This window comes from Mycobacterium sp. IDUB_37, from assembly GCF_055419245.1.
Genome location: NZ_JBVAXG010000006.1, coordinates 287,734 through 403,076, shown reverse-complemented (window position 1 = coordinate 403,076; position 115,343 = coordinate 287,734). Strand labels below are relative to the sequence as shown.

Genomic DNA, 115,343 nt, shown 5'->3' with positions numbered 1-115,343 from the left:
ACATCATCATTTGGAGTTCGACGGAATTCGGCTACGTGAGTCTGCACGACTCGTGGTCCACCGGTAGCTCGATCATGCCGCAGAAAAAGAACCCGGACATCGCCGAACTGGCCCGCGGCAAGTCGGGCCGGTTGATCGGCAACCTGGCCGGTCTGTTGGCCACGCTGAAAGCCCAGCCGCTGGCCTACAACCGCGACCTGCAGGAGGACAAGGAACCGCTGTTCGACTCGGTGGCTCAGTTGGAGCTGCTGCTGCCGGCGATGGCCGGGCTGGTGGGCAGCCTGACTTTTCACGTCGAGCGGATGGCGGAGCTGGCGCCGGCCGGTTACACACTGGCCACTGATGTCGCAGAATGGCTTGTGCGACAGGGTGTTCCGTTTCGTTCGGCGCATGAGGCGGCCGGCGAAGCGGTGCGTGCGGCCGAGCAGCGCGGCGTCGGGCTCGAAGAGCTGACCGATGACGAACTGGCCGCCATCAACCCCGAGCTCACCTCGCGGGTCCGCGACGTGTTGACCATCGAAGGTTCGGTGTCCTCGCGGGATGCCCGCGGCGGCACCGCGCCCAGTCGGGTTGCCGAGCAACTCGCCGCCGTGCGCGATACCGCGGGCAGGCTGCGCCGGCAACTGTGAAGACGGCGCCGTTCCTTTGCCGGACGTAGATAAGGTCAACTAAACTTCGTTTACAGGACCCTGTTTAGCGGGTCTGTTGAACGAAGTTTCCTCGGTGCTCGTATCAGAGGGGTGAGACCTATGAGCGTCATCGCAGGTGTTTTTGGTGCCCTGCCTCCCTACCGATATTCGCAGCGGGAACTCACCGACTTTTTCGTCAGCATCCCGGAGTTCGAGGGCTACGAGGACATCGTTCGACAGCTGCACGCCAGCGCCAAAGTCAACTACCGGCACCTGGTCATACCGATCGACAAGTATCCGAAGCTGAATGACTTCGGCCTGGCCAACCGGATTTTCATCGATAAGGCGGTGGATCTGGGCTGCGAGGCCCTGCTCGGTGCCTTGGAGGAGGCCGGACTGCAGCCGCAGGACCTCGATGCGCTCATCACGACGACGGTGACCGGTCTGGCCGTCCCGTCGCTGGACGCGCGGATCGCCGGCCGGCTCGGATTACGTCCTGACGTGCGGCGGGTACCGATGTTCGGCCTCGGATGTGTCGCCGGGGCCGCGGGCGTGGGCCGCCTGAACGACTACCTGCGCGGTGACCCGGATGGCGTGGCCGCCCTGATCTCTGTCGAGCTCTGCTCACTGACCTACCCGGGCTACAAGCCTTCGGTGGCCGGCCTGGTCGGTAGTGCGTTGTTTGGCGACGGCGCCGCGGCGGTGGTGGCCGTGGGCGAGAACCGCGCCGAGCAGGTCGGGGCCAGCGGGCCAACCATTCTGGACTCCCGTAGCCACCAATATCCGGACTCGCTGCGCACCATGGGATATGACGTCGGCACCGCAGGCTTCGAGCTCGTGCTGTCCAAAGACCTGGCAGTTGTCGTCAAGGAAAACATCGGCACAGACGTCACCTCCTTCCTGGCCGCACACGACCTGACCACCACGGATATCGGCGCGTGGGTCAGCCACCCTGGCGGGCCCAAGATCATCGAGGCGATCAACGAGACGCTGGATCTGCCGCCCGAAGCGCTCGAGCTGACCTGGCGCTCGCTCGGCGATATCGGGAATCTCTCGTCGGCGTCGGTGCTGCACGTGCTGCGTGACACCATCGGCAAACGGCCACCCAGCGGCAGTCCCGGGTTGATGCTTGCGATGGGTCCTGGATTCTGTTCGGAACTCGTGTTGCTGCGTTGGCACTGATGCGCGTCCCCACCGCCTAGACGGCCGGATCGGATGAGTAACACTCAAGACGAGTTGATTGCGGCCCTGCGCCAATCCTTGAAGGAAACCGAGCGGCTCAAGCGGGAGAACCGCGACTTGCTCGCCGCGGCGAACGAGCCGATCGCGTTGGTAGGCATGGCCTGCCGGTATCCGGGCGGAGTGGATTCCCCAGAGGGCCTGTGGGACATGGTGGCCGAAGGCCGCGATGTCGTGTCAGACTTTCCGACCGACCGGGGCTGGGATCTGACGGATCTGTTCGATCCGGATCCTGATGCGATCGGAAAGTCGTATGCCCGCGCGGGTGGGTTCCTTTCGGGTGCAGGCGATTTCGATGCCGAGTTCTTCGGGATCGCGCCCAGCGAGGTGCTGGCGATGGACCCACAACAGCGGCTGTTGCTGGAGGTGTCGTGGGAAGCGTTGGAGCGGGCCGGAATTGACCCACTGACGCTGCGCGGATCGACGACGGGCGTCTTCGCCGGCGTGTTTCATGGCTCGTACGGCGGTCAGGGCCGCGTGCCAGGCGATCTGGAGCGATACGGATTACGCGGTTCCACGTTGAGCGTGGCGTCGGGTCGGGTCGCCTACGTGTTGGGACTCGAAGGCCCTGCGGTGTCGGTGGATACGGCGTGTTCGTCGTCGCTGGTGGCGCTGCACTTGGCGGCCCGATCGCTGCGCGCGGGGGAGTGTGATCTGGCCCTGGCCGGCGGTGTGACCGTGATGGCGACACCGGCGATGTTCATCGAGTTCAGCCGTCAGCGGGCGTTGTCCGCTGACGGTCGGTGCAAGGCGTATGCGGGCGCCGCTGACGGGACAGGCTTTTCGGAGGGTGTCGGTGTGCTGGTGGTGGAGCGCCTGGCCGACGCGCGACGGTTGGGACATCCGGTGCTTGCGCTGGTCCGTGGGTCGGCGGTCAATCAGGACGGTGCCTCGAACGGCCTGGCGACACCAAACGGACCGGCGCAGCAGCGGGTCATTCGCGCGGCACTGGCCAATGCCCGATTGGGTTCTGGCGACGTGGATTTGGTGGAGGGCCACGGCACCGGAACCACGCTGGGGGATCCAATTGAGGCGCAGGCGTTGTTAGCCACCTACGGGCAGAACCGCTCCGCGGATCAGCCGTTGTGGCTGGGGTCGATCAAGTCCAACATGGGGCACACGTCGGCCGCGGCGGGCATGGCCGGCGTGATGAAGATGGCGATGGCGATGCGCCACAGGGTGATGCCCAAGACGTTGCACGTGGATATGCCTACGCCGCATGTGAATTGGTCCGCCGGTGCGGTGTCGTTACTCACCGACTCTCGATCCTGGCCGGCGCGGGATCGGCCCCGTCGGGCCGGGGTGTCGTCATTCGGGATCAGTGGGACCAACGCGCACGTCATCGTCGAGCAGGGTCCTGTCGCAACGGAACATGTTGCGGCAGAACGTGATAGCGCCATGCCGGTGCCGTGGGTGTTGTCGGCCCGTTCTCCGGCCGCACTGGCGGCACAAGCGCGACGTTTGTTGTCCCACATCGACGGTCTAAATGCGGTGGACGTGGCTTGGTCTTTGGTGACGACACGCTCTCTGTTCGATCATCGGGCCGTCGTCGTCGGCCGGGATCGTGCGCAGCTGCTGGACGGATTGGCCTCCGTGGCGGACGGGGCACCCGGCGCCAACGTGGTGGCCGGACGCGCCGGGACGGTGGGAAGAACGGTATTCGTGTTCCCCGGCCAGGGCTCGCAATGGCCAGGGATGTGCGCTGAACTACTGGATACTTCAACGGTTTTCGCCGATCAATTGCGCCGATGTGAGAAGGCGCTCAGTGAGCACGTGCCGTGGTCGCTGAACGACGTGATCAGAGGTTTGGACGGCGCCCCGGGGCTGGACCGAGTAGACGTGGTCCAGCCGGCCTTGTGGGCGGTGATGGTGTCACTTGCCGAGCTATGGCGCTCGGTGGGCGTGGTGCCCGACGCAGTGATCGGACATTCGCAGGGTGAGATAGCGGCCGCGTATGTGGCGGGGGCGTTGTCGCTGGAGGATGCCGCTCGGGTAGTGGCGTTGCGTAGCCAACTGCTGGTGCAACTGTCGGGCGCCGGCGGCATGGTCTCGCTGTCGTGTGGTCTGCAGCGGGCCTCAGAGTTGTTGGTGGAATTCGGCGACCGCCTGAATATCGCTGCAGTCAATGGTGTTTCATCGGTTGTGGTCACCGGCCAGGTAGACGCTCTCGACGAACTGATGCAGCGTTGCGAGTCAGACATCGTGCGTGCCCGCCGGATCGATGTGGACTATGCCTCGCACTCCGCGCAGATCGATTCGCTACGCGAACCTCTCATACAGGCGCTGGCCGGCATCACCGCCCGTTCCTCTTCGGTGGCGTTCTTCTCGACGGTCACCGGCGAGAGGCTCGACACCACCGCCTTGACTCCCGACTACTGGTACCAGAGTGTCCGTCAGACAGTGCAATTCGACCGGGCAGTGCGCAGCGCATCCGAATCCGGATATCAGGTGTTCATCGAATCGAGTCCGCATCCGGTGTTGATCCCCGGCATCGAGGAGACCCTGGCCGACCGAAAGGCCAACGACGCCATCGCACTTCCGTCGCTGGGTCGCGACGATGGCGGGCTGGACAGGTTCTGGCTTTCGGTGGGCCAGGGCTGTGTGGCGGGTCTGCGGGTCGACTGGCGGGCGGCGTGCGACGGCGGACATCGCGTCGATCTGCCCACCTATGCCTTTCAGCGGCGCCGGTTTTGGCTGCCCACCGAGCCGGCCGGCGCGGAGGTAGGCGGTCTGGGTATAGCAGGAGCGCAGCATCCGCTCCTGGGAGCAGTGGTGGAGCGGCCCGACTCGGGTGGGGTGGTGTTGACCGGCGTTCTGTCGACCGCAACCCAACCGTGGTTGGCAGATCACGCGGTGGCCGGGGTAGTGCTGCTGCCCGGGGCCGCGTTTGTGGAATTGGCGCTCCGCGCAGGCGACGAGGTGGGTTGTTCGGTGGTAGAGGAGCTGACGTTGTCGGCGCCGTTGGTGCTGCCGACTGCGGGTCAGCTGCGGATTCAGGCAGTCGTGAGTGCGGCCGACGAATCGGACCGGCATGCGGTGTCGGTGTATTCCGCCGGTGCCGTCGGGGTCTCAGGCTGGACGTTGCATGCGTCGGGTGTCTTGGCTGCCGGTTCGGTGGAGCCCGTCGCGTTGACGGTATGGCCTCCTGCCGGGGCGGTGGCCGTGGACATTTCCGGCGCTTACGAGGACTTGGCCTATCGCGGCTATGAGTACGGACCGGCGTTTCGGGGCTTATCAGCGATATGGCGACGCGGCGATGAGGTTTTCGCCGAAGTCGTCGTGCCCGAGGACGCGACGTCGAGCGGTTTCGGCATCCACCCGGTGTTGTTGGATGCGGCCCTGCATGGCATGGGAGTGGTTGGTGAGCAGGCCCAGACGATGCTGCCCTTCTCCTGGCAGGGCGTGTGTTTGCATGCCGCGGGGGCATCGCGGGCCCGAGTGCGAATAGCGCCGGTAGGAGTAGAGGCCGTCTCGATCGAACTCGCCGACACGACCGGTTTGCCGGTGCTGTCGGTACGCGAACTCGCTGTGCGTCCGGTTTCGGCGGAGACATTGGCGCAGCCGCAGACCTCGCCAAGTGACGGACTGCTAGAGGTGACCTGGCTGCCGGTTGATTCCGTCGCCGGTGATGACTTTGTGCTGTGTGAGATCGATGCCGGCGGAACGGATGTGGGGTCGGTCTATGCCGCCACCCATCAGGTGTTGGCGTCGTTGCAGGCGTGGTTGGCCGACGACACCTCGGGGGTGCTGGTGGTGCGGACACGCGGCGCCGTCGGATTGGCTGATGACGAAGTAGTCGACCTGGCAGGTGCGGCGGTGTGGGGCTTGGTGCGTTCGGCGCAGGCCGAACATCCGGGTCGAATTGTGTTGGTCGACTCCGACGGATCAGTCGATATCGGCACGGTAATCGGTTGTGATGAGCCGCAATTGGTTACTCGCACGGGATCTGCTTATGCCGCCCGACTGACGGCGACCGGTGGACCGCCGCTGGAGTTGCCCACTGGGAATTGGCGGCTGGCCGCCGGTGGCGCCGGAACGCTAGAGGATCTGACGGTGCAGTCCTGCCCGCGCACGCAAGTGGCAGCGGGACAGGTGCGGGTGGCGGTGGCTGCGGTGGGCGTCAACTTCCGGGATGTGTTGGTGGCGTTGGGTATGTATCCCGGCGGCGGCGAACTGGGTGTTGAAGGTGCCGGGGTGGTTGTCGAGGTCGGGCCCGGTGTGGCCGGCCTGACGGTGGGCGACCAGGTGATGGGTTTGTTTGGGGTGGTGGGGTCGGAAGCGGTGGTGGATGCGCGGTTGGTCGCCGCGGTGCCAACGGGATGGTCGCTGCTGCAGGCCGCGGGTGTGTCGGCGGTGTTCTTGACCGCGGTCTACGGCCTGTCCACGCTGGCGGGCGTCAAGACCGGCGAGAAGGTCCTGATTCACGCCGCCACGGGCGGGGTCGGGATGGCGGCGGTGGCGTTGGCGCGGCACTGGGGGTTGGAGGTCTTCGCGACGGCGAGTCGCGGCAAGTGGGATACGTTGCGAGCAATGGGATTTGATGATTCGCATATCGGTGACTCGCGGACATTGGATTTTGAGCAGAAGTTCCTGTCGACCACCGCGGGCCACGGGGTCGATGTGGTGCTCAACTCGCTGGCCGGTGATTTCGTGGACGGGTCGCTGCGGCTCTTGAGCCGAGGCGGTCGCTTCATTGAGATGGGCAAAACCGATCTTCGCGATCCGGCGGTCGTGGCCGAGAATCATCCGGGAGTCGAGTACCGGGCCTTTGATCTCATCGAGGCGGGTGCCGAACTGACCGCGCAGATGTTCGGCGAGCTGACACCGCTCTTTGATTCAGGAACGTTGAAGCCATTGCCGGTCAAGGCGTTTGACGTGCGTAGTGCTTCGGCGGCATACCGGTTCGTCAGTCAGGCCCGTCATATCGGCAAGGTAGTGCTGTCGCTGCCCGGCGGCCTGTTCGCGAACTCCACTGTGCTGATCACCGGTGGTACCGGCATGGCGGGCGGAGCGCTGGCTCGTCATTTGGTAGCGCGCTACGGGGCAGCCCATGTGGTGCTGGCCAGTCGCAGTGGTGAGCACGCCGCCGGCGTCGCTGAATTGGCGGCCGACTTGCGAGATGCCGGGGCCGAGGTGACAGTGCGGTCCTGCGATGTTGCCGATCGCGATGCTGCGACGGCGTTGATCGCTGATCTGCCGGACCGATACCCGTTGCGGGGGATACTCCATGCCGCCGGGTTGCTCGACGACGGGCTGATCGCGTCGCTGACTCCGGATCGTATGGATACCGTTTTGAGCGCGAAGGTCGATGGCGCGTGGAATCTGCACGAACTGACCCAAGGCATGAATCTGTCAGCTTTCGTGACGTTTTCGTCGATGGCCGGCATCGTCGGCACCCCCGGGCAGGGCAACTACGCGGCGGCCAACAGCTACCTCGACGGACTGGCGTCCTATCGGCGTGCCCGCGACCTGCCGGGACTGTCGATCGCGTGGGGTCTGTGGGAGCAGCCCAGCGCAATGACCCAACATCTGGCGGAACGAGACAAGAACCGGATGAGCCGATTCGGACTCGCACCCATGCCGACCGCGCAGGCCATGGATTTGTTCGACGCCGCCATGCTCGCCGATCGTGGGCTCGTGGTGGCCGCGCGCCGCGACCGTGCCGCACTCGAGACGGCGGAAACGCTGCCGCGGATATTGGGTCAGGTTGCCGCGCGCCGCAACCGACGCGTCGTCGACGTCGCGGATTCGGCGTCGGTTTCGGGCGTCGCGACCCGCTTGCACGGGCTGACCGCCGAGCACCGACTGCGCGTGCTGGTGGAGTTGGTCTGCAGCAATGCGGCAACGGTGTTGGGTCGATCCAATAGCGCCGACATCACCGCCAACCGCACGTTCCAGGACTTCGGGTTCGACTCACTGACGGCGGTGGAATTGCGTAATCGGCTCAGAACCGCTACGGGACTGACCCTTTCGCCCACGCTGATCTTCGACTACCCAACCCCTACCGCGCTTGGCGAACACCTGGACGCCCAACTCGCCACCACCGCCGTCGTCAACCAACCTGACCGGATGGAGCGCTTCAACGACATCACTCGTGAACTGGAAACCCTGCTGGGCGAATCCGATTGGAATCCGGAGGAAAAGTCGCATCTCGCCAGCCGCATCCGAGCCCTGGTGACGCCTGTTGCCCATACGGGTGACGATGACGACATCTACTCGGCGAGCGAAAGCGAACTGTTCGCAATGCTCGACGAAGAACTCGGCTCGTAGGGCAGTTCAGTGGCGGACACCTCCAAGCATGTCGACTACCTCAAGCGCCTGACGGCGGACCTGCGCCGCACCCGGCGTCGTCTCGCAGAAGTGGAGGGCAGGCTTTCCGAGCCTGTGGCGATCGTGGGTATGGCCTGCCGCTATCCCGGTGGTGTTGATTCACCGGAAAGCCTGTGGCAGATGGTCGTTGACGGACGCGACGCGGTGTCGGAATTCCCCGCGGATCGCGGCTGGGATGTGGCGGGGTTGTATGATCCGGACCCGGACGCCAGGGGCAAGATGTACGTGCGCCAGGGCTCGTTCTTGGCGAATGCCGGCGATTTCGATGCCGGATTCTTCGGCGTCGGCCCCAGCGAAGCCCTGGCGATGGATCCGCAGCAGCGAATGATGCTGGAAGTGTCGTGGGAAGCGTTGGAGCGGGCCGGAATTGACCCGCACGGCCTGCGAGGTTCGGCGGCGGGCGTCTTCACCGGCGTCATCCACGCCGGCTACGGAGGCGAGGTGACAGGCGACCTCGAGGGCTACGGACTCACCGGTTCCACCCTCAGCGTCGCCTCGGGGCGGGTCTCCTACGTCTTGGGTCTGGAAGGCCCCGCGGTGTCGGTGGACACCGCGTGCTCCTCGTCGTTGGTGGCGATGCACCTGGCGGCGCACTCACTGCGCTCGGGTGAAACCGATCTGGCCTTGGCCGGTGGTGTGACGGTGATGGCGACCATCGGCGCATTCGTTGAATTCAGCCGGCAGCGGGCGCTGGCGCCGGACGGTCGCTGCAAGGTCTACGCCGGTGCCGCTGACGGGACCGCCTGGTCTGAAGGTGCCGGCGTGCTGGTGCTGGAGCGACTGGCCGACGCTCAGCGATTGGGACATCCGGTGCTGGCGCTACTGCGGGGCTCCGCGGTGAATCAGGATGGTGCTTCCAACGGGCTGACCGCGCCGAACGGGCCGGCGCAGCAACGGGTGATCCGGGCGGCACTGGCCAGCGCGGATCTGTCCACGGCGGACGTCGATGTGGTTGAGGGTCATGGGACCGGGACGACGCTGGGCGATCCCATCGAGGCGCAGGCGCTGTTGGCGACGTATGGCCAGGAGCGCCCGGATGATCGGCCGCTGTGGCTGGGTTCGATCAAATCCAATATCGGTCACACCTCGGCGGCTGCGGGTGTGGCCGGGGTGATCAAGATGGTGCAGGCGATGCGGCATGAGGTGCTGCCCAAGACGCTGCACGTGGATGTTCCTACGCCGCATGTGGATTGGTCGGTAGGTGCTGTTTCCGTGTTGTCCGAACAGCGGACGTGGCCGTCGCCGGACCGGCCGCGGCGGGCGGGGGTGTCATCGTTCGGCATCAGCGGAACCAACGCACACGTCATCGTGGAACAGGCTCCCGCCGCGGTGGAAGAGACCGTGGCAGTCAGTGGAGATCTTCCGGTGGCCTGGGTGCTGTCGGCACGATCGCCCGAGGCGCTGCGCAGGCAGGCCGAGCGGCTGTTGAACTCTGAGCCCGGTTCGAGTCCGCTGGATGTGGGCTTCTCCCTGGCTGTTACGCGGGCGGTATTTGAACATCGGGCCGTGCTGGTGGGGGATCACCGTGAAGGTTTGGCTGGACTGGCCTCCGGCGAGCCAGATGCCGGTGTGCTGGTGGGGCGGGCAGGGGTGGTCGGCAAGATTGTGTTCGTCTTCCCCGGCCAAGGCTCGCAGCGACTTTCGATGGGGCGCGAGCTGTATGGGCGATTCCCGGCTTTCGCCGCAGCGTTCGACGAGGTTGCCGAAGCGCTCGACCCGCACCTGCGGATTCCGCTCCGCGACGTTGTGTGGGGTGCCGATCCGAAGTTGTTGGAAAGCACCGAGTTTGCCCAACCGGGCCTGTTCGCCGTCGAGATCGCGCTGGCGGCGTTGTTGCAGTCCTGCGGTGTGCTGCCCGACGTGGTGATGGGTCATTCTGTCGGGGAGATCAGCGCAGCGTGCGTGGCCGGGGTGTTGACGTTGTCCGATGCCGCAAAGCTGGTGTCGGCACGGGCCCGGATGATGGCGGCGCTCCCGGCCGGCGGCGCGATGGTCGCGGTGGCTGCCAGTGAGGTCGACGTGACATCCGTGCTGGAAGCGGGCGTGGATATCGCTGCGGTCAATGGGCCGGAATCGGTGGTGATCTCTGGGTCTGAAGCTTTGGTGGACGCCGTGGCGGACCGATTGGCGCAGCAGGGAGTGCGGACGCATCGGTTGGAGGTGTCACACGCATTCCATTCGGTCCTGATGGAGCCGATGCTCGGGGAGTTCGCCGCCACACTGGCCGAGATATCTCCCGCGTCGCCGCAAATTGCTCTGATGTCCAACGTTTCTGGTGAGTTGGCCGGGCCGGGATATGGGTCGCCCGACTATTGGGTAAAGCACGTGCGCCAGCCGGTTCGCTTTGCCGACGGTGTCAGAGCCGTCGAATCATTAGGCCCCGCAACCTTTATCGAGGTCGGCCCAACGGCAGGTTTGACGGTAAGCCAGGAACGTTCGGTGATGGTATTGGGCAAGCGCCGGCCTGAGACGGACTCGGTACTGACTGCGCTGGGGCGTCTGTTCGTCGCTGGCGTGGGTGTGCAGTGGGGTGATGTGTATGCCGGTTGGGGCGGGCGCCGGGTAGACCTACCAACCTATGCCTTTGTGCACAAACGATATTGGTTGGTGGAACCCGGTCGCAGTGACGTTGCCGGCGCTGGTCTGGTGGGGGCTGCGCATCCGCTGTTGGCCGCCGTCGTCGAGCGGCCGGACTCGGGCGGAGTCGTGCTGACCGGACGACTGTCGGTTGCCGATCAGCCGTGGCTTGCCGACCACGCAGTGGGTGGGACGGTGATATTTCCGGGGGCGGGATTCGTCGAACTCGCGGTGCGGGCCGGCGATGAAGTCGGTTGCTCGACGGTCGAGGAGTTGACGCTGTCGGCTCCGCTGGTGTTGCCCCCGACGGGCGGTGTGCAACTGCAGGTCGTCGTCGACGACACCAGAGACTCGCAGGCATCGTTGCTGATCTATTCCCGTGCTGAGGAACAGGATTCGGTATGGGTGTTGCATGCACAGGGTGTGCTGGCTATCGGATCGGTTGAGCCTGCTGCAGACTTGTCGGTGTGGCCTCCGGTGGGGGCTATCGCGGTGAATGTGTCGGGTGCCTACGAGCGATTGGCCGAGCGCGGCTACGACTACGGGCCGGTGTTCCGCGGGCTGCAAGCGTTGTGGCGCAGGGGAACTGAGGCGTTTGCTGAGGTAGTCCTGTCTGAAGGTGAATCGACCAGTGGTTTCGGCATCCATCCGGCGATCTTGGATGCGGCGCTGCACGGGTTGGGCATCGTCGACGATCAAGACTCGACGGTGCTGCCCTTCTCGTGGCAGGGCATTTCGTTGCACGCGGCTGGTGCGTCCCGGGTTCGGGTTCGGTTAGCGGCGACCGGATCGGGAGCAATTTCGGTCGATATTGCTGATGGGTCCGGGCTGCCGGTGTTGTCGGTAGCGGAGTTGGTGCTGCGTCCGGTGTCGGCCGAACAGTTGGCGATCGCAGCCACCCCGACCGCGCTCGGCGACGGCCTTATGGAGCTGGTGTGGACGCCGGTCTCGCTGCGGCCCAGCGATATTAGCGACGTCGAGGTGGTGGTGTGGGAGTCGCCGGCCGGCGGCGGCACGGCGGAATCAGTACACGCGGCGCTGGGCGTCTTGCAGCCTTGGTTGAGCGGCGACCGGCCCGGGGTTCTGGTGGTGCTGACCCGAGGGGCCGTCGGCCTGCCCGACGACGATCTTCCGGACTTGGCGGGTGCGGCCGTGTGGGGGTTGGTGCGCGCGGCACAGGCGGAGCATCCGGGTCGGGTGCTGCTAGTCGACTCTGATGGATCACTCGATACCGACGATGTGATCGGTTGTGGTGAAACGCAATTGGTTATACGGGTGGGGGTGGCGTACGGTGGCCGATTGCTGCCGATCAACCAGCAGGCAGTGCTGCGCGTACCGGACGGGCCGTGGCGGCTTAGTGCGGGGGGTGGCGGAACGCTGGGCGATCTGGCACTGAAGTCGTTGCCGCGCATGGATCTTGGTGCCGGGCAGGTGCGGGTAGCAGTGGCAGCGGCCGGCGTGAACTTCCGGGATGTGTTGGTGGCGTTGGGAATGTATCCGGGCGCAGCGGAGCTTGGTGCTGAGGGAGCCGGCGTCGTGACCGAGGTCGGGCCGGGGGTCAGTGGCCTCGCTGTCGGGGACGCTGTGTTGGGCATCTTTGGAGTCGCGGGCTCCGAAGCTGTGGTGGATGAGCGACTGGTCACGCGGGTGCCGCAGGGCTGGCCGCTGGCGGAGGCCGCGGGCGTGCCGGTGGTGTTCTTGACCGCCTATTACGCGCTGTCGGTGTTGGCCGAGGTGAAGGCGGGCCAGAAGCTGCTCGTGCACGCGGCTGCCGGGGGAGTGGGGATGGCTGCGGTGCAGCTGGCTCGGCACTGGGGCCTGGAAGTGTTCGCCACCGCTAGCCGCGGCAAGTGGGACACATTGCACGCGTTGGGTTTTGATGACACCCACATCGCCGACTCTCGTTCCTTGGCGTTCGAAGACACGTTCCGGCTGGCCACCGATGGGGCCGGCGTCGACGTCGTGCTCAACTCACTGGCGGGTGAGTTCAATGACGCTTCCTTGCGGTTACTGCCGCGCGGCGGCCGATTCCTCGAGATGGGCAAGACCGACATCCGCGATGCGCAACGCATTTTGGAAGCACATCCCGGCGTCGGGTACCGCGCATTCGATCTGATGGAAGCCGGTCCCGAGCTCATCTCGCGGATGCTGGCCGATCTGATGTCGTTGTTCGATGCCGGTGTGCTGCAGCGGCTGCCGACCAAGAGTTGGGATATCCGTTGTGCCGCTGAGGCTTACCGGTTTGTGAGCCAGGCTCGCCATGTCGGCAAAGTGGTGTTGACCGTGCCGGACGCCCCCGGCGTCGGATTGGCCGCGGGCACGGTGTTGATCACCGGCGGCACCGGCATGGCGGGCGGCTTACTGGCTCGTCACCTTGTGGATCGGTACGGGGTGCGTCGCCTGGTGCTGGCAAGCCGGCGTGGCTTGGCTGCCGAAGGTGTCAGTGAGTTGGTCGCCGAGTTGGAGCTTGCCGGGGCGGCCGTAAACGTCGTCGCTTGCGACGCGGCCGATCGCGTGGCGCTGGCCAAGTTGCTGTCTGAAGTGCCTGCACAGCACCCGTTGACCGGCGTCATTCACGCCGCCGGGGTGCTCGACGATGCGGTCATCGCGTCCTTGACAGCCGAACGCATCGATTCCGTGCTGCGCGCAAAGGTGGATGCCGCGTGGAACCTGCACGAACTCACCCAGAATCTGAATTTGTCTGCGTTCGTGCTGTTTTCGTCTATGGCCGGCATCGTCGGCGCCCCAGGACAGGGAAATTACGCGGCCGCGAACAGCTTTCTCGACGCTCTGGCGACGAAGCGCAGGAGCGTGGGCTTGCCGGGTTTGTCGTTGGCCTGGGGACTGTGGGAACAAGAGTCGGCGATGACTCGACACATGGGGGAGCGGGACAAGGCACGGCTCAGCAACGTCGGGTTGGCCCCGATATCTGCGCGGCAGGCGCTGGAGATGTTCGACGCCGCCATGCTTACCGATCGACCCGTTGTCGTGGCCACTCGCCTCGACCGGAAAACGCTGGCCGCGCACAGTGACATGCTGCCGCCACTGCTCAGCAGGCTGGCGGCGCGCACTGGCAGGCGCGTCGTCGCCTTGACCGACACAACCACGGCGTCCGCGACGGGCCTGCTGGCGCGACTGGCTGGGCTGTCGGCCGAACAACGACGCCAAGAGATCGTTGAGTTGGTCTGCAGCAACGCGGCTGCCGTGCTGGGGCATTCGGGCGAAGTCGATCCGCAACGCGAGTTTCAGGAACTCGGCTTTGACTCGCTGACCGCTGTCGAACTCCGCAACCGACTCAAGGGTGCGACTGGGCTGACGCTGTCGCCGACGCTGATCTTTGATCACGCCACTCCTGCGGCGCTGGCGGAGCACCTCGACTCCGCACTGGCCGAAACGCCTGTTGGCAGCGATCGCCCGGACCTGACGGCTCGCTTCAACGACGTCACCGGAGAGTTGCAGACTCTGCTCAGCCAGCCCGGCTGGAGCGGTGACGAGAAGGCGGCTGTCTTGCGGCGGCTGCAGACCCTCGTCAACGACCAGACGAGTCCAGCCTCGAACGACCCGGCTGATGACGACTTTTTCGACCGTTACGCGGCTGAAGACCTAGAGACTGCCAGTGACAGTCAGCTTTTTGCCATCTTTGATGACGATTTAGAGGCCGGGTTATAACTTCAGGTATGTCGCGCACGCAAAATGCGAGCGTTGAGGATATCTTTTGCGCCGGAATTTCAGCCATTAAACGCATTGCGCGAAGAATGCGACCAATGCTTGGCGGCGAAATAGGGATCGCGAACGGCTATTAACAGTTCGCCAGAGTTGCAAAGCGCACGAATGCGACGCCAATCAATGTGACGCTGCCGTTCCCCGCTGCCACGCGGGTCGAGCTACACAAACGCCGCAGGCTTTCGGCGCATTCGCGCCCAGGCCCGCGGCGTCGGTGTTGCTGCGCTGGTGTTCAGCCCTTCAGGATCAGCCAAGCGATGAAACGTGACACAACAAGACGTTCTGCCGCCGACACCGGATGATGCCGGCCGGTTTGCAGGCGATGGGGCGCATCATCCCGGGGTGCCGGCGTTGCCTTGATTTCCGGTGCCTCCCGGAGTGGTCCCGCTTCCGCCGTTGCCACCGGCACCAGGGGTGCCACCGTCACCCGCTGGGCCACCGCCGTTGCCGCCGTCGCCCCCATCGCCCCCGGTGCCCCCGTTGCCTGTTGGGGCAGGGTTACCGGGGGCGCTGATGCCGCCGTTGCCGCCGGTGCCGCCGATTGTTCCGGCGCCGCCGTTACCGCCGACGCCGCCGCCGGTTGCGGTGCCACCGACGCCGCCGCTTCCGCCCTTACCGCCGGTGCCGCCGTTACCATTGGAGCCCCCTGTCGGGCTGCTGGGGACGCTGCCGCCGTTGCCGCCTGCACCGGCGGCGCCGCCGATGCCGCCGTTGCCGCCGTTGCCCCCGCCGATCGCGGCACCGCCAGCACCACCAGTGCCGCCGCTGCCGCCGGTGCCGCCGGTGCCGGCGTTGGCCGCGCTGCTGGGGTTGGCGCCGGGGCCACCGGTAGCTCCGTTTCCGCCGTTTCCGCCGTTTCCGCCGTTGCCGCCGTCGGTTGCAGTGCCGCCAGCGCCGCCGACTCCGCCGGCGCCGGCAGTGGCGCCGTTACCAGGCGCATTCGTACCGCCGCCGCCACCGTCCCCACCGAGCGCGCCCGTGCCGCCGTCGCCGCCGTTACCGCCGTGGATACCGCCAATGCCTGCACCGCCTGCGCCACCTACGCCGCCTTTGCCGCCGTCGCCGCCAAAGAAGCCGGGGTTGAGCGGATCTCCGGGCTCGCCGTAGGAGCCCTCGCCGCCGTTGCCGCCGGCGCCACCGTTGCCGCCGAATCCTGCGACGCCCTGACTGCCGCCGGTGCCGCCGGTGCCAGCCGCACCGCCCGCGCCGGCGGCGCCCCCGGCAGCACCGTTGCCGCCGTGGCCGCCGGGTGCCGAGGTTGTCCGGCCGCCTGCGAATGCGCTCAAGGCCTGCCCACCCTTGCCGCCGACGCCGCCGTTGCCGCCGATGCCGCCGGTGCCATTGGTGCCGCCGAAGCCGCTATTGCCACCGGCCCCACCGGTGCCGCCAATGCCGCCGACTGCGCCAGTTCCACCGTTAATGTCAGCAGTAGTGATGTTGTTATAACCGTCGTAGCCGGCCCCGCCGTTGCCGGCGTTGCCGCCCGCGCCTCCTGTGCCGCCGATGCCTACGTTGCCGACGCCACCGCCGGTGCCTGCGTTTCCGGCGGCTCCGCCGTTTCCGGCGTTGCCGCCGGTACCGCCGTTGCCTCCGTTGCCGCCGACCACGGGGGCAGTCCCGTTCGCGCCGGAGGTTCCGAGCAGTCCCAGACCGCCTTGACCGCCCGTACCGCCGGTGCCGCCGACGCCGCCGGTGCCGTTGATGGCGCCGTTGCCGTTGCCGCCGGCCCCGCCGTTTCCGGCGTTGCCGCCGGCAGCGCCGGTCAGCCCGTTGGGGTCAGTGACAGTGCCGTCGGCGCCGTTGCCGCCGGTGCCGCCGGTGCCGCCGGTTCCTCCGGTTCCGCCGGCTCCGTTGGCGCCGGCCGTGCCGCCGGCTCCGCCGGTTCCGGCTGCGCCGCCGAGTGCGGCTGCGCCGCCGGTGCCGCCGTCACCGCCGTTGCCGCCGGCCACCCCGATCGCGCCGGTGAGGCCCTGGCCACCTTGACCGCCGGTACCGCCGCCACCGGCAGCACCGCCGTTGCCGTTCGTGCCGCCATCGGTTGCGTTGCCGCCGGCCCCGCCGTTGCCGGCGTTGCCGCCCGCGCCGCCGGTTGCGCCGTCGATGGATCCGATCGCGCCGGAAGTGCCGGTGCCGCCCGTGCCGCCGGTGCCGCCGGTGCCGCCCACGCCGCCGTTGCCGCCGTTGATGCCGTTGATACCGGCACCGCCGGCGCCTCCGACGCCGCCGGTTGAGGCGTTACCTCCGTTGACCGCGTTGCTGCCGCCGACAACACCGGCGGGACCCGGAGCGCCATCGCCGCCCATGCCGCCCGCGCCGCCGTTGCCGCCAAAGCCCGCTGCCCCGTCGGTGCCGCCGCTTCCTCCGGTGCCGGCGCCGCCGCCAGCTCCGGCGTTGCCGCCGACACCGCCGTTGCCGCCGCTAGTGCCGCTGCCGTCGCTGACGATGAAGTTGCCGCCGCCACCCACGCCGCCAGCACTGCCGATAGCGCCGGTGCCACCGGCTCCGCCATTGCCGTTGGTGCCGCCAGCTCCACTATTGCCGCCAGCCCCACCTGCACCGCCGTTGCCCCCACTACCGCCGGTGCCGGCGGCGATGAAGCCGGCGCCGTCGCCACCAGCGCTGCCAATACCACCGTCGCCACCGGTACCGCCGTCGCCTCCATTGCCTGAAACGCCGGCCGCGCCGCCAGCACCACCGGTGCCCGCAGCACCACCGGCCCCGGCGTTACCCCCGGCGCCGCCCTGACCAGCGTTACCACCGTTCGGGCCGGCGCCACCGCCGGCAGGCACGACGACGTTGATGGCGCTGAAGCCGTCGCCGCCGTTGCCACCGGTCCCGCCGTTGCCACCTAGACCACCGGTGCCGTTGGTGCCACCAGCGCCGCTGAGACCGCCAGCCCCGCCAATGCCGCCGACGCCACCCTGACCGCCCGCGGTGCCGTTGTATCCAATTCCAAAGGTGTTGACCAAGGCGCCGTCGCCACCGCCGCCGGCGTTGCCGCCAGCTCCGCCCTGACCACCGGTCCCGAACGCGCCGGTGTTGCCTCCGACGCCGCCGGTGCCTACCGCCCCACCTGCGCCGGCGTTGCCGCCGGCCCCGCCGGCCCCACCGTTGCCACCCGGGTTGCCTGGGGTCGCGTCGAAGCCGCTATTGGATGCTCCATTGGCGCCCTTAGTGCCTGCACCACCGGTGCCGCCCTGGCCACCGGTGCCGCCAACGCCGCCGCTGCCGTTGGTGCCGCCCGCCCCGGAGTTGCCTCCGGCGCCGCCGGCGCCGGCGTTGCCGCCGGCACCGCCGTTACCGGCGTTCAGCCCACTGACGTCGGTGTCGCCGGCGGCGCCGTTGCCGCCGTTGCCGCCTTGGCCGCCCTGGCCGCCATTTCCGGCGTTGCCGGTGGTGCTGCCAGTACCGCCGGTTCCTGCGACGCCTCCGGCTCCGGCGTTACCGCCAGCGCCGCCGGTGCCGCCGTCACCACCGGTTGCACCCAGGGTGGTGGCGCCTAATCCGAGTCCGCCTTTGGCGCCCTGTCCGCCGTTGCCGCCGAGACCACCGGCACCGTTGGTGCCGCCGGCGCCGGAGTTGCCGCCGACACCACCCGCGCCGCCGTTACCGCCAGCGCCGCCGGCGTTGCCATTGAGTTGGCCGGTGACACCGTCGCTGCCGTCTGCACCGGCGCCAGCATTGCCGCCTGTTCCGCCCGTTCCGCCGGTGCCTGCGTTGCCGTTATTAACGCCGGTTCCTCCGGTGCCGGTCGCGCCGCCGTTTCCGGCAGTGCCGCCGGCACCACCGGCGCCGCCGTTGCCGCCGGCCTGGCCGAGGGTTGTCGCGCCGAGGCCTAGCCCGCCCTTGGCGCCTTGGCCGCCGTTGCCGCCGAGGCCGCCGGTGCCGTTGGTGCCGCCGGCGCCGGAGTTGCCGCCGGCGCCGCCGTTGCCGGCGTTACCACCGGCACCGCCGGTGTTGCCGTCGAGTTGGCCGGTGGTCCCGTCGGTGCCGTCGGCGCCCGCACCACCGTTACCGCCGAGGCCGCCGGTTCCGCCGGTGCCTGCGTTGCCGGTGTTGCCTCCGGTGCCGCCGGTGCCGGCCGCCCCGCCTGCCCCTGCGGTGCCGCCGACTCCGCCGTCGCCGCCGTTGCCGCCGGCTTGGCCGGCGGTGGTGTTGGCAGAACCGGTAGCGCCGGTCCCGCCGGTGCCACCGACACCGCCCACGCCGCCGGTGCCATTAGTGCCACCGGTGGAGCTGTTGCCGCCGGCGCCACCGGCGCCCGCGTTGCCGCCGGCCGCACCGATGCCGCCGTTGAGGCCTGAGGCGTTGGTCAAACCGTCACCGCCGGTCCCGCCGTTTCCGCCGGTGCCGCCGGTCCCGCCGGTGCCTGCGTTGCCGGTGTTGCCGCCGGTACCCCCGGTGCCGGTCGCGCCACCTGCCCCGGCAGTGCCACCAACCCCGCCGGTCCCGCCGTTACCACCGACCACTGCGACGGTCGTCGAGTCCAAACCGAGTCCACCGGTTCCGCCCTGGCCGCCGTTACCGCCGAGCCCGCCCGAGCCGTTGACGCCGCCCGCGCCGGCGTTGCCGCCGGCACCACCCGCACCGGCGTTGCCGCCGGCACCACCGGTGCTGCCATCGACCTGGCCGGTGACTCCAGCGGCGCCATCGGCGCCGGCGCCACCGTTGCCACCAAGGCCACCGGTTCCGCCGGTGCCTACCGCACCGGTGGTGCCGCCTGTGCCGCCCGTCCCGACGGCCCCTCCTGCTCCGGCGGTGCCGCCGACGCCACCTGCGCCGCCGTTGCCGCCGGCTTGGCCGGTGGTGGTGTTGTCACTGCCAGTGGCGCCGATGCCGCCGGTGCCTCCGACGCCTCCGGAACCGCCGGCGCCATTGGTGCCGCCTGTGGAGCTGTTGCCGCCAGCGCCACCGTTGCCGGCGTTGCCACCTGCCCCACCGGTGCCGCCATTGAGGCCGGAAGCGTTGGCCACACCGGTGCCGCCCGTGCCGCCGTTGCCACCGAGGCCGCCAATGCCACCGGTGCCAGCGTTGCCTGCGGTGCCAGAACCTGCAGTGCCGCCGGTTCCTGCCCCACCACCTGCTCCGGCGTTGCCGCCGAGGCCGCCGTCCCCGCCGTTACCGCCAGCCAGGCCGGCGTTGGTGTTGTCGCTGCCGAGACCGCCAGTGCCGCCGGTGCCACCGGTGCCACCCGCACCTCCGTTGCCGTTGGCAGTGCCGGTGACGCCGTTACCGCCGGCCCCGCCGGCACCGCCGTTACCGCCGGCCGCGCCGGCGCCAGCGTTGAGTCCGGCCACGTTGATCGCCCCGGTCGCGCCGGTGCCGCCGTTTCCGCCGGTGCCACCAGCACCGGCGGCGCCTGCGGCTCCCGTGGTGCCGCCGTTTCCGCCGGTGCCCACCGCGCCACCGAGGGCGGCGTTGCCACCGACACCGCCAGTGCCACCCGCTCCGCCGGCCACATCCACCGTGGACGAGCCCGTGCCCGTGCCACCGTTACCACCCAGACCACCGGTCCCGGCACCGCCACCCGAGCCATTGGTGCCGCCGACACCAGAGTCGCCGCCCGCTCCACCAGCGCCGGCGTTACCACCGGCACCTCCGGTGCCGCCATCAAGACCGGTGACGTTGGTGGCACCGGTGGCACCGGTACCGCCGTTACCGCCTTGGCCCCCGGTACCGCCATTTCCGGCGTTGCCGGCAGTGCCGGTGCCTGTGGTGCCGCCGGTGCCTGAGATGCCGCCTGCTCCGGCGTTGCCGCCGGCCCCGCCGGTGCCGCCGTTGCCGCCGGCTACACCCGGGGTGGTGGCGCCCAGTCCGAGGCCGCCGTTGGCGCCCTGGCCGCCGTTGCCGCCGACTCCGCCGGCGCCATTGGTTCCGCCGGTGCCGGAGTTGCCGCCGACCCCGCCAGCGCCGCCGTTGCCGCCGGCGCCGCCGGTGTCGCCGTCGAGTTGGCCGGTGACACCGTCGGCGCCCTGGTTGCCGGCGCCGCCGTTGCCGCCCACGCCTCCGGTCCCACCGGTACCGGCGTTGCCGGCAGTGCCGGTGCCTGCGGTGCCGCCGGTTCCTGCGATGCCGCCTGCTCCGGCGTTGCCGCCGGCCCCGCCGGTGCCGCCGTTGCCGCCAGCTACGCCCGGGGTGGTGGCACCTAGTCCGAGGCCGCCGTTGGCGCCCTGGCCGCCGTTGCCGCCGACTCCGCCGGCGCCATTGGTTCCACCGGCGCCGGAGTTGCCCCCGACCCCGCCGGCCCCGCCGTTGCCGCCGGCGCCGCCGGTGTCGCCGTCGAGTTGGCCGCTGACACCGTCGGCGCCCTGGTTGCCGGCGCCGCCATTGCCGCCCACACCTCCGGTCCCACCGGAACCGGCGTTGCCGGCAGTGCCTGTGCCTGCCGTGCCGCCCGTTCCAGCCGCACCGCCTGCTCCGGCGTTACCGCCGGACCCGCCGACCCCACCGTCACCACCGGCCCCGCCCGCGGTCGTGGTGTTATCTGAACCGGTACCGCCGGTGCCGCCGCCCCCGCCGTTTCCGCCGACCCCGCCGTTGCCGTTGCTGGCGCCGGTCACGCCGAGGCCGCCGGCACCCCCAATGCCGCCGCTACCGCCGGCCGCACCGGCGCCCGCGTTGAGACCGGCCACGTTGACTGCACCGTCGCCACCCGTGCCGCCATTGCCGCCGGTTCCGCCATTACCGGCGGCGCCGGCCGCTCCGTTGGTGCCGCCGGTACCACCGGCGCCTGCTGCTCCGCCGAGGGCGGCGTTGCCGCCGGTGCCGCCGTTGCCGCCGGTGCCACCAGCCACCCCGATGGTGCTCGACGCGGCACCCAAGCCACCCTTGCCGCCAGAACCTGCGTTGCCAGCGGCGCCACCGGAGCCACTGGTGCCGCCGACACCGGAGTTGCCGCCGGCACCACCAGCGCCGGCGTTACCGCCGGCGCCGCCGTTACCGGCATCGAGACCACTGACATTGACGTCACCATCGGCACCGGTGCCACCGTTACCGCCTTGGCCGCCGGTGCCACCGTTGCCGGCGTTACCGGCTGTGCCAGTGCTGCCGGGACCGGTACCTGCTGCGCCACCGGCGCCGGCGTCACCACCGACCCCACCGCTGCCGCCGTTGCCACCGGCAGCACCTAGTGCTGTCGGGTTGAAACCTTGCCCGCCCTTGCCGGCCTGGCCGCCGTTGCCGCCGGCACCGCCGCTGCCGTCGACCCCACCGGCAACACCTAGACCGCCGGCACCCCCGGTGCCGCCGGCGCCACCGTTACCGCCGGTGGTGCCGTCAATCGTCCCGCTCACACCGTCAGTGCCGTCCGCACCGGTACCGCCGTTACCACCAATTCCGCCCGTTCCGGCGTTACCGCCAGCACCGTTGGAGCCGGTGGCGGCAGTGCCGCCTGTGCCGGCTGTTCCGCCGGCTCCGGCGTTGCCGCCGACCCCACCGGCGCCGCCGTCGCCACCAGCTTGGCCGGCGGCGGTGTTATTCGAACCCAAACCACCCACACCGCCTTGGCCGCCGGTGCCGCCCACGCCGCCGTTGCCGTTAGCGATGCCGGTGACTCCGTTACCGCCGGCCCCACCAGCGCCTGCGTTACCACCTGCGCCGCCGGTCCCGCCGTTGAGACCGACCACATTGGTCGCCCCAGTCGCACCGGTGCCGCCGTTACCGCCGGTCCCACCGTTGCCGGCGGCGCCTACCGATCCGTTGTTACCACCAGTACCGCCGTTGCCTGCCACGCCACCGAAGGCGGCGTTGCCCCCTGCACCGCCGTTGCCGCCGTTACCGCCGGCCACCCCGATAGTGCTCGAAGCGGTACCCAAGCCCCCTTTGCCGCCAGAACCTGCGGTGCCTGCAGCGCCACCAGAGCCATTGGTGCCACCGGCACCGGAGTTGCCACCCGCACCACCAGCGCCTGCGTTACCTCCGGCACCACCGTTACCGGCGTCCAGACCGGCGACGTTGACGTCCCCATCAGTGCCGGTGCCACCGTTACCGCCCGCACCGCCGGCGCCACCGTTGCCGGCATTACCTGCGGTGCCGCCGATGCCGCCGGTGCCTGCGGCGCCACCGGCGCCGGCGTTACCACCGGCCCCGCCGCTACCGCCGTTACCACCGGCAGCACCCAGCGCTGTCGGGCTCAGACCCAATCCGCCCTTGCCGGCCTGGCCGCCGTTGCCGCCGACTCCACCGCTGCCATTGGCGCTGCCAGTGACGCCTTGACCGCCAGCACCGCCGGTGCCGCCGGCGCCACCGTTACCGCCGGTGGTGCCATCGATCGTCCCGGTGACACCGGGGTCACCGTCGGCGCCTGCGCCGCCGTTGCCGCCAGCGCCACCCTGTCCGGCGGCGCCTACCGCTCCGTTGGTGCCGCCGGTGCCGCCGGTGCCCGCTGCTCCGCCGAGGGCGGCGTTGCCGCCGGTGCCGCCGTTACCGCCGGTGCCGCCAGCTACCCCGAGGGTGCTTGACGCGGTACCCACGCCACCTTTGCCGCCTGAACCTGCGGTGCCTGCGGCGCCTCCGGAGCCATTGGTGCCACCGTCTCCGGAGTTCCCGCCGCCACCGCCAGCGCCGGCGTTACCGCCGGCACCGCCGTTACCGGCATCCAGACCGGAGACGTTGACGTCACCATCAGTCCCGGTGCCGCCGTTACCACCGGCACCGCCGCCGCCACCGTTGCCGGCGTTACCTGCTGTGCCAGTGCTGCCGGGACCGATGCCCGCTGCACCGCCGGCGCCGGCGTTGCCACCGACCCCACCGCTGCCGCCGTTACCACCGGCAGCACCTAGTGCTGTCGGGTTGAAACCTTGCCCGCCCTTGCCGGCTTGGCCGCCGTTGCCGCCGACACCGCCGCTGCCGTCGACCCCACCGGTAACTCCTTGACCGCCGGCACCGCCGGTACCGCCGGTACCGCCGTTACCGCCGGTGGTGCCATCAATCGTCCCGGTCACACCGTCGGTGCCGGCCGCGCCGGTCCCGCCGTTACCACCAGCCCCACCTGCTCCGGCGTTGCCGCCGGCACCGTTGGTGCCGGTGGCGGCAGTACCGCCGGTTCCGGCTGTGCCGCCTGCTCCGGCGTTGCCGCCGACTCCACCGGCGCCGCCGTCACCACCGGCTTGGCCGGCGGTGGTGTTGTCCGAACCCAAACCGCCGACACCACCGGCACCACCGGTGCCACCCGCGCCGCCGTTGCCGTTGGCGGTTCCGGTGACTCCGTTGCCACCGGCCCCACCAGCGCCGGCGTTACCACCTGCGCCGCCGGTCCCGCCGTTGAGACCGACCACATTGGTCGCCCCAGTCGCACCGGTGCCGCCGTCGCCGCCGATCCCACCATCGCCGGCGGCGCCTACCGCCCCGTTGGTGCCGCCGGTACCGCCGTTGCCTGCCACGCCACCGAGGGCGGCGTTACCGCCGGAGCCACCGTTACCGCCCGTGCCACCAGCCACCCCGATGGTGCTCGACGCGGCACCCAAGCCACCCTTGCCGCCAGAACCTGCGTTGCCAGCGGCGCCGCCAGAGCCACTGGTGCCGCCGACACCGGAGTTGCCGCCGGCACCACCAGCGCCGGCGTTACCACCGGCACCGCCGTTACCGGCGTCCAGACCGGCGACGTTGACGTCCCCATCAGTGCCGGTGCCACCGTTACCGCCCGCTCCGCCGGCGCCACCGTTGCCGGCGTTACCTGCGGTGCCGCCGGTTCCGCCGGTGCCTGCGGCACCGCCGGTTCCCGCGTTACCGCCGACTCCACCGCTGCCGCCGTTGCCGCCGGCTAGGCCCAGGGCTGTCGGGGACAAGCCCTGACCACCCGTGCCGGCCTGACCACCGTTACCGCCCACACCGCCGGTGCCGTTGAACCCGCCGGTTGCGGCGTTACCGCCCGCGCCACCGTTCCCGCCAACACCGCCAGCACCGCCGGTGTTGCCATCGACCGACCCGGTGACACCGTCTGCACCATTCCCGCCAGTACCGCCTTCGCCGCCGGTTCCACCGGCGCCGGCGATACCGGCTGCACCGGTGTTTCCGCCGGTTCCTCCGGTGCCTGCCGCGCCGCCGTTTCCGGCGGTACCCCCGATGCCGCCGTTGCCGCCATTACCGCCGGCCTGGCCTGCGGTGGTGTTGTCCAGTCCTGCGCCGCCCTTGGCGCCGGCACCGCCCTGACCGCCGACACCACCGGACCCGTTGACACCCCCAGCAGCGGCGCCGCCGCCGACGCCCCCGTTACCACCAGCGCCTCCGTTACCTCCGGTCTCGCCATCGGCGTCTCCGACCACACCGTCGGTGCCAACACCACCGTCACCACCCATTCCGCCCCCGCCACCGGTACCACCGGTACCGGCAATGCCTGCGTTCCCGCCGACGCCGCCGGTGCCAGCGGCCCCGCCAGCACCCGCTTTGCCGCCGGCCCCGCCGTCACCGCCACGGGTTCCCGTCAGCCCCGAAGTGGGATGATCCGCGCCGTCGCCGCCTACGCCACCGACACCACCGTGCCCGCCGGCACCGCCGGCACCGTTGACACCGCCGCCGCCGCTGTTACCGCCCACCCCACCGTTACCGCCGCCACCGCCGGCACCGCCGGTCTGGCCGTCCAGACCCACCACCCCGTTGACTCCGGTCGCGCCGTTACCGCCGGTGCCGCCGGCACCGCCGCCACCGCCTGCACCGGTGGTGCCCGCTTTAGCGCCGAAACTGATCAAACCGCCGCCGCCGGCTCCCGCAGCACCGCCGTTACCGCCGCCACCGCCGTCACCACCGAGACCACCGGCGAGCCCTGCTGCTAGGCCGTCGGCTCCTGTGCCGCCGCCCCCACCAAGACCGCCGGCGCCACCGCTACCCCCGGTGCCGGCGAAACCGATGAACTTGTTGCCACCACCCAAACCACCGGCGCCGCCGTTACCGCCAGTTCCGCCCGCACTTCCATTGATGTTCAATGCGTCGCCGCCGGGGCCGCTGCCCCCGCTACCGCCGGCACCGCCGATACCGCCGGCACCGGCCGCGCCCAGCAACCAAGTACTGCCTCCCGCACCGGCCGCGCCACCGTCGCCACCCGATAAGCCGACGCCGGTCCCGCTGGCATTGCCTCCGATGCCGCCTTGGCCGCCGAAACCGCCGGCCCCGCCATTGCCGAACAACCCGGCGGTGCCACCGCTACCGCCGACACCGCCCCGCCCGGCAGCTAAATCAAGTCCTCCGGCACCGCCAGCCCCGCCATGACCAGCCGCTCCGCCGTTACCGAAAAACGAACCGCCACCACCAGCACCGCCGGTGCCACCCCCGCCGCCGGCTAAGAGTGAGCCTGCGATCCCGCCGGCACCGCCGCTACCTCCCAGCCCACCCTGGCCGAACAACAGCCCGGCCATTCCGCCACCACCACCGGTGCCACCCAACCCGCCGACACCGCCCACACCACCGAAGCCACCCGATCCACCCGACCCGAACAACCACCCACCGTTACCGCCACGACCACCCAACCCACCGGCGAGTCCGGTAGCACCCGCGCCGCCGATACCACCGGCGCCACCACTGCCGATAAATCCGGCAGAACCGCCCCGCCCACCCGCACCCGCAGCCACCGTCGCGGTCCCCGCCACACCGGAACCGCCGTTACCGCCGTTTCCCCATAAAATTCCGCCATCACCACCGGCCTGTCCGGTGCCTGCGGCCCCGCTGGCCCCATCACCGATCAACCCACGCCCCAACAACGCCTGCGTCGGTGCGTTGATCACAGCTAATAGGTTTTCTTCAAACAGCTGCAGCGGGGAGGCGGCCGCCGCCTCGGCCGTGGCGTATGCGGTGCCCGCTCCACCCAACGACGCCACCAGTTGGGCATGTAACGCCGCTGCCCGCGCGCTGATGACCTGATATTGCTCGCCATGCGAGCCGAAGAGCGCCGCGATCGCCGCCGATACCTCGTCCCCGGCAGCAGCTACCAACCCCGTCGTCTGCACCCCAGCAGCGGCGTTAGCCGACGTAATCGACGACCCGATTCGGCTCAGCTCCGCAGCGCCGGCGGTTACTACGTCTGGAGACACAAAAACAAACGACATCAACCCGACCCCTTTAACCTAGAAAAAATCCAGACGTAACAAGATCGCCCACCATGCGCGAGTTTGTTTTATATACCATCTGTAACCCGCAATTGACCTCACCGAAATAACAGCTATTCGCAAAATGACTTAAAGGTCAAGAGCCGAAGTTTCAAGAAGGCTCCAGCGCGGGGACCGTATGCAGTGCGAGGGGAGGGGCGGCACTGCGTCACGCCGCTATACCGGCAGAAAGCTGACCACCCGTACCTGGGCGCCGCCCGCCCGCGCGGTTGTCACGACAGGCCCGCGAACAGGTCCGCAGCGCGAGTGTGGTTCGAATTTGTTCTCGAACTCCTGCGCGGTGGCCACCTCAGGTGGCGGCGTCGCGCGTCAGGCCATATCGGCCATCGTGGGCCTGTAGCTGGCCGTGAAAATTTCGAAACAAGTATTTAACTACTAAATTGCTAAACCGTCAATAAGCTGTGCTCGGCAAGTTGTTCTCATATATGAGTTATCGGTGGATGTTTGAAATTTCTCAGCTATTGTCTATTTGTACAATAAGGCAATGACTCACTATTGCCTGTATGTCAAATAGGGCCGAATGCCGTTAACGAACAAATCGCGGGATCTGTCGGTGTTAACACCTGCTCCTCATCGTTGCCGCAACCTACTGACGAACTCGTCGACAACGGTGCCGCCCGCTCCGGCAGGAAGCCGAGACAGGCGGCACCGTTGACCGTGCCTGCTGGGTTATCAAGGTGTGCCGTTGCCACCCTTTGCGCCGGGAGTGCCCGTGGTCGACCCGGTGCCGCCCGCGCCGCCGTTGGCACCGGTCCCGCCGCCACCGACGGGTGTGCCGGTACCGCCGTTTCCGCCGTTTCCGCCGTCGCCGCCGTCGCCGCCGCCGCCTTTGGTGCCGCCGAGGAGTGAGCCTGGGTCGCCACCGTTTCCGCCGTGGCCTCCCACTGTGCCGTCGCCGCCGTTCCCGCCAGCGCCGCCGCCGATCGCGCTGCCGCCAAAGCCGCCACTGCCGCCGTCGCCGCCGATGCCGCCGTCCCCGCCGTTCCCAAGGAGGATGCCGAGCACGCCGCCAACGCCGCCAGTGCCACCCGCGGTCGACGCCCCGCCGTTGCCGCCATTGCCGGCGTTTCCGCCGCCGACCGCGGCGCCGCCTGTGCCACCGGTGCCGCCGGATCCACCAGCGCCGCCAGTGCCACCATCCAAAACACTGATGTCAAGGCCGCCGCCGGATGCCTGGCCTGCGATTCCGCCGCTGCCACCCAGACCGCCATTACCGCCGTTACCGCCGTCAATACCGATGCCGCCAACTCCGCCTGCGCCACCAGTTCCACCGGCACCGCCGTCACCGCCGGCTCCAATGTTGATGTTGAGTAAGAAGTAGCCGGAACCGCCAGTACCACCAGTTCCGCCTATCCCACCAGCACCACCATCTCCTCCATTAATGCCGCCGATGCCTGCGCCGCCGTTGCCGCCGTCGCCGGCGCTACCACCAGCTCCGCCGGCACCGCCATCGGTCAGTCCGATAGCACCCGCCAGGCCCGCGCCGCCCTTACCGCCGTTGCCGCCGACACCGCCCTTGCCGCCGAACCCAGCAGCACCTGTCGTACCGCCTGTGCCGCCGACGCCGGCTGCGCCACCGAGTGCAGCCTTGCCGCCGGCGCCGCCGTCGCCCCCATCGCCGCCGGGAAGGCTGAGCGTGAGGTTGTCCCCGCCTGCGCCGCCGGTGCCGCCGGTGCCGCCGGTGCCGCCGGCTCCGCCGGAGCCGTTGAGTCCGCCGACCACGCCCGCACCGCCGGCGCCGCCCTTGCCGGCGTCACCACCCGCACCGCCGTTGCCGCCGTCGAGGAGTCCGCCCAGGATGCCTGGGCTGCCGGTGCCGCCGGTGCCGCCGGTGCCGCCGGCCCCGCCGTTGCCGGCGTTGCCGGATGCGCCTGTGGTGCCGCCGGTGCCGCCGATACCGGCGGCGCCGCCGAGGGCGCCCTTGCCGCCGATGCCGCCGGTGCCGCCGTCGCCGCCGTCACCGACGATGATCAGGGAGGTGCCGTCGACGCCCTTGGCGCCGTTGCCGCCGGCACCACCGGTGCCGCCGGTGCCGCCGGCACCGCCGGAGCCGTTGAGTCCGCCGACCACCCCGTTGCCCCCGGCGCCGCCCTTACCGGCGTCGCCACCGGCACTGCCGTTGCCGCCGTCGACCAGGCCACCCAACACCCCTGGGGTGCCGTCAGCGCCCTTGCCGCCGTTGCCGCCGCCGCCACCGTTTCCGGCGTTACCTGCAGCTCCATCGACGCCGCCGGTGCCGCCGGTGCCCTTGGCGCCACCCAGGGCGCCGTTACCGCCGGTGCCGCCGGTGCCGCCGTCACCACCGGCTACACCCAGCGCGCCATCGAGACCGGTGCCGCCCTTACCGCCAGTGCCACCGGTGCCACCCGCGCCACCAGAGCCGTTCGCTCCGCCGGCAACACCGATACCGCCCGCGCCGCCCTTACCAGCGTCACCACCCGAGCCGCCCGCGGTGCCGTCCAGGACACCCCCCGGGATGCCGGGGGCGCCTGCGCCGCCGTTGCCGCCGCTACCACCAGCACCACCGTTGCCGGCGTTGCCCGAGCCACCCGCGACACCGCCGGTGCCGGTTCCGCCACCGGCTGCGCCACCGAGCGCGCCGTTACCGCCGAGTCCGCCGGTGCCTCCGTCACCGCCGGCCAGACCTGGTACCAGCAAGCCGTCCACACCGGTGCCGCCCTTGCCGCCGGTCCCGCCGGTGCCACCGGCACCACCGGAACCGTTGAGTCCGCCGGTCACACCCGCGCCGCCGGCGCCGCCCTTACCGGCGTCACCGCCAGCACCGCCGGTGCCGCCATCGAACACCCCGCCCGGAATGCCTGCTGAGCCTTCGCTGCCGTTGCCACCGTTACCGCCGAGGCCACCGTTGCCAGCGTTACCGGCCGCACCCGCGGTGCCCGCGGTGCCGGCTCCGCCGCCGGCTGCGCCTCCGAGAGCGCCGTTGCCGCCGGCGCCGCCGGTGCCGCCGTCGCCGCCGGCCAGGCCGGGCAGCAGTGCGGCGTCGATGCCGTCGCCGCCCTTACCGCCAGTGCCACCGGTGCCACCCGCGCCACCAGAGCCGTTCGCTCCGCCGGCAACACCGATACCGCCCGCGCCGCCCTTACCAGCGTCACCACCCGAGCCGCCCGCGGTGCCGTCCAGGACACCCCCCGGGATGCCGGGGGCGCCTGCGCCGCCGTTGCCGCCGCTACCACCAGCACCACCGTTGCCGGCGTTGCCCGAGGCACCCGCGACACCGCCGGTGCCGGTTCCGCCACCGGCTGCGCCACCGAGCGCGCCGTTACCGCCGAGTCCGCCGGTGCCTCCGTCACCGCCGGCCAGACCTGGTACCAGCAAGCCGTCCACACCGGTGCCGCCCTTGCCGCCGGTCCCGCCGGTGCCACCGGCACCACCGGAACCGTTGAGTCCGCCGGTCACACCCGCGCCGCCGGCGCCGCCCTTACCGGCGTCACCGCCGGCACCGCCGGTGCCGCCATCGATCACGCCGCCGGGAAGGCCAGGTGTGCCGTCGCCGCCCTTGCCGCCGACACCACCACCGCCACCGTTACCGGCGTTACCCGCGGCACCCGCGACACCACCGCTACCTCCGGTGCCTGCGGCACCGCCAAGCGCGCCCTTACCTCCGGCACCGCCGTCGCCACCGTCACCACCGGCCACACCCAGCGCGCCATCGAGACCGGCGCCGCCCTTGCCGCCCACACCCGCGGTGCCACCGGCACCGCCGGAGCCGTTGAGGCCGCCGGTCACACCCGCGCCGCCGGCGCCGCCCTTACCGGCGTCACCACCGGCACCACCAGTGCCGCCATCGATCACGCCGCCGGGAAGGCCAGGTGTGCCGTCGCCACCCTTACCGCCAACACCACCACCGCCACCAGTACCGCCCGCGCCCGCGGCACCGGTGGCGCCACCGCTACCCCCGGTACCTGCAATGCCACCAGCGCCGGCCTTGCCGCCAACACCGCCGTCGCCACCGTCACCACCGGCCACACCCAGCGCGCCGTCCAAGCCAAGGCCGCCCTTGCCACCTGCCCCGCCGGTACCACCGACACCGCCCGAGCCATTCACCCCGCCGGTCACTCCCGCACCGCCGGCGCCGCCATTGCCGGCCGCACCGCCAGCACCGCCGGTGCCGCCGTCGATCAGGCCGCCAGGAATACCAGGTGTGCCGTCGCCACCACCACCGCCGTTACCGCCGATGCCACCGGCACCGCCGACACCCGCGGCACCCGCAACTCCACCGCTACCTCCGGTTCCGGCCGCACCACCGAGTCCGGCCTTACCACCCACGCCGCCATCACCGCCCTTGGTGCCGGCGAGGCCCAAGGCGCCGTCGCTACCGTTTCCGCCGCCTCCGCCGGTGCCGCCGGTTCCACCGGCACCTCCGCTGCCATTGGCGCCGCCAAAGGCGCTATTGCCACCCAGGCCGCCCTTCCCGCCCGCGCCTCCGGTACCACCAGTGGTGCCGTCAAGTCCTGGGATGCTCAGACCAGCGGCGCCCGCACCGCCCGTACCGCCGCCGCCGCCAGTTCCGGCGCTGCCGGCCAAGCCGTTTGCCCCGCCGCCAAGGGCTAGGAAGCCCCGTCCGCCCCCGACACCTGCAGCGCCTCCGGTGCCGCCCGTGCCGCCGTCACCGCCCGTACCGCCCACTCCGAGCGACAATGCCGTGCCAATCGCTCCGGTGCCGCCGGCACCGCCGGCGCCGGCCACGCCGCCGTTACCACCGTTACCGACGAAGCCGAGGAACGTATTGGCGCCGCCGATTCCGCCCACGCCGCCGTTTCCGCCGGTGCCACCCGTGCCGCCGACGCCAAGAGTCAACGCCGTGCCAACGGCCCCGGAGGCACCTGTGCCGCCGCCCCCGCCGACGCCGCCGTGCCCGCCAAAGCCGATCAGTGCGGCGGCCCCACCTGCACCGCCGGTTCCGCCGTTTCCGGACGCCAGACCTGTATCGCCGGTACCTCCGGTCCCACCGAAGCCACCGCCGCCGCCTGTCCCGCCGGCACCCAGGAACCAACCGTGGCCACCGGCGCCCCCGGACCCGCCCGCGCCACCAGCCTGCGTGAGGCTCGCTGCGCCACCTGTGCCGCCATTACCACCAGGTGCGGCCTCACCGAAGAAGATGCCGCCGGTGCCACCTTGCCCGCCGGAACCACCAGCTTGCCCGAGTGCGCCCGTTCCACCGCCACCACCAAGTCCGCCAAAGCCGATCAGGCCCGCGCCGCCGCCGCTGCCGCCCAGGCCACCGCCCGCCCCGAGTCCACCGAGACCGCCGTACCCGCCACCGCCGCCCGCGCCGTACAACCACCCGCCATTGCCGCCGTGGCCGCCGACGCCGCCGACCTGGCCGGCCGCGCCGGCACCACCCGTACCACCGAGACCGCCGCTACCGATCAACCCCGCCGAACCGCCCTGCCCGCCGGTTCCGCCAGCTCCCGCGACGCCTGACCCGCCGTTGCCACCGTTGCCCCAGAGGATTCCGCCGTCTTGCCCCGCTTGCCCGGTACCGGCCGCGCCGCTGGCGCCATCGCCGATCAACTTGCGTCCGATCAGGATCTCGGTGGGTGCGTTGATGAGCGCGAGCAGGCCCTGAAGTGGTTCCGCGTTGTAGAGCTCGGCGGCCGCGTATGCGCCACCGGCTCCACCAAGTGACTGGACGAACTGCGATTGAAACGTAGCTGCCCGCGCGCTGATGGCCTGGAAATCCTGAGCATGCGTACCGAAGAGTTGCGCGATCGCGAGCGAGACCTCATCGTTGGCCGCCGCGAGTATGGAGACTGTCGGGTTGGCTGCGGTGGAGGTGGCAGCGTTGACCGTCACACCGATCTGGGCCAATTCCGCGGTCGCGGCTGACACGACGTCGGACGAGAAGAAGACAAAAGACATTGAATGAGACCCCTCAACCCAGATCGCCCAACCCCACAAATGGCGATCGTCCAATATTGCGGGAAATCCTATGGCGAACTTCTGACCGATACCTAGCCGTTGCGTGTTTTGGATATAGACCGCGTTTCGCGGCTCAGGGGCAATTAGCGTTAATTGTCTTTTTGAGTGAGTAAAACGAAATAATGGTGGCATCGTATGAATTCGATATGTGAGCGTGTGTCGGGCGCGCCGTCGGCAGCTAGGACTGTTATGTGCCGCAGACGATCTGGCGCCGGAGATGAGTCGGCGACGCATCCCGGACGGACGGACGGCCACCGCGGGTCGATCGCAATTACTGCAGTTCAGGACCGGTGAGACAATCGCATGGGATCGAGGAGGCTCAGCAGTTGATGTCACCTCGGCTCGGTTTGGGAGCACCGAGCTTCAGAGGTGCGCTCGGCTAAGCAATGTAGATCGGGTCAGTGAACTAGCAGAGGACGCGTTGGAACCGACGGACATAGCAATAATCGGGTTCGCGTGCAGGTTCCCCACGGCCGCGAGTCCCCGCGACTTCTGGCGTCTGGTCCGCGACGGGCGCGAAATCGAAAACCACGAGATTGACGGCGTCGCCGACTTCGACGCCGATTTCTTCGGAGTTGCGCCGCGCGAGGCTAGCGCGCTGGATCCACGCCAACGACTTGCCCTCGAACTCGTGTGGGAACTGATTGAAGACGCCCGCATTCTGCCTGAAAGCGTTAAAGGACAACAAGTCTCGGTTCACCTCGGTGCGATGAACGACGACTACACCGTGCTGACGCTTCGTGATGCCGAGCGCCTGGACCATCACTCATTCGCCGGCGGCAGTCGAGGCATGATCGCGAACCGGATCTCCTACGCATTCGGATTTCATGGGCCGAGCATGGTGGTGGATTCCGGTCAATCTTCTTCGCTGGTGGCGGTTCACCTTGCCTCCGAAGGATTGCAGGCAGGCGCTTCGTCGCTGGCTATCGCCGGTGGCGTCCACCTCAATCTGGCCAGCGAAATCGCAATGCTGGAAGGACATTTCGGTGCGTTGTCGCCGAGCGGACGTACCTTCGCTTTCGATGAGCGGGCCGACGGCTACGTGCGGAGCCAGGGCGGGGCACTGGTGCTTTTGAAGCCACTGCGCGCTGCACTCGATGACGGCAACACGATTCGGGCCATCATCCGTGGCAGCGCTATTGGTAACGCGGGGCGCAGCACGACCGGTTTGACCGTTCCGTCGGTGTCCGGTGAGGCCGCCGTCATCCGCGAGGCATTGGCCGATGCGGGACTGGACGCCAAACAGATTGACTACGTGGAGGCTCACGGCACGGGTACGGCGATCGGCGATCCGACCGAGGCCCGTGCCCTGGGCGATGTGTTCGGTGCACTTCGGGAACGTCCATTGGTCATCGGCTCGGTGAAAACCAACATCGGTCACACCGGAGCGGCGTCTGGAATTGCCGGCCTGCTCAAAGCCGCGCTGTCAATCGAAAATGCTTGTATTCCAGCAAGTCTCAACTTTGAAAGTGCCGCGACCGACCTGGAGCAGTTGGGACTCCGTGTGAGCACGGCCTTGACACCGTGGCCGGCCACCGGCGAGCCACGGCGGGCCGGGGTGTCGTCGTTCGGGATGGGCGGGACCAACGCACACCTCATCCTCGAGCAAGCGCCCCGCGTCAGTCCCGCTGAGCACGTTGGTAACCCGGGCGCCATCCCCATCGTGCTGTCGGCCCGCAGCGCCGCCGCGCTGACAAATCAAGCGACGCGAATGTTGACGTGGCTGGTCGACCGCCCCGAACTTGATGAAGTCGACATCGCATGGTCATTGGCGGCCACTAGATCCGTCTTCGAGCACAGGGCCGTCATCGTGGGCGCGGATCGTTCGGACCTGATGGCGCCGCTACGCAGTCTCGCCGCGGGTGAACCGGCGCAGGGTTTGGCAGCGGGTCGCGCACGCCAGGTCGACAGAACGGTGTTCGTCTTCCCCGGACAGGGTTCACAGTGGTTGGGCATGGGACGGCAGCTCTATGAGCACTTCCCCTGGTTTGCAATGGCTTTCGACAGGGTCGACCAAGCCCTCGATGCTCATCTCCGATTGCCGCTTCGACAGGTGATCTGGGGCGAAAACGAGGCGCTGCTGGAAAACACCGAATTCGCCCAGCCCGCATTGTTCGCCGTGGAGGTGGCACTGGCCGCGCTGCTGAGTCGGTGGAACGTGGTCCCGGACCTGGTGATGGGCCACTCGGTCGGAGAGATTGCCGCGGCGCACATTGCAGGCGTGCTGTCGCTGGATGATGCGTCGACCCTGGTGGCCGCGCGAGGTCGGTTGATGGCCGGACTGGCGGCCGGTGGCGCGATGGTTGCCGTGGCCGCTTCAGAAGCGGAGGTAGCGCCTTTATTGGCCGACGGGGTCGATATTGCAGCGGTCAATGGCCCTGAGGCGGTGGTGATTTCGGGCCCGCAAGCCGGCGTGGATGCGGTGGTCGGGCAGTTGGTGAGCCGAGGGCGACGGGTGCATCGATTGGCTGTGTCCCATGCATTTCATTCCGCATTGATGGAACCGATGCTCACCGAGTTCCACAGCGTAGCAGCTGGTTTGACCGTAACGCCGACACAGATCGAGTTGATATCCAACGTGACAGGAGAGCTGGCGGGGGAGGGCTACGGGTCGCCCTCGTATTGGGCCGAGCATGTGCGTAGACCGGTCCGGTTCGCCGACAGCATCAGGCGGGCGGAGTCACTGGGGAGCTGCGTGTTCGTCGACGTGGGTCCTGATGCTGGACTGACAACATCGGAACCCTTGCTGGCTCGGGACCGTGGCGAGGTTGAGTCGCTGCTGACGGCGGTCGGCCACCTGTTCACCGAGGGCGTCGACGTGGCATGGACCTCGATTCTCGAGGGTGGCGCGCCGGTCGAGTTGCCCACCTACGGGTTCGCGCGAAAGCGTTTCTGGCTGGGCGACCACAGCGTTACTGCCGATCGTGCGGCGGCTGAAGGCGGCCTGCAGGAGCGGCTCGCCCGCCAGGAACCGGTCGAACGGCACCGGCAGCTGTCCGACTTGGTGCGGGCGCACGCGGCGGCGGTCCTGGGCCACCCGAGCGGGCAGGATATCGACCCCGAGCGCGCTTTCCAGGACCTCGGATTCGGGTCAATGTCGGGAGTGGAGCTGCGCAACCGGCTAAAAGTTGCTACCGGATTGCCGTTGTCGCGGACGTTGATATTCGACTATCCGACAACGGCGGAGTTGGCGCGTTTTCTAGATCAACAACTTTTCCACAGTCCCGACGAAGAATCCGAGGACGAGAGAATCTGGTCGTTGTTGCGCAACATTCCAATCCAGGAACTGCGCCGTGCCGGTTTGCTCGACAAGCTGCTGCTGCTGGCTGGGCAGACGGAAAGTGGCACTGCCGAAACGGCTTTGGGCGACGACGCGATCGACTCGTTGAGTCCGGCCGATCTCATCGCGATGGCGCTGCGGGGCGACGACGCAAATGACTCGGCCCCGGAAAATCCAATGCGTCAAGCGTAAATAGTGTGACTTCGGCGACACAAATAAGACACCTGTTGAATAAGGCAAATCTTTGCGGCCATACGTAAGTCAGATTAAACTCGGAACACCAGGGGGCATTTGCGGGTGGGGCTAGCCGGGTAAACAACTGTCAGGGGTTATCAGATGAGCGTCATTGCGGGCGTGTTCGGAGCATTGCCGCCACACCGTTACAGCCAAAGCGAGATCACCGACTCCTTCGTCGAGTTTCCGGGTCTCAAAGATCACGAAGAGATCGTGCGGAAGCTGCACAAATCCGCCAAGGTGAACAGCCGCCAGTTGGTGCTGCCGCTCGAGCAGTACCCGTCGCTCACCGATTTCGGTGACGCGAACGAGATTTTCATCGAGAAAGCCGTTGACCTGGGTGTTGAGGCACTCATGGGCGCGCTCGACGAAGCCGGCCTCACACCCGGCGACATCGACATGATCATCACCACCACGGTCACCGGAGTCGCGGTGCCGTCACTGGACGCCCGGATCGCGGGCCGGGTCGGTTTGCGCCCCGATGTGCGCCGGATGCCCCTTTTCGGCCTGGGATGTGTGGCCGGTGCGGCAGGAGTCGGCCGGCTCAACGACTATCTGCGCGGCGCGCCCGACGGCGTCGCCGTCCTGATCGCGGTGGAGCTGTGCTCGCTGACGTATCCGGCGGTGAAGCCGACGGTGTCAGGCCTGGTCGGCACCGCCCTGTTCGGCGACGGAGCGGCGGCGGTCGTCGCGGTCGGTGACCGGCGCGCCGAGCAAATCCACGCCAGCGGCCCCGACATCATCGATTCCCGGAGCCGTTTGTATCCCGACTCGCTGCACATCATGGGCTGGGACGTCGGCTCCCAGGGCTTGCAACTGCGGCTTTCTCCGGACCTGACCGATCTGATCGAGCAGTACCTGCCCGACGACGTCAGTGGGTTCCTCGCCGGCCATCAGCTGACCAAGGACGACATCGGCGCCTGGGTCAGCCATCCGGGCGGACCGAAGGTCATCCACGCGATCACCAACAGCCTCGAACTGCCTCCGGAAGCCCTCGAGCTGACCTGGCGTTCGTTGGGTGAGATCGGCAACCTCTCGTCGGCCTCGGTGCTGCACATTCTTCGTGACACCATCGAGAAGCGACCGCCCAGTGGCAGCCCCGGCCTGATGCTGGCCATGGGCCCCGGGTTCTGCGCCGAACTCGTGTTGCTGCGCTGGCACTAGCTGCTGCGCTGGCCCAGGCGCGTCACGACTAGCGCCTCTCGACGACCTCGACACTCAAGCCCGGCCGCGGCGACAACGCGGCGAAATTAGCGGGTCGGATGCGTTGCGTCGGGAACCGAAGCGTGGTCCTGGCGATCAGTCGGGCCAGCATCACCGTCATCTCGGTAGTGGCCATCACCGCGCCGATGCACCGGTGTAGCCCGCCGCTGAACGGAATGAACTCATGCGGGGCGGGTTTGCGATAACCCGGCGAGTCAGGATCCCACCGTTGCGGGCGGAAGTCGGTTGGCTCCGGCCAGATCTCGGGGATCCGATGGGTGACGTAAGCGCTGAAGACGATCATCCGGCCAGCCCGGATCCGGTGCCCGTCGAACCGCAGATCGCGCATCACTTTGCGAGCCGAGATGACGCCCGGTGAATAGAGCCGAAGTGTCTCCTGCACAAGCCCATTCAGGTAGGGCAGGGCGGAAAGCTGCTGCGCGGTCGGCGTTCCGTCGCCCAGTACCCGGCTGACCTCTTCGAAAGCGGCGTCCCACGCTCCTGGCAGGGTCAGCAGCGTGTAGACCGCCCACGCCAGCGCGCCGCTGGTGGTCTCGTATCCCGCGGTGATGATCGACACGATCTGATCGCGAATCTCGTTGGTGCTCAGGGCGTGACCCTCGTCCGAGCGCCCGCTGAGCAACGCGGTCAACATGTGGTCGTCGGGTCGCGGCGCACCGCGGGCATCGGCGATCTCGGAGTCGATGAGATCGTCGATGCGTTCGCGGGCAGTCATCGCGCGTCGCCAGGCGGGGGAGTTGAGCCGCTGGTGTAGCCGCATCACCTGAGGCGGTATGTGCGTCAGGTCCAGCAGGTGCTGCAGTTGCGCGCCCAAAAAATCCGAATGTGCCGCCATTCGTGAACCGAAGAGGCTCTCGGCGGTGCTGCGCCGCACGGCTGAGCGCAGGCCCTGGTAGATGTCGAGGCGCTGCCCGGGCTGCCAGCCGTCGATCATCTCGTCGACGGTGGACACCATGGTGGCGACATAATCCTGGATCTGCCGGTGCCGCAGTCCGGGCGCCACGACGCTGCGCCGACGCCGGTGGTCCTCTCCGTCGCTGACGATCAGTGCGGTGGGTCCGTCGACGGGCGCCAGATTCTCGAACGTTTCCCGCCAACTGAAGGCATCGGCGTTGCCGAACACAAACTTATTCGCTTCCGGCCCAAGCAGATAAACGATGCCGTGCCGGCCGATTCCGGCATTGATCACCGCGCCACGACGCTTGTACAGCGCAAGCAGCGCTTCACCGGGCCGGTAGGGGACTGTCCGGTATGAGCTCATTCGAGCACCTCCGACAACTCCAGCCACTGGCCTTCCAGGGTCACGACCTCGCTCTCGAGGGTGCGCAATTCCTGGGTCAGTCGCGTGATGGCGACGTGGTCGGATTGATCGTGCTCGGCGAGTTCGGTGTGCTTGGCCGCGATCCGATCGGCCGCGCGGGCCAACTGGCGGTCGACGGAGGCCAACTCCTTCTCGGCGGCGCGGCGTTGTGCCCCCGACATCGAGTCCGTGGGCCGTACAGGTGTCCGGTCCACCGGCTTCGCCGGCGCCCGCGCGGCCAGTCGCAGGTAGTCGTCCACCCCGCCCGGCAGGTGACGCAACCGGCCGTCCAGGATCGCGTACTGCTGATCGGTGACGCGTTCGAGCAGGTAGCGGTCGTGGGAGACGACGATCAAGGTGCCCGGCCACGAGTCGAGCAGGTCCTCGGTGGCGGTCAGCATGTCGGTGTCCACGTCATTGGTGGGTTCGTCGAGAAGCAGCACGTTCGGCTCGGACAACAGGATGAGCATGAGTTGCAGGCGCCTGCGCTGGCCGCCGGAGAGCTCACCGACGCGCGACGAAAGCTTGCCGGCGAAGCCCAAGCGCTCGAGCAGCTGTGTGGGCGTCATCTCCTTGCCGCCGACCTCGTAGCCGGCCTGCAGGCGGCCCAGAATATCGGCGATTCGGTCACCGGCCAGGGCGATCAGCTCGCTGCCCTGTTGATCCAGCACGGCCAACCGGACCGTCTTACCGCGCTTCACCCGCCCGGTGGTCGGTTGGATGGTGCCGGCGATCAGACCGAGCAGGGTGGACTTGCCTGCGCCGTTGGCCCCGACGATCCCGGTGCGCTCACCAGGGGCGATCCGCCACTCGACCTCGTTGAACACTGGGCGGCCGTCGAACGAAACGGACACATCGAGCAGGTCGATGACGTCTTTGCCCAGCCGGGCGGTGGCCAGCTTGGCCAGCTCGACCGTGTCGCGGATTGGCGGAACGTCAGCGATCAGCTGATTTGCGGCCTCGATGCGGAACTTGGGTTTGGAGGTGCGCGCCGGCGCGCCCCGACGCAACCAGGCCAACTCCTTGCGCATCAGGTTCTGCCGTTTGGCCTCACTCGAGGCGGCCATCCGGTCCCGCTCGACCCGCTGCAGCACATACGCCGCGTAGCCGCCTTCGAACGGCTCGACGATGCCGTCGTGCACCTCCCAGGTGTTGTTGGCGACTTCGTCGAGGAACCAGCGGTCGTGGGTGACCAGCAGCAACCCGCCGGTATTGCGTGCCCAGCGTTGTTTGAGGTGTTCGGCCAGCCAGGTAATGCCTTCGATGTCGAGGTGGTTGGTCGGCTCATCAAGCGCGATCACGTCCCACTCGCCAACGAGCAACTGCGCCAGCTGAACCCGTCGTCGCTGGCCTCCGCTCAACGTGGAAACCATTGCATCCCAATTGATATCGGCCACCAGGCCGTCGACGACGTCGCGGATACGGGCGTCGCCGGCCCACTGGTGTTCGGGGCGGTCACCGACCAGCGACCAGCCCACGGTGTGGCTGGGATCAAGGGTGTCGGCCTGGCTCAGCGCGCTCACCCGCAGACCGCTGCGCTGAGTGACCCGCCCCGAGTGCGGCTTGATCTGTCCGGTGAGCAGGCTCAGCAGGCTGGACTTGCCGTCGCCGTTACGGCCCACGATGCCGATGCGGGCACCGTCGTTCACGCCGAGCGTGACCGATTCGAGTATCACCTGGTTCGGATATGCCAGGTGTATGGACTCGGCTCCGAGCAGGTGTGCCACTGGACTGAGGCTACCGGCCCGCAAAGTGAAGTCCGGACGCTCGGTTGATTGGCTACCGTGTGGCCCGACGGAATGCGACAATCTCACCCGTAAGGCAACGACGATGCAGGAAGCCGGTGAAAATCCGGCGCGGTCCCGCCACTGTCATCGGGGAGCGACCCTCACTAGCCACGGTCATATGACTGGAAGGCGAGGTTAGCGGCGATCCGAGAGCCAGGATACTCGCGTCGTTGCGTCCTGCTACCCGGGGCGGTGTACCCCGAGAAAGCTGATCGACGTCGATGTCTCTTCGTCTTTTCTGGCGCCTCCAATGGCGCAGTTAGTCTCGCCGGCAGGGGTTTTCGCCATCACCGCGGGCGAAATACGGTGACCGCCCCGATCTGGATGGCCGCACCGCCGGAGGTGCACTCAGCGTTGCTGAGCGGTGGTCCGGGGGTGGGTCCGATGTTGTCGTCCGCGGCGGCGTGGGCTTCATTGAGCGTCGAATACAGCGAAACCGCGCAGGAACTCGTGGCGCTCTTGTCGGCGGTGCAGGCCGGAGCTTGGGACGGCCCGACCGCTGCGACGTACGTTGCCGCTCACCTGCCGTATCTGGCGTGGCTGTTGCAAGCCGGCACCGACAGCGCGCTAATGGCCGCCCAACAGGAGGTCGCCGCGGCGGCCTGGGTCACGGCGCTGGCGGCCATGCCGACGTTGCCCGAACTGGCGGCCAATCACGCCACCCACGCGGTGCTGATGACGACCAATTTCTTTGGTATCAATACGATCCCGATCGCGCTCAACGAAGCCGACTACCTACGGATGTGGATTCAAGCCGCCACCGTGATGAGCAGCTACCAAGCGGTCACCACGGCTGCCGTGACTGCGGCACCGCTGCCGACGGCAGCGCCGGAAATCATGAAGGGCGACAGTCAGCAGGTCGGTGCCGCCGAGACATCGTCACTGCGGGACCAGTTCAACCAGTTCCTGCAGTGGTTGTGGGACCTGTACACCAAGTTCTACAACGAGGTCATCCAGCCGTTCAACAACTGGCTGCAGAACCTGCCGTTCTTCCAGGCGCTGTTCTCCGGCTTCGATCCCTACCTGGTCAGCCTGGGCAACCCGCTGACCTATCTCAGCCCGCTGAATATCGGGTTCGCCCTCGGCTACCCGCTGGATTTCGCTACTTACGTGGTCCTGCTGTCGCAGATGTTCTCATTCGTCGCGCTCGATCTCACTGCGGCGTTCGCCTCGGGTAATCCATTGACCATCGGTTTCACCATCATCTTCGTCACCGTCGAAATCTTCGGCACGGTGATCACCGACACCATCGCACTGCTGAAGACGACGCTGGAGAGCACTCTCGCGCTGACCCTGGCGCTGGTGCCGCTGCTGACGGTGCCATTGGTGCCGTTGGCCGCCGGCGCGGTACTGGCACCGATCGGCGTCAAAGCCTTGGTGGCGCTCGCGCCGGCGCCGCCACCGCCACCCCCGACGCCCGCTACGCCACCCCTGGCAGCGTTGGGCCCCAGCACTCCGACATCCAGTCCGGCCCCGACTCCAACCGGCGTCGAGGCGACGGCCCCGGCGCCATCGCCCGGTGCACCGCCGTCTACCGCAGCACCACCGACGACGACGGGTACGGGCGTACCCGCGCATATGGATGCCATGGGTTATCTGTTGGCCGACCTGAGCTCGGCAGCCAAGCGGGCGGCGGCCGCCCGCGCGCGAAAGAAGGCGACGGAGCCCGACAGCGCTGAGGAACCCGAGGCCGCGGCGGCGCCGCAGGAGCAGGCCAAGTCGCCGCGACGCCGTCGGGCGAAGGCCGGCCTGTTCGGCCGCGGTTACGAATACATGGACCTGGAGCCCGAAGCGGCGACGGCGTCGGCTACCGGCGGGAAATCCATTGGTTTCGCGGGCACCCTGCCCAACCGGGCGACCTCGGCGGCGACGGGGCTGACTGCACTGGCCGAGGATGAGTTCGGCGGCGGCGCACGCCTGCCGATGATGCCGCGAACCTGGGCTGGCCAGACCTCGCCGGACGAGGAAAGCCTGTAACAGTGGTGGGGTGCGACTGACGACGATCATCGCGGCGATCTGCGTCGTCGGTTGCCTGTCTGGCTGCGGTCCCGGCGATCGCCGCGCTGACGCGCAACACTTGCAGGACGTTATGGCAGGCATGCCCGGCGTGTCCTCAGCCCGGGTGAGCTACCACAACGATGTTGACCATGGCGTCGGCATCAATATCTTCGCGGCTGTTCCGGCGGCGACCAGCGAGCAGATCCGTGACCTCGTGGTCAGGATCAACACAGCTCGCCGCGACAGGTTTGCTGGATACGCGCAGAACGCGATGTTCGACATCACCGCCGACCACCGTGCCTTGTTGAGCCGGCTGGCCGAGCTGGACCCTGACCAGATTGCTGGTGACGTGACGCGACTGCGTCAGGTCACCTCACTGATTTCAGCGAACCAATTCGCCTGGTTCCGGAATGGATCCAACAGTGTGCTCGACCTGCGCGACGTCGCCACGCCGACGGCGGCCATCCTGCCCGCGTTGGTGGACACGGTCGGTTCGACGAACGTCGAAGTGGGTGTGGCACCCACGGTTTCGCCACGACCGTGGGGCGCCCGCTTCCCGTTCACGCATGACGAAAGCGACCAGCTGCAACAGCGGGTCGGCGGGCTGCCGGTTTCCGTACGCGCCGTCGGCACGGCAGGAGCAAAGGCAATCGTCGCCATTGATGTCGTGATCAGCGGGCCCGAGCATGCTGAGGCTGACGTGGAGAACACCGTTCGCTCGCTGGGACCAGCTGATCCGCTGGTGCTGACGTGGACCGTCGAGCGCGCCGGTTGGCAAGGCTCCGTAGTTGTCGACGGGTGCAGCGAAGCGGCGAGTCCGCCGGCGGTCGGGCCGGACGCAGTCGCCCTTCAGGCCGCAGTCCGGGCGCATCTTGAAAGTTGCCCGTCGCGCTGAGGCCTGTCAGGTGCGACGATGCATTCCCGTCGATCTGCGCCAAGGCCGATGTGCCATGATGTCCACGCTGGTCAAGGCCTAACTCTGGGAGTTCTGAGGAGCATGGTGGATCTCAATTTGTCGATGGTCACGCGACCGGTCGAGCGTCTGGTAGCCACAGCTCAAAACGGTCTGGAAGTCCTGCGGTTGGGAGGCCTGGAAACGGGCAGCATCCCGTCGCCCTCTCAGATCGTCGAGAGCGTGCCGATGTACAAGCTGCGGCGCTACTTCCCGCCGGACAACCGGCCCGGACAGCCACCGGTGGGCACGCCGATATTGATGGTGCACCCGATGATGATGTCGGCGGACATGTGGGACGTGACCCGCGAAGACGGCGCGGTCGGCATCCTGCATGCCAGGGGACTGGATTGCTGGGTCATCGACTTCGGCTCGCCGGACAAGGTCGAGGGCGGCATGCGCCGCAACCTGGCCGATCACATCGTGGCGCTGAGCCAGGCCATCGACACCGTGTACGAGGCCACCGGCCAGGACGTGCACCTGGTTGGCTACTCACAGGGCGGCATGTGGAGCTATCAGGTCGCCGCCTACCGGCGTTCCAAGAACCTCGCGAGCATCGTGACGTTCGGTTCCCCGGTCGACACCTTGGCCGCGCTGCCGATGGGTATCCCGGCCAACTTCGGTGCCGACATCGCCGATTTCATGGCCGATCACGTTTTCAATCACTTGAACATCCCAAGTTGGTTGGCGCGCACCGGTTTCCAGATGATGGACCCGATCAAGACCGCGCAGTCCCGTATCGACTTCGTGCGTCAGTTGCATGACCGGGAATCGCTGCTGCCGCGCGAGCAGCAGCGCAGGTTCCTCGAGCGCGAAGGCTGGATCGCCTGGTCGGGGCCGGCGATTGCTGAACTGCTCAAGCAGTTCATCGCCCACAACCGCATGATGACCGGCGGTTTCGCCATCAACGGCCAGATGGTGACGCTCACCGACATCACCTGCCCGATTCTGTCGTTCGTCGGTGAAGTCGACGACATCGGTCAGCCTGCTTCGGTGCGCGGCATCCGGCGCGCTGCCCCCAACACCGAAGTTTACGAATGTTTGATCCGGACAGGACATTTCGGTCTTGTCGTGGGATCGAGGGCGGCTCAGCAGAGCTGGCCGACCGTCGCTGACTGGGTGAACTGGATTTCCAGCGACGGCGACAAGCCGGCCACCATCGCCGTGATGGTGGAGCGGCCGGCGGACGCGACCGACACCGGCGTGGCTTTGAGCGCCCGGGTCGCACACGGCATCGGCGAGGTCTCCGAAGCAGCACTGGCGCTGGCCCGCGGTGCGACTGACGCCATCTTTGCGGCCAACCGATCCATGCGCACCCTGGCGGTTGAGACTGTCCGCACATTTCCACGGTTGGCCCGGCTGGGTCAGCTCAACGACCACACGCGAATCTCGTTGGGCCGCATCATCGAGGAGCAGGCACACGATGCCCCGCAGGGCGAGTTCCTGCTGTTCGACGGCCGCGTACACACCTACGAGGCGGTCAACAGGCGCATCAACAACGTCGTCCGCGGCTTGATCGAGGTCGGGGTACGGCAGGGCGACCGGGTGGGCATCCTGATGGAGACCCGACCCAGCGCGCTGGTCGCGATCGCGGCGCTGTCGCGGCTCGGTGGCGTGGCCGTGCTGATGCGCCAAGACATCGATTTGCCCGCCCAGGTTCGGCTCGGGAATGTGACCGAGATCCTGACCGACCCGACCAACCTCGAGGCCGCCGGCCAGCTGGGGCGCGTGCTGGTGCTCGGTGGCGGTGAGCTGCGCGATCTCGAGGTGCCCGAGGACGCCGACGTGGTCGACATGGAACAGATCGACCCGGATGCGGTGCAGCTACCTGCCTGGTACCGGCCCAATCCGGGCTTCGCCCGTGACCAGGCATTCATCGTGTTCAGCACCGGTGGCGGCGAACTGGTCGCCAAGCAGATCACCAACTTCCGGTGGGCCCTGTCGGCGTTCGGTACCGCATCGACGGCAGCTCTTGACCGCAAGGACACGGTGTACTGCTTGACGCCGTTGCATCACGAGTCTGCGGTGCTGGTCAGCCTGGGCGGCGCCGTCGTCGGCGGTACCCGCATCGCATTGTCACGCAGTCTGCATCCCGAGCGGTTCGTGGCCGAGGTGCGTCAATACGGCGTGACGGTGGTGTCCTATACCTGGGCCATGCTGCGCGATGTCGTCGACGACCCGGAGTTCGCGCTGCACGGCAACCACCCGGTGCGACTGTTCATCGGATCCGGCATGCCGACGGGTCTGTGGGAGCGCGTCGAAGAGGCGTTCGCGCCGGCTCACGTCGTCGAGTTCTTCGCCACCACTGACGGACAGGCGGTGCTGGCCAACGTGTTGGGCGCCAAGGTCGGTAGCAAGGGTCGACCGCTGCCCGGCGCGGGGCGGGTGGAACTCGGTGCATACGAACCCGAACTGGACCTGATCCTAGAGAACGACAGTGGCTTCGTCCAGGTCGCCGAGACCAACCAGATCGGTGTCCTGCTCGCTCAGTCGCGGGGGCCCATCGATCCGACAGCCTCGGTCAAGCGGGGCGTCTTTGCTCCGGCCGACACCTGGATCTCCACCGAGTACCTGTTCCGTCGCGACGAGGACGGCGACTACTGGCTGGCCGGCAGGCGAGGCTCGGTGATTCGCACTGCGCGCGGGATGGTCTTCGCCGAACCGGTCGTCGATGCGCTCGGCTCGATCAGCGTGGTCGACCTCGCGGTGACCTACGCCGTGCCCGTCGGGGACCGGGAACTGGCCGTGTCCGCGATTTCGCTGCGGCCCGGCGCGACGATCACCGCGGCCGACCTGACCGAAGCCGTGGCGAACATGCCGGTCGGGCTGGGCCCCGACATCGTGCACGTGGTCCCGGAGTTGCCGCTGAGCGCGACGTTCCGGCCCATGGTGAGCGCGCTGCGGGCGGCGGGAATGCCTAAACCGGGCCGCCAGGTCTGGTATTTCGAAGCCAGACATCGCGAATTCCACCGGCTGACCCCGGGTGCCAGTGCCGAGCTGAGCGGCAAAGAGGTAGAAGACGATGCTTGACGACGCGCTGCTGAAGATCCTGGTCTGTCCACAGGACCGGGGTCCTCTGCTGCTGGTCGCTGACGGCGCCGAGCTCTACAACCCCAGGCTGCAGCGTGCTTATCGCATCGATGACGGGATTCCGGTCCTGCTGGTCGACGAGGCGCGCGACGTCGGCGACGACGAGCACGCCCGCCTTACGGCGCAAGGAGCTCCGGCAGATCCCCAGTGAGGTAGCGCTGTAGGTTCGGGGCGATCGTTCTCGCGATCTGGTCGGTCGGCAGCGACGCGAACGGCTCGACCTTGATGATGTAACGCGCCATCACCACGCCCATCAGTTGCGACGCGACGAACTGCGTGCGGATCTTGCCGGTTCCAGGCGGATCGTCTACGCGCGAACCGATTTCACCGCCGATGATCTCCTGCAGGAACGAGCGGGCCAAGCCCACTTCGTCGCCCGAGATCAGCGAGCGCAAAGTCGCAATCAGCCCGGTGCCCAGTTCGGAGTCCCACAGCGGCAGCAACAGCGAGGGTAGTTTCAGTCCGAGTTCTTCGATGGGCGCTTCCCGCATCGGCGCAATCACCACCATGGGGTCGATCGGGAGGTGGATCGCGGCCGCGAAAAGGTCCTGCTTGGTGCCGAAGTAGTGATGCACCAGCGCCGCGTCCACGTTGGCGGCCTTGGCCACGGCGCGGATCGATGTCCGATCAATTCCGTTGAGCGCAAACAGCTCTCGTGCGCTGGCCAGAATGCGTTCGCGGGTGTCGGAGTTCCCCGCGGGTCGTCCCGGGCGCTTTCTCTTCGCGGATTCCGCCGCCATCAAGGGGTCCTTCGCCGCAATGTCGCAGCGGCCAGACACATTGATGCGAGGGCGAAGCCCAGGACGACGGCCATGTCACGCACGGTAGTCGCGGTCAGACCTGAGTGCGCGCCGACCTGTTGCAAAGCCTCCAGGGCATAGCTGGCGGGCATCGCATTGCTGATCCAGTGCAGCCAGTCGGGCATCGCGGTGCGTGGCACGATCACCCCGGCCAGCAGCAGTTGCGGCACCACGACCACCGGCATGAACTGCACGGCCTGAAATTCGGTGCGGGCGAAGGCGCTGCACAGCAACCCGAGGCCGACGCCGAGCACGGCGTTGATGATCGCGATCACGAAGACCCACAGCGGGCTACCCGCCGTCGTGAGTCCTAGTAGCCAGAACGAGACCACACATGCCAGGATCGCCTGTGCCGCAGCAGCAATGGAGAAGGCGGTGCCGTAGGCGGCCAGCAGATCCAGTCGGCGCAGCGGCGTGGTCAGTATCCGCTCGAGGGTTCCCGAAGCCCGCTCCCGCTGCATGGTGATCGAGGTGATCAGGAACATGAGCAGCAGCGGAAAAAGGCCCAGCATGATCAGGCAGGCGCCGTTGAAAGGCGTTGGCATGCCGGGTCGATGCGGGGCGTTCTCGAACATGAAGTACATCAGCGTGATGACCAAGCTGGGCACCAGCAGGATCATCGCGACGCTGCGGTGATCGGCGGCCAACTGGCGCAGGATTCGCGCCGTGGTCGCGGTGTAGCCCTTGAGGCTCAGCCGGCTTTTGGGCCGGCCAGCGGCACGGTGCTGCGCCGGATGATGGACAGAAACGCTTCCTCCAGTGACGTGCATGACGTGTCCTCTCGTAGCTGGGTCGGGGTGGTGTGCGCGACCAGATGGCCGTCGCGCATCAGCAGCAGGTCGTCGCAGTGGTCCGCCTCGTCCATGACGTGGCTGGATACCAGCAGCGTGGTACCGGCTTCGGCGAGTTCGGTGAACTGTTGCCAAAGATCAACGCGTAGAACGGGATCCAGTCCCACAGTGGGTTCGTCGAGGACCAGCAGTTCCGGCCCGCAGACCAGCGCGCAGGCCAGCGACACGCGGGTCCGCTGGCCACCGGACAGGTTGCCGCAGTACGCGGTTCGGTGATCGGTCAGCCCGACCCGTTCGATGGCGACGTCAGCGGCGTCGCTGTCGTAGCCGTACAGAGTGGCGAAGTAGCGGACGTTGTCGATAATCCGCAGGTCGTGATAAATCGTCGGGTCCTGAGGCACGTATCCCACGCGGCGGCGTAGCGCCGCGGATCCGGCGGGCTCGCCCAGCACGGTGACGTTGCCCGACACGACGATTTGCGTGCCGACGATGCTGCGGATCAGGGTGCTTTTGCCGCAGCCCGACGGGCCGAGCAAGCCGGTGATGGAGCCCCGTGCGATCTGTACCGAGAAATCGTGCAGGGCGGGGCATTTGCCCCGGATGACCCGCAAGTGCTCGATGCTGACCGCTGGCTCGTGGTGTTCCGCGAATAATTCATCGCGTGATGAACTCATCATGTGATGAATATCCGCCCGGTCGGCGATCGTTGTCAAGGGGAGGGGCAAAATTGCTCAGATGAGCGCCGAGGAACTGCTGGTCGATCCGGTCGCCGCCGCCCACCGCCTGCTCGGCGCCACTCTCACCGGACGTGGCGTCAGCGCCGTGATCGTCGAGGTCGAGGCGTATGGCGGGGTCCCGGACGGACCCTGGCCCGACGCCGCGGCGCATTCGTACCGAGGCCCAACCAGTCGCAACAGCATCATGTTCGGGCCGCCCGGGCGGTTGTACACCTACCGCAGCCACGGGATTCACGTCTGCGCCAATGTGACGTGCGGACCCGACGGCACCGCTGCCGCCGTGCTGATCCGGGCGTGCGTCATCGAGGACGGCACGGATTTGGCCCGGTCCCGACGCGGCGAGGCCGTCCGGGATGTCGCGTTGGCGCGCGGACCGGGAAACCTGTGCTCGGCGCTGGGAATCACGATGAACGACAACAAGCTTGATCTGTTCGATCCGAGTAGTTCGGTGCGGCTACGACTACAGGCCCCGTTGACGGCCGCCGTGGGACCACGGGTGGGAGTCAGCCAGGCTGCCGACCGGCCGTGGCGGCTGTGGCTCGCTGGCCGGCCCGAAGTGTCCGCCTACCGGCGAAGCCCCCGCGCACCGGCGCCGGGTACGAGCGATTAGCGGCTAGCTGGGTTCGGTCACCAAGTCATCGGAGTCGTCGGCCTCGTCGGATCGCGCGGCTTTGCGGTGGGCCGGGTCCAGCCGGCGCAGCAAGAACACGAACGTCAAAGCGATGGTCGGCGCAATAGAGCCGTAAAGGGCAGCCGGCGTTGCCATTTCGACGTTGTTCAACAACTGTGGGCTCAGCGCGATGCCGATTGCCACCACGGTGTTGTGCAGACCGATTTCCAGGCTGATCGCTATCGACTGCCGCGGTGCGAGGCGCATCCAGCGCGGGACGAGATAGCCGATCGTGAGGCTGACCGCGCAGAAGGACACCACCGCGGCGCTGAGGACGCCGACGTTGTGCCAAATCGTGGTCTGGCCCCCGGCGATGGCCGCGGCGATCGCGACCACCATCAGCACCGCCGCGAACACCTTGACCGGCGTCTGCAGACGGCGGGCCAGACCGGGGTAGCGGTGGCGTACCGCGATGCCGATCGCGGTGGGGATAAGTACGAGGGCGAACACCGAAAGGAACTTGTCGAACTGCAGCGGCAGGACTCGTCCGCCGTCGAGGAACCAATTGACCGAGAACGCCAGGATGGCCGGGATGGCGAAGATCGACAGCACCGCGTTGATGGCCGTCAGTGTGAGATTCAGCGCCAAATCGCCGCCGACCAGATGGCTGAGGATGTTCGCCATCGTCCCGCCCGGCGTGGCGGCCATCAGCATGAGCCCGACGGCCAGGTTCGGCGGGAGGTCGAGGGCCTCGGCGATCAGCAGGCACAGGCTGGGGAGCAGCAACGACTGGCAGAACAGCGCCACCAGCAACGGACGCTTGAGTGTCGCGGCGCGTCGGAAGTCATCGACGGTCAAGGTCAGCCCGAGGGCAAGCATGACCACCGCGACTACCAACGGAAAGAACTGGCTTTGCATCGCAAATGACATTACGGTCGCCGGCGCCGACACGCTTGCCGCGCCCGATCCTGAACGATGTCAGCCCAGGTCAGCTGAGAATCAGCCTGAGCGGATCGCGCTTTCATCGCGACACCGAGACCACCTTCACGACACGCGACATCGGGTGGTCCCAGCCATCCTGGAAGACTCTCGGGCATGGTTAGCGAGACTTCCGGGATCCTCGATGAGCTGAACTGGCGTGAACTGATCGCGCAGTCCACCGACCTCGAGGCGCTGGCCGCCGAGGCACAACGCGGACCGCTCACGGTGTACGCCGGGTTTGACCCCACCGCAGCGAGCCTGCATGCCGGGCACCTGGTGCCGCTACTGGCGTTGCGGCGTTTCCAGCGTGCCGGTCACCGGCCCATCGTGCTCGCAGGTGGGGCGACGGGCATGATCGGCGACCCCCGCGACGTCGGTGAGCGCAGCCTGCACGAGGCCGACACGGTTGCCGAATGGACCGACCGGATCCGGGGCCAGCTGGAGCGCTTCGTCGATTTCGACGACTCGCCGACGGGCGCGATCGTCGCGAACAACCTCGACTGGACCCGTCCGCTATCGGCTATCGAGTTTCTGCGCGACATCGGCAAGCACTTCTCGGTCAACGTGATGCTCGATCGCGACACCGTCCGGCGTCGTCTCGACGGGGAGGGCATCTCCTACACCGAGTTCAGCTACATGCTGCTGCAGGCCAACGATTACGTCGAGTTGCACCGCCGCCACGGCTGCGCGCTGCAGATCGGTGGATCCGATCAGTGGGGCAACATCATCGCCGGGGTCCGTCTGGTCCGTCAGAAGCTCGGCGCCTCAGTGCATGCACTCACCGTCCCGCTGGTCACCTCCGCCGACGGCAAGAAGTTCGGCAAATCGACCGGCGGCGGCAGTCTGTGGCTCGACCCGCAGATGACCAGCCCCTATGCGTGGTACCAGTACTTCGTCAACACGGCCGACGCGGACGTGATCCGCTACCTGCGCTGGTTCACCTTCCTGTCGGCCGACGAGTTGGCCGAACTGGAACAGGCCACCGCCGAACGCCCATTCCAACGCGCCGCCCAGCGTCGGTTGGCCACCGAACTCACCGTCCTGGTGCACGGCGAAGCGGCCACCGACGCCGTCGAGCACGCCAGTCGCGCACTGTTCGGGCAGGGGGAGCTGGACCGTCTTGACGAGGCGACGCTGTCCGCCGCACTGCGCGAAACCACCGTCGCCGAACTCAAACCGGGTGAGCCCGACGGCATCGTCGACCTGTTGGTCGCCAGCGGCCTGTCCGAAAGCAGGAAAGCGGCACGACGCACTCTCGGCGAGGGTGGCGTGTCGGTCAACAACGTTCGTATCGGCAGCGAAGAATGGACGCCGCAGCCAACGGATTTCCTGCACGGCCGCTGGCTCGTGCTGCGCCGCGGCAAGCGCAACATCGCCGGCATAGAACGGCTCGGCTAACCAGCGCCCAGTACGCCGACTTCGATGGCCGGCAACTTGTCATCGGCGGCTGCCACCGCGAATAGCGTTGCGGCGGTGTAGAAGGAATCGGAGGTCATCAGGCCGCGCTGTGCCAATTCGATGCGGTCGGCCGGAGTGCCCCATTGATTGCTGAAAAGCCGCTTGAGCTGATTCGGAGCGGGCCGCTGCAGATTCAAATGTGGCTTCTGCTTTGCCAATTCATCTCGCAGTGCGATCGCTTGTGCCACCAGGCCACGCCACTCGGGTAGCCGCGGGTCTTCGCGCAGTAGGTCCAGAAAGTGCTGAATCGCCGGCAGTGATCTGGAGAAGAAGAGGGTTCGGGTGGTCAGCCGCGCTGATACCGAAATCGGGTCACCGCTGAGGGTTTGGTTTTCGTCGGCGGTGAGCCATTGGGACCTGATCTGCTCGGGAAAGCCGGACTCATCAATGATGCCGGTGGCCAACGCGTAGTGGTGCGCGACGGTCTCCAGTGCGCGTTCATAGCTTTCGGCAACGACCTCGGCGGTGGCCCGGGCCGCCCGTTCTCGGACGCTCCCTTCGTCATTGGGATGCGCAGATGTCCAATGCCAGGCGGCCACCTGCTCCAGCCCGGGCAGATATGCCCAACGGTCGCTGGCGCAGATACTCAACAGCGACAGAACGTCGAGATCCAAGACGTCGACTACGGATTCGGTGTCCGCCAAAGCAACCGGTGTCGGCGGCGCCCACCGCTGTCGCCAGCGGTGTGACCACACGGTCGGTGGCGGGCCGGGCCGAGTCGCGACATCCATGCTGCCACCGGCCACCTGCCGCAACGCCAATACCGCGTCGGCGTGCTTGATGTCGACCCGCATCGCCTTCAATTGCTTTGCCAGGCTTCGGCTTTCCGATACACCCACGGCGTCCAACAGCCGGTTCCAGCTGCGTTGGCTGAAGGGCGTGCTACGCGCCGTTTCGATGATTTGGTCGGCGGTCTCAATCGAGAGCACGCCCGATTCGACCGCGCGTGAGGCGGTTTGGCGGATGTTCACCAACGCATCCACGAAAATCGGATAGCCGTCCTCTGGATCGCCGTGCACCATGCCCACTTCGTCGTCGGCTTCGATGAGCCCATCGCGGTACCCCTCGAAGACCCAGCCGTAGCCCTGCATTCCAAACGGATGCAGCTCGGCCGCCCGCAGCGCCCCCATGCTCGATGAGCCGGCGACGCGGACGCCGTCGTCGAGCAGGGTCAGCAGTTCTTTGTGCCGTACCGAGGCACTCTGGAAGAAGAGTCCGTCGACGATCAGCAGGGTGTCCTGCGGACCCAAGCCGTACCGAAATGCATCACCAAACGAAATCGGCGGCACTACTTCGGCATTGGGGATGACGGCCCGGATGTCCTCGACCCCGATGGTCGGTCCCGCGGTCACGACGATCCGCCCGTCGACTGTCATCGGTGCTCCTCGAGAGGCGTGCGCAACGGTGAGTTCACCGTCGCTGACATCCCTGGGGCAACGACCTTGACGACCGGTACGGACGCGTCGGGGAAGTCGCAGACCACCGCGAGCGGTTCGGCGCCGGCAACGGTGGCCACCGCTTTGGCCGCCGACGTCAGCAGGTCACCCAGTGAGTCCGTGCTGCTCATGTGCCACGGTGTGGGTTCGGCCTCGGGCATGGACTGCATCGACTTTCGGGCGGGAGCGTAGGTGTGCACCCGGGCGAACCGTTGGTAGATCGCGGACGGCAGGTCTTCGCGCGTCCCACTGATCGCCGTCAGTCGTGACTGTGCCGCTTCGGTAATCGCCCGCGAAAGTGCCACATTCGGGTCGTGATGAAGTCCGCTGCCGCTGAACGGGATCTCCATCGTGTTGGAGGTGATCTCGGCGGCAAAGCAGTAGAAGCCGTCCCAGGTGTCGATGCGCGCGACTTGCACCTCACTGTCGGCCCGATGAATCATCTCAACCAAATCGGCGCTGTCCGAACGGACGACATCCTCGAGTGACACTTCGAACAGAGTGGACCCGGGTTGGGCGGCGGCCATGCCGTGACGCTCCATGATCTCGTAGAGGCCGTGCAGAGTGGCCTCGTGGTAGCTATTGCCCGAAGCCAATCCCGTTGTGTCCATACCGAATATCGGCGGGCCCCAGCAATCCTTGACCGCAATATTCACCAAGGCCGCCAGCCAGGGAACCCAGGTTCGGCGACCGGTCAACAGTGTGGTCGCGACCACCCAGTCAAGCCGCGCGCCCGGATGGTAGAAGCTTCCCTCCGGACGATTCAGTTCGGCCGGGTCATAGGTCAGTGAATCAACGAGTTCTGTTGTGGGCGTTGATGATAGATCGGGTGCGAGGTTTTCGACGTGCCAGTTTTCCAGCGATTCCATGACCGCGGAAACCTGTGCGGCGCGATACGTGGTTGCTTTGCCCTGGCTGACTGACAGAGTCAGCGAGGCAGGCCGCACCGCCTGCACGGTGGGAATTCCGAGATCGTCGAGCCAAGTGAGATCGGCGACGCGAGTAATGCCGGCCGGTGCGAGCAGAGGTTGGATGGCGGTCCAGGTCTGCTCGGGGGAGATGATGCGGTGGGTCCCGGAGTGGTGGACGATCGTCAGCGGATCGGCGTGACCCAATACCCGTGTCGGCCAGGGTGACCAGTCGGGGCCGACTACCTGGTCAGTGCCGATCCCTTGCGGTTCTGACATGGCTTCACGCTACTCAGTCGGGGTTCGTCAGTTAAGGATTGCCGGCGAGGATTTAAGGCACAAAAAATTCCAGCGGGATCTCATCGCTAGGGGAGGGGGGAAACGATGAGACCCCGCTGGGAGTCGGGGGTGTCGGCGAGGATCTCAGATGTGGGGGATGGGAGGTCATGAGATCCCCGCCGACATATTGGGCTGTAAGACTTTTCTGGTTTCGGTTTTGTGGTTCTGTGTTCTGCTCTGACACCTATTCTGGGCGGCTTCGGGCCGCGCTGGTATCCCACTACTAGCCGAATGCGGGAGGAAATAGCGTTCCCCCGATGGTGGGACAGGCGGTGTCCACCGATCGGGGGACTAATACCTGTGCTGTGCCAGGCGCGGCCCAAAACGCGTTAGAGGGCAAACCTTTATCCCACTGAGGCGTGAATGTGACACTTGTTGAGCAGGGTTGTCACGATGACGGCACCCGCGATGGCCCTCCGATTCCTGGTGCTGGCCGCAGGCGTATTCGGGGTGTCGGCCACAGTGGCGGCGCCGATCCACGCCGACATGATGGGAAACGCTTTCCTGAATGCGTTGAACAACGCGGGTGTTCCGTACAGCCAACCGGCGACCGCGGTAGCGATGGGCAAATCCATCTGCCCGAAAGCGCTGGCCAGAGGGGAAACGTTCGAATCGATCGTCGCGGAATTGGCTGAGGTCAGCGGGCTGTCGAACGAGCGGGCCGCGGCATTCACCATCGTCGCGATAGCGACATACTGCCCGGCGTTGATAGCGCCGATGTTGCCGCACCGACTGCAGGCCTGATCGCCGAGCGGGCCGTTGATTGTGAGCCTGCAGCCGCTGCCCGTAACCTCTAGCGCGTGGGCGAGGACAGGCGCGGTGGTAGCAACGAGCGGCGACCGCGGTCGGCATCCGGCGGGGCGCCGCGACGTTCCGGCCCCGGCCGGGCGCGATCGGCCCAAACCCGATCCCCGGCCAACGACACCGCACCTGCCGGTCCGCCGATTCCCCCGGATATCGACGCCCGGCAGTTGGCGCCCGATGTCCGACGTGAGTTGAGCACCCTGGACAAGGCCACCGCCGATACGGTCGCGCGCCACCTCGTCGCAGCGGGTGGCCTGCTCGACGAAGACCCCGAGGCCGCCCTGAGCCACGCGCGGGCCGCCCGGGCCCGGGCCAGCCGGATCGCCGCGATCCGAGAGGCGGTCGGAATCGCCGCCTATTACAGCGGTGATTGGGCCCAGGCCCTCGCCGAATTCCGTGCCGCGCGCCGAATGGGCAGTAAGTCCCAGTTGTTGGCGCTGATTGCCGATTGCGAACGCGGCCTTGGCCGTCCGGAGCGAGCCATCGACCTGGCTCGCGGACCCGAGGCGGCTCAGCTCAGCGGCGATGATGCTGACGAACTGCGCATCGTGGCCGCGGGAGCCCGCGCCGACCTGGGACAGCTCGATCAGGCCCTGGCCCTGTTGTCCACCCCGCAACTCGAGCCGGGCCGCTCCGGTGCCACGGCCGCGCGGCTGTATTACGCCTACGCCGACACACTCCTCGCGCTAGGACGCACTAGCGACGCATTGGAATGGTTCCTGCGTTCCGCAGCCGCGGACAGCGAAGGCGTCACCGACGCCGAAGACCGGGTCAGCGAACTTGGCTGACACCAAAAGCCTTGCGCAGCAATATGACTGCCTGCTTCTTGACCTTGACGGGACCGTCTTCCGTGGACATGAGCCGACCGAGGGTGCCGCCGAGTCGTTAGACGAAATCCAAAGCCGCAAGCTGTACGTCACCAACAACGCCTCCCGCAGCGCGGACGAAGTCGCCGCACACCTGCGCGAACTGGGCTTCACCGCGGCCAGCGACGACGTCGTCACCAGCGCGCAGAGTGCGGCCAACCTGCTGGCCGCCCAGTTGGAACCCGGATCGAAGGTGCTGGTCGTCGGCACCGATGCGCTGGCCAGTGAGATCAGCGCCGTGGGCCTGCGCCCGGTCCGACTCTTTGAAGACGGACCCGACGCCGTCGTTCAAGGTCTGTCGATGACCGTCGGTTGGCCGGAACTCGCCGAAGCCACGTTGGCCATCCGGGCGGGTGCGCTCTGGGTGGCGGCCAATGTGGATCCGACGCTGCCCAACGAACGAGGGTTGTTGCCGGGCAACGGTTCCCTGGTGGCCGCCGTGCGCGCGGCTACCGACGCGCAGCCACAGGTGGCCGGCAAGCCGGGACCGCAATTGATGAAGGATGCGGTTGGCCGCGGCGACTTTCGTGCGCCCCTGGTGATCGGTGACCGGTTGGACACCGACATCGAGGGTGCCAATGGCGCCGGATTGCCCAGCCTGATGGTGCTGACCGGAGTGAATTCCGCGCGGGACGCGGTCTTCGCGGAGCCGGCTCGTCGGCCCACCTACATCGGCTTCGATCTGCGCTCGCTGCACCTCGACGCCGAGCGGCTCGCGGTAGCGCCACGGCCGGGCTGGCGGATCGACGTGGACGGCGATGTCATCACCGTTAGCGCTCAGGAAGATTCCGACCAGGATTCCGACGAGGATTCGTTGTCGATCGTTCGCGCGGTGGCCAGCGCGGTATGGGATGCATCAGATCCCGAAGGGCAACCGCCGCGCATCGAGGCGGGCGACGACCGGGCTCGCGATGCCTTGGACCACTGGTCCCTGATGCAGACCGATTAGCCGGTGACTAGCGTAGGGAGCGCCATGACTATCGACCCTGACCAGATTCGCGAGGAAATCGAAGCCCTGGTGGCCCAGTTGCCGCAATCGGCTGACGCCCCGGACGGGCCCTCGGTCGCCGAGCTCGAAGACATCGCCCGCCGCCTTTCCGAGGCACACGACGTGCTGCTGCAGGCGCTGGAGTCGGCGGAGAAGGGCTGAGTGCGCGCATGCCACGGCGTGCCCGCGTCGACGCCGAGCTGGTCCGCCGGGGTCTGGCCCGATCTCGGCAGCAGGCGGCCGAGCTGATCGGCGCCGGCAAAGTGCGCATCGACGGCCTGCCGGCGGTCAAGCCGGCCACGGCTGTCGCGGTCACGGCGGCGCTCACTGTTGCCGGTGAAGAACGTGTCTGGGTGTCGCGTGGGGCGCACAAACTCCTCGGCGCGCTGGATGCCTTCCAGATTCCGGTCGAGGGCCGGCGCTGCCTGGATGCGGGTGCCTCGACCGGAGGGTTCACCGAGGTGCTGTTGGACGGCGGTGCCGCCGAGGTGGTCGCCGCCGACGTCGGATACGGCCAGCTCGCGTGGTCGCTGCGCAGCGATCCGCGGGTGGTGGTGGTGGAGCGGACCAACGCCCGCGACCTGACGGCAGAAGCGATCGGCGGCCCCGTCGACCTGGTGGTAGCCGACCTGTCATTCATCTCGTTGGCGACGGTGTTGCCCGCGCTGGTTGGCTGCGCTTCTCCGGACGCCGATATCGTTCCCATGGTGAAGCCGCAGTTTGAAGTAGGCAAGGGCCAGGTCGGTCCCGGCGGGGTGGTTCATGACCCCGAGTTACGCCGGGATGCGGTGCTTGCGGTGTCGCGGCGCGCGACCCAGCTGGGCTGGCACACCGTGGACGTGACGGCCAGCCCGTTGCCGGGCCCGTCGGGCAATGTCGAATATTTCTTGTGGCTGCGCGCGCGGACCGACCGGGCGCTGGTTGGTGACAAGCTAAACGACACGGTGCAGCGCGCGATGAGTGAGGGCCCGCAATGACCGCTGAACGTACCGTCCTGCTCGTCGCCCATACCGGACGCGACGAGGCGGCCGAAACCGCTCGCTGCGTCGAGAAAGTGTTGCGCGACAAGGGGATTAGCCTTCGTGCGCTGACCGCCGAGGCGGTCGACCGCGGCTCGCTGCAGATGGCTCCGAACGACGAGCGGGCGTTGGGCGACGGCATCGAGGTTGTCGATGCGGATCCGATGGCCGCCGAGGGCTGCGAACTGGTGCTGGTCCTGGGCGGTGACGGGACCTTCCTGCGTGCGGCCGAATTGGCCTTCAACGCCGGCATTCCGGTGCTGGGTGTCAACCTGGGTCGCATCGGTTTCCTGGCTGAAGCCGAGGCCGAGGCCATCGACTCGGTACTCGAGCATGTGATCGCGCGGGACTATCGGGTAGAGGACCGCCTGACCCTCGATGTCGTTGTGCGGCAAGGTGGTCAGATCATCGATCAGGGATGGGCGCTCAACGAAGCGAGCCTGGAGAAGGGTCCACGGCTGGGAGTGCTGGGAACCGTCATCGAGATCGATGGTCGTCCGGTGTCGACGTTCGGTTGCGACGGGGTGCTCATCTCCACTCCCACCGGGTCCACCGCGTACGCATTCTCTGCGGGCGGGCCGGTGTTGTGGCCCGACCTCGAGGCAATCCTGGTGGTGCCCAACAACGCTCATGCCCTGTTCGGCCGGCCCATGGTGACCAGCCCAGACGCCGTCATCGCAATCGAGATCGAGGCCAGCGGCCACGACGCGCTGGTGTTCTGCGATGGTCGCCGGGAAATGCTGGTGCCGGCGGGTAGTCGACTCGAGGTGACCCGCTGCGCGACGCCGGTCAAATGGGCGCGGTTGGACAGCGCGCCGTTCACGGACCGCTTGGTGACCAAGTTCCGGTTGCCGGTTGCAGGTTGGCGCGGGCAGTAATCGGGTGCACGCTGAATGCTGACGGAAATACGAATCGAGTCGCTGGGAGCCATCAGCGTTGCGACCGCCGAGTTCGACCGCGGACTGACCGTGTTGACCGGCGAGACCGGTACCGGCAAGACCATGGTGGTGACGGGCCTGCACCTGCTGGGTGGTTCGCGCGCCGACGCGAACCGGGTGCGGTCCGGATCTGACCGCGCCGTCGTCGAAGGTCGTTTCACCACAACCGATGTCGACGACGCAGTGACCGCGTTACTTGACACGATTCTCGACGCGTCGGGCGCCGAACGCGACGAGGACGGCAGCGTGATCGCGTTGCGCACGGTAAACCGCGAAGGGCCCTCCCGTGCTTATCTGGGCGGCCGCAGCGTGCCGGCGAAGTCGCTCAGCGGATTCACCACCCAACTGCTCGCTCTGCACGGGCAGAACGACCAGTTGCGGTTGATGCGTTCGGACGAGCAGCGCGCCGCGCTGGACCGCTTCGCGTCGGCCGGTCCTGCCTTGGAGCGCTACCGCAAGCTACGGGACGCGTGGCTGGCCGCACGGCGTGACCTGATCGACCGCCGCGACCGGACGCGTGAACTCGCGCAGGAGGCGGATCGACTGAAGTTCGCGCTGAACGAGATCGACACCGTCGACCCGCAGCCCGGGGAGGACGACGAACTGGTGGCCGACATCGTCCGGCTCTCCGAATTGGATTCCCTGCGGGAGGCGGCGGAGACGGCGCGTGAGGTGTTGTCCAGTTCGTCCGAGGAGGCGTTCGGCGCGGTCGAAGCCTTGGGGCGAGCGCGGGCTGCGCTGGAATCGACCGGTGATGCCAGGTTGCGGACGCTCGCAGACCAGGTCAGCGGGGCGTTGGCCGTGGTCACCGACGCATCGGGCGAATTGGGCAATTACCTGGACGAGCTGCCCGCCGACGCGAGCACGCTGGACACCAAGCTGGCCCGCCAGGCCCAACTGCGGACGCTGACCCGCAAGTACGCCGCCGACATCGACGGCGTGTTGCAGTGGGCCCAGGATTCTCGCGACCGGATGGCCCAACTTGATGTGTCCGAAGAGGGTTTGGCCGCGCTCGAGCAGCGCGCCAATGAACTCGGACGCCAATTAGCCCAGGTCGCAATCGATCTCAGCAAGATTCGGCGGAAGGCCGCTAAGAAGTTAGCCAAGGAGGTGACCGCCGAACTTGCCGGCCTGGCGATGGCCGACGCTGACTTCACCATCGGCGTCAGCATCGACGTCGCCGCACCGCACGATGCCGCCGCATTGAACCTGCCCGACGACGAGTTCGCCCGCGCGGGTGCCGACGGCATCGACCTGGTGGAGTTCGGCTTCGCGGCGCACCGCGGAATGACCGTGCTGCCGCTGGCCAAGAGCGCCTCAGGTGGCGAGTTGTCCCGGGTGATGCTCGCGCTCGAAGTAGTGCTTGCCGCGTCTGCGACCGGAACCACCATGGTGTTCGACGAGGTCGACGCCGGCGTCGGCGGCTGGGCGGCGGTGCAGATCGGCCGCCGGCTGGCCAGGCTGGCCCGCACCCACCAGGTCATCGTCGTCACTCACTTGCCGCAGGTCGCGGCCTACGCGGATGTGCACCTGGTGGTGCACAGTAAGGGGCCCAAGGGAGCCAGCGGGGTACGCAGCCTGACCAGCGACGACCGGGTGGCCGAGTTGGCACGAATGCTCGCCGGGCTGGGGGAGTCCGACAGCGGCCGCGCACACGCACGCGAGCTGTTGGAGACCGCGCAGAGCGAAAAGACCTAGCCGTCCTGGCGCCGCGCCAATTGCCGGCTGAATTGTGCAATCACTGCTCAACCCAGCAGTGCCCCGGGCCTTCGGGCTTGTATCTGATTAGCCGCCGAAACGTCCTTTTTTCCAACTCTTTTCGTCGCCTTCCACATCAGCCCATGTCCCGGGCGCGTAGGTGTGCGGCAGTTTGGCGCCGCCGCGGACGACGTCGAGCGTGCCGTCCCGGCGCTTAACGTATGTGTCGTGGAAACGCATGTATTTGTCAGTTTGGCCGTTGCGGAGAGTCACTATAACTGTCATGTGTTGAAACCTTTTGTTGCACAGGCGAAATAAAGGGAACGAGGTGAATGATGGCCACCTCGTGCAAATGAACAGAGATCAGCGCACCGCCAAGTCGGTGGCGGCCTGGTTCGACGGCTTCGGGTGAGTCTTGATGCTGTCATTCACCAGGTCAACACGTTTGATGTAGGGCGAACGCAACTCTGTGGGCGATCCCATTAAATTTCCTTTTTGGTCGAGCATGTTGGCTCGTTACCGAGCTGCTCGATATCCGCGACGGTACGCGCTTTCCGCGCGCCGCGGTTGGTGTGGCCTTGTGAGGTTTCGTGCTGTGCCGAGCGTGCGGAGAGTTACGTTGACCCGCTGGCGGTTTCACGCCACCCCCCGGGGCTGTAGATCTGCGCATCCTCGCGCGCCCTCGCCGACGCCTTCCGCCACGAGCGCGCCTGTCTGCGTAACGACACGCCGTCCCGGCCGTACCGGAGCGGTCTCTCGAGCCGGCCGCGCCCGCCGGTCAGCGGTCGACAGGCCGCCCAGACGTCGTCGCAAACCCCCGAGACCAACCTTCAACACAAATGTGACAGATGTGACGCTATGCAACTAAAGGGACAGATGTTACGGCGCGCCTCCCCGCCCATTGCTTGCATCGCGGACAGAATCCCCCACATGAAGATGTCAGCGCTTCTAACTCGCAACACCGTCCGGCCAGGTCTGATTGGCACTGCCCGCGTGGACCGGAATATCGATCGACTGCTGCGTCGGGTATGTCCCGGCGACATCGTGGTCCTCGATATCCTGGACTTGGACCGCATCACCGCCGACGCTCTGGTCGAAGCTGACATCGCCGCCGTCGTCAACGCCTCTCCGTCGGTCTCCGGCCGCTACCCGAACCTCGGCCCGGAGGTTCTGGTCAACAACGGGGTCACGCTGATTGACGAGACCGGCCCCGACATCTTCAAGAAGGTCAAGGACGGATCCAAGATCCGTCTCTACGAAGGTGGGGTCTACTCCGGCGACCGTCGACTGATCCGCGGCACCGAGCGCACCGATCACGACATCGCGGACCTGATGCGGGAGGCCAAGAGTGGCCTGGCCGCACACCTGGAAGCCTTCGCCGGCAACACAATTGAGTTCATCCGCAGCGAGAGCCCGCTGCTGATCGACGGCATCGGCATCCCGGACATCGACGTCGACATGCGCCGCCGTCACGTGGTGGTGGTCTCCGAGGAGCCCAGCGCCGCCGACGACCTGAAGTCCCTCAAGCCATTCATCAAGGAGTACCAACCGGTGCTCGTCGGTGTCGGCCAAGGTGCCGATGTGTTGCGCAAGGCCGGGTACCGACCGCAACTGATCGTCGGCGACCCCGACCAGATCAGCGCCGAAGTCCTCAAGTGCGGTGCCCAGGTGGTACTGCCCGCGGACGCCGACGGCCACGCTGCGGGCCTGGAGCGGATTCAGGATCTCGGTGTCGGGGCCATGACATTCCCCGCCGCGGGCTCGGCCACCGATCTGGCGCTGTTGCTGGCCGATCACCACGGCGCCGCGCTACTGGTCACCGCCGGCCATACCGCCAACATCGAGACGTTCTTCGACCGGACGCGGTCGCAGAGCAATCCATCAACCTTCCTCACCCGGTTGCGAGTGGGGGAGAAGTTGGTCGACGCCAAAGCTGTTGCCACGCTTTACCGGAACCACATCTCGGGCGGCGCCATCGCGCTCTTGGCGCTGACCATGCTGATCGCCATCATCGTTGTGCTGTGGGTGTCTCGCACCGACGGCGTGGTGCTGCACTGGGCCGTCGAATATTGGAACCGGTTCACGCTGTGGATCCAGCACCTGTTGTCGTAGCCACCCGAGGTTCCCAAAGGAAGTGCCCCCATGATCTCGTTACGTCAACATGCCATTTCGCTGGCAGCGGTCTTTCTCGCCCTGACCATCGGAGTAGTGCTGGGCTCCGGCTTCTTCTCGGATACGGTGCTGTCCAGCCTGCGTAACGAGAAGCGCGACTTGGCCTCCCAAGTCAGCGGGCTCAACGACCAGCGCAATCAGCTCAACGAGAAGCTCAGCGCGGCAAATACTTTCGATGCCCAAGTGCTCGGCAGGATCGTGAAGGACGCCTTGGCCGCCAAGACGGTGGTGTTGTTCCGAACTCCTGATGCCAGCAACGACGATGTCTCCGCGGTATCGAAGATCATCGGACAGGCCGGCGGCTCGGTCACGGGGACTGTGGCACTCACCCACGAGTTCGTCGAAGCCAACTCCGGCGAGAAACTGCGCACGGTGGTCAACTCCTCGATCCTGCCCGCCGGAACGCAGTTGAGCACCAAGTTGGTCGACCAGGGTTCGCAGGCCGGCGACCTGCTGGGCATTGCACTGCTGATCAATTCCAACCCGCAGGTGCCGGTCGTTGACGACACCCAGCGCGACACGGTCCTGGGTGCCCTCAGGGAAACCGGCTTCATCACCTACCAGCCCAACGACCACATCGGGGCGGCCAACGCCGCGATCGTGATCACCGGGGGTGGCTTGCCCGCGGATGCCGGAAATCAGGGGTCGACCGTGGCACGGTTCGCCGCCGCGTTGGCACCGCACGGCTCGGGCACAGTACTGGCGGGTCGGGACGGTTCGGCCAACGGCAGTGCCGCAGTGGCTGTCACCCGCGCCGACGGCGGGATGTCGGGGGCGGTGAGCACGATCGATGACGTCGACGTCGAGCCCGGGCGGATTACGGCAATCCTCGCTCTGCACGACCTGATCGCCGGTTCCAAGCCGGGTCAGTACGGCAGCGGCCACGGGGCGACCTCGGTCACCGTCCCTCAGTAGGGCGTGTTCGTCACGGCATGACGCCGTGAATGTTAGGGTGGTTTTCCGTGCGTCGGCAGGCCCAGCTACAGCACCAGACGTCATGCCCTGCCCGTCTTCACGGAGGTCGCCCAGTTGCGTAAGCATCCGCAAACCGCCACCAGACACCTCTTCGTCAGCGGTGGCGTCGCTTCATCGCTCGGCAAGGGGTTAACGGCAAGCAGCCTCGGACAGCTGCTGACCGCGCGCGGGTTGCAAGTCACCATGCAAAAGCTCGACCCGTATCTCAACGTCGACCCGGGCACCATGAACCCGTTCCAGCACGGCGAGGTCTTCGTCACCGAGGACGGCGCCGAGACCGACCTCGACGTCGGGCACTACGAACGGTTCCTCGATCGTGATCTGTCCGGCTCGGCGAATGTCACTACCGGGCAGGTGTATTCGACGGTCATCGCCAAAGAGCGGCGCGGCGAGTACCTCGGCGACACCGTGCAGGTCATCCCGCACATCACCGACGAGATCAAGCGACGCATCCTGGCGATGGCCGCACCGAATGCCGCGGGGCGGCGCCCGGACGTGGTGATCACCGAAATCGGTGGCACCGTGGGCGACATCGAGTCCCAGCCCTTCCTCGAGGCGGCACGGCAGGTTCGCCATGACGTCGGCCGGGACAACGTCTTCTTCCTGCACGTGTCGCTGGTGCCCTACCTGGCGCCCTCCGGCGAGCTCAAGACCAAGCCAACCCAGCACTCGGTGGCGGCGCTGCGCAGCATTGGTATCTCCCCGGACGCGCTGATCCTGCGCTGCGACCGTACCGTTCCCGAAGCGCTGAAGAACAAGATCGCGCTGATGTGTGACGTCGATATCGACGGCGTCATCTCCACCCCGGATGCGCCCTCGATCTACGACATCCCGAAGGTGCTGCACCGCGAGGAACTGGACGCGTTCGTGGTCCGTCGACTCAACCTGCCGTTCCGCGACGTCGACTGGACCGAGTGGGACGACCTGCTGCGCCGGGTACACGAGCCGCACGAAACGGTGCGGATTGCCTTGGTGGGCAAATATGTTGAGCTCTCCGATGCTTACCTGTCGGTCAGTGAGGCGCTACGCGCCGGTGGTTTCAAACACCGCGCGAAGGTGGAAATCGTCTGGGTGGCATCCGACGACTGCGAGACACCCAGCGGCGCGGCGGCGGCGTTGGGCGACACGCACGGGGTGCTGATTCCCGGTGGCTTCGGCATCCGTGGCATCGAGGGAAAGATCGGTGCCATCCGGCACGCGAGGGCGCGGTCGTTGCCGGTGTTCGGGCTGTGTCTGGGCCTGCAGTGCATCGTCATCGAGGCCGCCCGGTCGGTGGGCCTCAGCGAAGCCAACTCGGCCGAGTTCGAGCCGGATACACCCGACCCAGTGATCTCCACGATGGCCGATCAGGAGCAGATCGTGGCAGGTGAGGCGGATCTGGGCGGCACCATGCGGCTGGGTGCTTATCCGGCCGTCTTGGAGCCGGATTCGATTGTGGCTCAGGCATATCAAGCCACGAAGGTGTCCGAGCGCCATCGGCACCGGTACGAGGTCAACAACTCCTATCGGGAGCGGATCGCGGAAAGCGGCCTGCGATTCTCCGGAACCTCGCCCGACGGACATCTGGTGGAATTCGTCGAGTACCCGCCCGAACAGCACCCCTTCGTCGTCGGCACCCAGGCTCACCCCGAGTTGAAGAGTCGGCCCACTCGTCCGCACCCGCTGTTCGCCGCGTTCATCAGGGCGGCCTTGGACTACCGGGCAGGCGAACGGTTGCCGGTCGAGATTCCCGAGCACGCCAACGGCAACGAGCATCGACAGAACGTCGCGCAACCGCTAGCCACTCCAGTCAACCGTGGTTGAGCACGATTTCGAGACGGTCTCAACCGAAACCCTTTATCAGGGCGCTATTTTCGCCTTGCGTCGGGACCAGGTCCGGATGCCGGGCGGTAGGACCGCCCATCGGGAAGTCGTCGAGCACTACGGCGCGGTCGCCGTCGTCGCTTTGAACGACGACAACGAGATCGCGCTGATCTATCAGTACCGCCACCCGTATGGCCGGCGGATATGGGAATTGCCGGCGGGGTTGCTCGACGCCCCGGGTGAGCCGCCTCATCTCAGCGCTGCACGGGAACTTCAGGAGGAGGTCGGCCTGCACGCCAGCACCTGGCAGGTGCTTCTGGACGTCAACACCGCCCCTGGCTACAGCGACGAATCGGTACGCGTCTTCCTGGCCACTGGACTGCGCGACATCGGACGTCCCGAGGCGCATGACGAAGAAGCCGATATGACGATGCGCTGGTATCCCCTGGACGAGGCGGTCGACCGCGCTCTGAGTGGAGAGATCGTCAATTCGATTGCCATCGCCGGAATTCTGGCCGCGCACGCCGTCAAGAACGGCGCTGTCCAGCCGCGTCCCCTGGACACGCCGTGGATCGACAGGCCGATCGCGTTCGCTGGGCGCAAGGCCGCGGAGTGACGGTGCTGGCGCTCGATTCGCAGATGCAGGGCTATCTCGACCATCTGACGATCGAGCGCGGCGTCGCGGCCAACACCTTGAGCTCTTACCGCCGGGACCTGCGCCGCTACTCCAAGCATCTGGAAGAGCGCGGAATCCATGATCTGGCCAAGGTCGGCGAGAACGACGTCAGCGAGTTCCTGGTGGCACTGCGACGCGGGGATCCGGAAGCCGGTTTGGTTGCGCTGTCGGCGGTATCCGCGGCAAGGACGTTGATCGCGGTCCGGGGGTTGCACCGATTCGCCGCCGCCGAAGGGCTGGCCGAGCTCGATGTGGCGCGGGCGGTGCGGCCGCCGACGCCAGGCCGAAGGCTGCCCAAGAGCCTGACGATCGACCAGGTGCTGGCGCTGCTCGAAGGCGCCGGCGGTGACGACGCATCCGACGGCCCACTGACGCTGCGTAACCGTGCGCTGCTGGAAGTGCTGTACTCCACCGGGTCGCGGATCTCCGAGGCTGTCGGCCTCGACGTCGATGACATCGACACCCACTCCAGGTCGGTGTTGCTGCGCGGCAAAGGCGGTAAGCAGCGACTGGTGCCGATCGGGCGTCCCGCGGTGCAGGCGCTCGATGCCTACCTGGTGCGCGGCCGCCCGGATCTGGCCCGGCGCGGGCGTGGCACTCCGGCCATCTTTCTCAACGCCCGGGGCGGCCGGTTGTCGCGACAGAGCGCCTGGCAGGTGTTGCAGGACTCCGCCGAGCGCGGCGGTATCACCTCAGGTGTGTCCCCGCACATGCTGCGGCACTCATTTGCCACCCATCTGTTGGAGGGCGGCGCCGACGTGCGGGTGGTGCAGGAGCTACTGGGTCACGCCTCGGTGACCACGACGCAGATCTACACCCTCGTCACCGTGCACGCGCTGCGGGAAGTGTGGGCCGGAGCCCACCCCCGGGCCACCTAACAGTTCAGCCCAAGTATTCGGATTCCAGCACCAAGTCGGCCACTAGGGTCTGGTATTCGAGGTGAGCTTTGTGCTCGACGGTCCGCCACGACGTGCCTTGCTGCTCGCGCATGTAGGCGCGGTACTTGGGCGCCCCCGGCACCCGGACGTTGTCGGCGACGACGACCGAGCCCTCGCGCAGCCAGCCGCGATCCAGGATTCGCTGCAGATCGTCGAGGTAGGCCTTCTTGTCGTGGTCGATGAAAACGAAGTCCAACGAGCGGGCTGCGAATCCGTGCTCGTTCGCCAGCGCGTTCAGGGTCTGGCCGCCATCCCCGATCGTTCCCACCACGCACGTCACCCGGTCGCCGACGCCGGCGTGTTCCCAAATCCGCCGAGCATTCACGGCGTTGGCCTCGGCCAGTTCGATGGAGAACACCTTGGCATTCGGAGCGGCCCGCGCAATCCGCAGCGCGCTGTAACCACAGTAGGTCCCAAGTTCAAGAACCACAGCAGGGTCGGCACGCTGCACCGCGGCGTCGAGTATGGCGCCTTTTTCGTCGCCGACGTTGATCAGTATTGACTTCTCGTAGGCGAACTTGTCTATGGCGGCCAGCACGTCGTCGACGTCGCCGGCGCGGGCGTTGTTCAGTACGTATTCGACTGCCGCCGCTTCGCGTCCGTCGCCGATCTGGCCGGTCTCGGTGATGTTGCGCGCACCGGTGGCCATTCGCCATACCGACCACCGCAGCAAGGGAATACGTCGCTTCAGGTCCATAGCGCCACGATAGGCCGGGGAACCTGTGAATCCCCGACTGCGTTGTCATCCGAAAATGACAGTTCCCGCCACGACATCGGCGTCCGCCGCGAATCCGCCGATGCTGTGGATCCCGGCCCGCGTCCTGGTAACCCGGTCAGCGGCGGAATTACCGCACGGCGCCGAAGTCGTGGCGCGCTGCGAGGCCGCAGGTGTCACCGACATCAACGTCGTCAAAGGCGACCGGCTGCCTTCGCTGCGGGCAGAAAACGAACGCGCGACCTACGCCCTGGCAAAGCGCACGCTCGCTGTCGTGGTCGCGCCGCCCAGCAAGCTCCGACTGCAACCCATTCCACCCAGCGCAGACTGGCGCATCGATCTCGCCGAAGGCTGCCCCGCGCACTGTCAGTACTGCTACCTGGCGGGCTCCCTGTCTGGGCCGCCAATCACCCGTGTGTACGCGAACCTGCCAGAAATTCTGGCCCAGATGGACGATCACGTCGGCCGCGGCACGATAACCTCGGCATCGGCCGCCCGCGCCGAGGAGGGCACCACCTTCGAGGCCTCGTGCTACACCGATCCGCTGGCGTTGGAGCATCTGACCGGTTCACTCTCCGCCACCATCGCCCACGTCGGCACCCATGATTGGCCCGGCCGGGTCGAACTGCGGTTCACCACCAAGTTCGACAATGTTGCCCGACTGGTCGGACTGCCGCATCAGGGTGCCACGCGGGTCAGGGTATCGGTCAATGCTGAAGAGATTGCCGACCGCTTCGAGGGTGGCACCGCCAGACTGCCGCGACGGATCGGCGCCCTGCGAGCCCTCGCGCTGGCCGGATATCGCGTCGGGCTGACCATTGCGCCGATCATGCCGATGCCGCGGTGGCGCGAAGGCTACGCAGCGCTGCTGCAAAACGTAGCCGACGCGCTGGCGGACGTCCCCGGGGTGGATCTCACGGTCGAGTGCATCACACGCCGCTTCACCGCGGGCAGCAAAGAAGTGCTGACGGGCTGGTACCCGCGTACGAAGCTCGATTTGGATGAGGCCGCACGCATCCGCAAATTCGGCAAGTTCGGGTCGGCGAAGTACGTCTACCCGAAGGACACCATGGCGGAGTTGCGGACCTGGTTCCAGGGTGAGCTTGCGACGAAGCTACCCGCCGCGCGGGTGCTCTACTGGACCTGACTGGCCGCGGCGTGACGAGTGGTCCGCTTCTTACCTTCTGCGCCGAGGAATGCCGCGGTGTCGTAGTAGGTCCGGAACGCGTCGATGGTGTCGTCGTGCGCTTCGAGCACACTTACCCCGTCGTAGCTGAACTCGTTGCCGTCATTCAGATTTCCGCGTGATGTCCATTCCAGAACAGCAATCCCCTCGCCATAGACGACATGATGAAAGCTCGCCTCGACCGTGTCGAAGACCCCGCGATACTGCTGCCAGAAGTCATGCGCGCCGTTCTTTCCCTGCTGCTGATTCGGCATCCCGGCCTTACTGAGTGTCGAGTCCTCGTCAAACAAGTCGGTCAGAGGGCTCGTGTCCTTATTGCGGTGTAGCTCTTCGAGTGCCTCGATGAATCGTTGAGTGATGTCTTGCATGCTGAATGTGTCCTCTGCCTTATCTAGGCCGTCGCGATCTTGCGGTGGCCGTATGGACTGACTGCCCGCAGTGCCGGTGACGCCATTCAGACGCGCGGTCGGGCATCTACAGGCCGTACCCGGGCAGGCTCGCGCGAAACGCGCGACCCCCAGGCGCCACCAAGTCATCTAGTCCTTCGACGCACACTTTGACCGTTGCCTGCGGGTCTCCCCTCGCAGGCGGGCCCAGCCGTTAGACTTTCCTGCGATGTCCACGCTGACGCTCGTCACCACTCGCTGTAGACGGGCATGACCGCCAAATCCGGCAGCGGCCCGGAAATCGGCCTCACCGGCCGGCCGCCGCGGGATATTCCCGAACCCCAACCGCGCACCAAGCATGGTCCGGCCAAGGTCGTCGCGATGTGCAACCAGAAGGGCGGGGTCGGCAAGACCACGTCGACGATCAATCTGGGTGCCGCACTTGCGGAGTACGGCCGACGGGTGCTGCTGGTGGATATGGACCCGCAGGGCGCGCTGTCCGCCGGCCTCGGTGTGCCGCACTACGAGCTGGACAAGACGATCCACAACGTGCTGGTGGAGTCGCGGGTGTCCATCGACGATGTGCTGATCAACACCCGGGTCAAGAACCTGGATCTGGTTCCCAGCAACATCGACCTGTCGGCGGCCGAAATTCAGCTGGTCAATGAAGTTGGCCGCGAACAGACGCTGGGCCGGGCGCTCTACCCGGTGTTGGATCGCTACGACTACGTGTTGATCGACTGCCAGCCGTCGTTGGGCCTGCTCACCGTCAACGGTCTGGCCTGTGCGGAGGGCGTGGTCATCCCGACGGAGTGCGAGTTCTTCTCGCTGCGCGGATTGGCGCTGCTCACCGACACCGTCGATAAGGTGCGCGATCGACTCAACTTCAAGCTGGAAATCAGTGGGATCCTGATCACCCGCTTCGACCCGCGCACCGTCAACTCGCGCGAGGTGATGGCCCGGGTCGTCGAGCGGTTCGGCGATCTGGTCTTCGACACCGTGATCAGCCGCACGGTCCGATTCCCGGAGACCAGCGTCGCCGGCGAACCCATCACCACGTGGGCGCCCAAATCCAACGGCGCCCAGGCCTACCGGGCGCTGGCTCGCGAGTTCATCGACCGATTCGGCGTGTGAACGGCGTCCCGAACAGCCCGGCAGACGGCGAGGCGGCACCCGAGAACGGCAACACCGACGGTTTTCGGGTCCGGCTGACGAACTTCGAGGGGCCGTTCGATCTGCTGCTGCAGCTCATCTTCGCGCATCGGCTCGATGTCACCGAGGTGGCACTGCACCAGGTCACCGATGATTTCATCGCCTACATCAAGGCCATCGGCGCCCAGCTGGATCTGGATGAAACCACGGCTTTCCTGGTGGTCGCAGCAACCTTGTTGGATCTGAAAGCGGCCCGGCTGCTGCCGACCGGTCAGGTCGACGACGAAGAGGACCTGGCCCTGCTCGAGGTGCGTGACCTGCTGTTCGCCCGGCTCCTGCAGTATCGGGCATTCAAGCACGTCGCCGAGATGTTCGCCCAGTTGGAGGCCACCGCGCAGCGCAGCTATCCCCGCGCGGTGTCGCTGGAGGATCGCTTCGCGGGCCTGCTGCCGGAGGTGTTGCTGGGTGTCGACGCTGCGCGGTTCGCCGAGATCGCGGCCATCGCCTTCACCCCGCGGCCGGTGCCGTCGGTGGCCACCGGGCACCTGCACGTGCGGACAGTGTCGATCCCCGAACAGGCCCGGCACATCCTGAGCATGCTCGAAGCGCGCGGCAGCGGCCAGTGGGCCTCGTTCTCGGAGCTGGTCGCTGACTGCGAGTTGCCGGTCGAGATCGTCGGGCGCTTTCTCGCGCTGCTCGAGCTGTATCGTTCCCGCGCGGTAGCATTCGAGCAGCCCGAGCCCCTCGGCGTGCTCCAGGTGTCCTGGACCGGGGAACGACCGTCGAGCGAATCCCTGCTGGAAGTGCGAGACGAGTGAAGATGAGGAGAACGTGGCGCTGATGTCTGACCAAGCGCCTGACCTGGACTCCGGCATCGACGCAATCCCGGACATCGCCGAGCCCGCCGAGATGGATTCCGATGAACTCGGCCGCGTGCTGGAGGCGCTGTTGCTGGTGGTCGATACCCCGGTGACGGCCGACGCGCTGGCCTCGGCCACCGAACAGCCGGTCTACCGGGTTGCCGCGAAGCTGCAGGTGCTCGCCGACGAGCTGACCGCGCGAGCCAGCGGTATCGATCTGCGGCAGAACAGCGAAGGCTGGCGCTTCTACACCCGCTCCCGTTTCGCGCCGTTCGTCGAGAATCTGTTGCTGGACGGCACCCGTTCCAAGCTGACCAGGGCCGCGTTGGAGACGCTGGCCGTGGTCGCTTACCGCCAGCCGGTCACGCGCGCACGAGTCAGCGCGGTCCGCGGCGTAAATGTCGACGCCGTAATGCGAACCTTGTTGGCACGCGGCCTGATCACCGAGGTGGGCAATGATGCAGACACGGGCGCTATGATGTTTGCCACTACCGAACTGTTTCTGGAGCGGCTGGGGCTGACCTCGCTGACCGAACTGCCCGATATCGCACCACTGCTTCCGGACGTCGACTCCATCGACGACATCAGCGAATCCCTGGACAGCGAACCGCGTTTCATGAAGCTCGCCGGCGGCGGTCGGCCTTCCCCGCAGCCGGCCACTTTCGATGTGGATCACGACTGATGGACCAGTCTGACGAACCTCAGGGGACCCGCCTGCAGAAAGTGTTGTCGCAGGCCGGAATTGCGTCTCGACGCAATGCTGAGCGGATGATTCGCGACGGCCGCGTCGAGGTGGACGGGCAGGTGGTCACCGAGTTGGGCACCCGGGTCGATCCGGATGCCTCCATCATTCGGGTGGACGGAGCCAGGATCGTCATCGACGAATCGCTGGTCTACCTGGCGCTGAACAAGCCGCGCGGCATGCACTCAACCATGTCCGATGACCGCGGTCGGCCCTGCATCGGCGATCTGATCGAGCGAAAAGTGCGGGGTAACAAGAACTTGTTCCACGTCGGGCGTCTGGATGCGGACACCGAGGGGTTGATTCTGCTGACCAATGACGGTGAGTTGGCGCATCGTCTGATGCATCCGTCCCACAAGGTCCCCAAGACCTATCTCGCAACGGTGACGGGTGCGGTGCCGCGCGGATTGGGCAAGCAACTGCGGGGCGGCATCGAGTTGGACGACGGACCAGTGGACCTCGACGATTTCGCCGTGGTGGATTCGATCCCCGGCAAGACGCTGGTGCGGGTGACGCTGCACGAAGGACGAAACCGGATTGTGCGCCGGTTGCTGGCGGCGGTCGGTTTTCCGGTGGAAGCGTTGGTACGCACGGACATCGGTGCGGTGACTTTAGGCAAGCAACGCCCGGGTTCGGTGCGGGCGTTACGTATGGACGAGGTAGGACAACTGTATAAAGCGGTGGGATTGTGAGTTCGTTAACTGAAACGATGGTTGTCGCGATTGATGGTCCGGCTGGAACCGGAAAGTCCTCGGTATCAAGGGGATTAGCGCGGGGTTTGCGGGCGCGGTTCCTGGATACCGGTGCCATGTACCGGATCGTGACGCTGGCGGTATTGCGTGCCGAAGTCGACCCGGCAGACCCCGAAGCGGTGGCGGAAGTCGCGGCCGGGTTGCAGCTGTCGGTCGGTTATGATCCCGACGCAAGCAGCTTTTACCTTGCCGGAGAAGATGTTTCGTCGGAGATTCGCGGTGACGACGTCACCCGTGCGGTGTCGGCGGTGTCGGCGGTGCCCTCCGTGCGCACCCGGTTGGTCGAGATTCAGCGTGGAATGGCAACGGATTTGGCCGACGGGGACAGCATCGTGGTGGAGGGGCGCGACATTGGCACGGTGGTGTTCCCTGATGCGCCGGTGAAGATCTTCCTCACCGCGTCAGCGGAGACCCGGGCGGAGCGCCGCAACGCTCAGAACGTTCGAGCAGGGCTCCCGGACAACTACGAGGCCGTGTTGGCGGACGTGCGTCGGCGCGACCATCTGGATTCCACCCGCGCGGTGTCACCGTTGCGAGCGGCGTCGGACGCGATCGTCGTCGACACCAGTGACATGACCGAGTCAGGGGTGGTTGCCCATCTCCTGGACTTGGTCGGGCAACGCAGTGAGGCGGTACAGTGACTGAGGATGGCACCTGGGCCGACGAAAGCGATTGGGATCTAACCGCTTCCGAATTGGCCGACCTGGCTGAGTCCGGGCCGGCGCCTGTCGTGGCGATCGTCGGTCGGCCCAACGTCGGCAAGTCGACGTTGGTCAACCGGATCATCGGCCGGCGTGAGGCCGTCGTGCAGGACGTTCCCGGCGTGACCCGTGACCGGGTGTCCTACGACGCGCTCTGGACCGGACGCCGCTTCGTCGTGCAGGACACCGGGGGATGGGAACCCGACGCCAAGGGCCTGCAATTACTCGTCGCTGAACAGGCATCGGTGGCGATGCGCACCGCCGACGCGATCATTTTGGTGGTCGATGCGACCACGGGGGCCACCGCTGCCGACGAGGCCGCGGCTCGCATTCTGGTCCGGTCCGGCAAGCCAGTGTTCTTGGCCGCCAACAAAGTTGACAACGAAAAGGTCGAATCCGACGCCGCCGAATTGTGGTCGCTCGGGCTCGGTGAGCCTCACTCGGTCAGCGCGATGCACGGTCGCGGGGTGGCCGACTTGCTCGACAGGCTGCTGGCTGCTCTGCCCGAGGTGGGGGAGTTGACCTCCGACGGCGGCGGTCCGCGGCGGGTGGCACTGGTCGGCAAACCCAATGTGGGCAAGAGTTCGCTGTTGAACAAACTGGCGGGTGATCAGCGGTCGGTGGTGCACGACGTCGCCGGCACCACGGTCGACCCGGTGGACTCGCTGATCGAACTGGGCGGCAAAACCTGGAAGTTCGTCGACACCGCCGGCCTGCGCCGCAAGGTCGGTCAGGCCAGCGGGCACGAGTTCTACGCCTCGGTGCGCACACACGGCGCCATCGATGCCGCCGAAGTGGTGGTCGTATTGATCGACGCGTCGCAGGCGCTGACTGAACAGGATCTGCGAATCCTGTCGATGGTGATCGAATCGGGCCGGGCGGTCGTGCTCGCCTACAACAAATGGGACCTGGTCGACGAGGACCGCCGCGATCTGCTCGACCGCGAGATTGACCTCGAGTTGGTGCAGGTGCGCTGGGCGCAGCGAGTCAACATCTCCGCCAGGACCGGACGAGCGCTGCAGAAGCTGGTACCGGCCTTGGAGGGCGCGCTGGCATCGTGGGACACCAGGATCGCGACCGGCCCGTTGAACACATGGATCAAGGAGGTGGTCGCGGCCACGCCGCCTCCCGTGCGGGGAGGCAAGCAGCCACGCATTCTGTTCGCCACCCAGGCCACGGCACGCCCCCCGACGTTCGTGCTGTTCACATCGGGTTTCCTGGAGGCGGGCTACCGGCGGTTTATCGAGCGACGGTTGCGCGAGTCCTTCGGATTCGAGGGCTCTCCGATCCGGATCAACGTCAGGGTGCGTGAAAAGCGCGGTGCCAAACGGCGCTGAAATTGGCGCGAAGAGTGTGACTGCGCTCGGGCTAGCCTTGAAGTGACTGCGACGAACTGACTGAAGGAACTGAACATTTCGAATTTAATGACGCAACCGCAGATGGTGGTCGATGCGGCCGCAGATCTGTCGGGCATTAGTGCGAGGGTTTATCAGGCGACGGGGACCGCGGCCCTCCAGACAACCGGAATCGCAGCAGCGGCAATGGACGAAGTGTCAGAGGCCGCCGCCGAGCTGTTTAACTCCTTCGCTGTCGAGGGCCAAGTAGTCATCAGCCAGATGACGAAGGTGCAGGGCGAATTCGCTCGCGCACTGTCCACGGCGGGCGAGGTGTACGCCCAGGCCGAGGCTGCCAATTCGGCGCCACTGGCTGCGGCAACTGATGTCACCTTGGCCATGGGCGGTAGCGGCAACCCGATCCCGCCGCTGAGCTACGTGAATGCCGTTGTCTCGAAATACATAACGCCGCATTTTCCCGCGTTCACCGCGCCCAACGCGCGATCGCTCTTCACGCCGGAAGCGCTCTACCCACTGACCGGCATCCGGACCTTGACCCCGAACATTTCGGTGGCGCAAGGCATCCAGATTCTGGATGCGGCGATTAAGCAGCAGCTGGCAGCTGGTAACAACGTCGCTGTGGTGGGCTTCTCGCAGAGCTCCATCATCGCTTCGCTGGAAATGCGCGCCCTCAACCCGGGCAATACACCTAGCCCGCTACCTCTGGTGTTTACGCTGCTGGGCAACCCGATGAATCCCAATGGAGGGTTGCTCGCCCGTTTCCCGGGTCTGAGCATGCCGAGTCTGGGCTTCACCTTCTACGGTGCGACGCCGGACAATTCGTTTCCAACGAACATCTACACCATTGAATACGACGGCTTCGCCGACTTCCCGCAGTACCCCATCAACATCCTGGCCGACCTCAATGCCATCGCGGGCATATATTATGTGCACGGCACATACGCGGACCTGACGCCCTCGCAGATCGCCACGGCGTTGCCGTTGACCAACACCGTGGGGCCCACGACGACCAACTACTACATGATTCCCAATCCGCACCTGCCGATCCTGGAGCCGCTGCGTTCCATCCCGGTGGTGGGAGAGCCATTGGCGGCGCTCCTGGAACCGAATACGCGGGTGCTCGTGAACCTGGGGTACGGCAGCCCCGACCAGGGCTGGTCGACTGGTCCGCCGAATACTCCGACATCGTTCGGCCTCTTCCCGCAGATCGATCCCGCAGTCGTACTCGATCGTCTGGCCGCGGGTACGCAGAAGGGAATCGCCGACTTCATGCACGAAGCCGGCAAAGAAGCATCCAGCCTCTCAACAGCCAACTTGCAGCATGGGCTGCAGTCGATTCCGTTGGCGACGACCGGCGTGGTCAGTCGCGTCGCAGCGAATCCCACCGGTTTGGTCAATACCTTCGCAAGTGCGTTCTCTGCCGGCTACTCGGTACTGCTGCCGACGGCAGACTTCACCACCGCTGCACTCTTGTCGCTCCCGGCTTACAACCTCGAACTGTTTGCGGCTGGAATTGCCCAGGCCGGCACCGGAGATGCGTGGGGTCTCATTAACGCGATCGGCAATCCGATTGCCGCCGACGTCGCTCTGTTCACGATTGCAGGAAGCTTCGAAGCGTTGGTTCTTGTCTCGGCGGCCCAGTCGATCATCGGCGATCTCAGCAGTCTTTGATTTCGATCCGTCATTTTGCTCTCGCAATGCGGGCTTTGAAGTCCATATCATAGGACATGTGGTTGACGACGATCGTCATCATGCCTAGGCTTCCATAAATCGGGTGAAAACATCCGCATCGTGGGAGCAGGTGATGAAGTGGTTGCAATGACGCAGCAGACGGCAAGTGTGGGCCTCCAGCGGTTCAGCGTGCACGGCAAATCGATCCTGATCACCGGCGCGACCGGTTCCCTCGGCAGTGTGGCTGCTCGCGCGCTCGCCGAGGCAGGGGCGCGGTTGACCCTGGCAGGCGGTAACTCCGCAGGTCTGGCCGATTTGGTCGACTCCGCCGGCATCGAGGATGTCGCTGTCGTTCCACGCCGGCCCGGGTCGCCTGCTGATGCGCAGGCCATCGTCGACGCCGCGGTCGCCCGGCACGGACGCCTCGACGGAGTCCTGGTGGCTTCAGGCATGAACCATGTCGCGCCGATCGTCGACATGGCCGTCGAAGACTTCGACAAGGTGATGGGCGCCAATCTGCGCGGTGCCTGGCTGATCAGCCAGGCCGCTGGGCGCGTGCTGCTCAACCAGGGCGACGGCGGCAGCGTCGTACTGGTCTCCTCGGTCCGCGGTAGCCTCGGACACTCCGCCGGTTACAGCGCCTACTGCCCGTCAAAGGGCGGCACCGATCTGTTGGCCAAGTCCTTGGCCGCCGAGTGGGGCGCCGACGACATCCGGGTGAATGCTCTCGCACCCACCGTTTTCCGGTCGGAGCTGACCGAATGGATGTACGCCGACGATGAAGCCGGCCGGGCCACGCGCGAGGCGATGTTCGCTCGTATTCCGTTGGGGCGCTTCGCCGAACCAGATGACTTCGTTGGCGCCCTGATCTACCTGCTCAGCGACGCCTCCCGCTTCTACACCGGCCAGGTGATGTATCTGGACGGCGGGTACACAGCATGCTGACGTCACACGGTTTCTCGCGCGCAACGGTGGTCGGTGCAGGATTGATGGGTCGACGCATCGCCGGCGTGCTGGCGTCGGCGGGCCTCGACGTGGTGATCACCGACACCGACACCGAAATCCTTGACACGGCAACGGCAGAAGCCGCCGGTATCAGCGCGCACGGCTCGGTGCGTGCCGACGCCGACTTGGCTTTGGCGGTCGCGGAAGCCGACCTGGTGATCGAGGCGATCGTCGAAAACCTTGCCGTCAAGCAGGATTTGTTCGAACGACTGGCCGCATTGACGACCGACGGAGTGCTGGCGACCAACACCTCAGTCCTGCCGATCGGTGCTGTGACCGAGCGGGTGCCGGACGGGAGCCGCGTCGTCGGCACCCACTTCTGGAATCCGCCGGACCTGATCCCGGTCGTCGAAGTGGTGCCCAGCGAGCGCACCGCACCCGAAACGGTGGACCGCATCGAAGCACTGCTGACCCAGGCGGGCAAGCTGCCCGTCCGCGTCGGACGTGACGTCGCCGGCTTTATCGGCAACCGGTTGCAACACGCACTCTGGCGCGAGGCGATGGCGCTCGTCGCCGAAGGCATTTGCGACGCGCAAACGGTGGATCTGGTGGTTCGCAACACTATTGGGCTCAGGCTGGCCACGCTTGGCCCACTGGAGAATGCCGACTACATCGGCCTCGACCTCACCCTGGCCATCCACGACGCGGTTTTCCCCAGCATCAACAGCGATCCGCAGCCCAGCCCATTGCTTCGCCAACTGGTCGCGGACGGACATCTCGGTGCCCGCACAGGAAGCGGATTCCTCGACTGGCCGGAGGGGGCCCGCGAGGCGACCGCAGCCCGGCTGGCCCAGCACATCAGTCAGCAACTGAATACGGAAAGGCAGTCATAGCAATGAGTTTCACCTGGCCACTCGGTGATGCCGAGTCGACCCTGGAGTTCTACGACCTGTCCCACCCATGGGGGCTCGGCCAACCCGCCTGGCCGTATTTCGAGGATGTCAAGATCGAGCGGTTGCACGGGATGGCGAAGAGCCGGGTATTGACCCAAAAGATCACCACCGTCATGCATTCCGGCACCCACATTGATGCGCCCGCGCACGTCGTCGAAGGGACACCTTTCCTCGACGAAATTCCACTGAGCGCGTTCTTCGGAACGGGCGTCGTCGTTTCGATCCCCAAAGACAAATGGGGCGTGGTGACCGCAGAGGACCTCGAAAAGGCCACGCCCGAAATCCGGCCCGGTGACATCGTGATCGTCAACACCGGTTGGCATCACAAGTATGCGGACAGCGCCGAGTATTACGCCTACTCGCCGGGTTTCTATAAGGAAGCCGGCGAATGGTTTGCGGCCAAGGGTGTTAAAGCCGTCGGCACCGACACCCAGGCTTTGGACCACCCGTTGGCTACCGCGATCGGCCCGCACGGTCCTGCCGAGACCCAAGGTGGCCTGTTGCCCTGGGCGGTAAAGGAATACGAGCAGGAAACCGGGCGCAACGTACTCGACGACTTCCCGGAATGGGAGCCGTGCCACCGCGCAATTCTGTCGAACGGCATCTACGGATTCGAGAACGTTGGCGGCGACCTGGACAAGGTCACCGGGAAGCGCGTCACCTTCGCCGCGTTCCCATGGCGCTGGGTCGGTGGTGACGGCTGCATCGTACGTCTGGTCGCGATGGTCGACCCGACAGGTAACTACCGGATCGAGACGGGAAAGGCCGCCTGAATGAACGTAACTCGCGCCTCGGAGGCCCCTCCGTATGTGGCCGCGGCGCACCACGGGGTATCGACCGCGCGCCTACAAGGCCACGAAGCCGGCCACACCGAACGCTTCTGGGTCGGTTTGTCCCGCTACCAACCCGGCGGGACCGCCGAACGATCCAGCGCTCCGGAGGAAACGGTGTACGTCGTGCTCGACGGTGAACTCGTGCTGACCACCGATGACGGCGAAACCGTGCTGGGTCGGCTCGACAGTGTGCACCTGGCCAAGGGGGAGACGCGCTCGATCATGAACCGCTCGGACCGGGAAGCGGTGCTGCTCGTCACGATTGCGCACCCGTCGTGAGTGTCGTCATCACCGTTGCCCCAACGGGACCCATTGCGACCAAGGCCGACAATCCAGCGCTGCCGACGTCTCCGGAGGAAATCGCGGCGGCGGTCGAACAGGCGTATCGCGCCGGCGCTTCCGTCGCTCATATTCATCTGCGCGATGAAAATGAAAGGCTCACAGCCGATCTCGGCATAGCCCGTCGAACGATGGACCTCATCGGCGAGCGCTGCCCGATCCTGATCCAGATGTCGACCGGCGTGGGTCTCACCGTTCCGTTCGAGGAACGCGAGAAGCTGGTGGAGCTGCGTCCTCGGATGGCTACCCTCAATCCGTGCTCAATGAGCTTCGGAGCGGGCGAGTTTCGCAATCCGCCCGATGCGGTCCGCCGGTTGGCGGGACGGATGGGCGAGCTGGACGTCAAGCCCGAACTCGAAATCTATGACACCGGCCATCTGGACGCATGCTTGCGGTTGTGGGAAGAGGGGCTGCTGGCAGAGCCGTTGCAGTTCAGTCTCGTCCTCGGGGTGCGCGGCGGGATGGCGGCCACCGCTGACAACCTGCTCACGATGGTGCGCCGGCTTCCTCCCGGGGCGATCTGGCAGGTTATCGCGATCGGCCGTGCCAATTTGGAACTGACGGCGGTGGGCCTGGCTTTGGGCGGCAATGCCCGAGTGGGTCTGGAGGACACGCTGTATCTGCGAAAGGGTGAGCTGGCGCCGAGCAACCAGGCGCTGGTGTTACGTACGATGCGTCTGGTCGAAGCCATGGACCTGCCGAGTGCGTCCGTCGAGGAAGCCGAGGCGCTGCTGCGGCTACCGGCTCGACCGTAAGGAGCTGACCGATGAGCGCCGAAGATCAGGACGCCCGCAGCGGCGGCATCCAGGTGATTGCCCGTGCGGCGGAGATCCTTCGGGTATTGCAGGCACACCCCTCTGGCCTCACCCAGGCCGAACTCGGAGCGCGGGTGGGAATGGCCCGCTCGACCGTCAGCCGCATCCTCAACGCCCTGGACGACGAGGGTTTGGTGGCATCGACCGGACACCGCGGCAGGTATCGGCTAGGTCCGGAGATATCCCGGATGGCCAGCACGGTGCGCTTGGGTGTGGTGACCGACATGCACCCGTTTCTGACGGAGCTGTCGCGGTCGTTGGATGAGACTGTCGATCTGTCGCTGTTGGACGGAGACCGTGCTGAATTCATCGACCAGGTGGTGCCGCCGCGCCGGCTCCGGGCGATGAGCGCGGTGGGGGAGTCGTTCCCGTTGTACTGCTGCGCCAACGGCAAAGCCCTGCTGGCGGCGCTGCCCTTGGATCAACTGGCCCAGGCGCTACCTGCTCGGCTGGTGCCGCTGACTGCCAAGACCATCACCGATCCAGCGGTGTTGCGCGACCAGCTCGACCGGATCCGGGCTGAAGGTGTTGCCCACGACCGCGAGGAGCAGACCGAGGGCATTTGCGCCCTCGGAGCGGCGCTGCAGTTGGGCGATCAGCTAGTCGGTGTCAGCGTTCCGGTTCCGGCGCAGCGGTTCTATGGCCGCGAAGACGAGCTGGCCGAGGCGTTGCGGGGTTGGGTTTCGCGAGTGCAGGCCTGGTTCGAAACCGCAGTGTGAGGCAGCTCCCACGGTCCGCTCGCTGGTGGCGTGACGAGTCCGTGGGGCGTCTGAGGTAGGCTTTCGACCTGCTGCCGGTTGTTTCGGTGGCATCGGGCTGTGGCGCAGTTTGGTAGCGCACTTGACTGGGGGTCAAGTGGTCGCAGGTTCAAATCCTGTCAGCCCGACACAGGTCAGCGATCAGAGTTCCGACAAGAATGTCGAGACTGCATAGAGGCTCAGGAAGGTCTCCAGGCCAGCGGTGGCGGCAATCGGGTTGCCGATCGCGTTGATCAGCCCCATCGGGTCGCCGGTGAACAGCTGTTGCATCCCGTCCGCAAACAGCTCGAGGCCATACTGCGGGACCGAGATGAACGCCGCGGCCGCTAGATCCGCCATCGGAGTCAGCATCGGCACGGCGACGGACGCCGCCTGCTGTGTGCCCGCCAGCATCGATGCCGCAGTCGGCATCGCCAGCGTGGGCATCGTGAGGGCCGGCATCGCGGCCGAGGCGAGTGCGCTCACCGCCTGCGCGGGGCTCGCCAGCGAGGCCACTCCGCCGATGATGTCGCCGGCGAATGCGGCCACGCCCTGTCCCGCCCCCGCGATCAGGTCGCCGGTGAGGCTGATCGGGTTGATCGACGGGAACAGCCCGAACCCGGTCGGCACGTCGGCGTATCCGGTGTCGTAGCCGTAATGAGGGTCGCCGTAGCCCAAGTTGACCAATATCTTGAGGTCCGGTTGCACCAGATCCGCCAGGGGGTTGCCGATGATCGGGATGGCACGTAGCGGCAGCAACATCGGCAGGTCCGGGTACGTGATCATGTAGTAGTGCGTCGCCACGTTGGCCGAAGACGTCGGCAATTCGACCAGCTGGAAACCCGGCGGCAGATTGAACGGGTCGGCCCCTCCGTAGGCCCCGTGGATGAACAGGATGCCGGCCATGGCATTCACGTCGGAGAGGATGTTGAGCGGATACCGCGGAAAGTCGGCGTAACCGTCGTACTGCGCCGTGAAGATGTTGGTGGGGTACGGCGTGCTTGCCGGCGTCGCACCGGAGAAATTCATTCCGATGCTCGGAAAATTTAGGCCGGCGAACCGCGCGAACAGGCCTCCGTTGGGGTTCATCGGATTACCGATCAGGGTGAAGCTGATCTGCCCTTGGTGCGGGTTGCCTTGGGAGGCAAGCACGTTCATCTCAAGCGAGGAAATGATGGCGCTCTGTGAGTACCCGACCACTGTGACGTTGTTGCCGAGGGCGATTTGCGATTTGATCGCGGCATCCAGCAACCCCACGCCCTGCGACACGGAGGAGCTGAGGCTCGCGCTGTTGTAGCCGCTGAGCGGATACAAACTCTCCGGGGTGAAGAGACCCTGCGCGCCGGTGAACGGGAAAGAGACGAATTTCAGGGCCGAATTGATCTCATTCAGCGTCGGTATCGGCACGCCGCTGCCGCCCATCACCAGTGCGACGGCAGCGGCGGGGGCCAACCCGGCCGGCCCAGAAACCACCGAGCCGGCTGACGAGGGGCTCGAGGTGCCGTCCAGCAGCGACCGTATGGGCGCAATGATCGTGTCCAGCTTTGCGGCGGCTGCGTTGGCGGCCTCGGTCTCGGCGTACGCGAGCCCGCCGTTGGTCAGCGCTCGTTCGAATGCCTGGTGAAATTCGGACACCAAAGCGCCGACCTTGAGATATTCCAGGCCGTAGGTGCTGAACAGCGCCGCGGCGGCCGCCGAGATCTCATCGCCGGCCGCCGCTGCCAAGCTGGTGATCGGCACCGCGGAGGCAGCGTTCGCCGAGGCGACGGAGGTCCTGATATCTATCAGATCACTGGTGGCCGTCGCCAACAGGTCCGGCTGAACGCTCAGGTATGTCATTGCCCCGTCCACGCCCACGCCCCGCCCACACCCTCGCCAATCGACAATGATCCCATGCCCCGATGTCGTTGAGTTTGCCACTTCCGCGCGCGGTAGGCATTTGCACGGTAGGTAACGGTCCCATCCGACACGTCGTCGGAACGCGCTATCAGGGTCGGTGGAGGCCGATCTTTGGCCCGCAGACGGGTCGACTTCATACGGCGGTTACGCGGCTGGCGTGGGGTAGTGAAGTGTCTCGTCGTCGTGCGTCATGACCACCAGGTCGCGGCCAACGAATCCGTGGCACTTGCCGACCTGGGCCGGAAACGCGTCGGCACGTACACCCTCGAGAGGCCGGCGTGTACACCCGCCAGGATCGATATCGTTCATAACGTCCATCCGGGCAGCTTGGCGTCCATTAGGGATTCGGTATTCCTGGCGTTAACGCTCCTGGTATCCCCGGCGTCACTTGCAATGCGGGTGCGGGTGGTCCCGGCGCTGGGATCGGTCGTCCCGGTATTTCCGGTGCTTCCGGTGGTCGCTCATTTGGCGGGACTCCCTCGGTCGGTAAAACCGGTGCGCCCCAAAAACCATCCGGTGCCATGTGGTCTTTGCAGAAATTCGTGGAGTTCATCACTACTAGGTATTCCCTCCATAACCCTGGCGGATTAGGTGCCGGTGCCATCGCGCCGTCCGGACAGCGCCACGTACAACTGAGAGCGCCGATACCTGCGCCACCGAATCCGAAGCTACCTCCGCCGCCAGTGCTTTGGCCGATGATGCCGTTGACGCCGAAACCACCTGCCTCGCAATGCATATGCGAGCCGTTGATCTCGGTCGGGTAGTCGCAGAAGCCACCTTGGGTGAATAAAGCGCCGCCGCCGGACCCGACGCCGGGATACGGGCAGAGGTCGGCGTGCGCTGATCCAGGCGCGAGAAATATTGACGCGCAGGCACCGAAAGACACCATTGACGTGCAAGTAAGGAGTTTCTTCATTCTCATCATCCGGCTCCTTGCAGGTGGGGCCCTACGGATTCGGGTTCTGCTCCGTCGTCTCGCCTAACTTAATACGCCAGATCGAGCTTGCTAAGTGAAAGAATGGTCAACTTCGAGGTATGAGGGCTGCGCCCGACATCCACTGGCCTGACCCGGTCTGTTGGTTTAAGGCGCCTGAGAGTCTTGCCGCCCACAATGCGAATTAGAAGGGACTGCCCCGCCCTGAATTTCAAGCCGCCGTTGCGACGGGGGTCTAGAGCCGTTCGAACTCTAAGCCAGCATGGTCGTCTTCGTCGGTGACGTCGGCGAAGGTGCGTGCACCATCCCACATCGACTCGCACCACCACGGTGTCGCTCTATCTCGGGCGGTGCCGCGCCCAACGGCGTGGGCCGTCAAGCGCACATTTTGGTCGCGGTCACCCGTTGTCCCGCCACGTGATTACCTGCTTGAGAGACGTGAGGTCGTAACCGTCGTCTGAGGTGAGTTCAATCTGGAAGAGCGTGACGCCTGCCTCGCGGAAGGAATCGGCACTATTGGCGTTCTCCCACAGCGTCGAGCGTTCGATGTCAGCGCCGTTGCGGCCGAACGTCGCCGCCAACTGGTCGACCCGGTCGCTGGACCTGCGGAACGCGTCGAGGTCCTGGAACGCGTGCCAGATATCTGCGTGCCTGGCAACGGCGGGCAGCGAGCGCTTGGGCCCCGTGCCGCCGATGAGGATCGGCAGCTTCCGCACGGGCGGCGGGATCAGTGCGGCGAGCCGGTTCTCGATGCGGATCAGGCTCTCATCGAACAGATCGAAGCGGGATCCGAAGGTGCCGAACTCGAAACCATATGTTAGGTAGTCCTTTTCGTACCACCCCGCGCCGAGCCCGAGGATGAGCCGGCCACCGCTGATGTGGTCGACGGTGCGCGCCATGTCAGCGAGCAGGTCCGCGTTGCGGTAACCAACGCCGGTGACCAGCAACCCGATCTCGGCGTGTGATGTGATCTCGCCCCACGATGCGAGCGCGGTCCAACCCTCGAAGTTAGCGACGTCGGGCTGCTCGTCCTCTAGGACGGGCTTGCCGTCGACGATGCCTTCCATCGCTGGGCGGTGGAAGTGGTCATACCCGAATATCACGTCCACGCCGAGATCGTCGGCGGCCAAGACAGCGTCGCGCCACGTGCGGTAGTCGGGAGTGCCGCCCGGCTGGATCTGAACGGCGACGCGGATAGGACGGGTCATGAAAGCTCCTGAGTATGGAAGGGCAACTCTTGAGCCAAGTTCACCGGGTGCGGGGTTTATTCCTATCGGCACGCCGATGTCGGTAGAGCGCTGGTCGATCCAACGAAAGGTCTTGACTCTGTTGCGCGGGGCGCTGCACGCAGACGGACGTGTTCCGTCAGCTTCCCGTCGCCATGTCCGCGCTGATAGTTTCCCTGCGTGGCCGAAAACATCGTGGTCATCGGCGCGGTCGCGCTCACCATTTTGTCTTGTTTCTCCATCGTGTGGTTCGTACGAGGAGCTTTCGTCCGACACGATCCAGAACGGGCCGCGGCGAGTGTGACGGTCGCTGCTAACGCCGCGTTCGAGCTCCAACTACCGGGTAGCCCTGGCGAGCTGTTTTTTCGTTTCGACATCAACGGTGACACCGACGTCGACTACGACTTGTTGGTTTCGGGAGAAATCGTCGACGAGCGCGGCAGCACTCGCGCATTCGCCGTGAAGACGAGCCGGCACAGCAGGATCGAGGGTGCCGACGGTGCCCGGTACGCCAGCACCACACACGCTGTGACCTCGAGCACGGGATCGATCTACCTCGCGACCGTGCACACCAGCGATCGTGCCGTGCGTGGCGTGGTCACCGAACACCCAAATACGTTGTTGCGCAAAGGATCGATCTACGTTCCGCGTAGCGCATGAACGATCAGCGGGTGACGGCCACTGAGCCATCTGCGACGAGGGGGGCACGGGTGTTGCAGTGCGTTTGCGTTGGCCCGAGTACTCAAGGCTATTTTCCAGCCGTCTAATTAGGTACTCCACTACTCACGTCTTTCTCGTCGCTTCGAGCAACGCTATGTGCACCGGACGCCTCCGTGGCCCCGGAGTAGATAGCAGGAGGCTCGACATGGCGAATTTTGCGGTGCTGCCGCCAGAAATCAATTCTTTGCGCATGTTCAGCGGTGCCGGATCGGCGCCGATGCTGGACGCCGCCGCGGCCTGGGACGGCCTGGCCTCGGAGCTGGGGACGGCGGCATCCTCGTTTTCGTCGGTGACATCGGGGCTGGTGGGTCAGGCCTGGCAAGGTCCGGCGTCGGCGGCGATGGCGGCCGCGGCAGCCCCCTATGCCGGGTTCTTGACCGCGGCGGCCAACCAAGCCGCCGCGGCATCCGCCCAGGCCAAAGAGGTGGCCAGTGTGTTCGAGGCCGCGCGGGCCGCCACAATTCATCCGTTGGACGTGGCTGCCAACCGCAGTGCATTCGTCCAATTGGTCCGGTCGAACTTCCTGGGGCTCAACGCCCAAGCGATCATGGCGTGCGAGAGCCTCTATGACGGGATGTGGGCCGCCGACGTCTCGGCGATGGCGAGCTATTACTCGGGGGCGGCGTCGGCGGCGTCGAATTTGATCTCGGTGCCGGCGAGCCTCCATGAGTTCATGCAGAGCCTGCCCAGCCTGGGCATCGGCAACAGAGGCAGCGCGAACCTCGGTAGCGGCAACACCGGTAACGGAAATATCGGCATCGGAAACAGCGGCGTGGGAAACAGCGAGCTCGTCGCCCCGCAGTCGGGCAACAACAACATCGGCGCTGGAAACAACGGCAGCACCAACATTGGCGGCGGAAACCACGGCAACAACAACTTCGGCTGGGGCAACTTCGGCAGCGGCAACATCGGCTTTGGAAACAGCGGCCCCGCAGACCTTTTCAACCCAGACCTGTTCAGCTTTCATCCATCGCCGGGTAACAACAACGTGGGCATGGGCAACTTCGGCAGCAACAACTTCGGCATGGGCAATACCGGCGATGGGAACGTAGGCGGCGGGAACAACGGCATTGCAAACTTCGGGGCTGGGAACGCCGGCCACGGTAACTTCGGCTTCGGAAACACCGGCAACAACAACATCGGGATCGGACTCACCGGCGACAACCAGATGGGCATCAACCTGGCCGGGCTGCTGAACTCGGGTAGCGGCAATATCGGATTCGGTAATTCAGGGACCAACAACATCGGCTTCTTCAACTCCGGTAGCGGCAACATCGGCTTCTTCAGTTCGGGCACCAATACCGTCTTCCCAGGCCACATCAACAGCGTCGGAATCGGGAACGCGGGCACCGGACTCTTGGGCTTCGGGAACTCGGGCGCCGGAAATGTCGGCTTCTGCAACTCGGGTTTTTTGAACACCGGCTTCGGGAACGCGGGCTCGATCAACACCGGTGGTTGGAATGGAGAGAATCTCAATACGGGCCTTGGCAACTCAGGCGAGGCAAATACCGGCTTTGGGAACTCGGGCCACATCAACACGGGATTTTTGAATTCAGGCAACGTGAACACCGGCTTAGGGTTCGCCACCGACAACGGTTACGCCGGCCTCGGCACCACCGACAATTCCGGGTTCATGAACCAGGGTGGCGGAATCTCGGGCTTTGGAAACAAGTTCGTCGACGGCGGATTCGAGAGCGGTGGTTCCTCGGGCTTCTTCAACAAGGCCAGTGGCGGGGTGATTATCAGCGGCGCTATCTCGGGTTTCTTCAACGAAGGTGTCACCGGCGCGATAGGCGCTTTCCCGAGCGGTCTGTTCAGCGGCTTCAGTTCAGGCTTCGGAAACACAGGCATCGGCATACCCGGGATGCTGAGCCTCGCTCTGCTGGCTATTCACGCCGGAGGATGACACCGACGCCGGCTCGTCGAGAACACTGTTCGGTGTGACATTCTGTGCGGGTGTCCGCCGGCGGCCCGCCTTCGGGGGTGGTGACGTTTCTGTTTACCGACGTGGAGGGTTCGACCCGTCGGTGGGAGCGCGACGCGCAGGGCATGCGACTGGCGCTAGCCGCGCACGACGAGGCGTTGCGCAACGCGATCGGGATGCACGGTGGTTGGTTGTTCAAGCACACCGGTGACGGTGTGGTCGCGGCGTTTTCGTCGCCGAAATCTGCGGTCGAGGCCGCCGTGGCTGCGCAGCGGACACTTGAGTTACCGGTGCGAATGGGCTTGGCAACCGGAGAAGCCGAACTGCGAGACGGGGACTACTTCGGTGCGGTGCTCAACCGCGCGGCGCGGGTGATGGCCGCAGGCCACGGGAATCAGATCCTGCTGGCCGAGTCGACGGCGGTTCTGCCCAGCGGCGTCGATCTCATCGATCTGGGTCCGCGCCGGTTGCGGGATCTTCCTATCCCGATTCAAGTGTTCCAAGTTCGAGCTGAGGGTCTGCGCACAGAATTTCCTCCGCTGCGGGCACTGGACACTACTCGGGGAAATCTGCGGCCTGCGACCACCAGCTTGATCGGCCGTGACTCCGTGATTGCCGAGATTGAAGCGGCGGTCACGTCGCATCGGTTGGTGACGTTGACCGGCGTGGGCGGAGTCGGCAAGACTCGTCTGGCGTTGGAAGTTGCGGCACACCTTGTTGACGAGTTCCCGGACGGCTGCTGGCTTTTCGAGTTGGCAGCGGTGACTGATCCAGGTGCGGTGCCCGACGCCGTGGCGGCAGTGCTGGGCATCACCCAGCAACCGGCCACGACGGTCAGTCGCTCCGTGGCCGCGGCACTGGAGGGCCGGATTCGGCTGCTGGTCTTCGACAATTGCGAGCATGTTCTCGATGCAGCCGCTGACCTGATCGAAGCGATACTCGCGCACTCGGCGACTGTTCGCATCCTCGCCACCAGTCGCGAAGGACTCGGAGTTCCAGACGAGCAGGTTCGGCCGGTGCGCTCACTGGACGCCAAAGCGGGAATCGACTCCGCAGCGGTGAGCCTGTTCGTTGAACGGGCGCAAGGCATTTCACCGGGCTTCTCGATGGTCGACGGCGATGAAGCCGCGGCGGTCGCCGAGATTTGTCAAAGACTTGACGGGATTCCATTGGCGATCGAACTGGCCGCCTCCCGGATGGCGTCGATGACCGCCAGTGAAATGCGTGATCGTCTCGATCACCGGTTCAGGCTACTGGTCGGCTCGCGGCGTGGCCTGGAACGCCACCACACGCTGCGCCATGCGGTGGGCTGGTCCTACGACCTGCTGGCCGACGCCGAAAAGACCGTGCTCGAACGTTGTTCGATGTTCGCCGGCGGATTCAGCCTCCAAAGCGCCTGTGCGATAGCGGGATCCGTCGACCGCGACGAATACGCCATCCTCGAGGTGTTGGACGCTCTGGTGCGCAAGTCGCTCCTGCTCGCCACGCGAGCGGGCGGGCGAACCCGGTATTCGATGCTGGAGACGATCCGCCAGTTCGCCGAGGAACAACTCGTCGCCCGCGGTGAAGCATCCGAGATTCGGGCCGCCCACGCGCGTTACTTCGCCGGCCGCGAAGCCGACGTCATGACGCTGTGGGACAGCCCGCGTCAGCGCGAGGCGTACGACTGGTTCAAAGTCGAGTTTGCCAATCTGCGCACGGCGTTTCGCTGGGCTGCCGATCATGGCGACCTGGACGCGGGCGCCGCAATCGCCACTTTTGGATTTCTCGGCCCCTTTCTCGAGCACTACGAACCGATAGCTTGGGCCGAAGAATTGATCGAGCCCGCCCGCGCCGTCGACCATCCGCGACTGGCGGCGGTATGCGTGGTGGCTGCGCTGTGCTGTCTCGTCGGACGCGCCGAAGATGCAGTGCGGCACAGCGAGGTTGGGCAAAAGGTAGTCGCCGCCGCGACGGACAAGGTGTCCAATGTCGCTGAGCCATTTCTCGGCAGCGCGTACCTGTTCGTCGGCCGGCCCGACCGGTATCTCGAGTTGTGCCGCGCCCAGTCGACACGTGTGGGCGACACCAACGTATTCGCCAAGGCGAACCTGGTGTTCGCGTTGGCCGTCTCCGGTTCAAGTGACGAGGCGATGGCGATCGCCGACGGCCTCATCGATGCCGCCGAAGCAATCGGCAATCCGTTTGTGCTGTCGTACGCACTTTTCGCATGGGGCTATACCTTCCGCGACGCGGATTCCCACCGCGCGCTCGACGCGTTGCGCCGCGGCGTGCTGATCGCGCAGGACAGCGGCAACCGTTTCTTCGAAACACAATTTTCGTACTGGTTGTTCGGACTTGAGGTCGAACATGGGGACCGGGTGGCGGCGTTGGGCTATCTCGCCGTGGCCATCCGCAATAACCACGAGTCGGGCAACATCGGGATGCTGCATAACCCGCTCGCCATCTTGGCGGCCGCTCTCGACAGGCTCGGACGCTACGAACCGGCTGCCACCATCACTGGCTTCGCTATGGTCAATCCCATGGCCGCGGCGACCTTGCCCGAACTCGGCGCGGCGATAACCCATCTCCGCGAAGTCCTCGGCGACCAGATCTATGAATCGCTTGCCCGCGACGGACAAACGATGACGATCGCAGCCATGGCGACCTACGCCTACGACCAAATCGACCAGGCCCGAACAGAACTGAACGCTGTCTCCGACGAACAGGGCTGAGCGTCTACACAGAGGTGCTGTGCTCGGCAGCCAGCGAGCTCGCTATGTCGGCATGACCGGTGTCTACGGCTCGACGGGCCAGACGGTCCCGCAGAGTATTTGGAATTTCGTCGCGATTCTCGACGAGTGCGCTCCACACCTTCTGCGGGGTGTCGCCGGTGAGTGCCGCGACCACCTCCTCGACGCTGTCCATACCGTCGATCAGGTCTAGCACCCGTCGTCGCCCCTCCGATTCCTGAGCGAGGGCGAGGTCGACCAGGACCTCGATTTTGTCGCCACCCGCGGCGGCGTTCACCGCAGACGCGATCTGCTGTTCGGTCAAATCGCCGAGGTAGGACGCCAGAATCGGGATGGCGGTGTCCGGCAGTGAATCAACGAGCGGGATGGTGTCCGTCCACAGGTCGTGCTGTGCACACGTGATGAGCACCTTTCGCAGCACGCCGGGGTCCTGCATGACCGGCAGAGCGGCCATGTTCCTCCTGTCGGCGTCGTTCATTGCCATCGCGATCGGGATCAGCGCCTCCCACTGATCGGCCTCGTCGGCTACATGGATGAGGTCTCCGAGTCGCTCGGCGGGCTCCTGAGCGACCCGAGAAGCGATAAATTCCTTTGGCGTAGAGGGTAATTGGGCCGCAAGGGGGAGCAGGTCAAGCCACAGTCCCTGGTTCAGCGCCACATCCAGCACCGCGGTCAGCGTGGACTCCCGGTGCACCGCGGAATGTTGCGCGAGGACTTCCAGGCTCGCTCGGCTCATCGCCCGCGTGACCGGCAGCAGTGCGTCCCAAGCGTTGAGGCGTTCTACGGCAGTGACCAAGCTCTCGAGGACTTCGTCGCCAGCGGATGCCGCGACGTCACCGATGCGGGTCTTGTTGTCGGGACCGACGCTGGCGAACAGATCGATCGCCTCTGCCCAAAGATCGTTGTCGTGGGCCGCGCGGACGATGCCGGATAGCCGGTCGGCGAGGATCTCGACCACCTTGTCCAGCTGGGACTTCTCCTCGAGCAGGAAGCCGATATGCAGCAAGTCGGCGTCCCCCATGAAGGGCGCTGCCGCACGCAGCGACTTTTCCGGCAGTACACCCACGAAGCGCCCCATCGTGATGTGCTCATCGCGCTCGAGCAGCTTCTGGGCGACCTCGGCAACTACTTTTGCCGGCATTGCGCTGATCAATGACGCTGCCCGGCGCGGATCGAGTTGGATCGCAGTCTCCGCAAGAAACGGCGACGGCAGTTGCTCCGCGATGGCAACGCCACGGGAGGGCTCCATCATGCCGGAAATGGATGCGCACAGCAGTGGCCCGAATGCGAGCCTTGCTGCTTTGGCGCTGATGGCGACCGGTACGAGCTTGCTGGCTGCGGCAACGCGCTTGAGCCGAGCGGCATCGGCGTCGAACAGTCGGTCGGTGACTCGTTCGCGGAACGCCCGCAGCGACGCATTGGGCAGTTCCAGTAGGAAGTCGAGGTCACGCGGGTCCTCGACGTCGAGTAGCCGGGCAAGCTTGGTGATTTCCGCCGACGTAGCCAAATTCTCGCTCACAGCCCGAGCGCCTTCCGCACAGCCGGTCGGAGCAACCGTGGCGTGTGGTCGAGCGATGCGTTGATCGATTCGCCCAGCTTTTGCGCCCGACGCGTGAGCGCTGTTTCCAGAAGTCGGTTCAGGTCCTGAAGCTGCTCAGTGGGCAGGCTGGCGAATTCATCGGGAAGCGGGGCGCGCAAAGTGCGAGAAAGTTCCTCTGCGACTTCAGACATCGTTGTCTCCTGTCAGGGTGGTGGTGAAATCCTACATTTGCTGGATCTCGCTCAGTTCAGACCAGTGAGTCTCCGGTGTACGGATGCCCGCTAGCGGGGCTGCGGGACCCAAAAGGATGATTACTGTCATGGACGCTGAACTGAACCGCTGGCTGGACTCCGGAGAGTGTTTCGACTACCTCGGCTTCAACATCTTCTACCGCATGGAGGGCAGTGGACCTCCACTGCTGCTGATCCACGGCTATCCGTTCAATTCCTTTGACTGGGCGCCGATCTGGCCGACTCTGGTGCAACGGTTCACGGTCATCGCACCGGACATGATGGGCATGGGCTTCTCCGACAAACCCGTGGATTACGAATATTCGGTGCATGACCACGCCGACATGCACGAAGCGCTGCTTGAGCACCTCGGCATCGGCACCGCGCACATCCTGGCGCACGACATCGGAGATTCCGTCGGCCAGGAACTGTTGGCCCGCAATGAGTTTGGCGACCAGTCCTACGGCGCCCTGCGTATCAACTCGATCACTTGGCTCAACGGAGGCATGTTCATCGAGTCCTATACCCCACGGGCGGCGCAGAAGCTGATGTCGCGCACCCCATTAGGCGAGATCATCAGTTATGTGCAGGGCAGTCCGCTGTCCCGTCGGCTGATGGAACCGACGCTGCGCGAAATGTTCGGGCCGAATACGAAGCCGACCCGCCACATGATGGACATGTTCAACGAGATTCTGGACTACAACGACGGCCGACGGGTCCTGCACAAGGTTGGCCGCTTCATCAACGACCGCTACACCCACCGAAACCGCTGGGTGCGGGCCATGCGCCAGACTCCAATCCCGATGCGGTTGATCGACGGGCCGATCGACCCGAACTCAGGCGCACACATGGCTCGCCGCTACGCCGAGGTAATTCCTGATCCCGATGTCGTGATGCTCGCCGATGACATCGGCCACTGGCCACAACTCGAGGCGCCCGAGGCGGTGCTGACGCACCTTCTTGCCCACATCGACCGCGTCACCGCCGGCTGAGCAGCTGGCCCGACTCATTCGCTGGGCCGGCCGATTGTCGAATTAGTCGGCCACCTAGACGGTGGAGGCCAGGAAACGCCAAGCTGCCGTTCCAAAGCAGTTCAGGGCGTATTTCACCGCCAGCCAGTTCACTCCGTAACAGGACCATTGGCCCCAAAACAGGGGTATCGTCGGATCCGCCATGGGTTCGCCACCTGGACCGCCGGATCGTTATCCGCCGCCGCCACCGTCATGGGGTTCGGCGCGGCGGCCGTCGCTGCCAGTCGCGGGCAGGCGCAGTCGCACGCCGTGGATCATCGCAGCCGTCGCAACGGTAGTCGTCGTGCTCGTCCTCGTTGCGTCAGTTTTGTTGTTCTACAACGTGTTTGGCAAATCGTCGCCGCAGGGGCAGTCAGTGCTGCCCTTCACCGGTCTTGGCGGCATCGGCGGTGTGGCCGTCGATACCTCCGGTGCTGTGTACGTGACCGACTCGAAAAGCAATCGGGTGCTGAAGTTGGCGGCGGGGTCGACCACCACTACCGAACTGCCCTTTACCGGCATTAACGAACCCGAAGGTGTGGCCGTCGACGGCTCCGGCGCGGTGTATGTCGTGGATATGAACAACTACCGGGTGCTGAAGTTGGCCCCCGGCGAGAAAAGCCCGATTCAGTTGCCGTTTACCGGCTTGACCGACCACAACCGTCCCACCAGGGTGGCCGTCGACCCCGCGGGCAACGTGTATTGCCTCGACTCGGTCCAGCTGCTGAAGCTGCCGTCAGGCTCGAGCACCATGGTGTACGTGCACGGCGGCGACGACTGGATAAGTAGCGACGCTGGTGTGGCCGTCGATCGGAGCGGTGCGGTGTATTTGGTCGCTGTCAACATCATTCACTACGGCAAGTCCGAAACAAGCGTGCTGAAAATGGAGGCCGACCGGAGTCAGCCGAGCAGACTTGAACCGCCCCTCACCGGGATCAAGGAACCCGCCGGGCTGGCAGTCGACAGTGCCGGCGCGCTGTATATCGCCGACGAGGGAAGCAACCGGGTCCTCAAGCTGGCCTCGGGTGCGAAAAGCGCGGTCGATTTGCGCATCACCGGCCTCGACAAGCCTGGTGGTGTGGCAGTGGACGGCGCCGGGAACGTCTATGTCGCTGATACGGGCAAGCGAGTGGTCAAACTGCCGACGCGGTAACCCGCCGCGCGCGTGTCCGCACGATGACACGCCGCTGTGGCCGTACCGGAGCGGTCCGTTCCGCCCCGCCGACGGCTAGCGCAGGTAGACAACCGCGTTGTTGCCGCCCTGGCATACCGATCCGGCGGACGTACACGTCATGGTGTAGGTCTGGCCTGTGACCGGGCTGGTGACGGTGAACGGGGTCGACCCCTTTCCGTAGGAGTGATAAGCCTCGGCAGTGTTCATCGCGAACTCGCACGATGTCCCTGCGTTGCCGGCATAAACCGATGCCCCTCGGCTGGATTTGCCGCAGTAGGTGTCCGCCGCGGCCGGCGGGGCCGCAGCCACCGAAATCCCCCCAGCGACCGCGAGTGTCACTGCAGAGACGCCGAGAATGTGCTTGATCATCAGCCGAACCTCTCGTAGCGGGGTGTACCAACCTGACCCGAATCGCAGTCGATCCGCAAGGCGTCTCAGGGCGAGTTCCGCCCCCGCGACGCCAGGTGCTTGAGCACCAGGTCGTACCCGCGTTGGCCAAAGGCCACCAGCCTGACCTCTTCAACGCTCGAACCAGAGGTTGCGATGGTTTCGATTGCTGCCGCGATGGCGTCATCTCCGGGCCAGCGGTACGCGCCCGTGCTGATAAGCGGAAACGCCACGCTGCGAGCTCCGAGTTCGTCGGCAACCTCGAGAGACCGCCGGTAGCAGGACACCAGGAGTGATCGTTCGCGCTGGCCTGCCCGGTAGTTCGGGCCCACTGTATGTATGACCCACCGTGCGGGTAGATCGCCAGCCGTTGTCCAACCGGCGTCGCCGGTCGCGAGGCCGTCGGGGAATCGTTCAATGCACTCGCGCAAGATTGCCGGACCGCCTGCGCGGTGGATCGCGCCATCGACGCCGCCACCGCCACGCATCGCGTTGTTGGCGGCGTTGACTATCGCTTCAACGCTCTGCTCGGCGATGTTCCCGTGAACTGCAGTAATTTCCGGCATGGGCTAGTGGTGATGCGGCGGTCGCTCGTCGCGAAGCCGACTGTCGTCCCACGCCTCGCGCAACTGGTCCTCGTCCCCGAACCGCTCCAAATCCTCGGGTGTGACGCGCGCACGGGGTGGTTTCGGCGCGGCCGGCGAACGCTGTGGGGGCTCGGCTGTCATGAATCGATTGTCCCAGTTTCAACGAAGAGATTCTGAATTGCACCGCAGTCTCTGGACATCGTTTGTGACATCTGCGTCAATCAGTCCGCCAACCCGTTTGTGTCAGTGCTGAGCTCTCGGCCAGAAGTCGCCGCCGCAAACGTGTTAGCGCTCTTCGGGGTTGGGCAGCCGGTCGTGGAAGTGGTGGTCTGGTGTCGTTTGTCAGCGTGACGGCTGAGACGCTGGGGGCGTCGGCGGCGCAGCTGGCCGGTCTGGGCAAAGACGTCAGCGAGGCCAATGCGGCCGCGGCCACGCACACCGCTGGGGTGATGGCAGCCGCGGGCGATGAGGTGTCGGAGGCCATTGCCGCGCTGTTGTCCCGTCACGCACAGGCCTATCAGATGCTCAGTGCGAAGGCTGCGGCCTTCCACGACCAGTTCATCGGCGGGCTGAGCGTGGGTGCAAGGGCCTACGCGAGCGCGGAGAATGTCAACCTTTCTTCGTTCAGCGCCAACACGATCGGCGAGACTTTGATCAGTGCGATCAATTGGCCCAGCATCGCTGCCACCGGGCGCCCGCTGATCGGCAACGGCGCCAATGGGATTGCGGGCACGGGGCAGGACGGCGCAGCCGGCGGTTGGCTGATCGGTGACGGCGGGTCCGGCGGGTCGGGAGCGGAAGGCCGCAGCGGTGGCAACGGGGGCACGGCTGGGCTGATCGGCGCGGGCGGCGTCGGGGGCAGCGGCGGGTTCGATGGCGGGTCCGGCGGACGTGGTGGGACCGGTGGGCTGGTGTGGGGCAGTGGCGGGATCGGCGGGGCCGGCGGCTCTACCGTGGGCCTGTTCGCGGGCGTTGGGGGCGCCGGCGGGGCGGGCGGGCTGTTCGGGGCCGGCGGGGCCGGCGGGGCGGGCGGCCAAAACCCGAGCATTGCGCTCGGAAGTGCTGGCGGTGCCGGCGGTCACGGCGGCGCCGGTGGACTGTTCAGTGCGCTGTTCCGTGCGGGGGGCGGAAATGGCGGGACGGGCGGACTCAGTGGTGGCGGCACTGGCGGCGGCGGCGGGATTGGTGGGAACGCGGGCCTGCTCGCCGGCCCCGGTGGCATCGGCGGCGACGGCGGGTACAGCGGCGGCGCGGCCGGAGGAGCGGGTGGCGGGGGCGGCGACGCCGGCCTGCTGTTCGGTTCCGGCGGCGTCGGCGGGACCGGCGGACACAGCGGGACAGGGACCGGCGGATCCGGCGGCACTGGCGGAAACGCCGGCCTGTTGTTCTCCGGCGGCGGCGCCGGCGGGGCGGGCGGAGTCTCCGGCGTCACGGGCGGTGCCGGCGGCGCGGGCGGGAGCGGCGGCCTGTTCGGCAGCGGCGGGATGGGCGGCGCGGGTGGAATCAGCCTTCACATGGGTGGCACCGGTGGGGCCGGCGGCAACGCTCACTTTCTGCTGGGCGTCGCCGGGGCCGGCGGCGCAGGCGGTGAGGGCACTACGGCCGGTGGCCTCGGCGGCAACGGCGGTACCGCCGCGCTGATTGGCACTGCGGGCAGCGCCGGGAACGGTGGGTTCGGCGTCGTCGTCGGCGGCACCGGTAGCAATGGCGTCGATTCGCCGCTGCGGCCGGTATTCGACGCAGTCAACGCCCCCTTGATGGCACTCACTGGACGGCCGCTGGTCGGCAATGGCGTCAATGCGGCCCCGGGATCCGGCCAGAACGGGACAGCCGGCGGCTGGTTGCTGGGCGACGGCGGCGCAGGCGGGTCAGGTGCGGGCGGTTCGGGCCAGAACGGTGGATCTGGCGGGGCCGCAGGCTTGCTGGGCGCAGGCGGCGCCGGCGGTGCCGGCGCGACATCACTGACCGGTGCCGGCGGGGCTGGTGGAGCCGGCGGCGCGGGCGGGTTGTTGTCCGGCGACGGCGGAGTCGGCGGGGCGGGCGGGTTCAGTGCGGTCGGTGCTGCCGGGGCGGGCGGCGTAGGCGGAGCCGGCAGGCTGCTTGGCGGCGGTGGAAGCGGAGGGGCCGGCGGGGTCGCCCTATGGACCGCGATCGGCGATCCCGGCGGGTCGGGAGGGGCGGGCGGGGCCGGCGGGCTCCTCAGCGGGCTGTTCGGCGCTGGCGGCGGGCGCGGTGGGGCCGGTGGCGTCGGCGACGCCGGGGTGGGCGGTACCGGCGGCGCCGGCGGAAGTGCCGGTCTGTTCGGGGGCATTGGCGGTGCCGGCGGGAATGGCGGATTCGGGGGTGCCAGTGGTGCCACCGGTAGTGGTGGCGGCGGCGGGGCCGGGGGCAGTGCGGGGATGCTGTTCGGTATCGGCGGTGCCGGGGGTGATGGCGGGTTCGGCCAGTTGGCAGGGGGTGCGGGAGGTGCCGGCGGTAACGCCGGGCTGCTCTTCTCTTACGGCGGGGGCGGCGGGGCCGGCGGGTTCAGCAACCTCGGCGCCGGCGGCGCCGGCGGACCCGGCGGCAACGCGTACGTGATTGGCGGGGGCGGAGGCGGTGGCGTTGGCGGCTTTGGGGCAACCGGCGGCGGGGCCGGGGGGAGTGGCGGCGGCGCTCAGCTCATTGGCGATGGAGGTGCCGGCGGCGAGGGCGGGGGTAGCCCAGGAGTCGGTGGTGCCGGCGGCAATGGCGGCACTGCCCTGATCGGCAGTGCGGGCAACCGCGGCAACGAGGGAATCGGACTGGTGATAATCGGCGACCCCGGCCGCGCCGGGGGGTCGCCTTGATCGGGTGATGTGAACGAGAAATGGCCCACGCGTGACGGTTCGGCGTGGCCTCCGGCGATTCGCCGCACCGGTCTGGCCGGGCAGGCTATGAATCAAGGGTGAGCACCCACCACGTGAACCTGACCCCGCAGGAAAGCTCGCTGATCGGCGAGTCGGATCCCGACGCTCTGGCGCGTATGGACGAGAAGTTGTTGAAGGACCTGCAGAGCCGGCTCAGGCAAGCCCGCGAGAAGAATTTCAACTTGCTGCGGCGCCAGGGTGCGGCCCGCGTGGAGGCCGAAGGTGCCCGCGGTGCCGCTCAGCCGGCCAACGAAAAACGCAGCGAGAAGGTGGAGATCTTCGACGAGGCACTGGCTCGGGTGAGCGCGCAACTCGGCAGCTTCAGCAACGCCGAATAGCGAGGGACTCCACCGGGCTTGGACGTTGGCCCTTGCCGACGACGCGCGTGGAGCGGGCATTAGCATCAATTACCGCACCGGTGATCGAGAAATTCGCCAGGTTGCCCGAGACGCGAGCAAACCCCGCCCGCCAAGAAGGAGTCAAACGTGACGCAGGCAAAGGCGCCGGCAACCGGCTTAATGGTCGCCACCCTGATAGTTGGTGCCGCGATCACGGCGTGCGGAAACGACAAGCCATCAAGTGCGCCCTCGTCAGCGACATCGTCCGCGACCAGCGCAGCTGCCTCGCCGTCGTCCGCGGCACCGTCGTCCACCAGTGCGGCCGCCCAACCGTCGGACTACACCAATCTCCTGATCAAGCCCACCGACATCGTCGTGCCGGGGGATACCTTCACCCTCACGCAGACGCTGCCGGTTCCGACCCCAGCGGGCGTGGAGGGTCTGTTCACGAACCAGGGCGCGGCTCGCAAAATCGACGACACGATCTACATCTACCCGGACGCCGCAGCAGCCGGACAGGCGCTCGACGGAATGGCTCAGACGATCAGTGACCCCAACATGGGGATCAAGGGCCCGGCAACTCCGGGCGATGTGGGCACCCGATCAACGGTGGTGGTGGGCCCGTCAGCTGATGGCACCAAGTACGTTGGAATGGTGATCTTCACCGAGGGCAGAACCTTCACCGTCATCGAATTCAACAGCGCGCCAACCGATCCGGTGCCGCAGGACGTAGTTCTCGACATCGCCCGCAAGCAGGACGCCGCCATCAAGAGCGGGCTGCCTGCCTGAACGCGCAGATCTTGTTGAGCGCCAACAGGTCTACCTGGTAAGGCTTAATCGACCTGCCGTCGAAGGGGAATAGCTCATGGGCAACACCGACGCCGCCGCGATCCGCGCCGCACGCGGCGACTGGATGGAAGAACACCTGGCGATGTACCTCGACTCGGGCGGAGCGCAAGGTCACATCGTCGACATCAGCGCCGTCGGCGGCCGCGAGATGACGACTCACTGCCTGATCAAATACACGGGCCGCAAGTCGGGGAAGACCTACATCAAGCCACTCATCTACGGCAACGCGGGCGGCGAAATCGTGATTGTGGCATCCAAGGGCGGGGCCGACAAGCACCCGGAGTGGTATCTGAACATCGTCGCCAGTGAAACCATCGGAGTGCAGATCGCGACTCAAGCGTTTGAGGCGACATGGCGCGAACCGGAGGCTACCGAGCGCCACCAAGTGTGGGACTACATGTGTCACCTCTACCCGCCGTACGTGTCCTATCAGCGGTCAACGAGCCGGCACATCCCGCTCGTCATGCTTAAGACCGTGCGACCGCTCGAGGTCTTCACCTCAAGCGGCTAGCCCGTCCACCCGAACCACTCCTCGAGTTGTGTCGTTGAAGGCAGCGTCATTTCGGCGTTCACGGCTTCGAAGAGCTTGAGGGCCGCGGCGAGTGACAAGTCAGCGAATCGGCGCAGCACAGCGAATTCCGAATCCAGGACCACAAAAAAGGTGCTGCTGCCGACGACCCGCAACTGGGATCCGTCCGCTGTCGGACGGACACTGGCCGTCAACCACTGATTCTGATCGTTCCACCGGTTGACCAACTCCAGAAGCCTGCTGCGCTCATCCGACGGAAACTGCAACCCCGTGCGCACTCCGAACTTGACCACATTTGGCGCTCCGCTCCGCGTCCGCATGTAGAGCTGGAACGGGCCGGCCTTCGATGACATGAACACCAGGCATTCACCGTCCTCGGCGCGAAAGAACCGGTATCGCTGTTCGCGCAAATAGCGTTCGATCATCAACTGACCGATTCCTGTGCTGTCCATCGCACCTCACTTTCACAACTCCGTTGAACTCTGAGGTCTCAACGGTCGCAAGGCGTTCTGCATGCTTACTTGACGAATCCTTGGGAACGCTTTTTCCCATCCGCTTATGCGTCATGCTGAGAGCGGTGAACGCAAAGTTCGGAACCGCGATGATGATGGCCCTCGGTCTGTTGACCGGTTGCTCATCCGGCGCTGGCAATGGCCCTTCGGCCACCAGCAGCAGTGCTCCTGCACCTGCCACCACGATCAGTCGCACCGATACCTATGGCGCGTTTACGCAGGGCTATACGGTGCCATGGGCCGACTCGCCAGATTTTTCCAACCTTCGCCACACGCTCAAGGTCAAGGCATCGGTGAATGCCGGGATTGTCTCTTCGTTCACAGTCGACACCGGATCGGTGGGCATGGTGGTCCCGGCTGCCGAGGTGCCCAACATTCCGGCCGGAGTTCCGAGCGGCAGCCTCACCTACAGTTCCAGCGGGCTGAAGCTGACGGGCGTGTGGGCGACGCTCCCGATCAGCTTTCCGCAAGCAGTAAACGCGGCCGGCGCGAACGCGGCCGCCCAGGCAACGGTTCCGGTGTTGGCGGTGACTGAGGCGGAATGCACTGGCTCCGGGGTCAATTCGGGCAGATGTCAGCCTCACATCCCGCACATGCTCGGCGTCGGCTTTGGGCGCGGGACGACGGAGCGGACCGCGCCAAACCACAACCCCTTTCTCAACTTGACCGAGATGGTCGCGGGCACGATGCGGCGCGGCTACATCATCGGACGCGGTGGCCTGTCGCTGGGCCTCACCGCAGCAAATGTCTCCGGCGCTTGGACGATGCAGTCGCTGACCGACGCGGGCGCACCCGCCGCCGGCACCCACCACGACTGGAAGATGCTGGCCGGCGGCTTCACCCTCGGTTCCACCAAACACGAGGCAAAGGTCCTGATCGACACGGGTCTGCTGAACATGATCGTCGAGGATGGCGGTCTGCCGTCGCACGGCGAGGTGACACCGGGCACCGATATGACGATCGCGCTCGGCAGCGTGAGCTATCGCTTCGCCGTCGACGATGGCGGCGCGCAGACACCGTCGAGGGTGAACTACGCCCGCGCGTCGCACGGGGGCTTCATCAACACCGGCCTTCGGGCGCTGGGCCGCTTCGACCTGCTTTTCGACGCCGACGGCGGCTTTCTGGGTTTGCGTGCTCCCTAGCGAAGGCAGTCGCTTTGCTCAGTTCCGATACGTCAGGAATGGGTAGACAGCGAAGTAGAGCGGCATCAGATAACTAGTCGAAAGGCGGAGTCGAATGGTTCGTCACGAGGGGGGCCGGTGGGACGTCGGCGCAAAGGACGGCTCGGTATATGTCGAGCGCATCTCGGAGGACGACGAACAGGTACTCCTGGATGTGATCACACCCGACGAGGCCCGTGATCTCGCCGGGTTGCTGACGAAGTATGCGGATAAGGCCGAGGAGTCCGACGGGTCCGACGATGAGGACTCTGACGAGTCCGACGACGAAGATTCCGACGACGAAGATTCCGACGACGACGACGAGGACTCAGACGACGAGGACTCTGACGACGAGGACTCCGATGACAAGGACTCCAAGGACTCCAAAGACTCCGACTAGATCACCCCTGCCCGGTCGCGTCAGGCCCGGGCAGAACCGCTTGTTAACGCTTCGTGACGGCAATCTTTAGGGGTTTACGACCGCGAAGTGGACCGGACACCTAAAATTCTGCGGGTGTTCATCAACGATGTGCGACTGACGGCGGTGCGCGTTCAACTGAACCGCACCTGGCCCGCCGGCGCCGTCGCCCTGATTGTGCTGATTCTCGTCGCGTTGCAGGTCACGGCGGACACTGCCGGTTTTGAGGGTCCGCTGCACAGCCTGGCCAGGGATTACGTCGGTGTTCCGAAGTCGGCAACCGTGCCCTGGGCAAGTCTCGGCCTGGCTATGGCCGGGTTGTCCAACCGGTATCGGATCATCGCCCTCACGTCAGCCGTGATTCTCGACGTTGCTTTCGCTGCGGAGAGATTCGTCCGCCTCGGTGCGCTGACGGTCGGCACCGGGCCGCTGATCGTGCTCACCGGACTGGCGCTGTTGGCATTGCGCCGCTGGTTGAAGGACGAACCGGCGCAGGATCTGCGCGGAGTCGCCTTCGGCCTGTTGCTCATCGTCGCGACAAAAGTCGGCGACAGCTGGTTGCGGATAACCGCGATCGTCCGGCCAAAGGTCCTCGACGAATACGCGCTGCTGGCCGATCACGCGCTCGCGCAACCCTCCTGGCTGTTCGGGCGGCTCGTGGAGGCGGGCGGCCCCATTCTCAGCGCTGCGTTGCACTGGGTGTACATCGAGTTGCCACTTGCGGCAGTGGTGGTCGCGATCTACCAGTTGCGCAACGTCCGTACCGAGGGCTGGCCGCGACACTTCGTGGTGCCGACGTTTCTGCTGCTCGGCCTGATCGGGCCGCTGATCTACGTGTTGTACCCCCTGGTGGGGCCCGATTTCGCGTTCGGCGGTGCGGGCCTGGGCTTCCAGGTCGGTGATTACTGGCCGCACACGTTGCCCCCGATCGATCTATCACCGCGAGCCGTTGCTTTCGACAGTCAAATTCCTCGCAACTGCATGCCGTCGATGCACACGGCCTGGGCGCTCGGGGTGTTCATCCATTCCCGGCGCGGGCCGGTCTGGCTGCGAACGGGCGGCACGTTCTGGCTGGTGTGCACCATCAGCGCAACACTGGGCTTCGGCTACCACTACGGCGTCGACCTCGTGGCGGGCGCGGTGCTGTGCCTGACGGTAGAGGCGGTACTGCGCGAATCGTTGCGAGGCCAGATCTGGTCACGGGTGGGGCTGGTGGCCTTCGGCACGGCGTTCTTGGGTGTGCTGTTGTTCTGCTGCCGCTATCTGGCCGAGGACATGGCACGCCATCCGCTGATCTTCGGCCCACTCATCATCGCGACGATGACGGTGTTCATCACGGCCTTCTACGCGACCTTCTTCGCGCGGCCAACCGCTGCCATGAAAGCCAGGACAGCGTCCGTTCGCAGCAGCTTCGCAGCGGCCATGATGGAGTCTGCGCCCCAAGCGGACACCGGGCCGAGCCGGCTCTAACCGATTCAGCCGAGTTCGGCCCGCAGGTCGGCCAGCCGCTGAAGCACCCCAGCGCGCGCTTCCGGCGTGCCGAGCACCGTGCGGTCAACGTAATGCGAATCAGTGTGTTCGTGGACTCCCGCGATCTTGCCTTCGCGCACGTGGACTACCAGACAGTATTGGTTGTGGTACCTCGACCCGTCGTGCAAGGTGCGGGTCGAATCGAACTCGAGCACCACGATGTCACCCTCGCCAACGATGAAGTGGAAGTTCATTCCCGAAGGGTCGTCGGCGTCGGTGTACATCGCCCGATTGAGTAACTCGAGTTCTTTGAGCCGACTCTTGGGAAGTGCGCCGTCTTCGAGTCCGAAGGCGCTCGCCATCGATGCTGGTGGGCGCCAGACGAAGTCGTCGGCGGTCATCGCCAGTCCTTCCGGCGAGGCCATGCCTACGGCGAACCAGGTCAGGACCAAGTCTTTGGGCATCGGTTGCGTTGAGACGTCGGACATGCGGTGAACGCTACGCCCTGGTGACGCCAGCTGTCGCACCCTGGTGACGGAGTGCAGAATTTAACGTACGATAGAAAACTGTGCGCCAGATCCGTATGTTCAGCTGGTCGGTTACTCCCATAAGAACCTAATGACGATTAAAATTTCCGTGCGCGTTGCGGCGGTTCGGCGCCTCTACCAGGCGTTGGCGACCGGTGACCGGGATGCGCTCAAAGAGCTGTTGCATCCCGACTTCATCGGACACGCCACCGACGGTCTACCGCTGGGGGTCGGTGGTGAGCACATCGGTCCGGATGCGATGCGACGTGAGGTGTGGTGGCAACTCGGTCGTCACTACGACGTGGCGGCCCAGCCCGAGGAGTTTCACAACCTCGACGACGGCCGGCTACTGGTCGCCGGTACCTATCGGGGCGCCGGGCGCCGGTCCGGCAAGAAGCTCGAGGCGGCGTTTCATCACGTAATCGGCTTCTCCGACGATCACCGCATTACGTCGCTGCGCCAGCTGACCGACAGTGCCGCGTGGATCGAAGCGCTCGATGAACCGGCAGCTCTGATGACGATCGATTACTCGGTCGCAGGTGGTCTCGCGACCGTGCGTCTGAACCGACCCGCTGCCCGCAACGCAATCGACCCACAGATGGCTTCGGAATGGCTCGTCGTAGCCCGCCGAATCTCAGACGATCGCACGGTGCGTGCTGTCCTCATCTGCGGAGACGGTCCGTCGTTGTCCGTTGGCGGCGACATCAACTCATTTCCGGCGGACAACTCCACGTCCTTCAGCGCGGTGATGGAGCGGATGGTCCCGCCGTTCCATGAAGGCTTCAGTCTGCTCAACAGGGTCGACGCGCCAATCGTCACCGCCGCCCACGGAGCCATCGCCGGCGGTGCACTGGGGTTCGTCTACGCGGCCGACCTGGTGCTCGCAGCGGAGGGCACCAAGTTCGTGACCGCCTTTGCAGCGCTGGGTCTTTCGGGAGATGGCGGCGGGACCTGGCACCTGCCGCGCCTGATCGGCGCGCGTCGGGCTGCTCAGTCTTACCTGCGGAACACGCCCATCGAAGCGTCCGAGGCGCTGGAGTGGGGGATGGTCAACGAGATCGTGCCCGCCGACGAGTTACGGCCACGGGCTCTGACGCTGGCCACCGAGCTGGCGCAGGGTCCCACTCGTGCCTTTGCCCGGATGAGGGCGTTGTTGCGGGACTCGTGGCACAACGATCTGGCCACTCAATTGCAGGCAGAGACCGAAGCCCTGAAGGTTGTCGCCGACACTGACGATGCCGCAGAAGCGCTGTCAGCCTTCAGATCTAAGCGTGCACCCCGCTTCACCGGAAGGTAGAACATGGGACTGATCAACGATTCACCCGAGCACAAGGCGATCCGGGCCAGCGTCGCCGGCATTGCCAAGCGGTACGGACCGGAGTACTTCCTGGAAAGGGCGCGCACGGGCGGGGACATCGACGAGTTGTGGCAGGACCTCGGTGCCGCCGGTCTGCTCGGCCTGCATCTGCCCGAAGAATACGGTGGCGGCGGGGGAGGCATGGCCGAGGCCGTCGTTGTCGTGGAAGAGCTTGCCGCACATGGGATGCCGCTACTGATCTGGGTCATCTCGCCCGCAATCTGCGGTAGCATCCTGGCCCGTCACGCCTCCGAAGACATGAAGCGGCGCTGGCTGGCGCCAATCGCGGAGGGGACCAAGAAGATGGCGTTCGGGCTGACCGAACCCGACGCCGGATCCAACAGCCACAACGTCCGGACGACCGCGACCCGAACCGACGGTGGCTGGCGGATCTCCGGCTCCAAGTACTACATCTCAGCGGTGGACCAGGCCGATGCGATACTGCTGGTCGCTCGCGACGCAGAGCATTCGACCGCTGAGCGTGGCCGTCTCTCGTTGTTCGCAGTACCCACTGACAGCCCTGGACTGACCTTTGCCCCCATTGCCACGTCGATCGTCTCACCAGACAAGCAGTTCACGGTGTACCTCGATGACGTTGCGGTTGAGCAAGATTCGCTGATCGGTGGCGCGGGAGACGGTCTGCGGCAAGTCTTCGACGGACTCAATCCCGAACGTATCCTGGTCGGCGCGCTGTCCAGTGGGATCGGGCGGTACGCGATCGCCAAGGCCGCGGACTACGCGAAGCAACGCCGCGTCTGGTCGGAACCCATTGGCGCGCATCAGGGTGTCGCTCATCCGCTGGCCGAGTGTCACGTTGCGGTTGAACTGGGGCGACTGGCAACAGCACGTAGCGCAGAGCTTTTCGACGCCGGGGAATCGGCCGCGGAGTCCGCCAACATCGCTAAGTTCGCCGCTTCCGAGGCCGCGTTGAAGGCTTTGGACCAAGCCATTCAGACCCACGGTGGCAACGGGTTGTCGCACGAGTACGGCCTGGCGGAACTCTGGTTCATCGCTCGATTGATGCGCACCGCTCCGGTGAGCCGTGAGATGGTGCTGAACTTCATCGCCCAGACATCGCTCGGTCTACCTCGGTCTTACTAGGAAATCGGCATGCACACAGAAGAATTCGACGTAGTGGTGATCGGCGCGGGTGCGGGTGGTTTGTTCACCGCGGCGCGGTTGGCGCACCGGGGCTACCGAACACTGGTGGTAGAACGCCTCGACAAGGTGGGCGGGCGGGCTTCCACCGACGACATCGACGGGTTCAAGATCAACACCGGTGCCATCGTGATCGAGGTCGGTGGCATCACGCAGCAGACTTGCGCCGAGGTCGGGGCGCCGTTCGACATCCGCGAGCCCAAACCGCCGCTGCTGTACCGGATCGGCGGCAAGGATGTCGACGTCACTGGCGGCGGATGGGGTTTCCTCTTGGGCAAGCTCACCCGCCAAGGCGCCAAACTGGTCGCCGGCATTGGTGCCGCCCGCAGCGATCCGGGGCTGCCCGAAGACCAGATCAGCACCGCCGAATGGGTCTCGCGTTATACGAAAAGTGAACGGGTGCATGGCATTTTTCGCAACATGTGTGCCTCGATCTTTGCGGTCGGGTCCGAGGACCTGCCGGCGCGGGTCTTCCTCACCTACTTCACTCGCAAGAGTGCGTTCAAGCGGTTCGGCTTCCACCCGGCAGGCACCATCGGATTGTGGCGGGGCCTGGCTGGCGTCGTCGAATCGCATGGTGGCCAAGTGTGGCTTTCCTGCCCGGCCAGCAAAATCCGCTGCGACGGGACCAAGGTGACCGGTGTCGAAGTAGTCCGGGACGGCGAGAAGGTAAGTGTCGCAGCCGCGGTCGTGGTGAGTGATGTCGGGCCCGCCGCCACCCTCACGCTGCTCGGCGAAGATAGTGTTCCCGCTGACTACCAGGACCTGGTCAAGAAGGGCGATCGTCCGACGGCGATGATCTCGGTGAACTTCGCGAGCCGAGAGCGCCTGGTCGCCGTTCCGGGAATGCTCAGCTTTGCCACCTCGAGGCGGTTGGCCTATATCGCGAATTTCACCGATACCTGCCCGGAGATGGCGCCGCAGGGATGGCATCTCTACGTCGGGACGTCGGTGCCCAAGCCATCAATCGGTGAGTTCGACGAGGACGCCGAAACGGCACTCTTGTTCGACGACCTACGTGACACCATCGACGGGTTCGACCGGCGCGCAACGATACTGAGCGTAGTGGTCACGCGCGACGACTGGCCGCCGCAGCGGGCGGTGGCGGGTTTCGACCTTCCGCACGACACCCCGCTGGCAGGCCTCTGGAATGTAGGCGACGCGGTGAAGGAATATGCCAACGGCGGCACCACGGCGTGTGCCGAGACGGCAGCACTGGTGGTGGAGAAGATCGCGGCGGCCTACCCGTCCGCTGCTGTCCGCTAGTCGGCGGTCAAGGCATCGTGTAGCCGCCGCTCACCGAGATGATCTGCCCGGTTACCTGCCGAGCCGCCGTGGGCGAACAGAACCAGGCCACCGACTGCCCGATATCCTCGGCGCTCGTCAGGCGGCGCAGCGGGGTGCCCTTGACCATGAAGTCGATCTGGTCCTGGTTGAACACGTTGTCCTGGCCTACCGCCCACAGACTCGATTCACCGACCGCTTCGGGGCCGTCGGGGATCACCAATCCCGGACAGATGACGTTGGATCTGATCCCGTGCCGGCCATGTTCGCGCGCGACGGTGCGGGCCAGTGCTACCACCGCAGCCTTGGACGCCCCGTAAATGCCCTGCCGGATCTGTCCGAACGCGGCATCGCTGGCGATGAATGCGATCGCCCCACTGCCGGCGTCTTTCATCGGGCCGATTGCGGCCTGAGTAGCGGCAACCGCGCTGAAGAGGTTGATCTCGATGGTGCGCTGCCATTTGTCACGATCGGTGTCGGTGGCGATGAAACCGGGCACGCTCCAGCCGGCGTTGTTCACCAGGATGTCGATGCCGCCCCAGTTGTCCACAGCGGCCGCGATTGCCGATTCGGCTCCGCCCGCCACGGTCAGGTCGGCCAGCGCAATCTCGACGTCGGCCGCGCCTTGGTCCTGCGCCTCGCCGCGCACCCGTTCGGCCTGCGCCTTATCGATGTCGTTGATGACGACTCGAGCCCCTTCGGCCGCGAACACATGAACGATGCCACGCCCGATGTTGGAGGCGCCGCCGGTCACCACCACTCGTGCCCCGGCCAAACCAAGGTCCATGCTGCGCTCCTCATCGTTGGCGAATGTTGTGACCGCCTTCAAGTTAGTTTAACGTAGATTAGAAATTGCCGAGCGCGCTTGGATTGGGGAAGGTGGTTGCCGAGACCTATGACAGTGGTGCTGAGCGAAATTGCCGACGGGATCGCGTGGATCACGCTCGATCGTCCCGAACGAATGAATGCCATCACCATCGCGCTGGGCAACGAACTCGAGGCCGCCATTCGCGAGGCCGGCAACGATCCTGAGGTGAACGTGGTGATCATCCGGGGCTCCGGCGGAAATTTCTGCGCCGGCGGCGATTTCGACGAAGTGGAGTCGCTGCGCGCGGCGGGGCCTGATGAGCTGCGGCGACTGTTCTCGGCATTCCGCGGTGCTTGCGACGCCGTTGCCGGCGTGGAGGTCCCGGTCGTAGCCGCGGTCGAAGGTGTGGCAATGGCGGGAGGATTCGAACTGATGCAGGCCTGCGACATCGTGCTGGTCAGCGAGGATGCCCGGGTCGCCGACAGCCACATCAACTTCGGCATGATCCCCGGTGGTGGCAGCACCCAACGGTTGGCCCGACTGGTCGGCCGCCAGCAGGCGATGGGGCTCATCCTGTCCGGCGACCGGATCACCGGTACTGACGCGGTGCGACTCGGCCTGGCCTACCTTAGTTTTCCCAACACCGAATTCGACAACCGCATCCGGCGTTTCGCTACTGATCTGGCTGGGCGCCGGCGCGACGCAGTCACGTCCGTCAAGCGCCTCGTTTACGCCGGCCTCGACGTTGGGTTAGCCACGGGATTGGAGGACGAAATCGCTTCCGTAGTCGACCACATCTGCGGACCGGCCGAAAAGGCTGGGACGACGGCTTTTCCGCATCGAGGCGGCAAACTATGAGCGCCGCGGAACCGCCGGTCACTCTTGACGTTGCGAATGGCATTGCACGGCTGCGTCTGAACCGGCCCAAGGCATCCAACGGGATGAACGTTGAACTCCTCAAAGCGCTGCACGAACAGTTGCTGACCTGTCATGCCGATCCCGCAGTGCGGGTGGTGTTGCTGACAGGCGAGGGACGCAACTTCTGCGCCGGCGGCGATGTCCGCACGTTCGAGTCCAAAGGCGCTGCTCTGCCGGACTACCTGCGCGAGGCGACGGCCTGGCTGCAGTTGGCCACCGCCGCCCTGATCCAGCTGCGGGCGCCAGTGGTGACCGCCGTGCAGGGATTCGCCGCCGGCGGCGGCGGGCTGGGTCTGGTCTGCGCATCCGACATCGTTGTTGCCGCACGCTCGGCGAAATTCTTCTCCGGCGCGGTCCGGGTCGGCATGGCGCCAGACGGCGGCTCGTCGGTCACGCTGGCCCAACTGGTCGGTTTGCGTCAAGCGCTGCGGATCCTGCTGACCAACCCGACGCTGACCGCGAACGAGGCACTCGAGATCGGGCTGATCACCGAGGTCGTAAACGATGATGACTTGCTCAGCCGCGCAGAACAGCTTGCGAGCGAGTTGGCAGCGATGCCTGGCCGGGCGCTGGCCGCAACAAAACGGCTGGTGTGGAGCGGTCTGGGATCATCGGTAGAGCAACGTCTGGCCGAGGAGGCGCATACCGTCTCCGAATTGTCCGGGACAGCTGACGCTTTAGAAGGTCTGAGGGCGGTCATCGAGCGTCGCGCACCGAAGTTCACCGGCCAATGACCAACGGTTGTGTGCTGGTCGAAGACCGCGGTGCGGTGCGGGTCATCACGCTGAACCGACCCGACAAGCGCAACGCAATCGACATTCCGATGCGGCTCAAACTAGCCGAAGAGTTGCATGCCGCCGATGCAGACGACGCGATCAGGGCGATCGTTATCACCGGAGCCGGTCCGGCGTTCTGCTCTGGCGGCGACATCACCTCGATGGAACCGCTGCCGTACGAGCCGGCTCTGAAACGGGTCCAGCTGGCACAGAACGTGATTCGTGCGATCTGGGATACGCCCAAGCCGGTCGTCGCTGCGGTGGAGGGCTCCGCGTACGGCGCTGGTGCCGCGCTTGCGGCAGCGTGCGACCGTGTCGTGGCGGCCCGCGACGCGCGTTTCGCGACGACGTTCACCAATGTCGGTCTGGCCGGCGACATGGGCGTATTTGTCTCGCTGCCGACCCGAATCGGCATCGCCCGTGCCCGGCAGATGCTGATGATGCAGACTCCCATCAACGCCTCCGCCGCGCTGGAGATCGGGCTTGTCGATGCGCTGGCCGAGCCGAGAACCGTGTTGGAGGCTGCGGTGACCGACGGCACGCGGTTGGCGACCGGCCCTGCCCTGGCGTATGGGGCGATCAAATCCCTACTCGCGGTGGCCTCCACGCTGAGCCCGATGGAGGTCCTTGATCGGGAGGCTGAGAACCAGGCGCGACTGTTCGGCAGCGATGACTTCGCCGAGGGGGTGGCGGCGTTTGGTGCCAAACGTCCGCCGAAGTTCGGAACGGTGTCGCGATGACCGCGCAAGCCGGCAGTCGCTACGAGCAACTGATCAAACGGGACAAGGTCCACGGGTCGCTCTATACGGACTCGGCCATCTTCGCCGAGGAACTGCGCAAGATCTGGTATCGCACTTGGGTTTTCGTCGGCCACGAAAGTGAAGTGGCCCAACCTGGCGACTATGTGCGCAAACGGCTGGGGCTACAGGACATCATCATGACTCGCGACCGCGATGGGCAGTTGCATCTGCTGCTCAACCGGTGTGCGCACCGCGGCAACCAAGTATGTGCCGACGCCAAAGGAAATTCCTCGACCCTCCGCTGCCCCTACCACGGTTGGACATTTCGCAACACCGGTGAGCTCGTCGGCTTTCCGTTTTTCAAGGGCTATGGCCGGCGTGAACTAGACCTCGCCCTGGGACGCGTGCCGCGCGTGGAGTCCTACCACGGCTTCGTGTTCGGCAGCTTCGCCGCGGACGGCCCCGACCTGGCTGAGCATCTTGGCGCGGCCGCCGGTGAGATGGACCGGCTGGCCCGGCTCTCGCCCGAGGGGAAAGTCGGGCTGACCGCGGGTTGGCTGCAGCATCAGACCCGGGCGAACTGGAAACTGTTGGCGGAGAACGAAACCGATGGATACCACCCGCAGTTCGTGCACGGGTCCATATTCGGTGTCACCGGCAGCCCCATTGGAGCTCTCTACAGCGACTCCTCTACCGCCGTGACGCGCGACCTCGGCGACGGCCACAGCGAGAACGACCTGCGCCCGGAGTTCCGCAAATTCGCCGAGCCGTTGCGCTGGTTCGGCACCAGCGAGGACCGGATGCCCCAGTATGTCGCGGCAATGCGGGCTCGTTACGGGGGAGAGGCCGAACAGATCCTCATCGAGGGCGGCCCCCACGTGATGATCTTCCCGAACCTGTTCATTGCCGAGATCCAGGTCTTCAACATCCAGCCGGTGCAGGTCGGCGAGTGCATCCAGTCTTCTACCGCCGTCCAATTGGCCGGCGCGGCCGAGCTCAACAAGCGGATGGTGTCCCAGTGCGTCGGCTCCGTCGGACCCGCGGGCATGCTGCTCGCTGATGACACGGAGATGTATGAACGCAATCAGCTGGGCCTGGAGGCCCTGACCCCCGAGTGGCTGGACGTTCGTCGCGGTATCAACCGGGAACGCGTCGACGAGAACGGCTTCACCATCGGCGGGGCCACCGACGAGACGGGCATGCGCGGTTTCTGGTCGCACTACAAGGCACTGATGGAGGCGCAATCGTGACGAGCATTGTGGACGACTCCACCACACTGGGTCCCGTGCCGGACGGCTACGACCGCTGGGAGGTAGAACAGTTCCTCTACCGGGAAGCCCGCTACGCCGATGAGAGCGACTACGACGCATGGGAAGCACTGTGGACCGACGACGCACTCTATTGGGTCCCGGTCGCGTCCACCGAGGACCCAATGCACACGATGTCGGTCGTGTACGACAATCGCAATCGCATCGCCACCAGGCTCAAGCAGATCCGCACCGGAAAACGCTACGCGCAGTCACCGCCGTCCAACCTGCGGCGGTTGCTGTCCAACATCGAATTCCTCGGCGGCCGAACTAATTCCATCGGTGGCGACGACCTGGAAGTGGGTGCCAATTTTCTGGTGCTGGAGTCGCGAGCCCGTGGCACCCACCTATGGGGAGGCCGGGCGACGTATCGGTTGCGGCGCCAGGACGGTGGGTTACGGCTCGCCTACAAGAAGGTCGTCCTGGTGGACAACGATCGGCCGATTCCGACTCTGGGCTTCCTGATCTAGGCCGATATGACGATCGAGTTCGGAGACAACGACAGTGTGCGGGTGCCGGGTCAAGGGCCGGTGGTCGGCAATGAATTCGCGCAAATAGCAGTCGATTTCGACACGGCGGGCAACGCGCCACGGCTACGGTTGGAGGATCTGCGGTCTGGCGGGTGCGCTATCTCGACGCGCTGGAGTTGGAGGCGATCATCTGGCTGTCCGAGGAGCGTCTGACTGCGCTGATGGATCCGTCTGCCGGGCGCTGGCGCGACGACCTTTGATGTCGACTGCCGCAAATCAGACGCGGGGTACGGTGGCGAACCGACCGGAATCAAGTGCGTCCAGCAACTGGCTGACGATCCACTGCAGGGCCGGCTTGTCCGGCGCCAGGGTTGCCTGCTCGTAGCCCACCAGCAGATACACCGCCCAGTCGGCAAATAGCTGCGCCTGCCGCTCGTCGCGAAGGATCTCCACCGCGCATTCACAAAGAATTTCGTGGCGTTCCTTGTCGACCGCCACCTGCACCGCGAAGACAGTCGCATCGGCGCTACTCCAAGAGCGGATGGCGGCCTCGGCGCCATGTGGCAGGTTCAAGCCGATGTCGATCATCCGGTCGATCCGTCGTCGTGGATCGGGTTCTGTCCGAATCCATTCCACCAACCGGACGGTGTTGACCTGGCGCCAGTGCTCCACCAGTTCGCGGGTGTACGTCGGCCAGTTGTGAAAGTAGTGATAGAAGGAGCCGGTGCTGACCCCGAGCCGGCGACACACTTCCGCCAGTTTGAGCCCCCCGTAACCCAGGTCGGAGAGCACTTCGAGTCCCGTGTCGAAGTAGTCCGCCCGGACCACGACGCTCGCCATGCTGCGACTGTAGCCGGTCACCGCAGACCAGAGTCGCCTTGACGGCACACCAAAATCGAATCTAGATTCAACAACGGAGTGATTGCAAAGGACGCCGGGGGAGGCCAGTTGGTTCCCGACATCGACGCGCGACGACAAGCGCTCCGCCGGCGCTTCCCGGTATGGCGAGCGCAGACCCTTGCGGAACGTCTCGATGAATGCACGATTCAGTACGGGAACCGACCGCTGGTGCTCAGTGACGACATCGCACTGACTTACGCTGATGTGGCAACGCAGTCCCGGCTAATGGCCGACGGTCTTGGGGCGTTGGGGGTACGCCCGGGGGATCGGGTCGGCATGGTCATGGCGAACTACCCGCAATTCGTGACTCTGAAATTCGCGATTGCGCGGGTCGGGGCGATCGCCGTGCCGTTCAACTACCTGTACCGCCGCGACGAGATGCGCTACGTACTCGACGACTCTGCATGCCGGGTTGTCATCGTAATGAGCGGTTTTCGTGGCATCGACTACCAATCCATGCTGGACGCGATTGTGCCCGGCTGGGATTCGCCGATACCGGAGGTGCCGTGGCGCGTGGTGCTGCTCGACACCGATGGTCTTGCCCGGCCGGGCTGCCTGACGGTGCGCGGTCTTTCCCGGCTGGGCGCCGAGAACTGCGGCGCCAGTGCCAGTTTCGTCGTCGATGCCGATGATGTCAGCGACATGTTGTACACCTCCGGCACCACCGGTTCGCCGAAAGGAGTACTGGTCACTCACGATGCAGTGCTGCGCACGGCGTACGCGTCGGCGCTGACCCGGGCCTACGAGGACGGCCGGCGAATCCTGTTCGCGCTGCCCTGCTATCACATGTTCGGGTATATCGAAGGGTTGCTCTCGGTGCTCTTCGTTGGTGGTGCGATCATTCCGCAGACCACCTTTGCTGCCGAAAGTTGTTTCGCCGGAATCGAACGGCATCATGCCAGCGACATGCTCTGCGTCCCCACCATGGCTGTCGCAATGGTCGAAAGCGCGGCGCGCAAGCGCTACGATCTGCGTTCCCTGGCAGCGATGTTGTGCGGTTCGGCGCCGGCACCGATCTGGTTGTGGCAGCAGATCAGCGCCGACTTCGGCGTCAGCGAGATGGTCACGGGGTATGGCATGACTGAGTGCGG

Annotated in this window: 84 protein-coding genes, 1 tRNA gene, 2 pseudogenes and 1 riboswitch (2 of these 88 only partly in view); of the genes and pseudogenes, 62 read left to right on the top strand and 25 right to left on the bottom strand. The window is 66.3% G+C overall.

Features of this window, described 5'->3' with window-relative positions; translation table 11 throughout:
• The 4 genes from argH to ACZY1I_RS21985 all read left to right on the top strand — a co-directional run.
• Window positions 1–629, top strand: partial view of an argininosuccinate lyase gene (gene argH, locus ACZY1I_RS22000; protein ID WP_463757104.1) — the final stretch only. It extends 778 nt beyond the left edge of the window; 629 of the gene's 1,407 nt are visible here — the last part of the coding sequence; its start codon lies off the left edge, out of view; the stop codon is at window positions 627–629.
• 120 nt (window positions 630–749) lie between these two features.
• A complete protein-coding gene (locus tag ACZY1I_RS21995) occupies window positions 750–1,811 on the top strand; it encodes a type III polyketide synthase (protein ID WP_463757101.1) in 1,062 nt (353 codons plus the stop codon).
• Between the two features lie 33 nt (window positions 1,812–1,844).
• The gene (locus ACZY1I_RS21990) at window positions 1,845–8,138 is read left to right on the top strand and encodes an SDR family NAD(P)-dependent oxidoreductase (protein ID WP_463757099.1); all 6,294 of its coding nucleotides are present in this window, start codon (window positions 1,845–1,847) and stop codon (window positions 8,136–8,138) included.
• A 9-nt stretch (window positions 8,139–8,147) separates the two neighbouring features.
• Window positions 8,148–14,444 (top strand): SDR family NAD(P)-dependent oxidoreductase, encoded by a 6,297-nt coding sequence (locus tag ACZY1I_RS21985; RefSeq protein ID WP_463757096.1) that lies wholly within the window; start codon window positions 8,148–8,150, stop codon window positions 14,442–14,444.
• Between the two features lie 386 nt (window positions 14,445–14,830).
• Here the strand turns inward: ACZY1I_RS21985 and ACZY1I_RS21980 are convergent, their stop codons facing one another.
• Window positions 14,831–26,533 carry a PE family protein gene (locus tag ACZY1I_RS21980; RefSeq protein WP_463757094.1) on the bottom strand — a complete coding sequence of 3,901 codons (11,703 nt, stop codon included), beginning with the start codon at window positions 26,531–26,533 and terminating at the stop codon, window positions 14,831–14,833.
• Window positions 26,534–27,265: 732 nt separating this feature from the next.
• Window positions 27,266–32,476 carry a PE family protein gene (locus ACZY1I_RS21975; protein ID WP_463757091.1) on the bottom strand — a complete coding sequence of 1,737 codons (5,211 nt, stop codon included), beginning with the start codon at window positions 32,474–32,476 and terminating at the stop codon, window positions 27,266–27,268.
• A 481-nt stretch (window positions 32,477–32,957) separates the two neighbouring features.
• On the opposite strand from ACZY1I_RS21975, the gene ACZY1I_RS21970 reads away from it, so the two are divergent.
• Together ACZY1I_RS21970 and ACZY1I_RS21965 are read left to right on the top strand one after the other, a co-directional pair.
• Window positions 32,958–36,008, top strand: coding sequence for a type I polyketide synthase (locus ACZY1I_RS21970; protein WP_463757089.1), 3,051 nt, complete (start codon window positions 32,958–32,960; stop codon window positions 36,006–36,008).
• Between the two features lie 144 nt (window positions 36,009–36,152).
• Window positions 36,153–37,214 carry a type III polyketide synthase gene (locus ACZY1I_RS21965; protein WP_463757086.1) on the top strand — a complete coding sequence of 354 codons (1,062 nt, stop codon included), beginning with the start codon at window positions 36,153–36,155 and terminating at the stop codon, window positions 37,212–37,214.
• A gap of 28 nt (window positions 37,215–37,242) precedes the next feature.
• On the opposite strand, the gene ACZY1I_RS21960 is transcribed toward ACZY1I_RS21965, so the two are convergent.
• Both ACZY1I_RS21960 and ACZY1I_RS21955 read right to left on the bottom strand, forming a co-directional pair.
• Entirely contained in the window at window positions 37,243–38,535 is a 1,293-nt protein-coding gene (locus ACZY1I_RS21960; RefSeq protein WP_463757084.1) for a cytochrome P450, read from the bottom strand.
• The gene (locus ACZY1I_RS21955) at window positions 38,532–40,301 is read right to left on the bottom strand and encodes an ABC-F family ATP-binding cassette domain-containing protein (RefSeq protein WP_463757082.1); all 1,770 of its coding nucleotides are present in this window, start codon (window positions 40,299–40,301) and stop codon (window positions 38,532–38,534) included. Before ACZY1I_RS21955 ends, ACZY1I_RS21960 begins: the two co-directional genes overlap by 4 nt.
• Window positions 40,302–40,364: 63 nt before the next feature.
• Window positions 40,365–40,545, top strand: a riboswitch (cobalamin riboswitch).
• A gap of 122 nt (window positions 40,546–40,667) precedes the next feature.
• Here ACZY1I_RS21955 and ACZY1I_RS21950 point away from each other — a divergent pair.
• The 4 genes from ACZY1I_RS21950 (at window position 40,668) to ACZY1I_RS21935 (ending at window position 46,552) form a co-directional block, all read left to right on the top strand.
• Window positions 40,668–42,338, top strand: a complete 1,671-nt coding sequence (locus ACZY1I_RS21950; RefSeq protein WP_463757080.1) for a PPE domain-containing protein — start codon at window positions 40,668–40,670, stop codon at window positions 42,336–42,338.
• Window positions 42,339–42,348: 10 nt separating this feature from the next.
• Window positions 42,349–43,254: a hypothetical protein gene (locus tag ACZY1I_RS21945; RefSeq protein WP_463757078.1), complete on the top strand. Its 906-nt coding sequence runs from the start codon at window positions 42,349–42,351 to the stop codon at window positions 43,252–43,254.
• Between the two features lie 102 nt (window positions 43,255–43,356).
• Entirely contained in the window at window positions 43,357–46,341 is a 2,985-nt protein-coding gene (locus ACZY1I_RS21940) for an acyl-CoA synthetase (RefSeq protein WP_463757076.1), read from the top strand.
• Entirely contained in the window at window positions 46,334–46,552 is a 219-nt protein-coding gene (locus tag ACZY1I_RS21935) for a Trm112 family protein (protein ID WP_463757073.1), read from the top strand. The genes ACZY1I_RS21940 and ACZY1I_RS21935 overlap by 8 nt, the downstream gene beginning before the upstream one ends.
• Here ACZY1I_RS21935 and ACZY1I_RS21930 read toward each other — a convergent pair.
• The 3 genes from ACZY1I_RS21930 to ACZY1I_RS21920 are packed head-to-tail and all read right to left on the bottom strand — an operon-like array spanning window position 46,518 to window position 48,669.
• A complete protein-coding gene (locus ACZY1I_RS21930) occupies window positions 46,518–47,141 on the bottom strand; it encodes a TetR/AcrR family transcriptional regulator (RefSeq protein WP_463757069.1) in 624 nt (207 codons plus the stop codon). The two genes, ACZY1I_RS21935 and ACZY1I_RS21930, sit on opposite strands and share 35 nt — an antisense overlap.
• Window positions 47,141–47,971: an ABC transporter permease gene (locus ACZY1I_RS21925; protein ID WP_463757066.1), complete on the bottom strand. Its 831-nt coding sequence runs from the start codon at window positions 47,969–47,971 to the stop codon at window positions 47,141–47,143. Before ACZY1I_RS21925 ends, ACZY1I_RS21930 begins: the two co-directional genes overlap by 1 nt.
• Window positions 47,893–48,669, bottom strand: coding sequence for an ABC transporter ATP-binding protein (locus ACZY1I_RS21920; RefSeq protein ID WP_463757063.1), 777 nt, complete (start codon window positions 48,667–48,669; stop codon window positions 47,893–47,895). The genes ACZY1I_RS21925 and ACZY1I_RS21920 overlap by 79 nt, the downstream gene beginning before the upstream one ends.
• 58 nt (window positions 48,670–48,727) lie before the next feature.
• On the opposite strand from ACZY1I_RS21920, the gene ACZY1I_RS21915 reads away from it, so the two are divergent.
• Window positions 48,728–49,339, top strand: coding sequence for a DNA-3-methyladenine glycosylase (locus ACZY1I_RS21915; protein WP_463757061.1), 612 nt, complete (start codon window positions 48,728–48,730; stop codon window positions 49,337–49,339).
• A 3-nt stretch (window positions 49,340–49,342) separates the two neighbouring features.
• On the opposite strand, the gene ACZY1I_RS21910 is transcribed toward ACZY1I_RS21915, so the two are convergent.
• Window positions 49,343–50,269: a bile acid:sodium symporter family protein gene (locus tag ACZY1I_RS21910; protein ID WP_463757059.1), complete on the bottom strand. Its 927-nt coding sequence runs from the start codon at window positions 50,267–50,269 to the stop codon at window positions 49,343–49,345.
• Between the two features lie 165 nt (window positions 50,270–50,434).
• Here ACZY1I_RS21910 and tyrS point away from each other — a divergent pair, with 165 nt between their 5' ends.
• Window positions 50,435–51,718, top strand: a complete 1,284-nt coding sequence (gene tyrS / locus ACZY1I_RS21905; protein ID WP_463757056.1) for a tyrosine--tRNA ligase — start codon at window positions 50,435–50,437, stop codon at window positions 51,716–51,718.
• Here tyrS and ACZY1I_RS21900 read toward each other — a convergent pair.
• Both ACZY1I_RS21900 and ACZY1I_RS21895 read right to left on the bottom strand, forming a co-directional pair.
• Entirely contained in the window at window positions 51,715–53,154 is a 1,440-nt protein-coding gene (locus ACZY1I_RS21900) for a TfuA-like protein (RefSeq protein WP_463757052.1), read from the bottom strand. The genes tyrS and ACZY1I_RS21900 overlap by 4 nt on opposite strands.
• A complete protein-coding gene (locus ACZY1I_RS21895) occupies window positions 53,151–54,401 on the bottom strand; it encodes a YcaO-like family protein (protein ID WP_463757048.1) in 1,251 nt (416 codons plus the stop codon). Before ACZY1I_RS21895 ends, ACZY1I_RS21900 begins: the two co-directional genes overlap by 4 nt.
• Window positions 54,402–54,854: 453 nt before the next feature.
• Between ACZY1I_RS21895 and ACZY1I_RS21890 the strand changes: the two genes are divergently transcribed.
• From ACZY1I_RS21890 to recN, 7 genes are read left to right on the top strand one after another with little or no spacing between them, the layout of a single operon-like run.
• A complete protein-coding gene (locus tag ACZY1I_RS21890) occupies window positions 54,855–55,205 on the top strand; it encodes a DUF732 domain-containing protein (protein ID WP_463757045.1) in 351 nt (116 codons plus the stop codon).
• A 56-nt stretch (window positions 55,206–55,261) separates the two neighbouring features.
• A complete protein-coding gene (locus tag ACZY1I_RS21885) occupies window positions 55,262–56,053 on the top strand; it encodes a tetratricopeptide repeat protein (protein WP_463757042.1) in 792 nt (263 codons plus the stop codon).
• Window positions 56,046–57,080: an HAD-IIA family hydrolase gene (locus tag ACZY1I_RS21880; protein WP_463757039.1), complete on the top strand. Its 1,035-nt coding sequence runs from the start codon at window positions 56,046–56,048 to the stop codon at window positions 57,078–57,080. Before ACZY1I_RS21885 ends, ACZY1I_RS21880 begins: the two co-directional genes overlap by 8 nt.
• A 24-nt stretch (window positions 57,081–57,104) precedes the next feature.
• Window positions 57,105–57,281, top strand: a complete 177-nt coding sequence (locus ACZY1I_RS21875) for a hypothetical protein (RefSeq protein ID WP_463757037.1) — start codon at window positions 57,105–57,107, stop codon at window positions 57,279–57,281.
• Window positions 57,282–57,289: 8 nt separating this feature from the next.
• Window positions 57,290–58,096: a TlyA family RNA methyltransferase gene (locus ACZY1I_RS21870; RefSeq protein WP_463757034.1), complete on the top strand. Its 807-nt coding sequence runs from the start codon at window positions 57,290–57,292 to the stop codon at window positions 58,094–58,096.
• The gene (locus ACZY1I_RS21865) at window positions 58,093–59,016 is read left to right on the top strand and encodes an NAD kinase (protein WP_463757031.1); all 924 of its coding nucleotides are present in this window, start codon (window positions 58,093–58,095) and stop codon (window positions 59,014–59,016) included. Before ACZY1I_RS21870 ends, ACZY1I_RS21865 begins: the two co-directional genes overlap by 4 nt.
• 15 nt (window positions 59,017–59,031) lie before the next feature.
• Entirely contained in the window at window positions 59,032–60,774 is a 1,743-nt protein-coding gene (gene recN, locus ACZY1I_RS21860; RefSeq protein ID WP_463757028.1) for a DNA repair protein RecN, read from the top strand.
• 87 nt (window positions 60,775–60,861) lie between these two features.
• On the opposite strand, the gene ACZY1I_RS21855 is transcribed toward recN, so the two are convergent.
• The gene (locus tag ACZY1I_RS21855) at window positions 60,862–61,059 is read right to left on the bottom strand and encodes a hypothetical protein (RefSeq protein ID WP_463757026.1); all 198 of its coding nucleotides are present in this window, start codon (window positions 61,057–61,059) and stop codon (window positions 60,862–60,864) included.
• A 78-nt stretch (window positions 61,060–61,137) separates the two neighbouring features.
• Window positions 61,138–61,257: a DUF6307 family protein gene (locus tag ACZY1I_RS21850; protein ID WP_463757023.1), complete on the bottom strand. Its 120-nt coding sequence runs from the start codon at window positions 61,255–61,257 to the stop codon at window positions 61,138–61,140.
• A gap of 447 nt (window positions 61,258–61,704) precedes the next feature.
• Between ACZY1I_RS21850 and steA the strand changes: the two genes are divergently transcribed.
• From steA to xerD, 5 genes are all read left to right on the top strand, one after another.
• Window positions 61,705–62,886 (top strand): putative cytokinetic ring protein SteA, encoded by a 1,182-nt coding sequence (gene steA / locus ACZY1I_RS21845; RefSeq protein ID WP_463757021.1) that lies wholly within the window; start codon window positions 61,705–61,707, stop codon window positions 62,884–62,886.
• A 30-nt stretch (window positions 62,887–62,916) separates the two neighbouring features.
• A complete protein-coding gene (locus ACZY1I_RS21840) occupies window positions 62,917–63,861 on the top strand; it encodes a copper transporter (protein WP_463757018.1) in 945 nt (314 codons plus the stop codon).
• A 114-nt stretch (window positions 63,862–63,975) separates the two neighbouring features.
• A complete protein-coding gene (locus tag ACZY1I_RS21835) occupies window positions 63,976–65,724 on the top strand; it encodes a CTP synthase (RefSeq protein WP_463757016.1) in 1,749 nt (582 codons plus the stop codon).
• Window positions 65,717–66,340, top strand: coding sequence for an NUDIX domain-containing protein (locus tag ACZY1I_RS21830; protein ID WP_463757014.1), 624 nt, complete (start codon window positions 65,717–65,719; stop codon window positions 66,338–66,340). The genes ACZY1I_RS21835 and ACZY1I_RS21830 overlap by 8 nt, the downstream gene beginning before the upstream one ends.
• Before the next feature lie 23 nt (window positions 66,341–66,363).
• Window positions 66,364–67,278: a site-specific tyrosine recombinase XerD gene (xerD, locus tag ACZY1I_RS21825; RefSeq protein WP_463757170.1), complete on the top strand. Its 915-nt coding sequence runs from the start codon at window positions 66,364–66,366 to the stop codon at window positions 67,276–67,278.
• 4 nt (window positions 67,279–67,282) lie between these two features.
• Here xerD and ACZY1I_RS21820 read toward each other — a convergent pair whose 3' ends face one another.
• The gene (locus ACZY1I_RS21820) at window positions 67,283–68,035 is read right to left on the bottom strand and encodes an O-methyltransferase (protein ID WP_463757010.1); all 753 of its coding nucleotides are present in this window, start codon (window positions 68,033–68,035) and stop codon (window positions 67,283–67,285) included.
• 55 nt (window positions 68,036–68,090) lie between these two features.
• Between ACZY1I_RS21820 and ACZY1I_RS21815 the strand changes: the two genes are divergently transcribed.
• Window positions 68,091–69,200 carry an SPL family radical SAM protein gene (locus ACZY1I_RS21815; protein WP_463757007.1) on the top strand — a complete coding sequence of 370 codons (1,110 nt, stop codon included), beginning with the start codon at window positions 68,091–68,093 and terminating at the stop codon, window positions 69,198–69,200.
• Here the strand turns inward: ACZY1I_RS21815 and ACZY1I_RS21810 are convergent.
• On the bottom strand, window positions 69,188–69,607 hold the full coding sequence (locus tag ACZY1I_RS21810) for a nuclear transport factor 2 family protein (protein WP_463757005.1): 420 nt from the start codon (window positions 69,605–69,607) through the stop codon (window positions 69,188–69,190). The genes ACZY1I_RS21815 and ACZY1I_RS21810 overlap by 13 nt on opposite strands.
• Before the next feature lie 288 nt (window positions 69,608–69,895).
• Here ACZY1I_RS21810 and ACZY1I_RS21805 point away from each other — a divergent pair, with 288 nt between their 5' ends.
• From ACZY1I_RS21805 to ACZY1I_RS21740, 14 genes are all read left to right on the top strand, one after another.
• The gene (locus tag ACZY1I_RS21805) at window positions 69,896–70,759 is read left to right on the top strand and encodes a ParA family protein (protein WP_463757002.1); all 864 of its coding nucleotides are present in this window, start codon (window positions 69,896–69,898) and stop codon (window positions 70,757–70,759) included.
• A complete protein-coding gene (locus tag ACZY1I_RS21800; protein WP_463756997.1) occupies window positions 70,756–71,595 on the top strand; it encodes a segregation/condensation protein A in 840 nt (279 codons plus the stop codon). The genes ACZY1I_RS21805 and ACZY1I_RS21800 overlap by 4 nt, the downstream gene beginning before the upstream one ends.
• Window positions 71,596–71,617: 22 nt before the next feature.
• Window positions 71,618–72,319, top strand: coding sequence for an SMC-Scp complex subunit ScpB (gene scpB, locus ACZY1I_RS21795; RefSeq protein WP_463756995.1), 702 nt, complete (start codon window positions 71,618–71,620; stop codon window positions 72,317–72,319).
• A complete protein-coding gene (locus ACZY1I_RS21790; RefSeq protein WP_463756993.1) occupies window positions 72,319–73,071 on the top strand; it encodes a pseudouridine synthase in 753 nt (250 codons plus the stop codon). Before scpB ends, ACZY1I_RS21790 begins: the two co-directional genes overlap by 1 nt.
• A 17-nt stretch (window positions 73,072–73,088) precedes the next feature.
• On the top strand, window positions 73,089–73,772 hold the full coding sequence (cmk, locus tag ACZY1I_RS21785; RefSeq protein WP_463756989.1) for a (d)CMP kinase: 684 nt from the start codon (window positions 73,089–73,091) through the stop codon (window positions 73,770–73,772).
• Window positions 73,769–75,169 carry a ribosome biogenesis GTPase Der gene (der, locus tag ACZY1I_RS21780; protein WP_463756985.1) on the top strand — a complete coding sequence of 467 codons (1,401 nt, stop codon included), beginning with the start codon at window positions 73,769–73,771 and terminating at the stop codon, window positions 75,167–75,169. The genes cmk and der overlap by 4 nt, the downstream gene beginning before the upstream one ends.
• 87 nt (window positions 75,170–75,256) lie before the next feature.
• Window positions 75,257–76,858 (top strand): PE family protein, encoded by a 1,602-nt coding sequence (locus ACZY1I_RS21775; protein ID WP_463756982.1) that lies wholly within the window; start codon window positions 75,257–75,259, stop codon window positions 76,856–76,858.
• Window positions 76,859–77,005: 147 nt separating this feature from the next.
• On the top strand, window positions 77,006–77,803 hold the full coding sequence (locus ACZY1I_RS21770) for an SDR family NAD(P)-dependent oxidoreductase (protein ID WP_463756979.1): 798 nt from the start codon (window positions 77,006–77,008) through the stop codon (window positions 77,801–77,803).
• Complete coding sequence (locus ACZY1I_RS21765; RefSeq protein ID WP_463756976.1) at window positions 77,797–78,696, top strand: 3-hydroxyacyl-CoA dehydrogenase family protein; 900 nt, start codon at window positions 77,797–77,799, stop codon at window positions 78,694–78,696. Before ACZY1I_RS21770 ends, ACZY1I_RS21765 begins: the two co-directional genes overlap by 7 nt.
• A gap of 2 nt (window positions 78,697–78,698) precedes the next feature.
• On the top strand, window positions 78,699–79,529 hold the full coding sequence (locus ACZY1I_RS21760) for a cyclase family protein (protein ID WP_463756972.1): 831 nt from the start codon (window positions 78,699–78,701) through the stop codon (window positions 79,527–79,529).
• Window positions 79,530–79,868: a beta-D-galactosidase gene (locus ACZY1I_RS21755; RefSeq protein WP_463756970.1), complete on the top strand. Its 339-nt coding sequence runs from the start codon at window positions 79,530–79,532 to the stop codon at window positions 79,866–79,868.
• Window positions 79,865–80,683, top strand: coding sequence for a beta-keto acid cleavage family enzyme (locus ACZY1I_RS21750; RefSeq protein WP_463756968.1), 819 nt, complete (start codon window positions 79,865–79,867; stop codon window positions 80,681–80,683). The genes ACZY1I_RS21755 and ACZY1I_RS21750 overlap by 4 nt, the downstream gene beginning before the upstream one ends.
• Before the next feature lie 11 nt (window positions 80,684–80,694).
• The gene (locus tag ACZY1I_RS21745; protein WP_463756965.1) at window positions 80,695–81,462 is read left to right on the top strand and encodes an IclR family transcriptional regulator; all 768 of its coding nucleotides are present in this window, start codon (window positions 80,695–80,697) and stop codon (window positions 81,460–81,462) included.
• A 93-nt stretch (window positions 81,463–81,555) separates the two neighbouring features.
• Window positions 81,556–81,629 (top strand) — tRNA-Pro (locus ACZY1I_RS21740).
• Between the two features lie 13 nt (window positions 81,630–81,642).
• Here the strand turns inward: ACZY1I_RS21740 and ACZY1I_RS21735 are convergent.
• Window positions 81,643–83,319: a PE family protein gene (locus ACZY1I_RS21735; RefSeq protein ID WP_463756963.1), complete on the bottom strand. Its 1,677-nt coding sequence runs from the start codon at window positions 83,317–83,319 to the stop codon at window positions 81,643–81,645.
• Between the two features lie 1,392 nt (window positions 83,320–84,711).
• The gene (locus ACZY1I_RS21730) at window positions 84,712–85,521 is read right to left on the bottom strand and encodes an LLM class F420-dependent oxidoreductase (RefSeq protein WP_463756960.1); all 810 of its coding nucleotides are present in this window, start codon (window positions 85,519–85,521) and stop codon (window positions 84,712–84,714) included.
• A 198-nt stretch (window positions 85,522–85,719) separates the two neighbouring features.
• Between ACZY1I_RS21730 and ACZY1I_RS21725 the strand changes: the two genes are divergently transcribed.
• From ACZY1I_RS21725 to ACZY1I_RS21715, 3 genes are all read left to right on the top strand, one after another.
• The gene (locus ACZY1I_RS21725) at window positions 85,720–86,199 is read left to right on the top strand and encodes a hypothetical protein (protein ID WP_463756958.1); all 480 of its coding nucleotides are present in this window, start codon (window positions 85,720–85,722) and stop codon (window positions 86,197–86,199) included.
• A 205-nt stretch (window positions 86,200–86,404) separates the two neighbouring features.
• Window positions 86,405–88,165, top strand: a complete 1,761-nt coding sequence (locus ACZY1I_RS21720; RefSeq protein ID WP_463756956.1) for a PPE family protein — start codon at window positions 86,405–86,407, stop codon at window positions 88,163–88,165.
• 44 nt (window positions 88,166–88,209) lie between these two features.
• On the top strand, window positions 88,210–90,897 hold the full coding sequence (locus tag ACZY1I_RS21715; RefSeq protein WP_463756954.1) for an ATP-binding protein: 2,688 nt from the start codon (window positions 88,210–88,212) through the stop codon (window positions 90,895–90,897).
• Between the two features lie 4 nt (window positions 90,898–90,901).
• Here the strand turns inward: ACZY1I_RS21715 and ACZY1I_RS21710 are convergent, their stop codons facing one another.
• Together ACZY1I_RS21710 and ACZY1I_RS21705 are read right to left on the bottom strand one after the other, a co-directional pair.
• The gene (locus tag ACZY1I_RS21710) at window positions 90,902–92,434 is read right to left on the bottom strand and encodes a hypothetical protein (RefSeq protein ID WP_463756951.1); all 1,533 of its coding nucleotides are present in this window, start codon (window positions 92,432–92,434) and stop codon (window positions 90,902–90,904) included.
• On the bottom strand, window positions 92,431–92,646 hold the full coding sequence (locus ACZY1I_RS21705; RefSeq protein WP_463756949.1) for a hypothetical protein: 216 nt from the start codon (window positions 92,644–92,646) through the stop codon (window positions 92,431–92,433). Before ACZY1I_RS21705 ends, ACZY1I_RS21710 begins: the two co-directional genes overlap by 4 nt.
• A 128-nt stretch (window positions 92,647–92,774) precedes the next feature.
• Here ACZY1I_RS21705 and ACZY1I_RS21700 point away from each other — a divergent pair, with 128 nt between their 5' ends.
• The 3 genes and pseudogenes from ACZY1I_RS21700 (at window position 92,775) to ACZY1I_RS21690 (ending at window position 94,848) form a co-directional block, all read left to right on the top strand.
• Window positions 92,775–93,677 carry an alpha/beta fold hydrolase gene (locus tag ACZY1I_RS21700; protein WP_463756945.1) on the top strand — a complete coding sequence of 301 codons (903 nt, stop codon included), beginning with the start codon at window positions 92,775–92,777 and terminating at the stop codon, window positions 93,675–93,677.
• Between the two features lie 388 nt (window positions 93,678–94,065).
• Window positions 94,066–94,308: pseudogene (locus tag ACZY1I_RS21695) on the top strand (serine/threonine-protein kinase PknD); the annotation flags it as partial.
• A 138-nt stretch (window positions 94,309–94,446) separates the two neighbouring features.
• Entirely contained in the window at window positions 94,447–94,848 is a 402-nt protein-coding gene (locus tag ACZY1I_RS21690; RefSeq protein WP_463757168.1) for an NHL repeat-containing protein, read from the top strand.
• A gap of 75 nt (window positions 94,849–94,923) precedes the next feature.
• Here ACZY1I_RS21690 and ACZY1I_RS21685 read toward each other — a convergent pair whose 3' ends face one another.
• The 3 genes from ACZY1I_RS21685 to ACZY1I_RS21675 form a co-directional block, all read right to left on the bottom strand.
• Complete coding sequence (locus ACZY1I_RS21685) at window positions 94,924–95,238, bottom strand: hypothetical protein (protein ID WP_463756942.1); 315 nt, start codon at window positions 95,236–95,238, stop codon at window positions 94,924–94,926.
• A 65-nt stretch (window positions 95,239–95,303) separates the two neighbouring features.
• Window positions 95,304–95,822, bottom strand: coding sequence for an O-acetyl-ADP-ribose deacetylase (locus ACZY1I_RS21680; protein WP_463756939.1), 519 nt, complete (start codon window positions 95,820–95,822; stop codon window positions 95,304–95,306).
• Between the two features lie 3 nt (window positions 95,823–95,825).
• Complete coding sequence (locus ACZY1I_RS21675) at window positions 95,826–95,984, bottom strand: hypothetical protein (RefSeq protein ID WP_463756936.1); 159 nt, start codon at window positions 95,982–95,984, stop codon at window positions 95,826–95,828.
• 191 nt (window positions 95,985–96,175) lie between these two features.
• Here ACZY1I_RS21675 and ACZY1I_RS21670 point away from each other — a divergent pair, with 191 nt between their 5' ends.
• The 4 genes from ACZY1I_RS21670 (at window position 96,176) to ACZY1I_RS21655 (ending at window position 100,429) form a co-directional block, all read left to right on the top strand.
• Window positions 96,176–98,671: a PE family protein gene (locus ACZY1I_RS21670; protein WP_463756932.1), complete on the top strand. Its 2,496-nt coding sequence runs from the start codon at window positions 96,176–96,178 to the stop codon at window positions 98,669–98,671.
• 98 nt (window positions 98,672–98,769) lie between these two features.
• On the top strand, window positions 98,770–99,069 hold the full coding sequence (locus ACZY1I_RS21665; RefSeq protein ID WP_463756928.1) for a hypothetical protein: 300 nt from the start codon (window positions 98,770–98,772) through the stop codon (window positions 99,067–99,069).
• 147 nt (window positions 99,070–99,216) lie between these two features.
• A complete protein-coding gene (locus ACZY1I_RS21660) occupies window positions 99,217–99,858 on the top strand; it encodes a hypothetical protein (protein ID WP_463756925.1) in 642 nt (213 codons plus the stop codon).
• Between the two features lie 76 nt (window positions 99,859–99,934).
• The gene (locus ACZY1I_RS21655) at window positions 99,935–100,429 is read left to right on the top strand and encodes a nitroreductase/quinone reductase family protein (protein WP_463756921.1); all 495 of its coding nucleotides are present in this window, start codon (window positions 99,935–99,937) and stop codon (window positions 100,427–100,429) included.
• Here the strand turns inward: ACZY1I_RS21655 and ACZY1I_RS21650 are convergent.
• The gene (locus ACZY1I_RS21650) at window positions 100,426–100,899 is read right to left on the bottom strand and encodes a YbjN domain-containing protein (RefSeq protein ID WP_463756918.1); all 474 of its coding nucleotides are present in this window, start codon (window positions 100,897–100,899) and stop codon (window positions 100,426–100,428) included. The two genes, ACZY1I_RS21655 and ACZY1I_RS21650, sit on opposite strands and share 4 nt — an antisense overlap.
• 125 nt (window positions 100,900–101,024) lie before the next feature.
• Between ACZY1I_RS21650 and ACZY1I_RS21645 the strand changes: the two genes are divergently transcribed.
• From ACZY1I_RS21645 to ACZY1I_RS21635, 3 genes are all read left to right on the top strand, one after another.
• Window positions 101,025–102,101, top strand: a complete 1,077-nt coding sequence (locus tag ACZY1I_RS21645; RefSeq protein ID WP_463756915.1) for a hypothetical protein — start codon at window positions 101,025–101,027, stop codon at window positions 102,099–102,101.
• 94 nt (window positions 102,102–102,195) lie between these two features.
• Complete coding sequence (locus ACZY1I_RS21640) at window positions 102,196–102,519, top strand: hypothetical protein (protein WP_463756913.1); 324 nt, start codon at window positions 102,196–102,198, stop codon at window positions 102,517–102,519.
• 114 nt (window positions 102,520–102,633) lie between these two features.
• Entirely contained in the window at window positions 102,634–104,007 is a 1,374-nt protein-coding gene (locus tag ACZY1I_RS21635; protein ID WP_463756911.1) for a DUF5933 domain-containing protein, read from the top strand.
• A 5-nt stretch (window positions 104,008–104,012) separates the two neighbouring features.
• Here the strand turns inward: ACZY1I_RS21635 and ACZY1I_RS21630 are convergent, their stop codons facing one another.
• Window positions 104,013–104,495 (bottom strand): nuclear transport factor 2 family protein, encoded by a 483-nt coding sequence (locus ACZY1I_RS21630; protein WP_463756909.1) that lies wholly within the window; start codon window positions 104,493–104,495, stop codon window positions 104,013–104,015.
• A gap of 130 nt (window positions 104,496–104,625) precedes the next feature.
• Here ACZY1I_RS21630 and ACZY1I_RS21625 point away from each other — a divergent pair, with 130 nt between their 5' ends.
• The 3 genes from ACZY1I_RS21625 to ACZY1I_RS21615 are packed head-to-tail and all read left to right on the top strand — an operon-like array spanning window position 104,626 to window position 108,315.
• The gene (locus tag ACZY1I_RS21625; RefSeq protein ID WP_463756907.1) at window positions 104,626–105,831 is read left to right on the top strand and encodes an enoyl-CoA hydratase-related protein; all 1,206 of its coding nucleotides are present in this window, start codon (window positions 104,626–104,628) and stop codon (window positions 105,829–105,831) included.
• A gap of 3 nt (window positions 105,832–105,834) precedes the next feature.
• Window positions 105,835–106,992, top strand: a complete 1,158-nt coding sequence (locus ACZY1I_RS21620) for an acyl-CoA dehydrogenase family protein (protein WP_463756903.1) — start codon at window positions 105,835–105,837, stop codon at window positions 106,990–106,992.
• 9 nt (window positions 106,993–107,001) lie between these two features.
• Window positions 107,002–108,315, top strand: a complete 1,314-nt coding sequence (locus ACZY1I_RS21615) for a phytoene desaturase family protein (RefSeq protein WP_463756900.1) — start codon at window positions 107,002–107,004, stop codon at window positions 108,313–108,315.
• A gap of 7 nt (window positions 108,316–108,322) precedes the next feature.
• On the opposite strand, the gene ACZY1I_RS21610 is transcribed toward ACZY1I_RS21615, so the two are convergent.
• The gene (locus tag ACZY1I_RS21610) at window positions 108,323–109,120 is read right to left on the bottom strand and encodes an SDR family NAD(P)-dependent oxidoreductase (RefSeq protein ID WP_463756896.1); all 798 of its coding nucleotides are present in this window, start codon (window positions 109,118–109,120) and stop codon (window positions 108,323–108,325) included.
• A 108-nt stretch (window positions 109,121–109,228) separates the two neighbouring features.
• Here ACZY1I_RS21610 and ACZY1I_RS21605 point away from each other — a divergent pair, with 108 nt between their 5' ends.
• From ACZY1I_RS21605 to ACZY1I_RS21580, 6 genes and pseudogenes are all read left to right on the top strand, one after another.
• The gene (locus ACZY1I_RS21605) at window positions 109,229–109,999 is read left to right on the top strand and encodes an enoyl-CoA hydratase/isomerase family protein (protein ID WP_463756893.1); all 771 of its coding nucleotides are present in this window, start codon (window positions 109,229–109,231) and stop codon (window positions 109,997–109,999) included.
• Window positions 109,996–110,793 (top strand): enoyl-CoA hydratase/isomerase family protein, encoded by a 798-nt coding sequence (locus tag ACZY1I_RS21600; RefSeq protein WP_463756891.1) that lies wholly within the window; start codon window positions 109,996–109,998, stop codon window positions 110,791–110,793. The genes ACZY1I_RS21605 and ACZY1I_RS21600 overlap by 4 nt, the downstream gene beginning before the upstream one ends.
• Window positions 110,790–111,575: an enoyl-CoA hydratase/isomerase family protein gene (locus ACZY1I_RS21595; RefSeq protein ID WP_463756889.1), complete on the top strand. Its 786-nt coding sequence runs from the start codon at window positions 110,790–110,792 to the stop codon at window positions 111,573–111,575. The genes ACZY1I_RS21600 and ACZY1I_RS21595 overlap by 4 nt, the downstream gene beginning before the upstream one ends.
• A complete protein-coding gene (locus tag ACZY1I_RS21590; RefSeq protein WP_463756886.1) occupies window positions 111,572–112,825 on the top strand; it encodes an aromatic ring-hydroxylating oxygenase subunit alpha in 1,254 nt (417 codons plus the stop codon). Before ACZY1I_RS21595 ends, ACZY1I_RS21590 begins: the two co-directional genes overlap by 4 nt.
• Window positions 112,822–113,352 carry an aromatic-ring-hydroxylating dioxygenase subunit beta gene (locus ACZY1I_RS21585; protein WP_463756883.1) on the top strand — a complete coding sequence of 177 codons (531 nt, stop codon included), beginning with the start codon at window positions 112,822–112,824 and terminating at the stop codon, window positions 113,350–113,352. Before ACZY1I_RS21590 ends, ACZY1I_RS21585 begins: the two co-directional genes overlap by 4 nt.
• 6 nt (window positions 113,353–113,358) lie before the next feature.
• Window positions 113,359–113,612: pseudogene (locus tag ACZY1I_RS21580) on the top strand (hypothetical protein).
• Between the two features lie 16 nt (window positions 113,613–113,628).
• On the opposite strand, the gene ACZY1I_RS21575 reads toward ACZY1I_RS21580, so the two are convergent.
• Window positions 113,629–114,192: a TetR/AcrR family transcriptional regulator gene (locus ACZY1I_RS21575; protein ID WP_463756879.1), complete on the bottom strand. Its 564-nt coding sequence runs from the start codon at window positions 114,190–114,192 to the stop codon at window positions 113,629–113,631.
• A gap of 78 nt (window positions 114,193–114,270) precedes the next feature.
• On the opposite strand from ACZY1I_RS21575, the gene ACZY1I_RS21570 reads away from it, so the two are divergent.
• Window positions 114,271–115,343, top strand: the 5' portion of a protein-coding gene (locus ACZY1I_RS21570) for a class I adenylate-forming enzyme family protein (protein ID WP_463756876.1). It continues 643 nt past the right edge of the window; only the first 1,073 of its 1,716 coding nucleotides appear in the window; its start codon is at window positions 114,271–114,273; its stop codon lies beyond the right edge, outside the window.

Coding starts and splice junctions, on each gene's coding strand:
- ACZY1I_RS21995 (WP_463757101.1), top strand. CDS start 750: ATGAGCGTCATCGCAGGTGTTTTTGGTGCCCTGCCTCCCTACCGATAT.
- ACZY1I_RS21990 (WP_463757099.1), top strand. CDS start 1,845: ATGAGTAACACTCAAGACGAGTTGATTGCGGCCCTGCGCCAATCCTTG.
- ACZY1I_RS21980 (WP_463757094.1), bottom strand. CDS start 26,533: ATGTCGTTTGTTTTTGTGTCTCCAGACGTAGTAACCGCCGGCGCTGCG.
- ACZY1I_RS21975 (WP_463757091.1), bottom strand. CDS start 32,476: ATGTCTTTTGTCTTCTTCTCGTCCGACGTCGTGTCAGCCGCGACCGCG.
- ACZY1I_RS21965 (WP_463757086.1), top strand. CDS start 36,153: ATGAGCGTCATTGCGGGCGTGTTCGGAGCATTGCCGCCACACCGTTAC.
- ACZY1I_RS21960 (WP_463757084.1), bottom strand. CDS start 38,535: ATGAGCTCATACCGGACAGTCCCCTACCGGCCCGGTGAAGCGCTGCTT.
- ACZY1I_RS21940 (WP_463757076.1), top strand. CDS start 43,357: ATGGTGGATCTCAATTTGTCGATGGTCACGCGACCGGTCGAGCGTCTG.
- ACZY1I_RS21935 (WP_463757073.1), top strand. CDS start 46,334: ATGCTTGACGACGCGCTGCTGAAGATCCTGGTCTGTCCACAGGACCGG.
- ACZY1I_RS21930 (WP_463757069.1), bottom strand. CDS start 47,141: ATGGCGGCGGAATCCGCGAAGAGAAAGCGCCCGGGACGACCCGCGGGG.
- ACZY1I_RS21925 (WP_463757066.1), bottom strand. CDS start 47,971: ATGCACGTCACTGGAGGAAGCGTTTCTGTCCATCATCCGGCGCAGCAC.
- ACZY1I_RS21920 (WP_463757063.1), bottom strand. CDS start 48,669: ATGATGAGTTCATCACGCGATGAATTATTCGCGGAACACCACGAGCCA.
- ACZY1I_RS21915 (WP_463757061.1), top strand. CDS start 48,728: ATGAGCGCCGAGGAACTGCTGGTCGATCCGGTCGCCGCCGCCCACCGC.
- ACZY1I_RS21910 (WP_463757059.1), bottom strand. CDS start 50,269: ATGTCATTTGCGATGCAAAGCCAGTTCTTTCCGTTGGTAGTCGCGGTG.
- tyrS (WP_463757056.1), top strand. CDS start 50,435: ATGGTTAGCGAGACTTCCGGGATCCTCGATGAGCTGAACTGGCGTGAA.
- ACZY1I_RS21900 (WP_463757052.1), bottom strand. CDS start 53,154: ATGACAGTCGACGGGCGGATCGTCGTGACCGCGGGACCGACCATCGGG.
- ACZY1I_RS21895 (WP_463757048.1), bottom strand. CDS start 54,401: ATGTCAGAACCGCAAGGGATCGGCACTGACCAGGTAGTCGGCCCCGAC.
- ACZY1I_RS21890 (WP_463757045.1), top strand. CDS start 54,855: ATGACGGCACCCGCGATGGCCCTCCGATTCCTGGTGCTGGCCGCAGGC.
- ACZY1I_RS21875 (WP_463757037.1), top strand. CDS start 57,105: ATGACTATCGACCCTGACCAGATTCGCGAGGAAATCGAAGCCCTGGTG.
- ACZY1I_RS21870 (WP_463757034.1), top strand. CDS start 57,290: ATGCCACGGCGTGCCCGCGTCGACGCCGAGCTGGTCCGCCGGGGTCTG.
- ACZY1I_RS21865 (WP_463757031.1), top strand. CDS start 58,093: ATGACCGCTGAACGTACCGTCCTGCTCGTCGCCCATACCGGACGCGAC.
- recN (WP_463757028.1), top strand. CDS start 59,032: ATGCTGACGGAAATACGAATCGAGTCGCTGGGAGCCATCAGCGTTGCG.
- ACZY1I_RS21855 (WP_463757026.1), bottom strand. CDS start 61,059: ATGACAGTTATAGTGACTCTCCGCAACGGCCAAACTGACAAATACATG.
- ACZY1I_RS21850 (WP_463757023.1), bottom strand. CDS start 61,257: ATGGGATCGCCCACAGAGTTGCGTTCGCCCTACATCAAACGTGTTGAC.
- steA (WP_463757021.1), top strand. CDS start 61,705: ATGAAGATGTCAGCGCTTCTAACTCGCAACACCGTCCGGCCAGGTCTG.
- ACZY1I_RS21840 (WP_463757018.1), top strand. CDS start 62,917: ATGATCTCGTTACGTCAACATGCCATTTCGCTGGCAGCGGTCTTTCTC.
- xerD (WP_463757170.1), top strand. CDS start 66,364: ATGCAGGGCTATCTCGACCATCTGACGATCGAGCGCGGCGTCGCGGCC.
- ACZY1I_RS21820 (WP_463757010.1), bottom strand. CDS start 68,035: ATGGACCTGAAGCGACGTATTCCCTTGCTGCGGTGGTCGGTATGGCGA.
- ACZY1I_RS21815 (WP_463757007.1), top strand. CDS start 68,091: ATGACAGTTCCCGCCACGACATCGGCGTCCGCCGCGAATCCGCCGATG.
- ACZY1I_RS21810 (WP_463757005.1), bottom strand. CDS start 69,607: ATGCAAGACATCACTCAACGATTCATCGAGGCACTCGAAGAGCTACAC.
- ACZY1I_RS21805 (WP_463757002.1), top strand. CDS start 69,896: ATGACCGCCAAATCCGGCAGCGGCCCGGAAATCGGCCTCACCGGCCGG.
- scpB (WP_463756995.1), top strand. CDS start 71,618: ATGTCTGACCAAGCGCCTGACCTGGACTCCGGCATCGACGCAATCCCG.
- ACZY1I_RS21790 (WP_463756993.1), top strand. CDS start 72,319: ATGGACCAGTCTGACGAACCTCAGGGGACCCGCCTGCAGAAAGTGTTG.
- cmk (WP_463756989.1), top strand. CDS start 73,089: ATGGTTGTCGCGATTGATGGTCCGGCTGGAACCGGAAAGTCCTCGGTA.
- ACZY1I_RS21775 (WP_463756982.1), top strand. CDS start 75,257: ATGACGCAACCGCAGATGGTGGTCGATGCGGCCGCAGATCTGTCGGGC.
- ACZY1I_RS21770 (WP_463756979.1), top strand. CDS start 77,006: ATGACGCAGCAGACGGCAAGTGTGGGCCTCCAGCGGTTCAGCGTGCAC.
- ACZY1I_RS21765 (WP_463756976.1), top strand. CDS start 77,797: ATGCTGACGTCACACGGTTTCTCGCGCGCAACGGTGGTCGGTGCAGGA.
- ACZY1I_RS21760 (WP_463756972.1), top strand. CDS start 78,699: ATGAGTTTCACCTGGCCACTCGGTGATGCCGAGTCGACCCTGGAGTTC.
- ACZY1I_RS21755 (WP_463756970.1), top strand. CDS start 79,530: ATGAACGTAACTCGCGCCTCGGAGGCCCCTCCGTATGTGGCCGCGGCG.
- ACZY1I_RS21745 (WP_463756965.1), top strand. CDS start 80,695: ATGAGCGCCGAAGATCAGGACGCCCGCAGCGGCGGCATCCAGGTGATT.
- ACZY1I_RS21735 (WP_463756963.1), bottom strand. CDS start 83,319: ATGACATACCTGAGCGTTCAGCCGGACCTGTTGGCGACGGCCACCAGT.
- ACZY1I_RS21730 (WP_463756960.1), bottom strand. CDS start 85,521: ATGACCCGTCCTATCCGCGTCGCCGTTCAGATCCAGCCGGGCGGCACT.
- ACZY1I_RS21720 (WP_463756956.1), top strand. CDS start 86,405: ATGGCGAATTTTGCGGTGCTGCCGCCAGAAATCAATTCTTTGCGCATG.
- ACZY1I_RS21705 (WP_463756949.1), bottom strand. CDS start 92,646: ATGTCTGAAGTCGCAGAGGAACTTTCTCGCACTTTGCGCGCCCCGCTT.
- ACZY1I_RS21700 (WP_463756945.1), top strand. CDS start 92,775: ATGGACGCTGAACTGAACCGCTGGCTGGACTCCGGAGAGTGTTTCGAC.
- ACZY1I_RS21690 (WP_463757168.1), top strand. CDS start 94,447: ATGGTGTACGTGCACGGCGGCGACGACTGGATAAGTAGCGACGCTGGT.
- ACZY1I_RS21685 (WP_463756942.1), bottom strand. CDS start 95,238: ATGATCAAGCACATTCTCGGCGTCTCTGCAGTGACACTCGCGGTCGCT.
- ACZY1I_RS21680 (WP_463756939.1), bottom strand. CDS start 95,822: ATGCCGGAAATTACTGCAGTTCACGGGAACATCGCCGAGCAGAGCGTT.
- ACZY1I_RS21675 (WP_463756936.1), bottom strand. CDS start 95,984: ATGACAGCCGAGCCCCCACAGCGTTCGCCGGCCGCGCCGAAACCACCC.
- ACZY1I_RS21655 (WP_463756921.1), top strand. CDS start 99,935: ATGGGCAACACCGACGCCGCCGCGATCCGCGCCGCACGCGGCGACTGG.
- ACZY1I_RS21650 (WP_463756918.1), bottom strand. CDS start 100,899: ATGGACAGCACAGGAATCGGTCAGTTGATGATCGAACGCTATTTGCGC.
- ACZY1I_RS21640 (WP_463756913.1), top strand. CDS start 102,196: ATGGTTCGTCACGAGGGGGGCCGGTGGGACGTCGGCGCAAAGGACGGC.
- ACZY1I_RS21630 (WP_463756909.1), bottom strand. CDS start 104,495: ATGTCCGACGTCTCAACGCAACCGATGCCCAAAGACTTGGTCCTGACC.
- ACZY1I_RS21625 (WP_463756907.1), top strand. CDS start 104,626: ATGACGATTAAAATTTCCGTGCGCGTTGCGGCGGTTCGGCGCCTCTAC.
- ACZY1I_RS21620 (WP_463756903.1), top strand. CDS start 105,835: ATGGGACTGATCAACGATTCACCCGAGCACAAGGCGATCCGGGCCAGC.
- ACZY1I_RS21615 (WP_463756900.1), top strand. CDS start 107,002: ATGCACACAGAAGAATTCGACGTAGTGGTGATCGGCGCGGGTGCGGGT.
- ACZY1I_RS21610 (WP_463756896.1), bottom strand. CDS start 109,120: ATGGACCTTGGTTTGGCCGGGGCACGAGTGGTGGTGACCGGCGGCGCC.
- ACZY1I_RS21605 (WP_463756893.1), top strand. CDS start 109,229: ATGACAGTGGTGCTGAGCGAAATTGCCGACGGGATCGCGTGGATCACG.
- ACZY1I_RS21600 (WP_463756891.1), top strand. CDS start 109,996: ATGAGCGCCGCGGAACCGCCGGTCACTCTTGACGTTGCGAATGGCATT.
- ACZY1I_RS21595 (WP_463756889.1), top strand. CDS start 110,790: ATGACCAACGGTTGTGTGCTGGTCGAAGACCGCGGTGCGGTGCGGGTC.
- ACZY1I_RS21590 (WP_463756886.1), top strand. CDS start 111,572: ATGACCGCGCAAGCCGGCAGTCGCTACGAGCAACTGATCAAACGGGAC.
- ACZY1I_RS21575 (WP_463756879.1), bottom strand. CDS start 114,192: ATGGCGAGCGTCGTGGTCCGGGCGGACTACTTCGACACGGGACTCGAA.